Annotated in this window: 106 protein-coding genes and 2 pseudogenes (2 of these 108 running past the window's edge); 65 read left to right on the plus strand and 43 right to left on the minus strand. The window is 66.1% G+C overall.

All coding sequences use genetic code 11. From position 1 onward, the window contains the following. Together ACZ5YA_RS30235 and ligA are read left to right on the plus strand one after the other, a co-directional pair. On the plus strand, positions 1-179 hold the final stretch of the coding sequence (locus ACZ5YA_RS30235; RefSeq protein WP_464091645.1) for a cell division protein ZipA C-terminal FtsZ-binding domain-containing protein. The gene continues 904 nt to the left of window position 1, outside the view; the window shows 179 of its 1,083 coding nt (coding positions 905-1,083); its start codon lies beyond the left edge, outside the window; the stop codon is at positions 177-179. Then, complete coding sequence (gene ligA, locus ACZ5YA_RS30240) at positions 180-2,288, plus strand: NAD-dependent DNA ligase LigA (RefSeq protein ID WP_059374912.1); 2,109 nt, start codon at positions 180-182, stop codon at positions 2,286-2,288. 22 nt (positions 2,289-2,310) lie between these two features. On the opposite strand, the gene ACZ5YA_RS30245 is transcribed toward ligA, so the two are convergent. Further along, on the minus strand, positions 2,311-3,105 hold the full coding sequence (locus tag ACZ5YA_RS30245) for an IclR family transcriptional regulator domain-containing protein (protein ID WP_082400663.1): 795 nt from the start codon (positions 3,103-3,105) through the stop codon (positions 2,311-2,313). A 149-nt stretch (positions 3,106-3,254) separates the two neighbouring features. On the opposite strand from ACZ5YA_RS30245, the gene ACZ5YA_RS30250 reads away from it, so the two are divergent. From ACZ5YA_RS30250 to ACZ5YA_RS30265, 4 genes are read left to right on the plus strand one after another with little or no spacing between them, the layout of a single operon-like run. Then, complete coding sequence (locus ACZ5YA_RS30250; RefSeq protein ID WP_059374910.1) at positions 3,255-4,235, plus strand: Bug family tripartite tricarboxylate transporter substrate binding protein; 981 nt, start codon at positions 3,255-3,257, stop codon at positions 4,233-4,235. 21 nt (positions 4,236-4,256) lie between these two features. Then, a complete protein-coding gene (locus ACZ5YA_RS30255; protein ID WP_306633792.1) occupies positions 4,257-5,405 on the plus strand; it encodes a M24 family metallopeptidase in 1,149 nt (382 codons plus the stop codon). 17 nt (positions 5,406-5,422) lie between these two features. Next, positions 5,423-6,268: a TauD/TfdA dioxygenase family protein gene (locus ACZ5YA_RS30260; RefSeq protein WP_306633791.1), complete on the plus strand. Its 846-nt coding sequence runs from the start codon at positions 5,423-5,425 to the stop codon at positions 6,266-6,268. Positions 6,269-6,277: 9 nt separating this feature from the next. Beyond that, a complete protein-coding gene (locus tag ACZ5YA_RS30265) occupies positions 6,278-7,267 on the plus strand; it encodes an alpha/beta fold hydrolase (protein ID WP_464091646.1) in 990 nt (329 codons plus the stop codon). Between the two features lie 82 nt (positions 7,268-7,349). On the opposite strand, the gene ACZ5YA_RS30270 is transcribed toward ACZ5YA_RS30265, so the two are convergent. Genes ACZ5YA_RS30270 through msrB form a run of 4 tightly spaced genes read right to left on the minus strand, consistent with a single transcriptional unit; the run spans position 7,350 to position 9,446 of the window. Then, positions 7,350-8,126 (minus strand): peptidylprolyl isomerase, encoded by a 777-nt coding sequence (locus ACZ5YA_RS30270; protein WP_054450534.1) that lies wholly within the window; start codon positions 8,124-8,126, stop codon positions 7,350-7,352. Positions 8,127-8,143: 17 nt separating this feature from the next. Then, positions 8,144-8,413 (minus strand): BolA family protein, encoded by a 270-nt coding sequence (locus ACZ5YA_RS30275; RefSeq protein ID WP_082400667.1) that lies wholly within the window; start codon positions 8,411-8,413, stop codon positions 8,144-8,146. Between the two features lie 55 nt (positions 8,414-8,468). Beyond that, positions 8,469-9,047 carry a septation protein A gene (locus tag ACZ5YA_RS30280; protein ID WP_054450536.1) on the minus strand — a complete coding sequence of 193 codons (579 nt, stop codon included), beginning with the start codon at positions 9,045-9,047 and terminating at the stop codon, positions 8,469-8,471. Further along, entirely contained in the window at positions 9,048-9,446 is a 399-nt protein-coding gene (gene msrB / locus ACZ5YA_RS30285; RefSeq protein ID WP_118931865.1) for a peptide-methionine (R)-S-oxide reductase MsrB, read from the minus strand. 52 nt (positions 9,447-9,498) lie between these two features. On the opposite strand from msrB, the gene ACZ5YA_RS30290 reads away from it, so the two are divergent. The 7 genes from ACZ5YA_RS30290 to ACZ5YA_RS30320 all read left to right on the plus strand — a co-directional run bounded on the left by ACZ5YA_RS30290 (position 9,499) and on the right by ACZ5YA_RS30320 (position 16,554). After that, entirely contained in the window at positions 9,499-10,176 is a 678-nt protein-coding gene (locus ACZ5YA_RS30290; RefSeq protein ID WP_118931864.1) for an energy-coupling factor ABC transporter ATP-binding protein, read from the plus strand. Continuing rightward, complete coding sequence (locus tag ACZ5YA_RS30295; RefSeq protein ID WP_464091647.1) at positions 10,173-10,769, plus strand: energy-coupling factor transporter transmembrane component T family protein; 597 nt, start codon at positions 10,173-10,175, stop codon at positions 10,767-10,769. Before ACZ5YA_RS30290 ends, ACZ5YA_RS30295 begins: the two co-directional genes overlap by 4 nt. A gap of 39 nt (positions 10,770-10,808) precedes the next feature. After that, positions 10,809-11,366, plus strand: a complete 558-nt coding sequence (locus tag ACZ5YA_RS30300) for a biotin transporter BioY (protein ID WP_059374897.1) — start codon at positions 10,809-10,811, stop codon at positions 11,364-11,366. Between the two features lie 242 nt (positions 11,367-11,608). Beyond that, positions 11,609-12,772, plus strand: coding sequence for an ABC transporter substrate-binding protein (locus ACZ5YA_RS30305; RefSeq protein ID WP_059374895.1), 1,164 nt, complete (start codon positions 11,609-11,611; stop codon positions 12,770-12,772). 151 nt (positions 12,773-12,923) lie between these two features. Further along, the gene (locus ACZ5YA_RS30310; protein WP_059374894.1) at positions 12,924-13,961 is read left to right on the plus strand and encodes a branched-chain amino acid ABC transporter permease; all 1,038 of its coding nucleotides are present in this window, start codon (positions 12,924-12,926) and stop codon (positions 13,959-13,961) included. 5 nt (positions 13,962-13,966) lie between these two features. Then, on the plus strand, positions 13,967-15,802 hold the full coding sequence (locus ACZ5YA_RS30315; RefSeq protein WP_059374892.1) for a branched-chain amino acid ABC transporter ATP-binding protein/permease: 1,836 nt from the start codon (positions 13,967-13,969) through the stop codon (positions 15,800-15,802). Then, positions 15,802-16,554: an ABC transporter ATP-binding protein gene (locus tag ACZ5YA_RS30320; RefSeq protein WP_054450551.1), complete on the plus strand. Its 753-nt coding sequence runs from the start codon at positions 15,802-15,804 to the stop codon at positions 16,552-16,554. Before ACZ5YA_RS30315 ends, ACZ5YA_RS30320 begins: the two co-directional genes overlap by 1 nt. A 49-nt stretch (positions 16,555-16,603) precedes the next feature. On the opposite strand, the gene ACZ5YA_RS30325 is transcribed toward ACZ5YA_RS30320, so the two are convergent. The 5 genes from ACZ5YA_RS30325 to ACZ5YA_RS30345 form a co-directional block, all read right to left on the minus strand. Further along, positions 16,604-17,002, minus strand: coding sequence for an ASCH domain-containing protein (locus tag ACZ5YA_RS30325; RefSeq protein ID WP_059374890.1), 399 nt, complete (start codon positions 17,000-17,002; stop codon positions 16,604-16,606). Further along, the gene (locus ACZ5YA_RS30330) at positions 16,999-19,143 is read right to left on the minus strand and encodes a phosphocholine-specific phospholipase C (RefSeq protein WP_464091648.1); all 2,145 of its coding nucleotides are present in this window, start codon (positions 19,141-19,143) and stop codon (positions 16,999-17,001) included. The genes ACZ5YA_RS30325 and ACZ5YA_RS30330 overlap by 4 nt, the downstream gene beginning before the upstream one ends. 43 nt (positions 19,144-19,186) lie before the next feature. Then, on the minus strand, positions 19,187-19,903 hold the full coding sequence (locus ACZ5YA_RS30335; RefSeq protein WP_059374886.1) for an IclR family transcriptional regulator: 717 nt from the start codon (positions 19,901-19,903) through the stop codon (positions 19,187-19,189). Positions 19,904-19,921: 18 nt separating this feature from the next. After that, on the minus strand, positions 19,922-20,818 hold the full coding sequence (locus tag ACZ5YA_RS30340) for an NAD(P)-dependent oxidoreductase (protein ID WP_306633781.1): 897 nt from the start codon (positions 20,816-20,818) through the stop codon (positions 19,922-19,924). A 79-nt stretch (positions 20,819-20,897) separates the two neighbouring features. Continuing rightward, positions 20,898-22,352 carry an aldehyde dehydrogenase gene (locus ACZ5YA_RS30345; protein WP_059374882.1) on the minus strand — a complete coding sequence of 485 codons (1,455 nt, stop codon included), beginning with the start codon at positions 22,350-22,352 and terminating at the stop codon, positions 20,898-20,900. A 172-nt stretch (positions 22,353-22,524) separates the two neighbouring features. Between ACZ5YA_RS30345 and ACZ5YA_RS30350 the strand changes: the two genes are divergently transcribed. From ACZ5YA_RS30350 to ACZ5YA_RS30360, 3 genes and pseudogenes are all read left to right on the plus strand, one after another. After that, complete coding sequence (locus ACZ5YA_RS30350; protein WP_059374874.1) at positions 22,525-23,493, plus strand: tripartite tricarboxylate transporter substrate binding protein; 969 nt, start codon at positions 22,525-22,527, stop codon at positions 23,491-23,493. Positions 23,494-23,889: 396 nt separating this feature from the next. Beyond that, a pseudogene (locus tag ACZ5YA_RS30355) lies at positions 23,890-24,033 on the plus strand (tripartite tricarboxylate transporter substrate binding protein); the annotation flags it as partial. 186 nt (positions 24,034-24,219) lie between these two features. After that, positions 24,220-25,032, plus strand: coding sequence for an N-acyl homoserine lactonase family protein (locus tag ACZ5YA_RS30360; RefSeq protein ID WP_464092879.1), 813 nt, complete (start codon positions 24,220-24,222; stop codon positions 25,030-25,032). Between the two features lie 39 nt (positions 25,033-25,071). On the opposite strand, the gene ACZ5YA_RS30365 is transcribed toward ACZ5YA_RS30360, so the two are convergent. From ACZ5YA_RS30365 to fdxA, 12 genes are all read right to left on the minus strand, one after another. Then, on the minus strand, positions 25,072-25,917 hold the full coding sequence (locus tag ACZ5YA_RS30365; protein WP_118931856.1) for a branched-chain amino acid aminotransferase: 846 nt from the start codon (positions 25,915-25,917) through the stop codon (positions 25,072-25,074). Between the two features lie 86 nt (positions 25,918-26,003). Then, positions 26,004-27,029, minus strand: coding sequence for an ABC transporter substrate-binding protein (locus ACZ5YA_RS30370; RefSeq protein ID WP_059374835.1), 1,026 nt, complete (start codon positions 27,027-27,029; stop codon positions 26,004-26,006). 105 nt (positions 27,030-27,134) lie between these two features. Further along, a complete protein-coding gene (locus ACZ5YA_RS30375) occupies positions 27,135-28,118 on the minus strand; it encodes a branched-chain amino acid ABC transporter permease (RefSeq protein ID WP_059374833.1) in 984 nt (327 codons plus the stop codon). Next, positions 28,115-29,002 (minus strand): branched-chain amino acid ABC transporter permease, encoded by an 888-nt coding sequence (locus tag ACZ5YA_RS30380; RefSeq protein ID WP_118931855.1) that lies wholly within the window; start codon positions 29,000-29,002, stop codon positions 28,115-28,117. Before ACZ5YA_RS30380 ends, ACZ5YA_RS30375 begins: the two co-directional genes overlap by 4 nt. Before the next feature lie 146 nt (positions 29,003-29,148). Continuing rightward, positions 29,149-30,363 carry an ABC transporter substrate-binding protein gene (locus ACZ5YA_RS30385; RefSeq protein WP_059374829.1) on the minus strand — a complete coding sequence of 405 codons (1,215 nt, stop codon included), beginning with the start codon at positions 30,361-30,363 and terminating at the stop codon, positions 29,149-29,151. A gap of 62 nt (positions 30,364-30,425) precedes the next feature. Further along, on the minus strand, positions 30,426-31,136 hold the full coding sequence (locus tag ACZ5YA_RS30390; protein WP_013392192.1) for an ABC transporter ATP-binding protein: 711 nt from the start codon (positions 31,134-31,136) through the stop codon (positions 30,426-30,428). Continuing rightward, entirely contained in the window at positions 31,133-31,906 is a 774-nt protein-coding gene (locus ACZ5YA_RS30395) for an ABC transporter ATP-binding protein (RefSeq protein ID WP_059374827.1), read from the minus strand. Before ACZ5YA_RS30395 ends, ACZ5YA_RS30390 begins: the two co-directional genes overlap by 4 nt. A gap of 357 nt (positions 31,907-32,263) precedes the next feature. Beyond that, entirely contained in the window at positions 32,264-32,899 is a 636-nt protein-coding gene (gene nth / locus ACZ5YA_RS30400; protein ID WP_464091649.1) for an endonuclease III, read from the minus strand. Continuing rightward, on the minus strand, positions 32,896-33,534 hold the full coding sequence (gene rsxB / locus ACZ5YA_RS30405) for an electron transport complex subunit RsxB (protein WP_464092880.1): 639 nt from the start codon (positions 33,532-33,534) through the stop codon (positions 32,896-32,898). Before rsxB ends, nth begins: the two co-directional genes overlap by 4 nt. 180 nt (positions 33,535-33,714) lie before the next feature. Further along, positions 33,715-34,941, minus strand: coding sequence for a polyhydroxyalkanoate depolymerase (locus ACZ5YA_RS30410; RefSeq protein ID WP_059374822.1), 1,227 nt, complete (start codon positions 34,939-34,941; stop codon positions 33,715-33,717). A gap of 212 nt (positions 34,942-35,153) precedes the next feature. Further along, on the minus strand, positions 35,154-35,954 hold the full coding sequence (locus ACZ5YA_RS30415) for a ferredoxin--NADP reductase (RefSeq protein WP_054450568.1): 801 nt from the start codon (positions 35,952-35,954) through the stop codon (positions 35,154-35,156). Between the two features lie 49 nt (positions 35,955-36,003). Continuing rightward, on the minus strand, positions 36,004-36,327 hold the full coding sequence (gene fdxA / locus ACZ5YA_RS30420; protein ID WP_006389264.1) for a ferredoxin FdxA: 324 nt from the start codon (positions 36,325-36,327) through the stop codon (positions 36,004-36,006). Between the two features lie 156 nt (positions 36,328-36,483). Here fdxA and pncB point away from each other — a divergent pair, with 156 nt between their 5' ends. Then, positions 36,484-37,659 carry a nicotinate phosphoribosyltransferase gene (gene pncB, locus ACZ5YA_RS30425; protein WP_059374817.1) on the plus strand — a complete coding sequence of 392 codons (1,176 nt, stop codon included), beginning with the start codon at positions 36,484-36,486 and terminating at the stop codon, positions 37,657-37,659. A gap of 72 nt (positions 37,660-37,731) precedes the next feature. Further along, the gene (locus ACZ5YA_RS30430; protein ID WP_013392200.1) at positions 37,732-38,082 is read left to right on the plus strand and encodes a RidA family protein; all 351 of its coding nucleotides are present in this window, start codon (positions 37,732-37,734) and stop codon (positions 38,080-38,082) included. A 96-nt stretch (positions 38,083-38,178) separates the two neighbouring features. On the opposite strand, the gene ACZ5YA_RS30435 is transcribed toward ACZ5YA_RS30430, so the two are convergent. Both ACZ5YA_RS30435 and ACZ5YA_RS30440 read right to left on the minus strand, forming a co-directional pair. Then, positions 38,179-38,688, minus strand: coding sequence for an NAD(P)H-dependent oxidoreductase (locus tag ACZ5YA_RS30435; RefSeq protein WP_059374816.1), 510 nt, complete (start codon positions 38,686-38,688; stop codon positions 38,179-38,181). Beyond that, positions 38,685-39,518 carry a M90 family metallopeptidase gene (locus ACZ5YA_RS30440; protein ID WP_059374814.1) on the minus strand — a complete coding sequence of 278 codons (834 nt, stop codon included), beginning with the start codon at positions 39,516-39,518 and terminating at the stop codon, positions 38,685-38,687. Before ACZ5YA_RS30440 ends, ACZ5YA_RS30435 begins: the two co-directional genes overlap by 4 nt. 105 nt (positions 39,519-39,623) lie before the next feature. On the opposite strand from ACZ5YA_RS30440, the gene ACZ5YA_RS30445 reads away from it, so the two are divergent. Further along, entirely contained in the window at positions 39,624-41,891 is a 2,268-nt protein-coding gene (locus tag ACZ5YA_RS30445) for a RelA/SpoT family protein (RefSeq protein WP_464091650.1), read from the plus strand. A gap of 40 nt (positions 41,892-41,931) precedes the next feature. Here ACZ5YA_RS30445 and ACZ5YA_RS30450 read toward each other — a convergent pair whose 3' ends face one another. Then, the gene (locus tag ACZ5YA_RS30450) at positions 41,932-43,245 is read right to left on the minus strand and encodes an MFS transporter (protein WP_059374811.1); all 1,314 of its coding nucleotides are present in this window, start codon (positions 43,243-43,245) and stop codon (positions 41,932-41,934) included. A gap of 120 nt (positions 43,246-43,365) precedes the next feature. On the opposite strand from ACZ5YA_RS30450, the gene argE reads away from it, so the two are divergent. The 7 genes from argE (at position 43,366) to ACZ5YA_RS30485 (ending at position 51,306) form a co-directional block, all read left to right on the plus strand. Next, the gene (gene argE / locus ACZ5YA_RS30455; RefSeq protein ID WP_054450578.1) at positions 43,366-44,517 is read left to right on the plus strand and encodes an acetylornithine deacetylase; all 1,152 of its coding nucleotides are present in this window, start codon (positions 43,366-43,368) and stop codon (positions 44,515-44,517) included. A gap of 131 nt (positions 44,518-44,648) precedes the next feature. Further along, entirely contained in the window at positions 44,649-45,848 is a 1,200-nt protein-coding gene (trpB, locus tag ACZ5YA_RS30460) for a tryptophan synthase subunit beta (protein WP_054451311.1), read from the plus strand. Positions 45,849-45,858: 10 nt separating this feature from the next. Further along, entirely contained in the window at positions 45,859-46,722 is an 864-nt protein-coding gene (trpA, locus tag ACZ5YA_RS30465; RefSeq protein WP_059374808.1) for a tryptophan synthase subunit alpha, read from the plus strand. Between the two features lie 35 nt (positions 46,723-46,757). Beyond that, on the plus strand, positions 46,758-47,633 hold the full coding sequence (accD, locus tag ACZ5YA_RS30470; protein WP_054450581.1) for an acetyl-CoA carboxylase, carboxyltransferase subunit beta: 876 nt from the start codon (positions 46,758-46,760) through the stop codon (positions 47,631-47,633). Between the two features lie 233 nt (positions 47,634-47,866). Continuing rightward, entirely contained in the window at positions 47,867-48,415 is a 549-nt protein-coding gene (locus ACZ5YA_RS30475; RefSeq protein ID WP_306633752.1) for an acyloxyacyl hydrolase, read from the plus strand. Positions 48,416-48,707: 292 nt separating this feature from the next. Next, entirely contained in the window at positions 48,708-49,715 is a 1,008-nt protein-coding gene (locus ACZ5YA_RS30480) for a Bug family tripartite tricarboxylate transporter substrate binding protein (protein WP_059374804.1), read from the plus strand. 43 nt (positions 49,716-49,758) lie between these two features. Next, the gene (locus tag ACZ5YA_RS30485) at positions 49,759-51,306 is read left to right on the plus strand and encodes a UxaA family hydrolase (protein WP_059374802.1); all 1,548 of its coding nucleotides are present in this window, start codon (positions 49,759-49,761) and stop codon (positions 51,304-51,306) included. Between the two features lie 107 nt (positions 51,307-51,413). Here the strand turns inward: ACZ5YA_RS30485 and ACZ5YA_RS30490 are convergent. After that, positions 51,414-52,350: pseudogene (locus ACZ5YA_RS30490) on the minus strand (dihydrodipicolinate synthase family protein). Positions 52,351-52,525: 175 nt separating this feature from the next. On the opposite strand from ACZ5YA_RS30490, the gene ACZ5YA_RS30495 reads away from it, so the two are divergent. Beyond that, a complete protein-coding gene (locus ACZ5YA_RS30495; RefSeq protein WP_464091651.1) occupies positions 52,526-53,422 on the plus strand; it encodes a LysR family transcriptional regulator in 897 nt (298 codons plus the stop codon). Positions 53,423-53,565: 143 nt separating this feature from the next. Here the strand turns inward: ACZ5YA_RS30495 and ACZ5YA_RS30500 are convergent, their stop codons facing one another. Beyond that, positions 53,566-56,643 carry an Rne/Rng family ribonuclease gene (locus tag ACZ5YA_RS30500; protein WP_464091652.1) on the minus strand — a complete coding sequence of 1,026 codons (3,078 nt, stop codon included), beginning with the start codon at positions 56,641-56,643 and terminating at the stop codon, positions 53,566-53,568. A gap of 508 nt (positions 56,644-57,151) precedes the next feature. Between ACZ5YA_RS30500 and ACZ5YA_RS30505 the strand changes: the two genes are divergently transcribed. The 4 genes from ACZ5YA_RS30505 to msrQ all read left to right on the plus strand — a co-directional run bounded on the left by ACZ5YA_RS30505 (position 57,152) and on the right by msrQ (position 60,587). Further along, positions 57,152-58,129 carry an RluA family pseudouridine synthase gene (locus ACZ5YA_RS30505; protein ID WP_118931849.1) on the plus strand — a complete coding sequence of 326 codons (978 nt, stop codon included), beginning with the start codon at positions 57,152-57,154 and terminating at the stop codon, positions 58,127-58,129. A 2-nt stretch (positions 58,130-58,131) separates the two neighbouring features. Next, entirely contained in the window at positions 58,132-58,782 is a 651-nt protein-coding gene (locus ACZ5YA_RS30510; protein WP_464091653.1) for an HAD family hydrolase, read from the plus strand. Between the two features lie 182 nt (positions 58,783-58,964). Then, positions 58,965-59,927, plus strand: a complete 963-nt coding sequence (msrP, locus tag ACZ5YA_RS30515; protein ID WP_464092881.1) for a protein-methionine-sulfoxide reductase catalytic subunit MsrP — start codon at positions 58,965-58,967, stop codon at positions 59,925-59,927. A 9-nt stretch (positions 59,928-59,936) separates the two neighbouring features. Continuing rightward, a complete protein-coding gene (gene msrQ, locus ACZ5YA_RS30520; protein WP_118931847.1) occupies positions 59,937-60,587 on the plus strand; it encodes a protein-methionine-sulfoxide reductase heme-binding subunit MsrQ in 651 nt (216 codons plus the stop codon). A gap of 12 nt (positions 60,588-60,599) precedes the next feature. Here the strand turns inward: msrQ and ACZ5YA_RS30525 are convergent, their stop codons facing one another. The 3 genes from ACZ5YA_RS30525 to ACZ5YA_RS30535 are packed head-to-tail and all read right to left on the minus strand — an operon-like array spanning position 60,600 to position 62,698. Further along, positions 60,600-61,385 (minus strand): N-acetylmuramoyl-L-alanine amidase, encoded by a 786-nt coding sequence (locus tag ACZ5YA_RS30525; RefSeq protein WP_464091654.1) that lies wholly within the window; start codon positions 61,383-61,385, stop codon positions 60,600-60,602. A gap of 3 nt (positions 61,386-61,388) precedes the next feature. Further along, complete coding sequence (locus ACZ5YA_RS30530) at positions 61,389-62,099, minus strand: SAM-dependent methyltransferase (protein WP_059374789.1); 711 nt, start codon at positions 62,097-62,099, stop codon at positions 61,389-61,391. Next, positions 62,096-62,698, minus strand: coding sequence for a Maf-like protein (locus ACZ5YA_RS30535; protein ID WP_464091655.1), 603 nt, complete (start codon positions 62,696-62,698; stop codon positions 62,096-62,098). The genes ACZ5YA_RS30530 and ACZ5YA_RS30535 overlap by 4 nt, the downstream gene beginning before the upstream one ends. Before the next feature lie 120 nt (positions 62,699-62,818). Here ACZ5YA_RS30535 and ACZ5YA_RS30540 point away from each other — a divergent pair, with 120 nt between their 5' ends. The 19 genes from ACZ5YA_RS30540 (at position 62,819) to ACZ5YA_RS30630 (ending at position 79,738) form a co-directional block, all read left to right on the plus strand. Then, complete coding sequence (locus tag ACZ5YA_RS30540; protein WP_165867790.1) at positions 62,819-63,445, plus strand: YceD family protein; 627 nt, start codon at positions 62,819-62,821, stop codon at positions 63,443-63,445. Positions 63,446-63,497: 52 nt separating this feature from the next. Further along, on the plus strand, positions 63,498-63,680 hold the full coding sequence (gene rpmF, locus ACZ5YA_RS30545; protein ID WP_013392223.1) for a 50S ribosomal protein L32: 183 nt from the start codon (positions 63,498-63,500) through the stop codon (positions 63,678-63,680). A gap of 59 nt (positions 63,681-63,739) precedes the next feature. Beyond that, the gene (gene plsX, locus ACZ5YA_RS30550; protein ID WP_059374784.1) at positions 63,740-64,807 is read left to right on the plus strand and encodes a phosphate acyltransferase PlsX; all 1,068 of its coding nucleotides are present in this window, start codon (positions 63,740-63,742) and stop codon (positions 64,805-64,807) included. Next, positions 64,807-65,793: a beta-ketoacyl-ACP synthase III gene (locus tag ACZ5YA_RS30555; RefSeq protein WP_118931844.1), complete on the plus strand. Its 987-nt coding sequence runs from the start codon at positions 64,807-64,809 to the stop codon at positions 65,791-65,793. Before plsX ends, ACZ5YA_RS30555 begins: the two co-directional genes overlap by 1 nt. A gap of 98 nt (positions 65,794-65,891) precedes the next feature. Beyond that, the gene (gene fabD, locus ACZ5YA_RS30560; protein ID WP_054450614.1) at positions 65,892-66,827 is read left to right on the plus strand and encodes an ACP S-malonyltransferase; all 936 of its coding nucleotides are present in this window, start codon (positions 65,892-65,894) and stop codon (positions 66,825-66,827) included. Positions 66,828-66,831: 4 nt separating this feature from the next. After that, on the plus strand, positions 66,832-67,584 hold the full coding sequence (fabG, locus tag ACZ5YA_RS30565) for a 3-oxoacyl-ACP reductase FabG (protein ID WP_059374778.1): 753 nt from the start codon (positions 66,832-66,834) through the stop codon (positions 67,582-67,584). Between the two features lie 215 nt (positions 67,585-67,799). Beyond that, positions 67,800-68,039: an acyl carrier protein gene (gene acpP / locus ACZ5YA_RS30570; RefSeq protein ID WP_003813816.1), complete on the plus strand. Its 240-nt coding sequence runs from the start codon at positions 67,800-67,802 to the stop codon at positions 68,037-68,039. Positions 68,040-68,231: 192 nt separating this feature from the next. Further along, on the plus strand, positions 68,232-69,461 hold the full coding sequence (gene fabF, locus ACZ5YA_RS30575) for a beta-ketoacyl-ACP synthase II (RefSeq protein WP_059374776.1): 1,230 nt from the start codon (positions 68,232-68,234) through the stop codon (positions 69,459-69,461). Positions 69,462-69,525: 64 nt separating this feature from the next. Next, entirely contained in the window at positions 69,526-69,957 is a 432-nt protein-coding gene (locus ACZ5YA_RS30580; RefSeq protein WP_464091656.1) for a hypothetical protein, read from the plus strand. Continuing rightward, the gene (gene rpoE, locus ACZ5YA_RS30585) at positions 69,954-70,553 is read left to right on the plus strand and encodes an RNA polymerase sigma factor RpoE (RefSeq protein WP_013392230.1); all 600 of its coding nucleotides are present in this window, start codon (positions 69,954-69,956) and stop codon (positions 70,551-70,553) included. The genes ACZ5YA_RS30580 and rpoE overlap by 4 nt, the downstream gene beginning before the upstream one ends. A gap of 12 nt (positions 70,554-70,565) precedes the next feature. Then, complete coding sequence (locus ACZ5YA_RS30590) at positions 70,566-71,072, plus strand: sigma-E factor negative regulatory protein (RefSeq protein ID WP_054450617.1); 507 nt, start codon at positions 70,566-70,568, stop codon at positions 71,070-71,072. Next, the gene (locus ACZ5YA_RS30595) at positions 71,072-72,154 is read left to right on the plus strand and encodes a MucB/RseB C-terminal domain-containing protein (RefSeq protein ID WP_118931842.1); all 1,083 of its coding nucleotides are present in this window, start codon (positions 71,072-71,074) and stop codon (positions 72,152-72,154) included. Before ACZ5YA_RS30590 ends, ACZ5YA_RS30595 begins: the two co-directional genes overlap by 1 nt. A gap of 106 nt (positions 72,155-72,260) precedes the next feature. After that, complete coding sequence (locus ACZ5YA_RS30600) at positions 72,261-73,679, plus strand: DegQ family serine endoprotease (RefSeq protein WP_373429154.1); 1,419 nt, start codon at positions 72,261-72,263, stop codon at positions 73,677-73,679. A 199-nt stretch (positions 73,680-73,878) separates the two neighbouring features. Beyond that, on the plus strand, positions 73,879-75,672 hold the full coding sequence (lepA, locus tag ACZ5YA_RS30605) for a translation elongation factor 4 (protein ID WP_280015297.1): 1,794 nt from the start codon (positions 73,879-73,881) through the stop codon (positions 75,670-75,672). Positions 75,673-75,695: 23 nt separating this feature from the next. Next, entirely contained in the window at positions 75,696-76,580 is an 885-nt protein-coding gene (gene lepB, locus ACZ5YA_RS30610) for a signal peptidase I (RefSeq protein WP_464091657.1), read from the plus strand. Between the two features lie 2 nt (positions 76,581-76,582). Further along, entirely contained in the window at positions 76,583-77,344 is a 762-nt protein-coding gene (gene rnc, locus ACZ5YA_RS30615) for a ribonuclease III (RefSeq protein ID WP_042792396.1), read from the plus strand. Then, complete coding sequence (gene era, locus ACZ5YA_RS30620) at positions 77,341-78,231, plus strand: GTPase Era (protein WP_059374765.1); 891 nt, start codon at positions 77,341-77,343, stop codon at positions 78,229-78,231. The genes rnc and era overlap by 4 nt, the downstream gene beginning before the upstream one ends. Beyond that, a complete protein-coding gene (recO, locus tag ACZ5YA_RS30625; RefSeq protein ID WP_054450631.1) occupies positions 78,224-78,811 on the plus strand; it encodes a DNA repair protein RecO in 588 nt (195 codons plus the stop codon). The genes era and recO overlap by 8 nt, the downstream gene beginning before the upstream one ends. A gap of 18 nt (positions 78,812-78,829) precedes the next feature. After that, positions 78,830-79,738 (plus strand): LysR family transcriptional regulator, encoded by a 909-nt coding sequence (locus tag ACZ5YA_RS30630; protein WP_054450632.1) that lies wholly within the window; start codon positions 78,830-78,832, stop codon positions 79,736-79,738. Positions 79,739-79,762: 24 nt separating this feature from the next. Here the strand turns inward: ACZ5YA_RS30630 and ACZ5YA_RS30635 are convergent, their stop codons facing one another. From ACZ5YA_RS30635 to ACZ5YA_RS30675, 9 genes are all read right to left on the minus strand, one after another. Continuing rightward, positions 79,763-80,860 carry a pyridoxal-phosphate dependent enzyme gene (locus ACZ5YA_RS30635; RefSeq protein ID WP_464091658.1) on the minus strand — a complete coding sequence of 366 codons (1,098 nt, stop codon included), beginning with the start codon at positions 80,858-80,860 and terminating at the stop codon, positions 79,763-79,765. A 3-nt stretch (positions 80,861-80,863) separates the two neighbouring features. Next, the gene (locus ACZ5YA_RS30640) at positions 80,864-81,844 is read right to left on the minus strand and encodes a M14 family metallopeptidase (RefSeq protein WP_464091659.1); all 981 of its coding nucleotides are present in this window, start codon (positions 81,842-81,844) and stop codon (positions 80,864-80,866) included. A 31-nt stretch (positions 81,845-81,875) separates the two neighbouring features. After that, positions 81,876-82,838, minus strand: a complete 963-nt coding sequence (locus tag ACZ5YA_RS30645) for a Bug family tripartite tricarboxylate transporter substrate binding protein (protein ID WP_419342557.1) — start codon at positions 82,836-82,838, stop codon at positions 81,876-81,878. Positions 82,839-82,928: 90 nt separating this feature from the next. Next, positions 82,929-84,218 carry an NTP/NDP exchange transporter gene (locus ACZ5YA_RS30650; RefSeq protein ID WP_280015292.1) on the minus strand — a complete coding sequence of 430 codons (1,290 nt, stop codon included), beginning with the start codon at positions 84,216-84,218 and terminating at the stop codon, positions 82,929-82,931. Positions 84,219-84,222: 4 nt separating this feature from the next. Beyond that, positions 84,223-85,140, minus strand: coding sequence for an aldo/keto reductase (locus ACZ5YA_RS30655; RefSeq protein ID WP_464091660.1), 918 nt, complete (start codon positions 85,138-85,140; stop codon positions 84,223-84,225). Positions 85,141-85,308: 168 nt separating this feature from the next. Beyond that, positions 85,309-86,019 (minus strand): Bax inhibitor-1/YccA family protein, encoded by a 711-nt coding sequence (locus ACZ5YA_RS30660; protein ID WP_054450644.1) that lies wholly within the window; start codon positions 86,017-86,019, stop codon positions 85,309-85,311. A gap of 130 nt (positions 86,020-86,149) precedes the next feature. Continuing rightward, positions 86,150-86,548: a hypothetical protein gene (locus tag ACZ5YA_RS30665; protein ID WP_118931834.1), complete on the minus strand. Its 399-nt coding sequence runs from the start codon at positions 86,546-86,548 to the stop codon at positions 86,150-86,152. Positions 86,549-86,594: 46 nt separating this feature from the next. Continuing rightward, on the minus strand, positions 86,595-87,059 hold the full coding sequence (locus ACZ5YA_RS30670) for a DNA polymerase III subunit chi (protein WP_464091661.1): 465 nt from the start codon (positions 87,057-87,059) through the stop codon (positions 86,595-86,597). 22 nt (positions 87,060-87,081) lie between these two features. Further along, positions 87,082-88,590 (minus strand): leucyl aminopeptidase, encoded by a 1,509-nt coding sequence (locus ACZ5YA_RS30675; RefSeq protein ID WP_059374749.1) that lies wholly within the window; start codon positions 88,588-88,590, stop codon positions 87,082-87,084. 57 nt (positions 88,591-88,647) lie between these two features. On the opposite strand from ACZ5YA_RS30675, the gene lptF reads away from it, so the two are divergent. Further along, positions 88,648-89,751 (plus strand): LPS export ABC transporter permease LptF, encoded by a 1,104-nt coding sequence (lptF, locus tag ACZ5YA_RS30680; RefSeq protein WP_059374747.1) that lies wholly within the window; start codon positions 88,648-88,650, stop codon positions 89,749-89,751. 51 nt (positions 89,752-89,802) lie between these two features. Here lptF and ACZ5YA_RS30685 read toward each other — a convergent pair whose 3' ends face one another. Next, positions 89,803-90,723, minus strand: coding sequence for a LysR family transcriptional regulator (locus tag ACZ5YA_RS30685; protein ID WP_306633719.1), 921 nt, complete (start codon positions 90,721-90,723; stop codon positions 89,803-89,805). A gap of 224 nt (positions 90,724-90,947) precedes the next feature. Here ACZ5YA_RS30685 and ACZ5YA_RS30690 point away from each other — a divergent pair, with 224 nt between their 5' ends. From ACZ5YA_RS30690 to ACZ5YA_RS30705, 4 genes are all read left to right on the plus strand, one after another. Continuing rightward, the gene (locus ACZ5YA_RS30690) at positions 90,948-92,165 is read left to right on the plus strand and encodes an ABC transporter substrate-binding protein (protein WP_464091662.1); all 1,218 of its coding nucleotides are present in this window, start codon (positions 90,948-90,950) and stop codon (positions 92,163-92,165) included. A 93-nt stretch (positions 92,166-92,258) separates the two neighbouring features. Further along, positions 92,259-93,752, plus strand: coding sequence for a CoA-acylating methylmalonate-semialdehyde dehydrogenase (locus ACZ5YA_RS30695; protein ID WP_059374741.1), 1,494 nt, complete (start codon positions 92,259-92,261; stop codon positions 93,750-93,752). Positions 93,753-93,846: 94 nt separating this feature from the next. Beyond that, the gene (locus tag ACZ5YA_RS30700) at positions 93,847-94,791 is read left to right on the plus strand and encodes a CysB family HTH-type transcriptional regulator (RefSeq protein ID WP_054450660.1); all 945 of its coding nucleotides are present in this window, start codon (positions 93,847-93,849) and stop codon (positions 94,789-94,791) included. Between the two features lie 194 nt (positions 94,792-94,985). Then, positions 94,986-95,309: a DUF2325 domain-containing protein gene (locus tag ACZ5YA_RS30705; RefSeq protein ID WP_054451313.1), complete on the plus strand. Its 324-nt coding sequence runs from the start codon at positions 94,986-94,988 to the stop codon at positions 95,307-95,309. Between the two features lie 157 nt (positions 95,310-95,466). Here the strand turns inward: ACZ5YA_RS30705 and ACZ5YA_RS30710 are convergent, their stop codons facing one another. Then, the gene (locus ACZ5YA_RS30710; protein ID WP_059374739.1) at positions 95,467-96,126 is read right to left on the minus strand and encodes a C40 family peptidase; all 660 of its coding nucleotides are present in this window, start codon (positions 96,124-96,126) and stop codon (positions 95,467-95,469) included. Positions 96,127-96,413: 287 nt separating this feature from the next. On the opposite strand from ACZ5YA_RS30710, the gene ACZ5YA_RS30715 reads away from it, so the two are divergent. The 6 genes from ACZ5YA_RS30715 to ltaE all read left to right on the plus strand — a co-directional run bounded on the left by ACZ5YA_RS30715 (position 96,414) and on the right by ltaE (position 104,330). Continuing rightward, positions 96,414-98,303, plus strand: a complete 1,890-nt coding sequence (locus ACZ5YA_RS30715; protein WP_059374737.1) for a propionate--CoA ligase — start codon at positions 96,414-96,416, stop codon at positions 98,301-98,303. Then, on the plus strand, positions 98,300-98,707 hold the full coding sequence (locus tag ACZ5YA_RS30720; RefSeq protein ID WP_042792413.1) for a GlcG/HbpS family heme-binding protein: 408 nt from the start codon (positions 98,300-98,302) through the stop codon (positions 98,705-98,707). Before ACZ5YA_RS30715 ends, ACZ5YA_RS30720 begins: the two co-directional genes overlap by 4 nt. After that, positions 98,704-100,044 (plus strand): MFS transporter, encoded by a 1,341-nt coding sequence (locus tag ACZ5YA_RS30725; protein WP_059374734.1) that lies wholly within the window; start codon positions 98,704-98,706, stop codon positions 100,042-100,044. The genes ACZ5YA_RS30720 and ACZ5YA_RS30725 overlap by 4 nt, the downstream gene beginning before the upstream one ends. Positions 100,045-100,261: 217 nt before the next feature. Then, complete coding sequence (gene acs, locus ACZ5YA_RS30730; protein ID WP_059374732.1) at positions 100,262-102,241, plus strand: acetate--CoA ligase; 1,980 nt, start codon at positions 100,262-100,264, stop codon at positions 102,239-102,241. Positions 102,242-102,393: 152 nt separating this feature from the next. Continuing rightward, complete coding sequence (locus ACZ5YA_RS30735; protein WP_118931830.1) at positions 102,394-103,281, plus strand: DMT family transporter; 888 nt, start codon at positions 102,394-102,396, stop codon at positions 103,279-103,281. A gap of 38 nt (positions 103,282-103,319) precedes the next feature. Next, complete coding sequence (gene ltaE, locus ACZ5YA_RS30740; protein WP_251877368.1) at positions 103,320-104,330, plus strand: low-specificity L-threonine aldolase; 1,011 nt, start codon at positions 103,320-103,322, stop codon at positions 104,328-104,330. Between the two features lie 13 nt (positions 104,331-104,343). On the opposite strand, the gene aptA is transcribed toward ltaE, so the two are convergent. Together aptA and ACZ5YA_RS30750 are read right to left on the minus strand one after the other, a co-directional pair. Further along, positions 104,344-105,678 carry an omega-aminotransferase AptA gene (gene aptA, locus ACZ5YA_RS30745; RefSeq protein WP_059374726.1) on the minus strand — a complete coding sequence of 445 codons (1,335 nt, stop codon included), beginning with the start codon at positions 105,676-105,678 and terminating at the stop codon, positions 104,344-104,346. A 160-nt stretch (positions 105,679-105,838) separates the two neighbouring features. Continuing rightward, positions 105,839-106,720, minus strand: coding sequence for a GntR family transcriptional regulator (locus ACZ5YA_RS30750; protein ID WP_464091663.1), 882 nt, complete (start codon positions 106,718-106,720; stop codon positions 105,839-105,841). 157 nt (positions 106,721-106,877) lie between these two features. Between ACZ5YA_RS30750 and ACZ5YA_RS30755 the strand changes: the two genes are divergently transcribed. The 4 genes in view from ACZ5YA_RS30755 to ACZ5YA_RS30770 are tightly spaced (at most 50 nt apart) and all read left to right on the plus strand, a layout consistent with a single transcriptional unit that may run on beyond the window. Beyond that, entirely contained in the window at positions 106,878-107,984 is a 1,107-nt protein-coding gene (locus ACZ5YA_RS30755) for a C45 family autoproteolytic acyltransferase/hydolase (protein ID WP_251877364.1), read from the plus strand. Between the two features lie 50 nt (positions 107,985-108,034). Then, entirely contained in the window at positions 108,035-109,606 is a 1,572-nt protein-coding gene (locus ACZ5YA_RS30760; protein WP_464091664.1) for an ABC transporter substrate-binding protein, read from the plus strand. A gap of 6 nt (positions 109,607-109,612) precedes the next feature. Then, complete coding sequence (locus tag ACZ5YA_RS30765; protein WP_013392266.1) at positions 109,613-110,557, plus strand: ABC transporter permease; 945 nt, start codon at positions 109,613-109,615, stop codon at positions 110,555-110,557. A 7-nt stretch (positions 110,558-110,564) separates the two neighbouring features. Next, on the plus strand, positions 110,565-110,737 hold the 5' end (the start) of the coding sequence (locus ACZ5YA_RS30770) for an ABC transporter permease (protein ID WP_464091665.1). 649 nt of this gene lie beyond the right edge of the window; 173 of the gene's 822 nt are visible here — the first part of the coding sequence; its start codon is at positions 110,565-110,567; its stop codon lies off the right edge, out of view.

Raw genomic sequence — 110,737 nt, forward strand, 5'->3', positions numbered from 1 at the left:
TCGATGTGGGCCGCGATCTGGCTGCCCGTCTGCGCGCGGACCTGGTGGACGACCAGGGCAAGCCGCTGGCCGATGGTTCGGAAACGGTCATCGACGAGCGTCTCCAGGTGCTGTTCGGCCAGCTCGAACAAGCGGGCCTGCCCGCTGGCAGCGAGCGCGCCCTAAGGGTGTTTGCGTAAATGAGCGGCGCGTCTGGCGGTGAAAACGCGGCGCAGGCCGCGGCGCGCTTGCGCGCCGAAATCGAACAGCACAACGTCCGCTACTACGTCTACGACGATCCGTCGATATCGGATGCCGAGTACGACCGGCTGATGCGCGAACTGCAGGCCCTGGAGGCCGAGCATCCGGAGCTGGTGACGCCGGAGTCGCCGACGCAGCGCGTGGGTGCGGCGCCTGTTTCGGCATTTGGCAGCGTGCGTCACGTGGTGCCGATGCTGTCGCTGGGCAACGCCTTCGACGAAGAAGACGTGACGGCCTTCGACCGCCGCGTCACCGACACGCTGCGCGGCGCGGGCCTGCTGGGGCCGGCGCAGCAAGCCGATTACTTCTGCGAGCTCAAGCTGGACGGGCTGGCAATCAGCCTGCGCTACGAAGACGGCCGCCTGGTGCAGGCCGCCACCCGCGGCGACGGCCAGACGGGTGAAGACGTCACCTCCAATATCCGCACCATCAAGGCGATTCCGCTGCAGCTCAAGGGGGCGTACCCCAAGGTGCTGGAAGTCCGCGGCGAAGTCCTGATGAATCGCGCCGACTTTGAAAAGCTGAACCAGGCCCAGGCCAAGCGCGACGAGAAAGTCTTCGTCAATCCGCGCAATGCCGCCGCGGGCAGCCTGCGCCAGCTGGATCCGCGCATCACCGCCAAGCGGCCGCTGCGCTTCTTCGCCTATGGCTGGGGCGAAGTCCAGGGCCTGGCGGGTTCGCAGGGCGGCTTGTTCGCCGAAGCGTCGGCCGGCGTGGCCGAGGCCTCGCAATTGCCCGAGAAATCCCACGGCGCCATGCTGGACTGGCTGGCCTCGCTGGGCCTGCCGGTCAACGTCAAGCACAACCACCGCGCCAGCGGCGCCGAGGGCCTGATGGCTTTCTACGCCAAGGTCGGCGCGCTGCGGCCCGACTTGCCCTACGACATCGACGGCGTGGTCTACAAGGTGGATTCGCTGCCCGCGCAGAAGGTGCTGGGTTTCGTCGCGCGCGCGCCGCGCTTCGCGCTGGCGCACAAGTTCGCCGCCGAGGAAGCCACCACCACCTTGCTCGACATCGAGGTGCAGGTGGGCCGCACCGGCGCCATCACGCCGGTGGCGCGCCTGAAGCCGGTGTTCGTCGGCGGCGTGACCGTCACCAACGCCACGCTGCATAACGAAGACGAGATCCGCCGCAAGGACGTACGCATCGGCGACACGGTCATCGTGCGCCGCGCGGGCGACGTGATTCCGGAAGTACTCGGCCCGGTGCTGGAAAAGCGCCCGGACGACGCCCGCGAATTCGTCATGCCCACGGCCTGTCCGGTTTGCGGCTCCGCCATCGAACGCCTGGAAGACGAGACCATCGCGCGTTGCACCGGCGGTTTGTTCTGCGGCGCGCAGCGCAAGCAGACGCTGTGGCACGCCGCCAGCCGCAAGGCGCTGGACATCGAAGGCCTGGGCGAAAAACTGGTGGATCAGTTGGTCGACAGCGGCCGGGTCAAGACCCTGGCCGACCTGTACAGCCTGCGTCCGCTGGAATTGGTGGGCCTGGACCGCATGGGCCAGAAGTCCGCCGACAACCTGGTGGCCGCCATCGACAAGGCGCGCGCGCCCGGCTTGAACCGCCTGCTGTACGCGCTGGGCATCCGCCACGTGGGCGAGACCACGGCGCGCGACGTGGCGCGCCATTTCGGCAGCATCGACGCCATCATGGACGCCGATGAAGACGCCTTGTCCTCCGTACCCGACGTGGGCCCGGTGGTGGCGGCTTCGATCCGCCGTTTCTTCGCCGAGCAGCACAACCGCGACGTGATCGAACAACTGAAGTCGCAGGGCGTGAATCCCGTGGCCGAGGCGGCGCCGCAAGCCACGACGCTGGCCGGCAAGACCTTCGTGTTGACCGGCACGCTGCCCAATTGGACGCGCGAAGAAGCCTCGATGCGTATCCAGGCGGCGGGCGGCAAGGTCAGCGGCTCGGTGTCCAAGAAAACGGCCTATCTGGTGGCCGGCGAGGATTCCGGCAGCAAGCTCGCCAAGGCCCAGGAACTGGGCGTGGCGGTGCTGGACGAGGACGGCCTGAAGGCCTTGCTGGGCGAGCAGGGCGGCTGAGGCCGCCCGGCCAGGCACCGAATCAGATGGTGCTGCGCGGCATCATGTCGCGGATGGCGGCGGCCGCGCGCTGCAAGGCCGGCAGATGCTGTTGCTTCAATTCGTCGGGCTGGCGGGAGCCCAGCACCATGCTGACGCTCAGGCCTGCCACCGCGCGGCCTTCATGGTTGTACAGCGGCACGGCCACGCCCGCGAAACCATCCACCAATTCGCTGACCGAAATGCAGTAGCCGTCCTGGCGCACCTGCCGGATCAGCTTGCGCAGGGCGCTGCGCGACACAGTCGTGTAGGGCGTCAGGCGCTTCAGGTCCGCGCTTTCCAGATAGGCGTCGAGCGCCTCGTCATCCAGGGTCGATAGCAGCGTGCGGCCCAGGGAATGGGCGTAGGCGGGCAGGCGGCTGCCCACCGACAGGTCCAGCTTGAGGAGCTTGGGGCCTTCCTCGCGCGCCAGGAACACGACATGTTGCCGGTCCAGCACGCCCAGCGAGCAGGTTTCCCCCACGGTCTGCGCGACTTCGCGCATGGTCGCGCGGGTCAGCTTGGGCAGGCTCAGCGAAGCGAAATACGCATAGCCCAGGTCCATGACCTTGGGCGTGGGTGAGAAATTCCTGCCGTCCTGCCGCACATAGCCCAGTTTTTCCAGCGTCAGCAAAATGCGCCGCGACGCCGCGCGGGTCACGTCCAGTTGTTCCGCGGCTTCCTGCACGGTCACGCTGGCCACGCCGGTGGCGTAGATCTGCAGCAGTTGCAGGCCGTTGGCCAGGCTGTCGAGAAACTCCTCTTTCCTTTCTTTCGGTTCCGGCAATGTCGTGTCCATGTGTCGGCAGTCTTGTCTTTGGAGGCTCGATTGTAGTTTGACATCCGCGCCAATCTTCATAAAATGCCAATTAGCGAACAATTGTTCGTTAATTAGATGGGTCGGCCAGGGCACCCGCCCGGTACGTCCCGCAATAACGGAGACATGCCATGTGCAGGAGACTATTGCGCGCCTTGGGCGCATGCGCCCTGGCGGCGGGTGTGGCGGCCAGTTCCGCCGCCAGCGCGGCCGAGGCCTATCCCAGCAAACCTATCCGCTTCGTCGTACCCGCCGCGGCCGGCGGGCCCACTGAAATCGTCACCCGGCTGCTGGCCGAACGCATGACGCAGAGCATGGGCGTATCGGTCATCGTCGAGGCTAAGCCCGGGGCGGGCGGCAACATCGGGGCGGACGCCGTGGCCAAGTCGGCCCCGGACGGCTACACGATCCTGATGGGCACGATAGGCACCAACGCCATCAACCAGACCCTCTACAAGTCCATGCCGTTCCAGCCGCTGAAGGACTTCACGGCGGTAACGCAGGTCGTGTCGTATCCGCTGGTGGTGGTGGTCAACCCCAAGCTGCCGATCCACTCGGTGGCGGACCTCATCGCCTATGCCAAGGCCAATCCCGGCAAGCTCAACCGCGCCTCGGGCGGCAGCGGCACGTCCATGCACATGTCGGGCGAGCTGTTCAACGAGATGGCCGGCGTGCAGATGCAGCACATCCCTTACAAGGGCAGCCTGCCCGCGCTCACGGACGTGATCGGCGGACAGGCCGACCTGGCCTTCGACAGCCTGGTCATCGCCCAGCCCCTGATCAAGTCCGGCAAGCTGCGCGCGATCGCCGTGACCGGCCCGGAACGCTCTCCGGCCGCGCCGGATATTCCGACCGTGGCCGAAACCCTGCCGGGCTATGCCATGACGTCCTGGATCGGCGTATTCGCGCCGGCCGGCACGCCGCGTCCCATTGTCGAACGTCTGCAGCAGGAAATTGCCAAGGCGTTGGCCGATCCCCGCGTGCGCGAACAACTTGTTTCCCAGGCCGCAGATCCGGTGGCCAGCAAGCCCGACGACTTTGCCCGCTTCACAGCCGATGAAACCGAGAAATGGGCGCCGGTCGTCAAGGCCTCCGGCGCATCCGTTTCCTGAATTCCCAAGGAGGAGAGACACATGCAGTCCATCGATTTTCAGGCCCGCCGCAAACGCGTCGCCCAACACGCGCGCGAACTCGGCTTTGACGCCTACCTGGGTACCCGCCAGGGCGCGCTGCACTACCTGAGCGGCGCATTCATGCCGTGGCGCGGCGCCGTGCTGGTCACGGCGGACGGGCATTGCGAATTCATCTACTGGGCCATGGACGCCTCGCGGGTGCGGGTGGAAGGCCATGAGATGGAGATGTACGAGTTCGAGTTTTCCGATTTTCCGCAACTGATACGCCAGCGCCTGGAGCACCACGGGCTGACGCGGGGCAAGGTGGCGTTGGACCTGTCGCACCCCGGGGCGGCGCAGGTGGCGCCGGGCATGCTGACCGCGGCCGAGTACTTCGACCTCACCAGCCATCTGCCCGACATCCGTTTCGCGAACGGGGTGGACGTGATCGACGACGTCATGCTGATCAAGGACGCCGCCGAGATCGAGCGCCTGCGCCATGCGGCAGAGGTCTCGGATTATGGTTTCGAGCAGGGCATGAACGCAGTGCGGGTCGGAGCGACCGAGAACGAGATCGCCGGCGAAATCGAGCGTGCGATCCGGCAGCGGGGCAGCACCTGGTCCTGGGCCGTGACGGGCGGCACCGAAGTCGGGGCGGGCGAACGCACGGGATTCCTGCGCGGCGTCACCCAGCAGGCCACCGACCGCGCTATCCAGCCGAACGAGTTCGTGATCCTGGACCTGCACCCCTTGCTGGACCTCTACATGGCGGATACGGCTTTGCCCGTGTTCCTGGGCAAGCCCGATCCGGCCCAGAGCAAGCTGATCGATTGCTGGGAAGAGACCGTGCAGACCATGCTGGCGTCGTTGACGCCGGGCCGGCCGATAGCGGAGTGCGCCAGCCGTGGCATCGCCGTGTTCGATAAGCACGGCCTGAGCGAGTTCGGCCTGCCCCTGTTCGGCCATGGACTGGGCACCTGCGCGCGCACCCGGCCCTTCATCAACCTGCGCAGCCGCGACGTCGTGACGCCCGGCATGGTGGTGGCGCTGGGCACGCACCTGTACCGCCCGGGCGTGGGCGGCATGCGGCTGGAGTATCCGGTGCTGATCGGGGAGCACGGCGCCGAGCCGCTGGTGCGCACCGAGGCCCGCGTGCACCGTCTTCCCTGAACCTCTGCCGGAGCCTGATGATGAAAGCGATACCCCTGAGCCCGCTGATCGGCGCGGCCGTCCAAGGTGTGGATCTGGAAACCCTGGACGACGCCGCCTTCGCGGATGTGAATGCGCTGTTCCTGCGTCACCAGTTGCTGGTCTTCAAGAACCAGCGGCTGTCGCCCGAGGGCCAACTGCGCTTCAGCCGCCGCCTGGGCGAGCTGGATATCCACGTGCTGGCCCAGTACAACCATCCCGAGTATCCCGAGATATTCGTGCTGTCCAACGAGGTCAAGAACGGCGTGCCGGCGGGCATTGCCGACGGCGGTTCGTACTGGCATTCGGATTTCGCCTTCCGCGAATGTCCGGCCAAGGCCACCATCCTGAATGCGCAACAGATTCCGCCGGAAGGCGGCAACACCTTGTTCGTCAACATGTACCGGGCCTACGAGGAACTGGACGGCGCCGTGCAAAGCCAGTTGGCTGGCCTTCGGGCGGTGCACCGCTACCGGCGCAAGAACACCAGGGCCGACGAGGGCACCCAGGTGAAGATGGATGCCAGCCAACTGGCCGGCACGCCTGACGTCGAACATCCCATCGTGCGCACCCATCCCGAGACGGGCCGCAAGGCGCTGTACGTGCATCCCGGCATGACGGCCGAGGTGTCCGGCTGGGGCGAGGCGGACAGCCAGGAATTGCTGGATCGTCTGTTCGCGCATTGCACGCAGGAGCAGTACCAGTACGCGCTGCAATGGGAGCCGGGCGACGTGGTCATGTGGGACAACCGCTGCGTGATGCACAAGGCCACCACCCGCGAATTGCCAGCCAGCATGCGGCGCACGATCTATCGCACCACGGTCATGGGCGAGCGTCCGGTCTAGGGGCCGCCGATGTCCGTCCTTCAGTCCACGGATCGCGCCGCCGAGGTGACGCAGTTGCAGGCCTTGCCATTGGACGGCGGCGGGACGCTGGCGCCGGTCCGGCTGGCCTGGGCCCGCTACGGTCCGCCGCCGCACCGGGCGCGCGCCGTGGTGTTGCTGCTGCATGGCATATCCGGCAGCCACCAGGCCTTGCGGCCGGCCGAGGGGGCAGTCCATCCCGATGCGGGCTGGGCCAGTCCCTGGCTGGGGCCCGGGGCGGCGCTGGATACGCGCGATACCTGCGTGCTGGCGCCGAACGCGTTGGGTTCCTGTTTCGGCAGCAGCGCGCCGATCGGGGCCCAAGCCAGCGCATTTCCTGACGTTTCGATTGCCGATGGCGTGCGCCTGCAGGGGGAATGGCTGCGCGCGATAGGCGTCGAGCGCCTGGATGCGGTGGTGGGGTATTCCTACGGCGGCTACCAAGCCTTCCAGTGGGCCGTGGCTGCGCCGCTGCCCGTCGGGCGGGTGGTGGCGCTGGCTTCGGCGCCGCGCGGCGGCGGCACCATGGAGGACGCGCAGCGCCTGCGCCGCATCGCCGCCGCCCTCGATGCGGGCGATGCGGATGCCTGGAACGAATGGGTCGAATCGCGCTGCGCAACCTTGCGCCGCTATGGCTACGCGCTATGGCTGGCCGACGCGGGCGAACCCGACGCGGAGCAGCGTTTGCGGGCCGAGGCCCAGGCCTGGGCGGCGCGCTTTTCACCGTGGTCCATGGCGCTGCTCAGGACGTCCGCCTGCCGCTACGATGCGCGCGGCGCGCTGCTGGAAGCCGCCACGCCCGTGCGCTGGCTGCGCTGCGTATCGGACGAGCTCTTTGCGCCCGATGATCCAGGCGTGGGCGCGCGGATCGCGTATCCCGCCCATATTGTCCAGACCAGCGTGGCCGGGCGCTACGGCCATCTGTCGCCGCTCCTGGAAGGCCCTCTCTGGGACGCCCATTTGCGGCAGGCGCTGGCTTAACGGGGGAGCCAACCCGGCGCCGAAACAGCCAGGCGAAAAAAATGCCCGCTTGCGCGGGCATTTTTCATCTGTGCGGCAAGGCTTACTGGATCTTGGCCTTTTCGCGCAGTTCCTTCTGGTAGTCGGCCAGGGTTTGCTGGCGCAGCATTTCTTCCAGCTGCGGACGCACCTGGTCGAGCGGCGGGAATTCCACCGGACGGGTATCGTCGACGACGATGATGTGCCAGCCGTACTGGGTCTGCACCGGCTTGTCGACCATTTCGCCCTTCTTCAGCTGCGTCACGGCTTGCGCGAACGGCTGGACGTAGTTGGTCGGGGGAGCCCAACCCAGGTCGCCGCCCTTGTCGGCGCTGCCGGGGTCCTTGGAGTTCTTCTTGGCCAGGTCGTTGAACTTGCTCTTGTTGCTCTTGATCTGGGCCAGCAGGTCGTTCGCCGTCTTCTCGTCTTCGACGAGGATGTGGCGGACCTTGTATTCCATCTTGCCGGCCTGTTCCTTCTTGATCTTCTCGTATTCGGCCGTGACCTTGGCGTCGGACACCGGGTGCTTGGCCAGGTAGTCGGCCATCAGGGCGCGGACCAGGATGCCTTGGCGGGCCAGTTCGACTTCGGTCTGGACGTCGGCCTGCTTGGCGATGCCGCTGGATTCGGCGGCTTGCACGAAGATCTGGCGGTTGATCATTTCCTGCTTGACCTGTTCGCGCAGTTGCGGCGAATCGGTGGCGCCCTGGCTGACCAGCAGCTTGACGAATTGATCCAGGCTCTTCTGCGAGATGGCCTTGCCGTTGACGGTAGCCACGTTCTGAGCGAAAGCCGGCACGGCGATGACGCAGGCCGCAGCCAGCATGACGATGCGTTTCATGAATATCCTTTTACTTTCTATTTGGGAGCCTGGGCATCTAGCGCAAGCGCATGAATCGGATAAGGGATCAAATCTTGCAAATGATGATACACCAGCCTATGCCGCGCAACGGGCGAGAGCCCCGCGAAGCAAGGCGCTACGATGATCACGCGATAGTGGCCGGCGCCGTTTTTACTGCCTTCGTGGCCGGCATGCAAATGCGAGTCGTCCAGAATGTCGAGGCTGACGGGTTCCAGGGCGGCTAGCCGCTCCCGGATCAGGGAAATGCGGTCGGTGGTGTCTGACATGGGGAGTGAGGTTTGGTTCCGGCGCTACGCGCGCCGGCCAGGGATTCGGAGGGGATCAGGGCTGGCGGGGCGGGGTGTCGGAGGAGGGGGCCTGTTCCTCCGTCTGGATGTGCTTGCCCAGCCAGATCGACTGGCCGATCACGAAGACCACCATCAGGCCCATCAGGCCGAAGGCCTTGAAGCTGACCCATTGCGATTCGGTGAAGTGGCCGGAAAACGCCACATACAGGTTGAGCGCGCCTGCGATCAGGAAGAAGCCGGCCCAGACCAGGTTCAGCCGTTCCCAGGCGGCGTCGGGCAGCTGGATCTGCTTTTCCATCAGGCGGCGGATCAGGTTGCGGCCGAAGAGCAGGCGCGCAAAGACCAGCGCGCCGCCGAACAGCCAGTACAGCACCGTGGGCTTCCATTTGATGAAGACATCGCTGTGCAGCCAGATCGTGGCCCCGCCGAATACCAGGATGACGGTCAGGTTGATCCAGTGCATGGCCTCGGTGGCGCGGCCCGTGGCCTTCAGCCAGACGATCTGCAGCACGGCAGCCGCCATGGCGACGCCGGTGGCGATGAAAATGTCCGTGTACCGATACGCAATGAAGAAAAGGAACAGCGGAAACAGGTCGAACAGGAACTTCTTCATTCAGTCTTCTATGGGTTCAAACGTCATCGACAGGGAATTGATGCAGTAGCGCAGTCCGGTGGGCTCGGGGCCGTCGGGGAAGACGTGTCCCAGATGCGAATCGCAGACGTTGCACAGCACTTCGGTGCGGACCATGCCGTGGGTGGTGTCGCGCTCCTCGCGCACCAGTTCGGGATCCAGCGGCTGGAAGTAGCTGGGCCAGCCGCAGCCGGCGTCGAATTTGGTGTCGGAAGCGAACAGCGCCGTGCCACAGCCCACGCAACGGTAGATGCCATGAGAGAACGTATTCCAGTAACGCCCGGTGAATGCCCGTTCGGTACCCTTTTCACGGGTGACGACGTATTCTTCGGGGGAAAGCTGGGCCCGCCATTCGGCGTCGGATTTTCGTACTTTGTCCATATGAGCTCTTGGAGTCCCGATGCCCGAAATGGTTCGGGCATAATCCCGCCCCATGTTAATCGAGTTTGACCAGGCGGTTGTTTCCACGCCCCAGGCGCAAGTGCTGAATGGGGTGAGCCTGACGCTGGCCGAACGACGCATCGGCATCGTCGGCCCCAATGGCGCCGGCAAGAGCACGCTGGCGCGCCTGATCAACGGGCTGGTCCTGCCCTCTGCCGGTAATGTGCGGGTGGGCGGACTGGACACGCGGCGCGACCTGAAGGCCGTGCGCCGCCAGGTCGGCTTCGTGTTCCAGAACCCTGAAAACCAGATTGTTTTCCCCATCGTCCGCGAGGACCTGGCGTTCGGCCTGAAGCACCTGTCCCCGGACCGCCAGCAACGCGAAGCCCGCATCGATGCGCAGTTGGGCCGCCTGGGCGTCGGTCACCTGGCGGACCGGACCAGCCACACGCTGTCCGGCGGCGAACGCCAACTGGTGGCGCTGGCGGCTGTGCTGGTGATGGAGCCGGCGCTGATCGTGTTTGACGAACCCACCACCCAGCTGGACCTGCGCAATCGCAATCGCGTGCGCGATGCCATCGCGGGCTTGCCCCACGACGCCATCGTCGTCAGCCACGACCTGGAGCTGCTGGAGGATTTCGACCGGGTGGTGGTGGTGCGCGACGGCAACATCGCGGCCGACGACCAGCCGGCCGCCGCGCTGCGCTGGTACCGGGAGCACTGCGCATGATGGAGCCGCTGTATGTCGCGGGCGATACCTTTCTGCACCGCCTGCCCGCCGGGTTGAAGCTGCTGGCGCTGATGGCGGCGGGCGCGGGCCTGTTCCTGCTGCGCGACCCGCGCTGGCTGGCGCCGGCCTTCCTGGCCGCCGCCGCGCTGGTCTGGTCCACGGGCGTGGCCGCGGCTACCGTCTGGCGGCAGGTCAAGGGCTTGGCCTGGGTGCTGCTGGCCGTGGGCTTGTTCACGGCCTGGTTCCAGGGCGGCCTGGAGGCGCTGGCCGTTCTGCTGCGCGTGGGCGCGATGGTGGGGCTGGCCCTGGCTGTCACGCTGGCCACGCGCACATCCGATTTGATTGCCGTCTGCGAAAGGGCATTGATGCCGCTTGAACGCCTGAGGCTGGTCGATGCCGGCAAGGTTGCGCTGGCGTTGGCGCTGGCCCTGCGTTTCGTGCCCGAGATCTGGCGCAACTTCCAGGAAATCCGCGAAGCGCAGGCGGCCCGCGGCCTGGGCGCCAATCCGGTCGCGCTGATCGTGCCCTTGATTGTGCTGACGCTGAAAAGGGCGCAGGAAGTATCCGAAGCGATAGACGCGCGCAGCCACTGAGGCCCGCGCGCCCAGTTCCATCTCCCAAAGGGGAAAACCGTGAAATCCAGTAATACCGTGCTGATTGCGCTGTTCGCGGCGCTGATCGTCGTCCTGAGCCTGATCCCGCCGATTCCGCTGCCCGCCATACCGGTACCGGTAACGCTGCAAACCTTGGGCGCCATGCTGGCGGGCGCAATGCTCGGACCCGTCCGCGGCGCGCTGGCCTGCTTGCTTTACCTGGCGCTGGCGGCAGTCGGGCTGCCCGTGCTGCCGGGCGGCCGGGGCGGGCTGGGCGCCTTTTTCGGGCCTACTGGCGGCTTTCTCGTGGGCCTGGTGGCGGGCGCTTTCGTGACGGGCTGGCTGGCGCGCGGCCTCGCCGGCCGCGCCGCGGGCGGCTGGGCAAAGTTCGCTGGCTACGTGGCGGCATGCGTGGTGGGCGGCATCGCGGTGGTCTACGCCTGCGGCGTGCCTTGGCTGGCCGTCGTGACGAAAATGGGTTTGGCCAAGGCCGCGATGGCGGTGGCGGTGTTCCTGCCCGGCGATCTGGCCAAGGCGGTGGTGGCCGCCTGGGTGGCGTCGCGGGTGGAGCGCGTGTGGCCGATGCTGGGGCGTTGATAGGCGCGCCGCAGTCCAAGGGAATCCCCCAACTGACGGCCGCCAATCTTTTCTAGTACAAGTTCGCCATTAACGAATGCGTTTGCTGAAATGCATTTTTCGTAGCACATCAGGGAATTACCGGAGTTGCGCATCGTCATCTGATACTGTTTTAACCCTATAATATTTTTTTCTGTATAACTTTAACTAGGCTCGCCCTGCCTCGACCGAGGCGCACAAGAGCCACCACAGGAGACAAAAATATGCGCAAGCACTTCGGCTTGTCCGCGGCGGCTGCCGCCATTGCCCTGGCCCTGCCGCTACTGGCGAACGCCCAGGTCAAGGTTGGCGTGACCGTGTCCAGCACCGGCCCGGCCGCGTCGCTGGGTATCCCCGAGCGCAACACCGTGGCCCTCCTGCCCAAGGAAGTGGCTGGCCAGAAGATCGAATGGATCGTCCTGGACGACGCCACCGACACGACGCAAGCCGTCAAGAACTCGCGCAAGCTGGCCTCGGACGACAAGGTCGACGTGCTCATCGGCACCTCGGTCACGCCGGGCTCGCTCGCCATGGTCGACGTGGCCGCCGAAGCCAAAGTGCCGATGATCAGCGTGGCCGCCAGCGCCAAGATCGTCGAACCCGTGGACGACAAGCGCCGCTGGGTCTTCAAGACCCCGCAGAACGACGCCCTGATGGCCGGCGCCCTGGCTGACGCCATGGCCAAGTCCAAGGTCAAGACCCTGGGCTTCATCGGCTTTGCCGACGCCTACGGCGACGGCTGGCTGGACGTGATGCAGAAGGCCGCCAAGGCCAAGGGCATCGAGATCGTCGCCATCGAAAAATACAGCCGCACCGATACCAGCGTGACGGGCCAGGTGCTCAAGCTGGTCGGCGCCAAGCCCGACGCCATCCTGATCGCCGGCGCCGGCACCCCGTCGGCCCTGCCGCAAAAGGAACTGAAGGCCCGCAACTACGGCGGCACCATCTACCAGACCCACGGCGCCGCCAACAACGACGTGCTGCGCGTGTGCGGCAAGGACTGCGACGGCATGCTGCTGCCGGCCGGCCCGCTGCTGGTCGCGGCCCAGCTGCCGGACAGCAACCCGGTCAAGAAGTCGGCCCTGGCCTATGTGGACGCCTACGAAAAGGCCAACGGCGCCGGTTCGACCAACACGTTCGGCGGCCATATGTGGGACGCCGGCCAGCTGGTCGTGGCCGCGCTGCCCGTGGCGCTGAAGTCGGGCGCCAAGCCCGGCACGCCGGAGTTCCGCGCGGCCATGCGCGACGCGCTGGAAGGCGTGAAGGACCTGGCCGCCTCGCAAGGCGTGTTCAACATGTCGCCGACGGACCACGCCGGCTTTGACGAGCGTTCGCGCGTCATCGTCAAGGTCGAAGGCGGCAAGTGGGTCTACCAGCCCGGCCTGTAATCCTCCTGGATCGCCCGATCCAAGGGTGCGCACAGCGCGGCGGCGCCCGCCGCGCGGCACCCCTGCAATGCTTCGCACCGGCCTTTCCGGCCGGTGTGTCGTATCAGTGTCCCGGGTGCGGCCGGAACACCAGAATAAATAAGGTTGTTAGATGGATTCCTCAATTGCGCTGATCCTGCTGCAAGACGGTGTCGTCAACGGCGCCATCTATGCCCTCCTGGGCATGGCTCTGGTGCTGGTATTCGCCGTTACGCGCGTCATTTTCATTCCCCAGGGCGAGTTCGTGGCGTTCGGCGCCCTGACCCTGGCCATGCTGGTGGACGGCAAAGTGCCGGGCACCGCCTATCTCCTGCCGCTGCTGGGCGTCGTCTGCCTGGCGCTCGAGCTGCTGCGCGCGCTGCGCACCCGCAGCGCAGCCGCCTTGCCCAAGGCCATCGCCACCTGTGTGGTTCTGCCGCTGGCGCTGCTCTGGCTGACCGTGACCTACACCGCACCCGGCAATTCGCTGTGGCTGAACATGCTGCTGACGCTGCTGCTGGTGATTCCGATGGGTCCGATGGTCTACCGCATCGTTTACCAGCCGCTGGCCGAAGCCACCGTGCTGGTGCTGCTGATCGTTTCCGTGGCCGTGCACTTCGCGCTCACCGGCCTGGCGCTGGTGTTCTTCGGCGCCGAAGGCTGGCGCACCCCGGCCTTCGTCAGCGGGCAAGTCGACCTGGGCTTCATGACCTGGTCGGCGCAAAGCCTGTTCGTGGTGGCAACCTGCGCCATCCTGATCATCGGCCTGTGGCTGTTCTTCGGCAAGACGCTGTATGGCCGCGCGCTGCGCGCCACGGCCGTCAATCGCCGCGGCGCCCGCCTGGTCGGCATCAGCACCACGATGTCCGGCAGCCTGACCTTCACGCTGGCGGTCGCCATCGGCGCCATGTCCGGCATGCTGATCGCGCCCATCACCACCGTGTACTACGACACCGGCTTCCTGATCGGCCTGAAGGGCTTCGTCGGCGCCATCATCGGCGGGCTGGCCAGCTACCCCGTGGCGGCCGCGGGCTCGCTGCTGGTGGGCGTGCTGGAATCCTTCTCGTCCTTCTGGGCCAGCGCCTACAAGGAAGTGATTGTCTTCACCTTGATTATCCCGGTTCTGGTCTGGCGTTCGTTCAGCACCCATCACGTGGACGAAGAGGAATAAACGTCATGAACCGCATTTTGCTCGTCCTCTTCCTCGTCGTCCTGGCGGGCCTGCCGATGTTGTCGGTCACGCCCGAATTCTGGGTGACGCAACTCAATTACATCGGGCTGGCCAGCCTGGTGGTGCTGGGCCTGGTGCTCTTGACCGGCGTCGGCGGCCTGACCTCGTTCGGCCAGGCGGCGTTCGTGGGCCTGGGCGCCTACACCACCGCCTACCTGACCACGCAATACGATGTCTCGCCCTGGCTGGCGCTGCCGGCCGGGCTGATCCTGACGGCCGTCGTCGCCTACCTGTTGGGCGCCATCACTCTGCGCCTCTCGGGCCACTACCTGCCGCTGGGCACCATTGCCTGGGGCTTGTCGCTGTACTTCCTGTTCGGCAACATCGACTGGCTGGGCAAGCATGACGGCATCGCCGGCATCGAGCCCATCAGCATCTTCGGCATGTCCCTGGCCAGCGGCCGCCATATCTATTACCTGATCTGGGTGTTCGTGCTGCTGGCGTTGTGGGCCACCCGCAACCTGCTGAACTCGCGTCCCGGCCGCGCCATCCGCGCCCTCAAGAGCGGCGCCGGCATGGCGGAATCGATGGGCGTGAACACCGCCGCCTACAAGGTCGTGATCTTCGTCTGGGCGGCATTGCTGGCCTGCGTGTCCGGCTGGCTCTACGCGCACATGCAGCGCGCCGTCAGTCCCAGCCCCTTCGGCATCAACTACGGCATCGAGTACCTGTTCATGGCGGTGGTCGGCGGCGCCGGCTACGTCTGGGGCGCCTTGCTGGGCTCCAGCGTCATCCTGGTGCTGAAGGACCAGTTGCAGAACCTGCTGCCCAAGCTGCTGGATACCAACGCCAACTTCGAGATGATCGTCTTCGGCGTGCTGCTGATCCTGATGCTGCAATACGCTCGCAACGGCCTGTGGCCGATTCTGGCGGGCTGGTGGGACAGCATTACCGGCGCCGATAGCTCGCGCCGCAATCTGGCGCCGCCCGCGTCTGCGCCGGCCCTGCCGACGCGCGTGCGTCCGCAAGCCGGCCAGGTGGTGCTCGAAGTCGACGCCATCCGCAAGGAATTCGGCGGGCTGGTCGCCGTCAACGATATTTCCTTCAAGGTTGCGTCCGGCGAGATCATGGGCCTGATCGGCCCGAACGGCGCCGGCAAGAGCACGACCTTCAACCTGATCAGCGGCGTGCTGCCGGTGACGCGCGGCAAGGTCACGTTCATGGGCCAGCGCATCGACAGCCGTTCGGCGCGCGATATCGCCAAGCTGGGCGTGGGCCGCACCTTCCAGCACGTGCAACTGCTGCCCGGCATGACCGTGCTGGAGAACGTGGCGCTGGGCGCGCACCTGCGCTCCGACGTCGGCGTGCTGGCCGGCGCCCTGCATTCGGACCGCGCCCGCGAGGCGCAGCTGCTGCACGAAGCCGCCGAACAGATCAAGCGCGTCGGCCTGGGCGAGTACCTGTACGAGCAGGCCGGCAACCTGGCGCTGGGCCAGCAACGCATCCTGGAAATCGCGCGCGCCCTGGCCGCCGATCCGGTGCTGCTGCTGCTGGACGAACCCGCCGCCGGCTTGCGCTACAAGGAAAAGCAGGACCTGGCGCGCGTGCTGGAACAGTTGCGCGCCGAGGGCATGAGCATTCTGCTCGTCGAACACGATATGGATTTTGTGATGCGTCTGACCAACCACCTCGTGGTGATGGATTTCGGCACCAAGCTGGCGGAAGGCGTGCCGGCCGACGTGCAAAAGAACCCGGCGGTGCTGGAAGCCTACCTGGGCGGCATCGATGACGACCTGCCCGAAGCGGACCAGGCCAAGCCCGTGTCGGCAGGAGGCGTGTGATGAGCGCTCCCGTACTTGAAGTCAGCAACCTGTCGGCTCGCTACGGCAAGGTGGGCGCGCTGGTGGGCGCTTCGCTCACCGTGCCCGCCGGCAGCATCGTCACGGTGATCGGCGCCAACGGCGCCGGCAAATCCACCATGCTGAACGCCATGATGGGCTCGTTGCCGCAGACCGGCCACGCGGCCGGCACCGTGCAGTACGCCGGCACCGACGTATCGGGCTGGCAGGTCGAGCGCCGCGTCGCGGCCGGCATGTCGCTGGTGCCGGAGCGCCGCGAACTGTTCGGCACCATGTCGGTGGAAGACAACCTGCTGCTGGGCGGCTTCCGCCGCTACCGCGCCCGCGAAAGCGGCTGGCGCGACACGCTGAACGAAGTCTTCGACCTGTTCCCGCGGTTGCGCGAACGCCGCGCCCAGCAGGCCGGCACCTTGTCGGGCGGCGAACGCCAGATGCTGGCCGTCGGCCGCGCGTTGATGGCCAAGCCCAACCTGCTGATGCTCGACGAGCCCAGCCTGGGTCTGGCGCCGCGCATCGTGCGCGAGATCTTCCACATCATCGCGCGCCTGCGCGAGACCGGCGTGGCGATCCTGCTGGTGGAGCAGAACGCGCGCGCGGCGCTGCAAGTGGCCGACTACGGCTATGTGCTGGAAACCGGCGAAGTCATCCTGCACGGCCCGGCGCGCGAGCTGGCTGGCGACCCGAAGGTCATCGAAAGCTATCTGGGCCTGGGCAAGGGCGGCGAGCAAAGCTGACCGGTCCCGAGCGCATGAAGAGCCGGACGCCGCAAGGCGTCCGGCTTTTTTATCGTTCGAAGACTTCGACCACCCGGAAGCGTTCGCACGCCAGCATCATGTCCGGCGCATAGCCGCCGTTGCGGTCGAAATAAGCGATGTGCCCCTCGCGCCAGGTCTCGTACGGGCCTTCGCCTTCGGCCAGCGCGAACGCTTCGTCCACCTGGTCGAAGCGCTGGATCAGCACGCTGATGGTCTCGATGACGCAAGCCGGGCGGCCCGAGCCGTCCAGTACCACGTCGCGCCGGCCGGCCTCGGGTACGGGTTCCTGTTCATTGAAGTCGCGCAACGCGCCGCAGGTGGCGGTCTTCGTGCCGGCCAGCACCAGGGCGAGCAGCTCATCGGCCAGCTCGGGCGAGTCGCCGAACTGGAAGGTCACGGCGTCTTCATAGGGGGCGGGTGGTTTCATGCCAGGGGTGTCCATTGCAGTATCAGCTCCTGCCCCATCGCGGGGTCGGAAGTGGAGGGCGCGCCAGTTTCGATGCGGCCGGCCAGGCGGCGTGTGTAGGCCGGGTCGCCGCTGTCGCGCACGGTCAGGTCATACCAGCCGGCGCTGCGGGCCATGTCCCAGGACAGGCTGACCGTCGCGCCGGGAGCGAGCGTGGCGCCGCCTTCCTGGGGGTAGCCATAGGCGTTGGCTTCGACCCGGAACGTGCGCGCCTGCGGGGTAGGGTTGCGCAGCGTCAGTTGCAGCGATGCGCCGGGTCCCTGATAGGCGGCCGATACTTCCAGCGAGGGCAGGCCGGCGCGGCCGGTGCAATGGCGATGGAAACCGTTGGGGCCCAGTACCCACAGATCGTAGCGGCCGTCGTCAGCTGCGGTCTGCCACGCGCCCTCCAGATGCTTGCCGGCCTCCACGGTGTAGCGGCGCGGGCCGCGTTCCAGATGCAGCCGGTCGTAGACGTGCAGCACGGCGCCCGCGGCGCCGCTGTTCTCGAAGCGCAGCGTGACGCTTTCAGCGTCCGCGCGCGCGTGGACCTGCAGCGCATAGGGCAGGGCGCGCGAGGGGCGCATGCCGGCCTGCTGCCGCGCCAGTCCGGGCTGCAGTGGCGCAGGGGGCGTGACCGTGCCGGGCAGCGCCGAAGCCTGGCCGGCGCGTTCGGCGGTGGCCGGAAAGCCGCTGAGCAGGTCCGCACCGTCCGGCGCGGCGAAGTCGAAGATCGAGGTCAGGTCGCCGCAGACCGCGCGCCGCCACGGCGAGATATTGGGCTCGGCCACGCCGAAGCGCTGCTCGACGAAGCGCAGCACGGACGTGTGGTCGAACACCTGCGAATTGACCCAGCCGCCCTTGGTCCAGGGCGACAGCACATACATGGGCACGCGCGGACCCAGGCCGTAGACGCCGTGCAGATGCGCCGGCGTGTCGTCTTTCTCCGCGCCGGCGACGATCTCGTGATACTCGCCGCGCGTGTCCACGGTGGACGCCCCGGCCGGCGCGCCCGAGGCCTCGCGCGAGGGTGGTGCGGGCGGCGGCATGTGATCGAAGAAACCATCGTTTTCGTCGAACATCAGCAGCAGGACGGTCTTGCTCCAGACCTCGGGGTTGGCCGTCAACGCATCCAGCACCCGGGCCGTGTAGTCGGCGCCTTGCGCCGGGCTGGACGGGCTGGGATGCTCCGAGCCGGCCTTGGTGGCGCAGATCCACGAGACCTGCGGCAGCGTGCCGTCCAGCACGTCCTGGCGCAGCAGATCCAGGTCGCGGGTGGTCAGCGCCTTGTCCTTCAACGCGGCGGCCGATCCCGGCACGCCGTGATAGGCGTCGCGATAGGCCTTGAACCCGGCGGTGGGATTCAAGGAGTAGTTGTCCGCCATGTTCTGGTAGATGCGCCAGCTGACGCCGGCCGCCTCCAGGCGTTCGGGATAGGTCGTCCAGGTGTAGGCGTGCGCCGGATCGCCACCCTTGAGCTTGTTGTAGGTATTGCCCAGCGCCGGACCGTTGCCTTGGCCCAGGCCGTCGTTGGTGCCGGTCCAGACGAACAGCCGGTTGGTGTTGGTGCCGCCGGTGAACGAGCAGTGATAGGCGTCGCAGACCGTGAAGGCGCGCGCCATGGCGTACTGGAACGGCATGTCCTCGTCCGTGAAGTACGCCATCGAATGGTTCTTCTTGGCGGCCGGCCAGTTGCCCATGCGGCCGGCGTCCCAGGCGTCCTGGGCGTTGGACCAGGTGTGCGGCGTGCTGGCCACGCGCAGGGTCTCGAAGGCCTCGCGCGTATCCAGATGGAAGGGCAGCACCGTGCGCGGCGCGCCTTCATCGGGTTTGTCGTTGTATTGCGCCCAGACGGTGCGATGGCGCGCAGCGGGGCTGTCCGGCACGGGGATGGGGAAGCGGTCGCCAAACCCGCGCACGCCGGCCAGCGCGCCGAAGTAGTGATCGAACGCACGGTTTTCCTGCATGAAGATGACGATGTGTTCGACGTCGCGGATCGTGCCCGTGCGCCGCGCCGCGGGGATCGCGAGCGCGCGGCGGATGGAGGCGGGCAGCAGCGCCAGGGCGCTGGCCGCGCCGGCGAGTGTCGCGCTAGCGCGCAGAAAATTGCGTCTGTTGCGCATCGCTAGTCCTTTTGTCCCGGAAGGCCGGGATGCATGCAGGCGGCTATCTGCCGGTCGGCCAGCGCCCGCCCAGGGATTGCGTGGCGGATGCCGCGGCTTCTTGCGCCAATTTGGACATTTTCTTGATGGCCGCGGGTGAGAAGCGCTCCTTCGGACCGGACAGCGATATGGCTCCGCAGATGTCGCCATCGGGGCCGAACACCGGACTGGCCACGGCCGCGCAATTGGGGTCGCGTTCGCCCATGGACGTCAGCACGAGGCCGGCTTGCGCGGGCGCCTGCTGGTCGACCAGGTAGGCCGTGATCAGCCGGCCCGCCGCGCCCTTGTTCAGCGGCAGCAGGTCTCCCACGCGTATGCGGTCTAGCGTAGAGTGATGCGAATCCACCCGCAACAGGCAGACGCGGGATTGCGCATCGTGGTAGGCGTGGAACGAGGCGCTCTCGGTGCCTTTGTCCACCAGCGCTTGCAGCAGCGGCAGGATGGTCTCGGTCAGGCGGTAGGTGGCCTCATAGGCGCGGCCGAGATGATGCGCGTACGGACCCAGGGCATAGCGGCCATCGGCGCGGCGCACGACCAAGGCTGCTTTCTCAAGCGAGGCAATGAGCCGCAAGAGCGTGCTCTTGTAGAAGCCCGTGGCCCGGGAAAGGTCGGCAAGCGTGATCGGATCGGTGCGTTGCGCGATGGCCCCGACGATGGTCAGGGCGCGTTCGACGGCGGCGACGCCGTCGGTGGAATTGTCCTGAGTAGGGGTACGACTCATTGGATGGCAGGGGAGTGATTAGGAGGTGGTTCCCGACTCCGCATCGATGACCTGGCTGATGATCGGAAAATAGCGGTTGCCGTGTCCCTGGGCGAGCGCGGTGTCGAACCAATGGTCTACGTTGCGCGCGCCTAGCGCCCGTATGCCGGTTTGATCGGCCAGCGCCAGCGCATAGCGCAAATCCTTGCGGGCATAGTCCACGGGGAAGGCTTTTTCGGGAAAGTCTGCGGGCAGAATAGCCTTTAAGCCGTGGTTGCGCAACGCGAAGCTATCGGCCGATCCACGCGTGAAAGTCTCCAGCAGGACCCGTGGATCGACGCCCGAACGGCGCGCGATGGCGCGGGCTTCGGACAGGGCCACCACGGTCTCGAACAGCACCATGTTGTTCAGGATCTTCACGACCTGGCCGCTGCCGACCGGACCGCAGTGCGTGATTTCGTTGGCGAAGGTCGAGACCAGCGGCTTGACTCGGGCGAAGGCTGCGGCGTCGCCGCCGATCATGACCGAGAGCGTGCCGGCTTCCGCTGCCGCGCGCGTGCGGGCGACGGGGGCGTCAATGAAGGTCGCGCCCTTGGCCGCGAACTCCGCCGCCAGTTCGCGCGTTACATCGACCGGCGACGTGCTCAGATCGACGATGAACTGGCCCGCGCGCGCGCCGGCCAGCAGTCCGCCTGCGGCACGCGCCAACTGCGCCACGACTTCGCCGGACGGCAGCGACAGAAACACCACGTCGCAATCGTGCATGATCTGCGCGGCGCTCGCCTCGGTCACGCCATGCGAGGCCAGGCGGCGCAGGGGGGCAGGATCGTTGTCGCAGCCCAGCACCGGCAGTCCGCATTTGACGGCCAGGTTGCGGCAGATGGGTTCGCCCATGACGCCCAGGCCAATGAAGCCGGCACGTTGAAATTCAGCCATTTGGAAAGTCTCCGATAGAAGAAGCAGGGGGGGGGCCGCTGGCGCGGCCCGGTTCGATGAGGAAAAGGGGCGGCTGTGGCTACATGCCGAAGTAGATGCCCTTGGATTGCTGGTACAGCCGTAGGCCGCTCACGCCTTTTTCACGGCCGATGCCGCTTTGCTTGAAGCCGCCGAACGGGGTCGAAATCGAAAGCTGCTTGTAGGTGTTGATCCACACGCTGCCCGCCTCCAGGCGCTTGGCGATGCGCCAGGCGCGGCGGTAGTCCGCTGTCCAGATGCCGGAGGCCAGGCCGTAGGCGCTGTCGTTGGCCTGATCGACCAGGTCGTCTTCGTCCTCGAACGTCAGCGCGCATAGCACCGGCCCGAAGATCTCCTCGCGCACCACATGCGCGTCACGCGCCAATCCCGCCAGCACGGTAGGAAGATAAAACGCGCCCGTCTGCAGCCCGGCGTCGTCGGGGCGTTGTCCGCCCAGCAGCACCTGGGCGCCTGCGCGGCGGGCAGAGTCCACCATGGCCTCGATCCTGCCGCGATGGCCGAACGATGCGATCGGTCCCATCTGCGCGCCTTCCGCGTCGGGCAGGTCTACCTTGAGCGCGCTGGCGCGGGCGACCAGCTTCGCGATGAAGGACTCGGCAATGCTGCGCTGGACGTAGAGCCGCGAGCCCGCCACGCAAGACTGCCCGCTGCCTTCGAAGATGCCGCCGATGACGCCGTCTATCGCCGCGTCCTGATCCGCGTCCGCGAACACGATGTGCGGCGATTTGCCGCCGAGTTCCAACGCTACCGGCATCAGCTTCTCGGCGGCGGCATGGGCGATGGCGCGGCCGCTGGCGGTGCCGCCGGTGAACGACACCATGCGCACGCCGGGGTGTTCGACCAGGCGGCGGCCCACGGTCGAACCCAGGCCCGTCAGTACGTTGAGGATGCCCGGCGGCAGGCCGGCCTCCAGCGCGATGCGGCCCAGTTCCAGCGCCGGCGACGAGGTGACCTCGGACGGCTTGAGGATGACGGCGTTGCCGGCGGCCAGGGCAGGCGCGATCTTTTGCGCTTCCATCGTAAGCGGTGAATTCCAGGGCGTGATCGCCACCACCACGCCATACGGATCGTATTGCGTCATCGACAGATAGTTGCCGCGCGGCGGCGTGACTTCGGCTCCCAGCGTTTCGCAGACGCCCGCGTAGTAGCGGAAGGTGGCCGCGGCGCTGGCGACCTGGGCCTTGCATTCCGCCCAGACCTTGCCGTTCTCGATCATCTGCAGGCGCGCCAGCAAGGGTGCGTTGGCGTCCATGCCGTCGGCAATGCGTCGCAGGATCGCCGCGCGCTGGTGAGGCAGCATGTCGCGCCAAGCCGCGCGCCGCTGGGCTTGCCAGGCCGCATCCACAGCCTGGTCGACCTGCGCGTCGGATGCGGCGCTGATGAAGTAGTTGCGTGCGCCGGTGGCGGGGTTGATGGACTCGAAAGCATGGTCGCTTTGCGTAGCCCACTCCCCGCCGATCAGCATGGATTTCAGGGTTTCCGGGGTATCGGACATGAAGTTCTGTTCCTCTCTTGATGGCACGCCGCGAATGGGGCCGTGGCGTCGGACGAGCATTTATTCGTTGACATGCTCTGGCCGAAAAAATATAAAATAGAATAAATGTTCTGTCTAGAGGAACGATAAAAATATACCGCACGTCAATCGAAGGACAAGAGGAGACATCACAATGCAACGCAATTGGCTGCGCGCCCTGGCTTGTGCCGCGGCGCTGTTTGCGGGCACGGCACAAGCCGCGTCCTATCCGACCAAACCCGTGACCATGGTCGTGCCCTATCCGGCCGGCGGCGCCACCGATGTGGTGGCGCGCGCGGTGGCGGAAAAACTCACGCAGTCCTGGGGGCAGACCGTCATCGTCGAGAATCGCGCAGGCGCGGGCACGACGATCGGCGCCAGCGCGGTGGCGCGTGCGCAGGGCGACGGCTACACGCTGTTCATGACCACATCGGCGCACACGATCAGCGGCCATCTCTACGCCAAGCTCAACTACGACCCGGTCAAGGACTTTGCGCCGATCACGCTGGTGACCAAGGTGCCGCTGGTGCTGGTGGTCAATCCGTCCATCCCCGCCAAGAATCTGCAGGAATTTCTGGCCTATCTCAAGCGGGATGGCGCTTCGGTCAACTTCGCCTCTCCCGGCAACGGCACGGCCCAGCATCTGAGCGGCGAGCTGTTCAAGATCGCCACGCACTCCTCCATCACGCATGTGCCGTACCGCGGCGACGCGCCGGCCTTCACCGACCTGGCCGGCGGCCAGGTCCAGATGATGCTGGCCACCATCACCTCGGCCCTGCCGCTGATCGAATCCGGCAAGCTGCGCGCGCTGGCGGTGGCCAACGGCAAGCGGGTGCAGGCGCTGCGCGACGTGCCGACCTTTGCCGAGGCGGGCATGCCGGGCTTCGAGGCCGCCACCTGGTTCGGCCTGCTTGCGCCGGCATCGCTGCCCGCGCCGCAAGCGCAACGCATCTATCAGGACGTATCGAAGATCGTGGCGACACCCGAGATGCAGGCGCGCATCGAAGGCTTGGGTGGAGAAGTGGTCAACAGCACGCCGCAGGCCTTCGCGGCCTTCATGGCGCAAGAGCAGGAGAAGTGGGGCCAGGCCGTCAAGGCTTCCGGCGCCGTCGCCGCGCAATAACGGCGAAGAGGTCCGCAGCCGCGCGTCCATGTAGCGCGCGGCGCGGAATCCGACAACAACGGAGGAGACACATCATGCAAGTTTCGAAATGGCTCGCGGCAGGTTCGTTTGCTTTGCTGGCATTTGGTCCCCAATGGGCATGCGCCACCGGCTATCCCAACGCGCCGGTGACCACCGTGGTTTCGGTGCCTTTCATCCTGACGATCAATGCGGAGAATCCGCGTGTGGCCGGCGTGGTTGACGTCAAATCGCTGGTGGACCTGGCGCGCCGCAATCCCAATACCGTCAGCTACGGTTCGGCCGGCAACGGCAACCTGATGCACCTGGCAGGCAGCCCAGCTGGCGACCATGTCCGATACGCAGATGCTGCATGTCCCGTACCGGGGCGCGGCGCCGATGGAGGCGGGGTTGATGTCCAAGGAGGTGGATTTCGGCCTCGACACCTTGTCGGGCGTGCCGCTGATCAAGGCAGGCAAGCTGAAGGCGCTTGCCGTGTCCACGGCGCAGCGCTGGCATGACTTGCCGGAGGTGCCGGCAGTGGCGGAGCTGGGCTATCCGGGCTTCGACATTTCCTTCTGGGTCGGCATTTTTTTCCCCCAGCCCGCCTGGCGCTGCGCCTGGCTCACCAGGCGCACGCATTCGAGCATGGCGTCGTGGTGCGCAGCGGCAAGGGGTCCGAACTGCTGGAGGATCCGTTCGTGCAGAAAGCCTATTTGGGAGTTTGATATGGGCGATCCAAGGCGGGATGTGCTGCCGGAGTACGAGGTGTACGCCATCCGCTACGCGCGCATGCCGCGTCGGCGGCGCGACAATTTTCTGGGCGGCGACCCCCACGACGCCGACATGCCGATGGACTTCTTCGTCTGGCTGGTGCGTGGCGCCGGACGCGTCGTGCTGGTCGACACCGGATTCAATGCCGAGACGGCGCATAAGCGCCGCCGCGAGCTGATCCATTGTCCGATAGCGGCCTTGGCGCCGCTGGGCGTGCGGCCCGTGGACGTTCAGCACGTGGTCCTGACCCATCTGCATTACGACCATGCCGGCAATCTGGATCGTTTGCCGCGGGCGCGTTTCCATGTGCAGGATGGCGAAATGGACTACGCGACCGGCCGCTGCATGTGCTTCGAGCCGTTGCGGCATGCCTATGCCGTCGAGGACGTGGTCAGCCTGGTCCGGCATGTCTACGAGGACAGGGTCGTATTCCACGATGGCGATTCAGCGCTGTTGCCCGGCATCGGGCTGCTGAAGGTCGGCGGCCATACCAAGGGCTTGCAGGCCGTGCGGGTGCACACCGCGAGAGGCTGGGTGGTGCTGGCATCGGATGCCAGCCACTACTACGAGAACATGGACGCGGGCCGCCCTTTTCCCATCGTCTACAACACGGCGGAGATGTTGTCGGGATACGCCAGGCTGGTCGGGGCCGCGCAATCGGAGGAACACGTCGTTCCGGGCCATGATCCTCAGGTGCTGGAGCGCTATCCTTCCTGGCAGGGTTCGCCGCATGTGGCGGCGCTGCATCTGCCGCCACGGGCGGACTGATTCCAGCCCTGATCCCGCCCGTGGCGTGAGCCGCGGGCCTCAATGACGGCCGGTTTGCTCCGCGTAATCCATATACAGCTTGTGCGCGCGGCGGGCCATGGGGCCGTATTCGAGCTTGCGGTCTTCCACGCGGTTCACGTGCACCACCTTGCCGTAGTTGCCGGACGAGAATACTTCGTCGGCTTCCTCGATGTCGGCGCGGGTCAGGCTGCGTTCCTGCACGTCGACGCCGTCGGCCTTCAGCAGCGCCAGCACGCGGCGGCGCGTGATGCCATTCAGAAAGGTGCCGTTGTCGGCCGGCGTGGACACCACGCCGTTCTTGGCGATCCACAGGTTGCTGGTGGCGAACTCGGCGATGTTGCCCGCGCCGTCCAGCATGATGGCGTTGTCGAAACCCTTCTCGGCGGCTTCGCGGATGGCGCGCTGGCCGTTGGGGTACAGGCAGGACGCCTTGGCGTCGGTGGGCGCCATGTTGGGCCAGGAACGCGCAAAGCTGGAGAAGCAGGCGGAGAAGCCCTGGTCGCCCGGCATCGGCACCTTGAACACGTGCAGCACGAACTGGGTCTTGTCGGCGTCCGGCAGCAGGAAGCCGTCGGCGCAATAGAACATCGGTTTGATGTAGAGTTCGCTGCCCTGCGGGAACTTCGCCACCGCCTGCAGGCAGAGCTTTTGGATCTCTTCCCAGCCGATCTGGGGCTTCATCAGCATTTTTTCGGCCGAGCGCACCACGCGTTGGCAGTGCAGATCCAGGTCGGGCGTCAGGCCGCGGAATGCGCGCGCGCCGTCGAACACCATGCTGGCCATCCAGAAGGCGTGGTCGGCGGGGCCGAGCAGTTTGGGGTTTTCAGTGGTCCAGTGACCGTTGTGCCAGAACAAGGCATCCATGGTTGTCTTCCTTCACTTGAATTGGGGTGGCGCTATCGGCGCGCCGAAACGTCAGGATACATGAGGCGGCTGCCGGCTTCCCGGCATCATTCGCGCGCCAGCGCCGCTTGCACGCGGTCGGCTGCCTGGGCCGGCATCCATTGCCGCCAGACCGGGCCGTATTGCTTGAGGAAATAGCGCGCGGCGTCCTCGGGTTCTTTGCCTTCGTTTTCCAGCCAGCCCAGGGTGGCGTCGATGGCGTCGCCGGGTACCGTCAGCTTGCCCAGGAATTCGGCGATCTGCGGCGCCTGTTTCGCGAACTCGGCATTCACGCCCGTGACGACGGGGTTGGGTTTGAACTCGGTGGGCACGGGATTCGCGCACTTGGGATCGGTCATGCAGGTGTAGGCGGCCTGGTCGAACGCGGGCAGTTCCAGCTTCACCAGATCCAGCGCGCCGACCAGCGAAGTGGGCGTCCAGTAGTAGAAAACGATGTCGCGCTTGCGCTTGTAGGCGGACACGATGGCGGCTTTCTGCGCAGCGCCGGAGCCGGGCGCGAACATCGCATAGTCCTTTTCAAGCTTCAAGGCGCGCAGCAGGTTCTCGTTCAGGGTGCCGCAGGCCCATCCTGCCGGACAACCGTAGATCCGGCCGCGGCCGGGTTCCTCGGGATCGGCGAAGACGTCCTTGAAGCGTGCCAGGTCGGCTGCCGACTTCAAGCCGGGATGGCGCTCGACGGTGTAGCGGGGCACGTACCAGCCTTCGCCGGCGTCGTAGACGTGGCCCACGCCCAGCACCTTGCCGCTGGCCAGGGCCTTCTTCCATGCGCCCTCGATCTGGCCGGGCCACACTTCCGGGGTGACGTCGACGTCACCGCGTTGCAGCGCCGCCAGCATGGGCAGGGTTTCGCCGATTTCGACCGTGGTCTTGCAGCCGTAGCCGTGTTCCAGCACGTAGCGTTCGATGCCGGCCAGCACCAGGTTGGATTCCCAGTTCAGGCCGCTGAAGCGGACCGGCCGTTTGACTTCGCATACGGGCGCGGCGGCATCCGCGGCTTGCGCAGCCGGGGGAAGAAGGGCGGCGGCCAGCGCCAGGGCGCCAAGGACGGGGGCGAGCGGATGCGGTTTGCGCATGGTCAGGCACCTGTTTGGTTGGGTGCCGTTCATTGTACGGGCGGCAGCGGCCTCGCCAAATGAAACGGGGCCGCATAACGCGGCCCCGTGCTTGCGCTGCCAGGATCAGGCGCGGGCGGCGCGCCGGCGATCGATGAAGGCGCCGACCTCGCCCACGATGCCGCGGCGGAAGGCCAGCACGCAGATCACGAAGATCAGGCCGATCACGATGGTGACCGATTCGCCCAGGCGCAGGAACCAGTCCACGCCGGTCAGGTTGGCCATCATCTGGCCGAAGTCGCCCACCTTGTTTTCCATCAGCACCACGATGAAGGCGCCGAGGATGGGACCGGTCAAGGTGCCGAGTCCGCCGATCAGCGTCATCAGGATGACCAGGCCGGACATCTGCCAGGTGGCATCGGACAAGGTGGCCGACACGAAGACCAGGGTCTTGGTGGCGCCCGCCAGGCCGGCCAGCGCTGCCGACAGCACGAAGGCCAGCAGCTTGAAGCGGTCGACGTCGTAGCCCAGCGAGATGGCGCGCGGTTCGTTTTCGCGCAGCGCCTGCAGCACCTGGCCGAAGGGCGAGTTCACCGTGCGCCAGATGATGAAGTAGCCAATGATGAAGATGGCCATCACCACGTAGTACAGGTTCAGGTCCTTGGACAGGTCGATCAGCCCGAACAGGGTGCCGCGCGGCACGCTCTGCAGGCCGTCCTCGCCGCCGGTGAACTTCGCCTGGAGGAAGAAGAAGAACACCATCTGCGACAGGGCCAGGGTGATCATGGCGAAATAGATGCCGCTGCGGCGGATAGCGATGGCGCCCATCGCCAGACCCAGCAGCCCCGCCACGGCCACGCCGAACAGCAGGCCGATCTCGGTGGGGAAGCCCCACACCTTGAGCGCGTGGCCGGTGGCGTAGGCCGCGCTGCCCAGGAAGGCGGCGTGGCCGAACGACAGCAGCCCGGTGAAACCCAGCAGCAGGTTGAATGCGCAGGCGAAGAGCGCGTAGCACATGATCTTCATGGCGAAGATCGGATAGACCCCGATGAAGGGAAGAATGGCCACCACGATGGCCAGTACCGCATAGCCCAGGAATTGACGATTCATTTTTCTTTTCCGAACAGCCCGGCCGGGCGGATCAACAGAACGATGGCCATGATGATGAACACGACCGTGCTGGAGGCCTCGGGCCAGAACACCTTGGTCAGTCCTTCGATCACGCCCAGGCCCAGACCGGTCACGATGGCGCCCATGATGGACCCCATGCCACCGATCACGACCACGGCGAACACGACGATGATGAGGTTGGAGCCCATCAGCGGAGAAATCTGCAGCACGGGCGCGGCCAGCACGCCGGCAAAGCCCGCCAGCGCCACCCCGAAGCCATAGGTCAGGGTGATCATGCGCGGCACGTTCACGCCGAAGGCCTCGACCAGGCGGGGGTTTTCGGTGCCGGCGCGCAGCAGGGCGCCAAGGCGGGTGCGTTCGATGACGAACCAGGTTGCCAGACACACTGTCAGGGAGGCTGCCACGACCCAGCCGCGGTAATTCGGCAGGATCATGAAGCCCAGGTTGGTGGCGCCGCGCAGCGCGTCAGGCGTGGGGTAGGGCTGACCCGAGACGCCGTAGAAGCTGCGGAACAGGCCTTCTATCAGCAGCGTCAGGCCGAAGGTCAGCAGCAGCCCGTACAGGTGATCCAGCTTGTACAGGTGCCGCAGCAACAGCTTTTCTATGATGATGCCGAACAGCCCGACGACCAGCGGCGCCAGGATCAGCATGATCCAATAGTTCAACCCCAGGTACGACAGCCCCATCCAGGCGATGAACGCGCCCAGCATGTAGAGCGCGCCGTGCGCGAAGTTGATGACGTTCAGCAGCCCGAAGATGACGGCCAGCCCGAGCGACAGCATGGCGTAGAAGGAGCCGTTGACCAGGCCTAGCAATAGCTGGCCGAACAAGGCCTGTATGGGGATGCCGAAAATGTCAGTCATCTTATGAAAATCCTGCGCGTACGGAGGGAAGCGAGCTAATCAAAACGCGGCCCGGCCAAAACGTGGCTCGGCCAAGACGCGGCCCGGCCAAAACGCGGCCCGGCGCATAGGTTCGCCGGGTCGCGTCTGGGGGCACGTGGGCTGGATTACTTCTTGACCAGCTTGCAGGTGGACTCGGACAACTTGGTGTAGACCTCGTCGCCAGGCAGCGTCGCCACGACCTTGTAGTAGTCCCACGGGGCCTTGGATTCGGCCGGCGTCTTGACCTGCATCAGATACATGTCGTGGATCATGCGGCCGTCTTCGCGCACGTAACCGCCTTGCGCGAAGAAGTCGTTGACCTTGTTCGACTTCATCCACTTCATGACGGCGTCGCCGTCGTCCGTGCCGGTGGCCTTGATGGCGTTCAGATAGAAGGCCGTGGCCGAATAGTCGCCCGCCTGCAGCATGGAAGGCTTGCGGCCGACCTTGGCTTCGAACTTCTTGGACCAGGCGCGCGAGGCGTCGGATTGGTCCCAGTACCAGCCGTCGGTCAGGTACATGCCTTGCGTGGCTTGCAGGCCCAGCGCGTGGACGTCGTTGATGAAGACCAGCAGGCCGGCCATCTTCATGGTCTTGGTCACGCCGAATTCATTGGCGGCCTTGATCGAGTTGATGGTGTCGCCGCCCGCGTTGGCCAGGCCCAGGATCTGCGCCTTGGAGGCTTGCGCCTGCAGCAGGAAGGACGAGAAGTCCGAGGCGCCCAGCGGCGCCCGCACCTGGCCCTTGACCTCGCCGCCCGCGGCCTTGACCACGGCCATGGTGTCGCGCTCCAGCGCGTGGCCGAAGGCATAGTCGGCGGTCAGGAAGAACCAGCTCTTGCCGCCGTCTTTCACCACGGCGGAACCGGTGCCGCGCGCCAGGGCGACAGTGTCGTAGGCGTAGTGCACGGTATAGGGCGAACACTGGGCGTTGGTCAGGTCCGACGCGCCCGCGCCGATCGCCATGAAGGGCTTCTTCTTCGCGGCGGCCACGCCGGCCATGGCCAGGCTGGTCGACGAGTTGGTGCCGGCGATGATGACGTCCACCTTCTGCTCGTCGAACCATTCGCGCACGCGCGCCGAGGCAACGTCGGCCTTGTTCTGGTGGTCCGCGGAGACGACTTCGATCTTCTTGCCGTTGATCGAACCGCCGGCGTCCTCGATCGCCATGCGCACGGCTTCCAGACCGGCCTTGCCGTCGATGTCCGAATACACGCCGGACATGTCAGTGATGAAGCCGATGCGGATGACATCGTCGGAGATACCTTGCGCGTGGGCGGGTGCCCCAGCAAATCCCAGGCCCGCCATGGCCAGTGCAGCAGTGATGGTGTGCAGCTTCATGGGATGACTCCTCTCTTCCCTACGGTGTAGTGTTGCCGGAATTCCGGCGGATGACACAGGTTCTAGACGCCCAGCAGTTCGTTGAGCGTGTCCTGTTTTTCTGAAAGTTCTGCGGCTTCGAAGTGCTCGACGATCTGGCCGTGCTCCATGACGTAGAAGCGGTCGGCCAAGGGCGCTGCGAAGCGGAAGTTCTGCTCCACCATGACGATGGTGTAGCCGCGCTGCTTCAGCGCCGTGATCATGCGAGCCAGCGCCTGCACGATGACAGGGGCGAGGCCTTCGGAGATTTCGTCGAGCAGCAGCAGGTTGGCGCCGGTGCGCAGGATGCGCGCCACGGCCAGCATTTGCTGTTCGCCGCCAGACAGGCGCGTGCCGGGAGAATTCCGGCGCTCCTGCAGATTGGGGAACATGTCGTAGATTTCGGCCAGCGACATGCCGCCGCCCAGCGAACCGACGACCGGAGGCAGCAGCAGGTTTTCTTCGCAGGACAGGCTGGCGAAGATGCCGCGTTCCTCGGGGCAATAGCCCACGCCCAGATGGGCGATCTTGTAGGTGGGCAGGTCGATGGCTTCGGTGCCATGGATGCGTACCGAACCCTTGCGCGATCCCGTCAGGCCCAGGATGGCCCGCAGGGTGGTGGTGCGCCCGGCGCCGTTGCGTCCGAGCAGCGTGACCACTTCGCCTTGTCCAACGCGCATATCCACGCCGTGCAGGATATGCGATTCCCCGTACCAGGCCTGCAGGCCCGAAATTTCCAGTGCCGGGGTGCTCATGCGTGCGCTCCTTGAAGTTCGCCCTCGGTGGTGCCCATGTAAGCCTGCATCACGGCCGGATGGCGGGAGACTTCGGCGTACGATCCTTCGGCCAGCACGCTGCCGCGCGCCAGCACAGTAATGGTGTTGGCGATGGAGGACACGACATTCATGTTGTGTTCCACCATCAGGATGGTGCGTCCGGCGCTGACGCGCTTGATCAGTTGCGTGACGCGGTCCACGTCCTCGTGGCCCATGCCCTGCGTGGGCTCGTCAAGCAGCATCAGTTCGGGTTCCATCGCCAGCGTGGTGGCGATTTCAAGCGCGCGCTTGCGGCCATAGGGCAGGTTGACGGTGGTTTCGTTGGCGAAGGCGCCCAGGTCCACTTGTTCCAGCAGGTCGCGCGCCGGTTGATTCAGCACGGCGAGCTGCTTGTCGCTTTTCCAGAAATGGAACGACAGGCCGGTCCTGCGCTGTAGCCCGATGCGCACGTTCTCCAGCACGGTCAGGTGCGGGAACACCGCCGAGATCTGGAATGAACGGATCACGCCGCGGCGCGCGATCTGCGCGGGGCGCTCGCCGGTAATGTCGATACCGTTGAACTTGATGCTTCCCGACGTGGGAGAAAGAAACTTGGTAAGCAGGTTGAAGCAAGTGGTCTTGCCCGCGCCGTTCGGCCCGATCAAGGCATGAATCTCGCCCCGCTTGATACGCAAATCGACCCCATTGACCGCGACGAATCCGCGGAATTCCTTGGTGAGGCCTTTTGTCTCCAGGATCGTGTCGTCCATGTTCGCTGCACCGGCGTTGTATTTATTTCGGTCTCCACCTGCCGTCGTTGCGCCAGGTCCCCGCAGGGTCCGGAAAACTGTTCAGGAAATCGCAGTTTTCTTCTGAGTTGCCGGCGAGTATGCGCACCTATTTATCAAAATTCCATGAGGGTTTGTCATAGGTTTTGCAGTGCGGAATGGGCAATTGTCGGCAGGCTGACAATGCTTGCGCCACAAGGGAATAGAGGCTTTCCATAATGGAAACGCAATGCAGCAAATACGCGTTGATCGTCATCAACGCGTCATGGATTTATTGGCGAGGGAAAACCCGGTTTGCGGCGCGCCGAATGCCGCGCCGGCGCATAAGCTTGTGCGCGATCAGGCGGGTGTTTTCTGCTTGAATTCGCAGAGATCGGAAATGCCGCATTGAGGGCATTTGGGTTTGCGCGCCACGCAGACGTAGCGGCCCAGCAGGATCAGCCAGTGGTGAGCGTCCTGCATGTATTCGCGCGGCACGAACTTTTCGAGTTTCTGTTCGACTTCCAGCACGTTCTTGCCGGGCGCGATGCCGGTGCGGTTCGATACGCGGAAGATGTGCGTGTCCACGGCCATCGTGGGTTGTCCGAACGCCGTGTTGAGCACCACGTTGGCGGTCTTGCGCCCCACGCCGGGCAGGGCTTCGAGCGCTTCGCGCGTCTGCGGCACTTCGCCGCCGTGCTGCTCGATCAGGATCTTGCAGGTGGCGATGGTGTTCTTCGCCTTGGTGCGGTACAGGCCGATGGTCTTGATGTAATTCGCCAGACCTTCTTCGCCCAGGGCCAGCAGGGCTTGCGGCGTGCCGTAGGCGGGGAAGAACTTGCGCGTGGCGATGTTGACCGATTTGTCGGTCGCCTGCGCCGACAGCAGCACGGCGATCAGCAGCTGGAACGGCGTGTCGTATTCGAGCTCGGTGGTCGGATGCGGGTTGGCGGCCTGCAGGCGGGCGAAGATCTCTCGGCGTTTGGCGGCGTTCATGATTGCGTGGGGTTGCGGCGGGCCCGGGCGCGGGCCAGCGCGGATTCAATGGCGGAACGCTTGCGGTCCTCGTTGCGCGCCTCGTCGGCGGCGGGAGCGCTGGGCGCGGCAGCCGCTTCGGGCGCCATCAGGCGCACGTTGTCGGCGGCCAGGCGTTCGGTGCGCGCCAGATGGCTGCGGTGGCGCTGGCGGCTGATCGTGGCGTCTTGCGCGCTCCAGGCGCGGCCGGCCGGCACCATCTGGATGCAGTCGACCGGACAGGGCGCCACGCACAGGTCGCAGCCGGTGCACCAGTCGGCCAGCACGGTGTGCATGTGCTTGTTGGCGCCCACGACGGCATCCACGGGACAGGCCTGGATGCACAGCGTACAGCCGATGCAGTGCGCTTCGTCGATGCGCGCGACCAGCAGCGGGCCGGGTTCGCCGCGCGTGATGTCCAGGGGCAAGGCGGCAGTATCGAGCAGGGCCGCCAGCGCGGCGATGCCTTCATCGCCTCCGGGCGGGCAGCGGTTGATCGGAGCGGAGCCGTCCGCGATGGCGTCGGCGTAGGGCCGGCAGCCGTCGTACCCGCACTTGGTGCATTGCGTCTGGGGCAGCAAGGCATCGATGCGGTCGGCTAATGAGCGACAGGACATGAATGTGTAGAAGAAATCGTGGGACGGGGGGAGGGCGTGCAAGACAGGAACCAGGGGCTCCAAATGCGAATCGCGCGCAACCGTTCAGACAGCAGTGATATTTCTAGCCACCGCTGTTTGAAGGGTTGCGCGCGTCGGAGGTCCGGATTCTAGACCGGCTTGACTCGCGCTACACCCATCCTACGCAGATTGCCGGATGAACTCGGCAATTTTAGGACAGATCATTTCGCGCCAGCGGCGGCCCGAGAAAATGCCGTAGTGGCCGCAATTGGGCGCCGTGTAATGCGTCTTGCGCTCGGCCGGAATGTTCTTGCACAGCTTGATGGCGGCGCGAGTCTGGCCCTGGCCCGAGATGTCGTCCAGTTCGCCTTCGATGGTGAGCAGGGCGACCTTCTTGATGTCAGCCGGCCGCACCAGCTTGCCGTCCACTTCCCAGGTGCCGTTGGGCAGCTGGAATTCCTGGAACACCATGCGGATCGTGTCCAGGTAGAACTCGGCCGGCATGTCCAGCACGGCGTTGTATTCGTCGTAGAAGCGGCGGTGCGCTTCGGCGTCGCTGTCGTCGCCGCGCAGCAGGTCCAGGTAGAAGTCGTAATGCGACTTCATGTGGCGGTCGGGGTTCATTGCCATGAACCCCGCGTGCTGCAGGAAACCCGGGTAGACCTTGCGGCCAGCGCCCGGATAGCGGGGCGGCACCGGATGGATGACCTGGTTCTCGAACCAGCTGTAGGGCTTGGTCGTGGCCAGGCGGTTGACCTGCGTGGGCGACTGGCGCGGGTCGATGGGGCCGCCCATCATCACCATGCTGCGCGGCTGACAGGGATCGTTGGCGGAGGCCATCAGCGAGACGGCGGCCAGCACCGGCACCGTGGGCTGGCACACGGAAATCACGTGGACGTCCGGACCCAGGTGGCGGATGAAGTCCTGCACGTAGCGCACGTAGTCGTTCAGATGGAACGGACCGGCCGACAGCGGCACCATGCGGGCGTCGACCCAGTCGGTGACGTAGACGTCGTGGGCCGGCAGCAGGGCGCGCACGGTGTCGCGCAGCAGGGTGGCGTGGTGGCCGGACAGCGGCGCGACCAGCAGGACCTTGGGATCGTCGCGGCCCGTGTGGCGGACATCGCGCTGGAAATGCAGCAGACGGCAGAACGGCTTGTCCATGGCCACGCCTTCGATGACGCGGACGGACTTGCCGTTGATTTCGGTGGTGGGCAGGTTCCAGGCAGGCTTCTGGTATTCCTTGCCGATGCGGGTCATCAGCTCATACCCGGCTGCCATCTGGCGCGAAATCGGGGTATAGGCGAGAGGGCTGTAGGGGCTGGAAAACAGCTGGGAACCGGCGTCCGTGAATGCAGCGAACGGAGTCAGGAAGGCGCGCTGCATTTCGTGCAATTGATACAGCATTTGAGAAAAGTCCTTCTGGGTCGTGCGTGTGTCCCGATTATTGCTCCGGGCACTAACGATATTTCTAAACAGCCTGAAGAAACGCCGACAAAAAAAGCAAATCTGTTGCTAAAAAGCGACCCGACTACCCATTGGGCACCAGTTTAGGGCGCTTTTTACACCCGGAAGCCATATCAAAGGGAGGATTTATGCACTAAGTCGGACGGAGAGAACTACCAGTAGTTTTCTACCGCCAGATTGCCGGGAATGCCGCGGCGTCCAGGCTTGAAGCCGCGTTCGCCCAGCAGCTTGCGGGCGTCGGCCAGCATGTCGGGGTTGCCGCAAAGCATGATCTTGGCCTGCTCGGGATCCAGCGGCTGGCCGGCCAACTGCTCAAGGCGGCCGTCGGCGATCAGCGTGGTCAGGCGTTCCTGCGGCATGCCGGGCAGGGCTTCGCGGGTGGCGATGGGCAGGTAGACGAGTTTCTGCGGATCCGCCGCGAAAAACTCGGCCAGGGCCGGCTGGTTGCGCCAGGATTCGATTTCGGTGCGGTAGGCGAGCTCCGCGGCGGTGCGCACCCCGTGCACCAGGATGATGCGGCGGTAGGCCCGCCAAACTGCCGGGTCGCGCAGGATCGACAGATAGGCAGACAGGCCGGTGCCTGAAGCCAATAGCCAGAGATCGCCGCCGGGCGCGAAGCGCTCCAGGGTCAGAAACCCGTAGGGCGTCTTCTCCACATACAGGGAGTCGCCGGGCTGCAGCCGCGCCATGCGCGGACTGAACAGGCCTTCGGGGACCACGATGGAATAGAACTCCAGCCAGGGTTCGTGCGGCGCCGACACCATGGAATAGGCGCGCCACAACGTGGGTTCGCCTTCCGAGGCGCCGGCTTCCGGCAGACCGACCCGGGCGAACTGGCCCGGCTGGAACGTATACGCGTCGTCGCGCGTCACGCGCACGGAGAACAGCTTGTCAGGCACCCAGGTATGGACGTGGGTAACGGTCTGGCGCGTGTATTTGGAGTCGTCGGTCATCGGTACATCGCGCGAAGCCGGCCGCCAGGGTGGGGCCGGCGTTCGCGGATTATTTTTCCAGGTATTGCAGCTTGTCCTGCTTGCCGTTCCATTCGTCGGCGTCGGGCAGGGGCTTCTTGGCACGGCTGATGCTGGCGAACTCGGGCGAGAGTTCGGCATTCAGGGCGATGAAATTCAGCTGGTCCTGCGGCACGTCTTCTTCGGCGTAGATGGCATTGGCCGGGCATTCCGGGATGCAGACGGCGCAGTCGATGCATTCGTCGGGATCGATCACGAGGAAGTTCGGACCCTCACGAAAACAGTCCACCGGGCACACGTCTACGCAATCGGTGTACTTGCACTTAATACAGTTTTCGGTGACAACGTGGGTCATTCAGGAACTCCGGGAGCGGCGGCTTTTGTGTCTTGTTGGGCGGATTTTACCCAATGCCGCGCCGATGTGCCGGCAATACCCGTATTGACATAGTGGCCCTTCGCCCTGAACAGCGGGGGCTCTATGCTATGGTGTCGCGAAACGAAACGCGCCATCATGATAATCACTTCGCTGCTCGACACCGATCTGTATAAATTCAGCATGATGCAGGTGGTTCTGCATCATTTTCCCGCTGCCCAGGTCGAGTACCGTTACAAATGCCGCACGCCCGGGGTCGACCTGCGTCCCTACCTGGACGAAATCCGCGAGGAAGTGCATCAGCTATGCCAGCTGCGCTTCACCGAGGACGAACTTAAATATCTGGGCGGCTTGCGCTTTATCAAAAGCGACTTCGTCGATTTCCTCGAACTCTTCCATCTGCCGGAGCGCTGCATCCACATCGGCGTAGGGGAGGGGCCGGGCGAAATCAGCATCGAGGTCAAAGGCCCGTGGCTGCATACGATCCTGTTCGAGATCCCGGTGCTGGCCATCGTCAACGAGGTCTATTTCCGCAACACGCGCAAGAATCCCGACTGGGAAGAGGGCCGCAAGCGCCTGCATTCCAAGATGCACCTGGTGCTGGACGATCCGGCGCTGGCCGATTTCCGCGTGGCCGAATACGGCACGCGGCGCCGCTTTTCCAAGATCTGGCACGAAGAAATCGTGTCCACCATGAAGTCGCAGATGGGCGTGCATTTCGCCGGCACCAGCAATGTGCTGCTGGCCAAGCAGCACGAGGTGCTGCCCCTGGGAACCATGGGCCACGAATACCTGCAAGCCTGCCAGGCGCTGGGTCCGCGGCTGCGTGATTCGCAGGTGTACGCGCTGGAGGTGTGGGCCAAGGAATACCGTGGCGACCTGGGCATTGCGCTGTCGGACGTCTATGGCATGGATGCCTTCCTGCGCGATTTCGACATGTATTTCTGCAAGCTGTTCGACGGCGCGCGGCATGATTCCGGCGATCCCTTCGTCTGGGGCGAACGCCTGCTCGAGCACTACCGCAAGAACCGCGTGGATCCGCGCGCCAAGACGCTGGTGTTTTCGGATTCGCTGACCTTCCCGCGCGCCATCGAGCTGGCCCGCCAGTTTTCCGGCCGCTGCAAGGTGTCCTTCGGCATCGGCACCAACCTGACCAACGATCTGGGCCACGAGCCCTTGCAGATCGTCATGAAGATGGTCCGCTGCAATGGCCAGCCGGTGGCAAAGGTGTCCGACGCGCCGGAAAAGACCATGTGCGACGATCCGGCCTACCTGGCCTATCTGCGCCAGGTGTTCCAGCTGCCTCCCGCCTGACGGCGGCTCGGGGTAAATTGCGGGTTCTTCTGCATTGTTCCACCCAACCCACTCGAATCTAGGGGACTATTCATGAGCAGCATCAAGCGCTTCCACGTGGCCAAGCGCCTGTCCGACATGGCCGTGTACAACGGCGTCGCGTACCTGGCCGGCCAGGTGCCGGACGATTCCACGCTGGACATCACCGGCCAGACCGAACAGGTGCTCGCCACGATCGACCGCCTGCTGGCCGAAGCCGGCACCGACAAGACCAAGATCCTGATGGCCCAGATCTATGTGGCCAACATGAAGGAATTCGATGGCATGAACAAGGCCTGGGACGCCTGGGTCGCCGACGGCAATTCGCCTCCGCGCGCCACCGTCGAGGCCCGTTTGGCCAACCCGGATTTCAAGGTCGAAATCGTCGTGACGGCTGCCGTCTGAGATGTTTGCCGCGTTGGGCGCCCTGGGCGTCCGACGCGTGCGCGGGTGGCGGGCCATCGCGTCCGCCATCCGTCTCTTCTTCCCGCGTTGTGCCGGCTACTGCCCGAGCAACAGCGTCGCGGCCAGCAGGCCGCCCAATTCCTCGCATTTCGCAAGTTCCGCACTGGCCACGGTCTTGGGCGCCAGGATCTGCTGCGCCGTCTGCGCGCCCATATTGACGATGAGCGGCGGCGCCAGCGCGTTGAGCCGCCAGCCGGTGCAGATGCGTTCCACCTGCCGCGCCGCGCCCGAGCCGTCGCTGCCCGCGCTGATGGCGCAGGCGTAGGGCAGCCCTTGTATCCGGTCCAGCACGGCGTAGTAGTTGCGGTCGAAGAACTCCTTCATCTCGCCGCTCAGCGAGGCCAGGTTTTCGGGGGCGCAGAACAGGTAGGCCTGGCTGGCGAGCATTGCATCAGCCTGTGTATCGGCGGCCCGCCGCAGGACCACGTTCAGGTCTGCCGCCTGTTCCAGCTGCGCGGCGGCCGCGAGCGCGCCGCGCGCCGCGGCTTCGGCCATCTGCCGCGCGGCGCCGGTACGCGAATGCCACACGATCAGCAGCTGTTTCATGCGTAGCGTTCCAGGGGATCCTGCCGGTAGTAGGCCCGCAGCAGTCCATACCATTGCGGCAGTGCTTCGTGCATGGGATAGGGATCCACGAAGAAGTGTTCCGAGCTGACAGCGAAGAACTCGGCTTCGTCGGTGGCGGCATACGGGTCCATTGGCAGTTGGCCGTACCAGGCGTCGGCGGCCTCGCTTTCCGGATCCACGTCGTGCGGGATGGCGGCTTCGACCGCGTCCACGGCCGCGATGAAGCGGTCCAGGCTGTCGTCCAGGATGCGGCGCCATGCCTGGGGCTTGAGTTCGGGGTGCGCGGCCAGCGAGGGCATGCCGTCGGCATGGCCCGACCGCAGGTCCAGCTTGTGGGCGAACTCGTGGATGACCACGTTGAAGCCGCCCTCGGAGAACTGCGTGTCTTCCCAGGACAGCACCAGCGGCCCGCCTTCCCAGGCTTCGCCGGCGGCGTCCTCCAGGTATTCGTGCACCACGCCGTCATCGTCCTGGCGCGAGCGCGGGATGCGGAAGCTGGCCGGGTACACGATGATCTCGTCCCAGCCTTCGTACAGTTCGGGCGCCAGGTTGAGGATGGGCAGGCTGGCCTGGGCCGCGATGCTCAGGCGCATGAAGTCCGAGACCTCCAGTCCTTGCGCGCCATTGATGTGCTTGCTGGCCAGCAGCCAGGCCGAGCGCGCCTGCAGCTGGGCGGCTTCATCGGCGTTCAAAGCCGCCAGGAACGGGTGGGCGTCCAGCACCCGTTGCCACAGTTCCGGGGAGATGCGGGCCTGCATTTCGGCCACCGCGGAGGGGCGGGCGCCCCGGCCCTTGAGCCAGCGCAACATAAGCTTCGGTTCCTTCCATATGCCGGGGCTAGCGGCTGCTTTTGGTGTCTACAAACCCTAGTGTAGAGTGTCGGGATATCAAACTACCTCCGCCTGCCGTCCGTCATGTCCGCCCCGCCTGTTCCCGACGCGCCTACGCCTTTCGACGCTACCTGGCGCCAGGAGGTAGGCGCCGGCCTGGATGCCGACGGCATGGCGCTGATCGACCAGGCCGTGGCCTGGGCCGAACCGCGTTTCGAAGGGCAGCAGGCGCTGACCGGCGAACCCCTGGCCGGGCATGGCGCGGGCGTGGTCCGCATCCTGGCGGCTCTGCATACCGATGCCGCCACCCGCGCCGCGGCGCTGCTGGCTGCCTTGCCGACCGACCTGATGGCGCCCGCGCCGTCCCTGCGCAGCGATCCGGTCGCGGCGGCATTCGGCCCTGAAATCGCGCGGCTGGTGCAGGGCACGCGCGCGCTGCTGCGCCTGGGCGTGGTGGCGCGGCAGGCAAGCGACGCCGCCGCCGAAAGCGGCTCGCAAAAGGAGATGCAGCGCAAGATGCTGCTGGCCATGGCGGCCGACCTGCGCATCGTGCTGATGCGGCTGGCCTCGCGCCTGCGCACCTTGCGCTGGCACGCGGAAAGCAAGGCGCCGTGCTCCACCGATTTCGCCCGCGAAACCCTGGACCTGTATGCGCCGCTGGCGAACCGCCTGGGGATCTGGCAGATCAAGTGGGAAATGGAAGATCTGGCGTTCCGCTTCCTGGAGCCCGACAAGTACAAGCAGATCGCCCGCCTGCTGGAAGAGAAGCGGGTGGAGCGCGAAGCCTTCATCGCCGGCGCCATCGAGCGCCTGCAGACGGGACTGGCCAAGGCGGGCGTCGAGGCCGAGGTCAGCGGCCGGCCCAAGCACATCTACAGCATCTGGAACAAGATGCGCGTGAAGCGGCTGGATTTCTCGCAGATGTACGACCTGCGCGCGCTGCGCATCATCGTTGATGACGTGCGCGCCTGCTATACGGCGCTGGGCATGGTGCACGAAATGTGGACGCCGATCTCCGAGGAGTTCGACGACTATATTTCCCGGCCCAAACCCAACGGCTACCGCTCGCTGCACACAGTGGTGGCCGACGACGACGGCCGTCCCTTCGAAGTGCAGATCCGCACACGCGAGATGCACCAGTTCGCCGAATACGGCATGGCTGCGCATTGGCGCTACAAGGAAGCGGGCGCCAAGGGCGGCCAGGTGGCGGCCTCCAGCGAATACGACCGGCAACTGGCGTGGATGCGCCAGCTGCTGGCCTGGAACAGCGATGTCGAGGGTGGCGGCGAACCCGCCCAGCCCGCGCCCGCCAAGTCGGCATCGGGCAAGCAGCGCGGCGCGGCGACGGCGCCGGTCCATACCGATGAGCGCATCTACGTGCTGACGCCGCAGGCGCGCGTGATCGAACTGCCAGCCGGCGCCACGCCGGTGGATTTCGCCTATCACCTGCATACCGACCTGGGCCACCGCTGCCGCGGCGCCCGCGTCGACGGGCAGATGGTGCCGCTGCAGACGCATCTGTCCACCGGCCAGACCGTGGAGATCATCTCCGCCAAGTCCGGCGGGCCCTCGCGCGACTGGCTCAACCCGCAGCTCGGCTTTCTGGCCAGTCCGCGGGCCCGCGCCAAGGTGCGCATGTGGTTCAACGCGATCGAACTGCAGCAGCGCATCACCCAGGGCCAGGCCCTGGTCGAAAAGGAATTGCAGCGCCTGGGCAAGACCGCCGTCAACCTGGAGCAGTTGGCGCAGAACCTGGGGTTCGCCCGCGCCGACGACCTGTACGTGGCGGCGGCCAAGGAAGAATTCAGCCTGCGGCAGATCGATACCCTGTTCCAGCAGCCCGGACCGGCCGTCGAGCCGCAACCGGCCGCTTTGCGCCACGCCAGCGCCGGCAGCGCCGAGAAAAGCGGCAAGAGCGGCGTGCTGGTGGTGGGGGTGGGGTCGCTCCTGACGCAGCTTGCGCGCTGCTGCCGTCCGGCGCCGCCGGACCCCATCGCGGGCTTCGTCACGCGCGGACGCGGCGTGTCGATCCACCGCAGCGATTGCCACAGCTATCTGGCGCTGGCCGCCCGCGAGCCGGAGCGCGTCATCGAGGTGGCCTGGGGCGAGACCGGCGACACGTTCTACCCCGTGGACATCAGCGTGCGCGCGCACGACCGTTCCGGCCTGTTGCGGGACCTGTCCGAAGTCTTTGCGCGGCTGCGCCTGAACGTGGTGGGCGTGAACACGCAAAGCAAGCAGTCGCTGGCTCATATGGTGTTCACGGTGGAAGTGCGGGGGGGGGAATCGCTGTCCCGCGCGCTGGACGCCCTGGCCGAAGTGCCGGGCGTGTCGTCGGCGACACGCCGCTAGGCGGGAAACCCGGGCCGGGCGGCCCGGGTGGGAGCGGAACTCAGTTGTCCAGCTCTTCGTGCGCGCGGTCGCGCATGTAGAAGGCGGCGATCAGGCCCAGCGCCACGCCGAACATCACGTAGTAGGCGGGAGCCATCGGCGAGCCGGTGGTCTTGATCAGCCAGGTCACGATGAACTGTGCGAAGCCGCCGAAGATCATCACCGCCACGTTATAGGCCAGCGACAGGCCCACCGAGCGCACGCGCGCGGGGAACAGTTCCGCCATCACCGTGCTGAACACGCCGAAGAACGCCGATACGAACAGGCAGACCACGACCTGCACGGCCAGCAGGCGGCCGATGGAGGGCGCATCCGACAGCCAGTAGTACAGCGGATACAGCACGATCAGGTAGCCGATGAGCGAGCCGATCACCAGGGGGCGGCGGCCGATGCGGTCGGACCAGGCGCCCATGAAGGGCGTCAGCAGCACCATCAGTGCCGCGCCCGCCATCTGCACCAGGAAGGTCTGATTCAGCGGCAGCTTCAGGATCTGCGTGGAGTAGGTCACCAGATACGTGAAGGTGATGTAGATGGACACGGTCGCGGTCACGACCAGGCCCACGCCGATCAGCGCTTCGCGGGTATGCGTCTTCAGCATCTGGCCCAGGCTCAGGCGCTGCACGTCGCCGCGGGCGGCGGCCTGGCGCTCTTCTTCCTTGATCTGCTTGAAAGCGTCGGTTTCATCGACGTTGCGGCGGATGTAGATGGCGATGGGGACAATGACCAGGCCGAAGGCGAACGGCAGGCGCCATGCCCAGTCGGCGATCTGTTGCGGGGTGAAGAACTCGGTGATGAGCGTGCCGCAGGCCGCGCCGATCAGCAGCGCCAGCATCTGGCCGGCCATCTGCCAGGAACCATAGAAGCCACGCTTGCCGTTGGGCGCCATCTCGATCAGCAGCGCGGTCGAGGTGCCGAATTCGCCGCCGGCGGAGAAACCCTGCAGGAGGCGCGCGATCAGGATGAAGATCGGGGCCAGGATGCCGGCCGCGTGGTAGGTCGGGGCCACGGTGATCAGCGCGATCGACACGGCCATCAGCGAGGTCACCATGACCATGGCGGCCTTGCGGCCTTTCTTGTCGCCGTACAGGCCGAGGATGATGCCGCCCACGGGGCGCATGAAGAAGCCGACGCCGAAAATGGCGGTGGTCATCAGGATGGCGTTCAGCTCGCTGCCGGGAACGCTGGGATCTGTGGGGAAGAACAGCTTCGAGATGATCGGCGTCATGAACGCGAACACCAGGAAGTCATACCATTCGAGGGCATTGCCTATTACTGCCGCCACGATGTTGCGTGTGGGAACTGCTTTGTGCTGCACGGTTTCTCCTTGGGGTTTTCCTATCCGGGCGACATTCTAGGCGCTTCGCGCGCCGGACCACGCCGAGACGCGGAGGCGCGCTGGCCTTACACTCCTGTTTTTCCCCAAGAGAGTAGTGACATGAACGCGCGCACCTGGCTGGAAACGCTGGTTGGCTTTGACACCACCAGCCGCAATTCCAATCTTGCCCTGATCGAAACCGTACGGGATTGGCTCAAGGGCCAGGGCGTCGACGCATGGCTGGCGCACAATCCGGAGCGCACCAAGGCCAACCTGTTCGCGACCTTGCCCGCCCAGGACGGCGGCATGCAGGGCGGCATCGTGCTGTCCGGCCACACCGACGTGGTGCCGGTCGACGGCCAGGAATGGAGCACGGATCCGTTCAAGCTCGTTGAAAAAGACGGCCTGCTCTACGGCCGCGGCAGCTGCGACATGAAGGGTTTCATCGCCAGTTCGCTGGCGATGGTGCCGGAATTCCTGGCCATGCCGCGCAAGAAGCCGATGCACCTGGCGTTCTCGTATGACGAGGAAGTCGGCTGCGCCGGCGCGCCCTACATGCTGGCCGACCTGCACGAACGCGGCATCCGCCCCGAAGGCTGCGTGGTGGGCGAGCCCACCGGCATGCAGGTGGTGGTGGCGCACAAGGGCATCAACCTGTTCCGCTGCAAGGTGCACGGCAAGGCGGCGCACTCGTCGCTGACTCCGCGTGGCTGCAACGCCATCGAATATGCCGCCCGCCTGATCTGCCGCATCCGCGACCTGGCCGACAGCTTCAAGGCCAACGGTCCCTACGATCAGTTCTACGACGTGCCGTTCTCCACGATGACCACCAACCAGATCCGGGGCGGCATCGCGGTCAATACCATCCCCGAACTGTGCGAATTCACCTACGAATTCCGCAACCTGCCCGGCATGCAACCCGACGAGATCCAGGCAGAAGTTGAAAAATACGTGCGCGAAGAGCTCCTGCCGCGCATGAAGGCCGAGTTCGACGGCGCCAGCATCGAAATCGAAACCGGCGCCGCTGCTCCCGCCCTGGAAGCGTCCGAGGAAGCCGCCATCACCCAGCTGGTGCGCGCCCTGACCGAAGACCGCGCCACCCGCAAGGTCGCCTACGGCACCGAGGCCGGCCTGTTCCAGGGCATCGGCATCCCCACCGTGGTCTGCGGCCCCGGCCATATCGAACAGGCCCACAAGCCCAACGAGTACGTCGCGCTGGACCAGCTGGCCGCCTGCGACACCTTCCTGCGCCGCCTGGGGCAGTCGCTCTGAGCGCAGGCTGACGGTTCCCGGGGCGGCTGGGGCGGTGCCCCCGGCCGCTGCCGGCGTCAGGTAAAATGACGGGTTGCAAACCGGATTTGCGGCCGGCAGTGGCCTGCCGCGATACCCGGGGGAGATGCTTGGTGAAACCTTACGACTTTCCGGATGCCCAGGGCCATTTCGGCCCTTATGGCGGTGTTTTCGTGGCGGAAACGCTGATGCACGCGCTCGACGAGCTGCGCGCGGCCTATGACCATTACCGTGTCGACCCCGCCTTCCAGGAAGAGTTCAACTATGAACTCAAGCATTTCGTCGGCCGGCCCAGCCCGGTCTACCACGCACGCCGCTGGTCGGAAATGGTGGGCGGCGCCCAGATCTGGTTCAAGCGCGAAGACCTGAACCACACCGGCGCCCACAAGGTCAACAATTGCATCGGCCAGGCATTGCTGGCCAAGCGCATGGGCAAGCCCCGCGTCATCGCTGAAACCGGCGCCGGCCAGCACGGCGTGGCCACCGCCACGGTGGCGGCCCGCTATGGCATGGAATGCGTGGTCTACATGGGCAGCGAGGACGTCCGTCGCCAAGCGTCGAATGTCTACCGCATGAAGCTGTTGGGCGCGACGGTGGTGCCGGTCACGTCCGGTTCGCGCACCCTGAAGGACGCGTTGAACGAAGCCATGCGCGACTGGGTCACCAACATCGAGAACACTTTCTACATCATCGGCACGGTGGCGGGTCCCGACCCCTATCCCCGCATGGTGCGCGATTTCCAGACCGTCATCGGCAACGAATGCCTGACGCAGATGCCCGAAGCCACCGGCCGCCAGCCCGACTACGTCGTGGCGGCGGTGGGCGGCGGCTCCAACGCCATGGGCATCTTCCATCCCTACATCCCGTACGAAAACGTGCGCCTGATCGGCGTCGAGGCGGCGGGCGAGGGCATGGACAGCGGCCGCCACGCCGCCTCCCTGGCCGCGGGCCAGGTGGGCGTGCTGCACGGCAACCGCACCTACGTCATGCAGGACGCCGATGGCCAGGTCCAGGAAACCCATTCTGTCTCCGCCGGCCTGGACTACCCGGGCGTCGGTCCGGAACATGCCTGGCTGAAGGACTCCGGCCGCGCCGAGTACGTCGGCATCACCGACGCGGAAGCCCTCAAGGCTTTCCACGACTGCTGCCGCATCGAAGGCATCATGCCCGCGCTGGAGTCGTCGCACGCCATCGCGCAAGCCGTGAAGATGGCCGCCACGCTGCCGCGCGACGCCGTCATCCTGGTCAATTTGTCGGGCCGTGGCGACAAAGACATGCATACCGTGGCCGAACAGGCCGGCATCGAGCTCTGAGGCCCTGTCCATGACCACTCGCACCGACCGCATCGCCGCCGCTTTTGCGCGCACCGCCGAATCCGGCCGCGCCGCGGCGCTGATTCCCTATATTGCCGCGGGCGACCCTTCGCCCGCCGCGACCGTACCCCTGATGCACGCGCTGGTCGAGGCCGGCGCCGACGTCATCGAGCTGGGTGTGCCGTTCTCGGATCCCATGGCCGACGGCCCGGTGATCCAGCGTGCCGCCGACCGCGCCATCGCGCAGGGCGTGGGCCTGGCCCGCGTGCTGGAGCTGGTGGCTGAATTCCGCCAGCGCGACGCATCCACGCCGGTGGTGCTGATGGGTTATGCCAACCCCATCGAACGCATGGGCCAGGCCGATTTCGCGCGCCGCGCCGAGCAGGCGGGCGTGGACGGCGTGCTGGTGGTGGACTATCCGCCCGAAGAGGTCGTCGAGTTCGCCGCCACGCTGGGTGAGCACGGCATTGCGCCGATCTTCCTGTTGGCGCCCACGTCCACGGAAGCGCGCATCAAGGCCGTCGCCGAAGTGGCGCGGGGTTACGTGTACTACGTGTCGCTCAAGGGCGTCACGGGTTCGGGTTCGCTCAACACCGACGACGTCGCCGAGCGTCTGGCCGTGATCCGCCGCCACGTGCGCGACATTCCGGTCGGCGTGGGCTTCGGCATCCGCGACGCCGAAAGCGCCCAGCGCGTGGCGCGCGCGGCCGACGCCGTCGTGATCGGCAGCAAGCTGATTGAAACCATGGAGCAGGCGGCGGCGAATGCCCCGGCGGCCCAGAAAACAGACGCCGCAGTCACCGCCGCCAGCGGCTGGCTGCGCACCATCCGGCAAGCGCTGGATCAAGTAAAACGAGCAAGCGCGTCGGCCTGAGCGGCGGGCGTGACCTCATACGGGATGAATAATCAATGAGCTGGATCGAAAAACTCCTGCCTCCTCGCATCAATAAAACCAGCGAAAGCGGCCCCCGCCGCGTTCCCGAAGGCCTATGGGTGAAATGCCCGTCGTGCGAATCGGTGCTGTACAGCGAAGACCTGGCGGCCAATCTGCACGTCTGCCCCAAGTGCGACCACCACATGCGCATCGGGGCCCGTGCCCGCATCGATTCGCTGCTGGATGTCGAGGGCCGCGTCGAGATCGGCCAGACCACGCGTTCGGTCGATACGCTGAAGTTCAAGGACACGCGCAAGTACCCCGAGCGCCTGCAGGAAGCGGTCAAGCAAACCGGCGAAACCGACGCGCTGGTGGTCATGAGCGGTTCGATCCGCGGCGTATCCGCTACGCTGGCCTGCTTTGAATTCGAATTCATGGGCGGCTCCATGGGCTCGGTGGTGGGCGAGCGCTTCGCGCGCGGCGCCCAGGCCGCGCTGGACAACAAGACGCCCTTCATCTGCGTGGCTGCCTCGGGCGGCGCGCGCATGCAGGAAAGCCTGCTGTCGCTGATGCAGATGGCCAAGACCAACGCCATGCTGACTCGCCTGTCGGCGGCCGGCCTGCCGTTCATCAGCGTGTTGACCGACCCCACCATGGGCGGCGTGTCGGCCAGCTTCGCCTTCATGGGCGACGTGGTCATTGCCGAGCCCAAGGCGCTGATCGGCTTTGCCGGCCCGCGCGTGATCGAACAGACCGTGCGCGAAAAGCTGCCAGAAGGCTTCCAGCGCGCCGAGTTCCTGCTGCAGAAGGGCGCCATCGACATGGTCGTGGACCGCCGCCAACTGCGCGAGGAAATCGCCCGCCTGCTGGCCTTGCTGACCAATCAACCGGCGGACGTGGTTACGGCTTGAGTTTGCGCCGGCCCGTGCCCTCGGGGCGGGCCGGGCCAACTGCGCCAAGATGCCGCCGGTAGCCCAGGGCTGCCGGCGGCATTGTCATATGCGGCCCCGCGGCGGCCCATGGCGAATGATTTGCGGAACAGTGTTTTCCATCCACGATGTTGCCTACGTGCGACAAAGCGTGAGCCTTCCGCCCCGGATTTTGCTATGTTGCGTACTAGGTTTGAAATCTACGGAGTTTTTCGATGCAGTTGATCAAGAAGAAGATGCTTACCGGCCTTGTGGGGCTTGCCCTGGCTGCAACCGCGTCGCTGGCAGGCGCCCAATCGTCCGAGGGCACCCAGGGCGGTGTCAGCATGCATTACGGCATTGGCGACCACTACCAGCGCCTGACGATCAACTACGAAACGGCTTCGGTCTGGACCTACCAGTTCGGCGGCAATTGGGGCCGCCTGGACCTGACGCCCGAACTGGGCGCGTCCTACTGGAAGGCGAACGGCTCGCGCTCCCCGGGTCATGTCTGGCAGCTCAACGCCATCCCGATGTTCCGCTGGTGGACCGGCGAACGCTTCTACATTGAAGCGGGTATCGGCGCCACGCTCTTCTCCAGCACGCGTTTCGCCGACGAGAACATCAGCACCGCTTTCCAGTTTGGCGACCACATCGGCATGGGCTTTCTCGTGACGCCGAACAACCGCATCGGCCTGCGCTATTCGCATTTCTCGAACGCCAGCATCAAGCGCCCGAACCCGGGCCTGGACGTGCTGCAGCTGACCTACACCTACCAGTTCTGATTGCGCCGCGCCTGCGGCGAACGGGGCGCGGCCACAGGGCGCGCCACACAGACAGATCCACCCCTCGGGGTGGATTTTTTTTGGCGCGTCGCGCGTCGTGCTCTTCGACTGGATCTGAAACCACAAAAATATTATGTGCTGACGCTGCGTATACATACTTGTTGGTAGGGAGTGCAATGGCCAGAATGCTCTGGCACCGCACAACACACAACGAGCCGCCGCGCGGCTCCGATCCCGGCACGCATCGCTGCGGCCGGGGAGGGGCGCGACGATGGCATACGGAGACCAACGCATGAACACCCCCTGTACGCCCGCGCGTCCGCTGACGCGCATGACTGTTGCCATAGGCCTGGCCCTCGCATTTTCCTGCGGCTCGTCCGCCGTCATGGCCGAGGAGTTTCCGAATAAGCCGCTGCGCATGGTCGTGGGCTTTGCGCCGGGAGGCGGGGCGGACATCGTGGCGCGCCTGGTTGGCGCCAAGATGGCCGAAAGCCTGGGGCAGCAGGTGGTGGTCGAAAACCGGGCGGGCGCCACGGGCACTATCGCCGCCGACAACGTCGCGCGTTCGCCTGCCGACGGCTATTCGCTGTTCCTGGGTTCGCAGTCCACCATGGTGGTGGCGCCTTCGCTGTTTCCGTCGCTGCCCTTCAAGCCCGAGAAGGACTTTGCGCCGGTTTCGCAGATCGTGACCATGCCGCTGATCCTGGTGGTCAATCCGGCCCTGGTGGACGCCAAGACCGTGCAGCAACTGACCGAACAGATCCGCAAGGCCGGCGATGGCGCAATGAGCTATGCCTCGTCGGGCCAGGGCGGTCCGCAGCACATTGCCGGCGAGCTGTTTGCGCACATGGTGGGTACCAAGGTGACGCACGTGCCGTACAAGGGCGAATCGGCGGCCATGGCCGACGTGCTGGGCGGCCATGTGCCGTACATGTTCGCCAATCTGCCGGTGGCGTTGCCGCACATCAATTCGGGCAAGGTCCGGCCGTTGGCCATCACCAGCCTGAAGCGCGACCCCAAGGCGCCGCAGATCCCGACCCTGGCCGAGTCCGGCTTCAAGGACTTCGAAGTGTCGACCTGGTATGGCGTGTTTGCGCCGGCCAATACGCCCAAGCCCGTGGTGGCCAAGCTCTCCGATTCCATTCGCGCCGCCGTGCAGCAGAGCGATATGCAGGCCAAGCTCAGCGAGCAGGGTTTCACGGTGGTGGGCAGCGATTCCGACGCCTTCACGCGTTTCGTGGGTACGGAGCTGCCGCGCTGGTCGGTGCTGATCCGCGACATAGGCATCAAACCCGAATAAGCGGCCAGCCCGAGCGGGCGGCCTTTCTATACGAGATCCAGACATGATCGATTTCACTGAAAAACGCGCGGCCGGACCCGTGATCCGGCTGCATTCCGCGGACAACGTCGTGGTGGCGCGCGTGCCCATCGGCATAGGCATGGCCGTGCCCTCCGAAGGCATCGTCAGCCGCAGCCAGATCCCGGCCGGGCATAAGATCGCGGCCCGCGACCTGCGCGCCGGCGAGCCCATCCTCAAGTACAACGTCTGTATCGGCTTTGCGGCGGGCGATATTCCGGCGGGCACCTACGTCCATTCGCACAACATGGACTTCCAGGAGTTCGACCGCGACTACGCGCATGCGCGCGATTACGTGGCCACGCCGGTCCTGCCCGAGTCCGAGCAGGCGCGCTTTCTCGGCATCGTGCGCGCCAATGGACAGGTCGCCACGCGCAACTACATCGGCGTCATGGCGACGGTCAATTGTTCGGCGACGGTGGTGCACCGCATCGCCGAGGCCTTCACGCCGCAGCTGATGGCCGCCTATCCCAATGTGGACGGCGTGGTGGCGCTGAGCCATGGCATGGGCTGCGGCATGGAGATGTCCGGCGAACCCATGGACCTGTTGCGCCGGACGATGGGCGGCTACGCCTGCCACGCCAACTTTGCCGCCGTGCTGATCGTCGGGTTGGGCTGCGAGCGCAACCAGCTGGATGCCTTGCTCAAGGACCAGGGCCTGGAGGCGGGCGCGCGGCTGAAGACTTTCATCATGCAGGAGACCGGCGGCACGCGCAAAACCATCGAAGCGGGCGTCGCCGCCGTGCAGGCGCTGCTGCCCGAGGCCAATGACGTCGAGCGCGTGCCGGTGCCGGCGCGGCACCTGACGGTGGGCCTGCAATGCGGCGGCTCGGACGGCTTTTCGTCCATTACCGCCAATCCGGCATTGGGGGCGGCCATGGACATCCTGGTGCGCCACGGCGGCACCGCCATCCTGTCCGAAACGCCCGAGATCTACGGCGTGGAACACACCTTGACCTCGCGCGCCCGCAACCGCGAGGTGGGCGAAAAGCTGGTGCAGCGCATCCGCTGGTGGAAGGAAGAGTATTCGCCGGGGCGCGACGTGCAGATCAATGGCAAGGTCAGCCCAGGCAACCAGATGGGCGGATTGGCCAACATCTTCGAGAAGTCGCTGGGCTCCTCGATGAAGGGCGGCACCACGGCGTTGATGGAGGTCTACCGCTACGCGGAGCCGGTGCGCCAGCCCGGCATGGTGTTCATGGATACGCCGGGCTTCGACCCGGTGTCCGCAACCGGACAGATCGCTGGCGGGGCCAACATGATCTGTTTCACCACCGGGCGCGGCTCGATGTTCGGCGCCAAGCCCGTGCCTTCGATCAAGCTGGCGACCAACACGCCGATGTACGAAAGGCTGACGGAGGACATGGACGTCAATTGCGGCGACATCCTGGACGGCACCGCGACCCTGCAGGAAGTGGCGCAGCGCATCTTCGAGGAAATCCTGCTGGTGGCTTCCGGCACGCGCAGCAAGAGCGAACTCCTGGGACTGGGTGATCACGAGTTCGTGCCCTGGAACATCGGCGTGGTGAGCTGAGCGGCACTGCCAAAGAAAGCGCCCCGGCGCACGGCTTCAGGTTGCCGTGCGCCGGGGCTGTTCCGTCGTTCGATGCCGCAGGCGCGGGTGCGCCCGCGGGCCCGGGGCTAGTTGTCTGCCAGGGTCTGCGCGCCCGGCATGTCAAAGCCATTGTCGTCCAGCGCGGCCTGCAGGGCAGAGCGCTGCTCGGCGTTCAGTTCCACCAGGGGCGGGCGCACGGTCGCCCAGGCCGAATCGCCGGATTTCCAGGCAATCGCGGCTTTCATCGCGGGGATCATGGGGAATTTACCGAACACGTTGCGGGTCGCGTTCAGTCCGGCCTGGCGGGCGTCGGCGTCGGCTTCCTGCCAGCGCTGTTGCAGGGCGACGATGGGGCCAGGATTGACGTTGCCGGTGGCGGTGATGCAGCCCACGCCGCCGGCGCGCAGGGTTTGCAGCAGGAAGGCTTCGCTGCCCGCATAGACTTTGAAGCCGCGCGGCGCGAAGCGTTCGATCATGGCGGCCGTGTTGTTCCAGTCCCCGCCGCTGTCCTTCACGCCGGCGACCTGGCCAGGATAGCGGTCCAGCAGCCGATTGATCAGGTCCAGGCTCAGCGGCACCTGGCTCACGGGAGGGATGTGATACAGGTACATGCGCAACCGGTCATCGCCCACGCCTTCGATCAGTTCGGCGTAGTAGCGGAACAGGCCTTCGTCGCTTACGCCCTTGTAATAGAAGGGGGGGCAGGACCAGCACGCCCATGCTGCCGCTGCGCACGGCGTGGCGGGTCAGTTCGATCGCATCGGGCAGCGCGCAGGCGCCAGTGCCGGGCATCAGCGCGGACGGTTCCACGCCGGCTTCCAGCAGCGCGTCCAGCAGACTGCGCTTTTCCGACAGGGCCAGCGAGTTGGCTTCCGAGTTGGTGCCGAATATGGCCAGCCCGACGGATTGTTCGCGCAGCCAGCGGCAGTGCTTCACATAGCGGCCCAGGGCCGGGCGATAGGCTGCGTCGAACGGCGTCAGGACCGGAGAAAAAACGCCGGGAATGCTGGCTTGGGTGCTCATTGTCTCTACTCGATTTCTGATGAATGCAAAGGACGCGCCGGGCGGCGCGGCGGCAACGTCTGATTCTGGCACCGAAGCGGCCGCTGAACATCTGCTGTTTAATTGCTTCAATCCATAAAATTGTTGTGGTTTGCCCTGGCGCAAATCGTGCATGCAGAAAAAAAGGGGGGACGCTTTGGATACGCGATATGTGCAGAGCTTTGTGTCGGTGGTTGAATGCGGATCGCTGGCGGAGGCCGCGCGCCGGCTGGACCTGACCCCCGCCGCGATCGCGGCGCGGGTGCGCACCCTGGAAGAGGAGCTGGGCGCCACCCTCATCAAGCGCGTCGGCCGTAGCGTCAAGGCGACCGAGGCGGGCCTGAAGGTGCTGGAGCGGGCCCGCAGCGTATTGCGCGAAGTGCGGGACCTGCGCGCCAGCGCCAGCGACGACGCGCCGCTGGGCGAATTGCGGCTGGGCGTGTCGGTGTCGGCGCTGACGGGCATCATGCCCACCGTGCTGGCGCGCCTGTACCGGCGCCTGCCCAAACTGGCGGTGTTCGTGGAGCCGGGCACCTCCAATCACCTGTACCACCGCGTGATCAACGGCGACCTGGACGCGGCCTTCATCGTCAAACCGCAATTCAACCTGTCCAAGGGCTACGCCTGGAAATTGGTGGCGGAAGAGCCGCTGGTGGTGCTGGCGCCGCCCGATACCGTGAGCAATGACGCCCACGAACTCATGAGCACGCAGCCTTTCATACGCTATGACCGCAATGTCTGGGGCGGCCGGCTGGCGGACCAGTACCTGCGCCAGCACGGCATCGCGCCGCGCGAGCGTCTGGAGGTCGATGGCCTGATGGGCATCGCCTGCATGGTGTCGGAAGGGCTGGGCGTGTCGCTGGTGCCCGATTGGGCGCCCGATTGGGTGGACAGCCGGCGCGTCAAGCGCGTGCCGCTGCCGGGGCGCGCGCCGCTGCGCTGCATGGGGATCATCTGGGCCCGGCATATGCCGCATTCGGCGTTGGCGGAAGCATTCGTTGAAGAGGCCGGTCTGGCCTTGAACCTGCCTGCGGAGCCGATAGAGGACGAGTGAACGTCCAGGACGTGCGCGCTGCGGATCGCGTCGGGCGCCGCCGCGCTGCCAAGCCACCATGAAAAACACCCCGGACGCTGGATCGGTATCCAGCGTCCGGGGTGCGGCGTGCTGCCAGTCGCAAGCCCTTGCGGGCCTGCGGCTTAGTGGCGCGTTTCGACCTGAACCAGCGGTTCGTTGGAAACGGGCGCGACCGGCTTGCGCTCGCGGCCCAGGCGGACCGGCGTGTGTGCAGCGGCGATACGCAGCTGGGTCTGGGCGTGGCGGTCCGGATCGGTCTCCACCCACTGCAGGCCGGCGGCGTTCACCACGTCGTGCAGGGCCTGGGCCTTGGCCGACGGGGCGGCAGCCGGCAGCACGATGGGCTGGCTGGCTGCGGGCGCCGGGGCAGCCGCTTCCTGTGCCACGGGCGCGGCAGGAGCAACCGGGGCGGCCGGCGCGGCGGCGGGAGCAACCACGGGCTCGACGGCGGCGGCTTCCACCGGCGTCGTCTCGGTCGCTGCGGGGGCGGAAGCCTCGCTCGCGGCCTGCACGGACACAGGCTGGGTCACCTCGGCGGCAGCCGTCTGCACGGGCTGGGCCACGGGTTCGACGGCTTGCTCGGCTTGGACCTGCACGGGCGTTGCCGGCTGGGCTTCAACCGGAGCAGCCGCAACCGGGGCAGCCGCAACCTGGGCGGGCTCGGCCTTAGCGGCTTCGGGCTGCTGGGCTTGCACCGGAGCGGCTTGGACCTGTACGGCAGGTTCCACGGCTTGCGCAGCGGTCACGGCGGGTTGAGCGGCAGCTTCTTCCGGCTGATCGATGCTGTCGTCGTCGGCGCCATCTTCCTGCTGATCGTCGCTGCCGGCCAAACCTGCTTCTTCCTGGCTGCGGCGGCCGCGGCGGCTGCGGCGGCGGCGGCGCTTGCGCTCGGGATCGGCAGCGCCTTCGGCGCCTTCCACGGCGGGTACGCCATCGGCGGTCTGTTCGGCCACGGCTTCGGCTTCGACAGCCTCGGCGGTGACCACGGCGGCTTCAGGAGCCGGTTTGGTCTCGGGCAGGGCAGTGGCGACCGTTTGAGCCAGGGCGGCGACCATGCTTTCCTGTTCGCTCATCGGGGCGTCGGACTGGCCTTCCTCGCGGCGGTTGCGGCCACGGCCGCGGCGGCGGTTGCGGCCGGCGCCGCTGTCCTCGCCGCCGGCTTCCACGGCTTGCTCGGGACGGTTGGACGCCAGGGCCGCTTGCGTGGCCTGGGTGTCGCGTTCGCCGCGGGCGTCGTTGCGGTTATTGCGGTCGCCGCGTTCCTGGCGGTCGCCCTCGGCACGGCGGTTGCCGCGCACGTGGTGGCGGCCGCCTTCGCTGGCCTCGGCGCCTTCGCCGCGCGATTCGCCGCGGCGGTTGCGGTTGCGGTCCGAACCATGGCGTTCGCCACGGCGTTCCTGGCCGTCATGGCCGCTACGGCCCTTGCCGCGGCCGGAACTGGCGCGCTTGGCGCTGTCTTCCTGGGCGGCGGGAGCGGGCTTGGCCGCTTCGGAGCTGCCACCCAGCCAGCCGAACAGGCGCTTGAACAGGCCGCCCAGGCCGCCGGTTGCCGCCGGCGCGGGAGCCGGCGCGGGGGCGGGCGTCGAAACCGGAGCGGGCTGCGATGGCGTGATGCCCTTGACCAGCGCTTCCGGACGCGACTTGATTTCGTGTTCGCGCGGCTGCCAGGGAGCGTCCGTGGCCGGGGCTTCAACCAGTTCGAAGCTGGTCTTCAGTTCTTCCAGGCGCGGATCGTCGTGGCGCAGGCGCTCGATGTGGTGGTGCGGCGTTTCCAGATGCTTGTTGGGGATCAGCATCAGGTTGACCTTGAGGCGGGCTTCCATCTTGGTGATGTCGGCGCGCTTTTCGTTCAGCAGATAGGTCGCAACGTCGACCGGCACTTGAGCGTGCACGGCGGCGGTGTTTTCCTTCATGGCTTCTTCCTGCAGCAGGCGCAGCACGTGCAGGGCGCTGGACTCGGCGTCGCGGATCACGCCGGTGCCGTTGCAGCGCGGGCAGGTGATGTGCGAGCCTTCGTTCAGGGCGGGGCGCAGGCGCTGGCGCGACAGTTCCATCAGGCCGAAGCGCGAAATCTTGCCCATCTGGACGCGGGCGCGGTCGAAGTGGAGGGCGTCACGCAGGCGCTGTTCGACGGCGCGCTGGTTCTTGCTGTCCTCCATGTCGATGAAGTCGATGACGATCAGGCCGCCCAGGTCGCGCAGGCGCAACTGGCGGGCCACTTCGTCGGCGGCTTCCGAGTTGGTGCGCAGCGCGGTTTCCTCGATATCGGCGCCGCGCGTGGAGCGGGCCGAGTTGACGTCCACGGAAACCAGGGCTTCGGTGTGGTCGATGACGATGGCGCCGCCCGAGGGCAGCGTGACCGTGCGCGAGTAGGCCGTCTCGATCTGGTGTTCGATCTGGAAGCGGGAGAAGAGCGGGATATCGTCGCGGTAGCGTTTGACGCGCTGGACGTTGTCCGGCATCACCACGCTCATGAAGGCCGTGGCCTGGTCGGCGATCTCGTCGGTATCGATGAGGATCTCGCCGATTTCCGGGGAGAAGTAGTCGCGGATGGCCCGGATGACCAGGCTGGATTCCAGGTAGATCAGGATCGGCGCGGAGTTGTCGCGCGCGGCGCCGTCAATCGCGGTCCAGAGCTGCAACAGGTAGGACAGGTCCCACTGGAGCTCTTCGACGTTGCGGCCGATGCCGGCGGTGCGGGCGATGATGCTCATGCCCTGGGGCAGATCGAGCTGCTCCATCGTGTCGCGCAGTTCCTGGCGGTCCTCGCCCTCGACGCGGCGCGAAACGCCACCGCCACGGGGGTTGTTGGGCATCAGGACCAGGTAGCGGCCGGCCAGCGAGATGAACGTGGTCAGGGCGGCGCCCTTGTTGCCGCGCTCTTCCTTTTCAACCTGGACGATCAGTTCCTGGCCTTCGCGCAGGGCGTCCTGGATGCGGGCGCTGCGGACGTCCACGCCTTCCTTGAAGTAGCTGCGGGCCACTTCCTTGAAAGGCAGGAAACCGTGACGGTCTTCACCGTAGTTGACGAAGCAGGCTTCGAGGCCGGGTTCGATCCGGGTGATGACACCTTTGTAGATATTGCCTTTGCGTTGTTCGCGGCCGGCAGTCTCGATGTCGAGGTCGATGAGTTTTTGCCCATCGACGATAGCGACGCGTAATTCTTCCTGATGCGTCGCATTGAACAGCATGCGCTTCATGAGAGGGGTTCTCCGTTGTCATGACGCGCCGATATCGGCGCGTGACCTCGGGTCACTCGGGCTGCGGGCTGAAGCGGGCAAGAGTTGCGGACCGTACCTGGGCGGCGCCCAGGCGTATCCGCCGCGGGTCAGGCGGGCACGTCGAGCCGTGGGGCTCGGGGTTCTGTCAGCAGGAGGGTCAGCTTCACTGAATGTGGTTTGACGGAAAAGTGCTGTGAACGGCAGTTGCGGTCGGATTGGTTGCCCACGCGCAGCTGGTGCTTTAAATATGCGACGATTCTTGCGGTGCTTCAGAGCCGCTTGCGGCATGCAACGGACCTGCTGGGACAGCGGGCAAAATGAATGCCACACCACTATCCGGCAGGGCGCGGTTGCGCCGGCGACCAAATGACCCCGGGGGTTGAATGAGCAGGCAGTACAATGGCGGCCCGCGCGCTCGACGGAGTTGCGTAACGTTGCATCTCTACGTCAGGCGGCTAGTTCAGCCCCTTTAGGCTGTCCCGATTATATGTCGCTTTTCGCAATGCGCAAAGAAACTTCCCCCTCGCTTTCCCTCTCTAAAGCTCCCCCTGCCGTCCGGCTGGTGGAAGTCGACGCCGAGCATGCCGGCCAGCGTCTGGACAACTATCTTGCGCGCTTGTGCAAGGGCGTCCCCAAAACCCATATCTACAAAGCCATACGCGGCGGCGAAGTGCGGGTAAACAAGGGACGCACTTCGGCCGACTACCGCGTCGCCGAGGGGGACGTGGTCCGCGTTCCGCCCCTGCGTTTGCCGGATCCGGGCAAGCCCCGTCCAGTGCCTGGCGCAGAATTCCCCGTGGTGTTCGAGGACGAGGCGCTGCTGGTGGTGGACAAGCCCGCCGGGGTGGCGGTCCACGGCGGCAGCGGCGTGTCCTTCGGCGTGATCGAACAGCTGCGGGCGGCCCGGCCCGGCGCCAAGTTCCTGGAGCTGGTCCATCGTCTGGACCGGGAGACCTCGGGTCTCTTGATGGTGGCCAAGAAGCGCAGCGCCCTGCTGGCCTTGCACGCCATGCTGCGAGAAGGAAAAGGGGACAAACACTACCTGGCGCTGGTCGAGGGCGATTGGGTCAATGACCGGCAGCACATCAAGCTGGGCCTGTCCAAGTGGACCACCCAGTCCGGCGAACGCCGGGTCAAGGTCGACCCGGACGGCCAGTCGGCGCACACCATCGTCACGCTCAAGCAGCGGTTTGGTGGCTATAGTCTGGTCGACGCCGAATTGCGCACCGGCCGCACCCATCAGATCCGGGTGCACCTGGCCGCCAGCGGCTTCCCCATCGTGGGCGACGACAAGTACGGCCACGACGAAGTGCGGGCGCAGTTCGCGCGCATGGGCTTCGGCAGGATGTTTCTGCACGCCCACCAATTGACGCTGGCCCACCCGGTGACGGGCGAGCCCCTGACGCTTACGGCCGAGCTGCCTCCAGCTTGCCGGAAAATACTGAAACAACTGGAGTCGGTCTGATTATGTCGTATTCGCTGGTCGTTTTTGACTGGGATGGCACCCTGATGGATTCCACGCACAGCATCGTGGCCGCCATCCAGGGCGCCTGCCGCGACCTGGAGCTGACGGTGCCTTCGGCATCCGACGCCAGTTGGGTGATAGGCCTGTCCCTGGAAAGCGCCCTGCGCCGCGCGGTGCCGGAACTGACCCAGGCGATGCTGCCGCGCTTCCTGGAGCGCTACCGCACGCACTATCTGCTGCGCGATCCGGAATTGCGCCTGTTCGAAGGCGTGCAGGAACTGCTGACTGAACTGGCAGGGCAGAACGTGCGCCTGGCGGTGGCTACCGGCAAGAGCCGGGTGGGCCTGACGCGCGCGCTGGCCGCGACCGGCCTGGGGCCGTTGTTCGATGCCACTCGCACCGCCGACGAAACCTTCAGCAAGCCGCATCCCGCGATGCTGCACGAACTGATGCAGGAGCTGGACGTGGAGCCGGACCGGGTGGTGATGGTGGGCGACACCTCGCACGACCTGCAGATGGCGATCAATGCCGGCGTACACGGTTTGGGCGTGACCTATGGCGCTCATACCCTGAAGGAACTTGAGGGTTGTTCGCCGCAGGCGGTGCTCGAGAGCGTGCCCAAGGTACGCGAATGGCTGCTGCCGCGCGTCTAGCGGCCTGGCGCCCGGGATTCTCCGGGCGCACACCGTCCGGGCGCGGAACGCCGGCCGTCCGTGCGGGTCTATAGAAAATACCCGCAAGCGCCGGCTGCTGCGGAATATCATGGGGCGGCGCGGCGTCCATGGCTTGCGCAGGGCGCGTCCATGATCCTGCGGGCGCCACACCGGAGACCATGATGTTGATACGCAATCCCGACGATATTCTTCCGTCAGAGATCACCTCCGAGGCCGTCTGGCGTTCGCGCCGCGAATTGATGCTGCGCGCCGGGACGGTCGCGGCCGCAGCGAGCCTGCCGGGGTGGGGCATGCGCAGCGCGCACGCCCAGGAGGCCGGCGCCCTGCCGGGCAAGCTCAATGCAGGCTTGAGCGTCATGGATAAGCAGACGACGCTGGCCGACGTAACGTCCTACAACAACTACTACGAGTTCGGCGTGGATAAGGGCGATCCGGCCGCCAATGCCGGCAAGTTGCAGACACGCCCCTGGAGCGTGAGCGTCGAGGGCGAAGTCGGCAAGCCGCGCACCTTTTCCATCGAAGAACTGCTCAAGCTGGCGCCGATGGAAGAGCGCGTCTATCGGCTGCGCTGCGTCGAGGGCTGGTCCATGGTGATTCCGTGGGTGGGCTATTCGCTGTCGGCGCTGCTCAAGCAGGTCGAGCCCACGGGCAACGCCAAGTACGTCGAATTCGTGACTGCGGTGCAGCGCGAGAACATGCCAGGCGTGCGCGCCGCGATCCTGGAATGGCCTTATGTGGAAGGCCTGCGCATCGACGAGGCCATGAATCCCCTGGCCATGCTGGTGTTCGGCGTCTACGGAAAAGTGCTACCGAACCAGAATGGCGCGCCGCTCAGGTTGGCGGTGCCCTGGAAGTACGGTTTCAAGTCGGCCAAGTCCCTGGTCAAGATCCGCCTGGTTGAAAAGCCGCCCGTGTCGTCCTGGATCAAGGCCGCGCCGCAGGAGTATGGCTTTTACGCCAACGTGAATCCCGACGTGCCACATCCGCGCTGGAGCCAGGCCACGGAGCGCCGCATCGGCGAGGACGGGCTGTTCTCGCCCAAGCGCAAGACCTTGATGTTCAACGGTTATGCCGAGCAGGTGGCGTCGCTCTACCAGGGGATGGACCTGAAGGCGAACTACTGAGGCGATTCCATGCCTGACGGCACTCCGCAGGCGGCTCCGGCCGCGCCGCCGCGCAAAACCCCGCTTTCCGCCAAGACCGTGGGGCGCTTCAAACCGTTCCTGTTCCTGCTGGGGCTGGCGCCGTTCGTGCGCTGGATCTGGCTGGGCGCGAACAACGGGCTGACGGCGAACCCGGTCGAGTTCCTGACCCGTTCATCGGGCACCTGGACCCTGGTCTGCCTGCTCGTGACCCTGGCTATCACGCCGCTGCGCCGGCTGACCGGCCAACCTGCCTTGGTGCGTCTGCGGCGCATGTGCGGGCTGTTCGCGTTCTTCTATGGCTCCATGCATTTCATGGCCTGGGTCTGGTGGGACCGCGGCTTCGATCCGGCCGGCATGCTGCGCGATATTGGCGAACGCCCCTTCATCATGGCGGGATTCGCGGCGTTCGTGCTGATGGCCGCTCTGGCGGCCACCTCCACGCAGTGGGCCATGCGCAAGCTGGGCAAGCGCTGGCAAAGCCTGCATCGCGCCATCTATGCCATCGGCCTGCTGGCGGTGCTGCATTACTGGTGGCACAAGGCGGGCAAGAACGACCTGGCGCAGCCCGCGCTGTACGCCGCGGTGCTGGCCTTGCTGCTGGGCTGGCGGCTGGTCGCCTGGCTGCGCGGCAGGCGATAGCGCCGCGCGTTCCTACAGCATCGCCAGCATGATGGCGGCGGTCTCCGCGTCCGGCTGGCCGTCGTACAGCGCCGGCCGGTAGTGCATCTGGAAGGCCGCCAGCGCGCCGATCGTGGCCGGGTTCAGCGTGCCGTCCTGTGGACATGCATAGCCTAGCCGCGCCAACTGTTTCTGGAACCATGCCACGTCCGGGAGGCCCTGGGCCTGCAGGCGCGCGAGGTGCTGGGCGGCCCCGGTTTCGTCGTACCAGCGCCCGATTCCCGCCTCGGCCAGCATTTTCCACGGGAATAGAGGTCCGGGATCCACCTTGCGCTGAGGCGCGATATCGCTATGGCCTACGATGTTTTCGGGTGTGATGCCGTGGCGCTGCGCAATATCACGTAGCAATATGGTCAATGCGCGCAATTGGCGGTCGTTATAGGGATGCCAGACGGGCTTGCCGTCAGGGCCCTCCGTCCAGCCCGGGTTGACGATTTCTATGCCGATGGACGTGCTGTTCATGGCGATGTTGCCATACCAGGAACTGGCGCCGGCATGCCAGGCGGCGCGGTTCTCGTCGACCAGCCGGTAGACGCGGCCCGAGTCGTACACCAGGTAATGAGAGCTGACCTTGCCCTTGGAGAGCAATTCCATCGAACGGGCGTCATCGACGCTGGTGTAGTGCAGCACGATGCTGCGCACCCGGCTGGCCTGGCCGACCGCGGTGATCGAGGTGTCCAGGTCCAGGCCGGCGGGGCCGCGCGCGGCGCATCCTGCCAGAACGGCCGCGGCAAGCGGCGCAAGCAATAGGCGGCGCATGGGTCAGCGCGCCAGGAAGAGAAACAGTGTCGGCAGCTTGTCGAGCTGGGGCGCCGGCTGCTTCTTCCAGTCCGCCACGCTGCGGGTGACGATCCATTCGTCGGCAGTCGTGACCGAGCGCGCCACGCACAGCTTGGTGTCGCCTTTCAGGCTTGCCAGCAGCGTGGCGTACATGGCGGCATTGCGATAGGGGGTCTCGATCAGCAGCTGGGTCTGGTTGTGCTTGGCCGAGTGCTGCTCCCAGGCGCGCAGTTGCTTGGCGCGTTCCGCCGGGTCCACCGGCGCGTAGCCGTGGAAGGCGAAGCGCTGGCCGTCCAGTCCGCTGGCCATCAGCCCCAGCAGGATGGAGGAGGGGCCGACCCAGGGCTTCACCGTGATGCCCAGGCGGTGGGCGGCGTCCGCGACCTTGGCGCCTGGATCCGCGACCGCGGGGCAGCCGGCCTCCGAGACCAGGCCGATTTCGGCGCCCTTGAGCGCCGGCTCAAGCCAAGCCTTGATCTGGGCGGCGTCGACCTTGTCGTTCAGGGTGTGGATGGTGATTTCCTGCAGCGGCCGGGTGGTGCCGATCAGCTTGAGGAAGGCGCGGGCGGTCTTGGCGTTTTCGGCGATGTAGGTGTCCAGCCGGCCTGCCAGGGTACGGACCTCGGCGGGGAGCCAGCGCTCGGGCGGGGCGTCGCCCAGGCCGACCGGGATCAGGTGCAGCGCGCCGCTCATGCGGGTGCTCCGAGGGTGTCCAGCGGATCCAGGCCGAACTGCGCCAGCATGCCGGTCAGCGCGATCAACGGCAGGCCGATGATGGCGGTGGGATCGTCGCTCTGGATGCTTTCCATCAGGGCGATGCCCAGGCTTTCCGCCTTGGCGCTGCCTGCGGTATCGTAGGGTTCTTCGGCGCGCAGATAGGCCTCGATCGCGCGGTCCGACAATGCCCGGAAACGGCAGCGCGTGACGATGTCGGCTTTTTCCACCCGCTGGCCGTCGGTGACCGCCAAGGCGCTGTGGAATTCCACGATTTGACCCGACAGGGCCCGCAATTGCGCCAAGGCGCGCGGGAAATCCCCCGGCTTGCCGATGGGCTGTCCGTCCACGGTGGCCACCTGGTCCGAGCCGATCACGATGCTGCCGGGGTGATTGGCCGCGACCGCCATGGCTTTGGCGACGGACAGGCGCAACGCCAGGGCTTCAGGCGTTTCGCCGGAGTGTGGCGTTTCGTCTACATCGGGGGAAATCGCCGTGAAAGGCAGGCGCAGGCGGGACAGCAGTTCTTTGCGGTAACGCGAGCTGGACGCGAGGATCAGGCTGGGCTTGGAAGGCATGCGATATTTGACGTTAAAGCGTAAGTCACAGTATTATCTAACGTTTTGCGGGATTTTTGCATGAATGGGCGCGCGAGCAAGCCGATGGCGAAGCTTAGCGACCTCGGCAAAATCATGGGTATGAGTAGTCCCCATGAGCAGCCCCGCGAATGCAAAGGACTGAACATCAAGCGCATCGATGCATACGCATTTGCCCAGATGGGCAAGGAAGCGCAAGGAACCATACCTCTTGTGCGGCTTACGCGCGTGGTTGACGGGCTGCCCGAACAACCGCAGGGCGATGCCGGACTCGTGACGTGGTCCGTGCGCGGCGAAATGGGTAGGACTGGTCTTCTGATGGGCCGGCCGCTCCTGCATATTCACGTGCAGGCGAATCCGGTGCTGGTGTGCCAACGGTGCAATGAGCCGTTCGTGTATCCGATCGACAGCGAAGTCCTTTTGCAGCTGGTCAAGTCCGAAGCCGATCTCGACGACGATGCTTCCTACGGGGATCCATCCGGCGAGGACGACGAGGACGAAGAAGGAAATGGTTTTGTGTCCAACCTGCCTGAAAAGGTGGTGGGTTCGCATCATTTTGATCTGCTGGCCCAGATCGAAGATGAGCTCATTCTGAGCGTTCCGTATGTGCCCAAGCATGATGTATGCCCGGGCGCGCTGGCCAAGGTCAGCGAAGCTTCTCCCGAGGAGCCCGCTGTCAAGCGTCCGTCGCCGTTTGCGGTGCTGGAACAACTGAAGCACAAAGATTGAGATCAACATCGGGCCGCATCGCGTACAATGCGCCCCGTTTCTAGGAGTCATCATGGCCGTTCAACAAAACAAGAAGTCCCCGTCCAAGCGCGGTATGCACCGCTCGCACGATTTTCTGGTGAACCCGCCGACCGCGATCGAACCCAACACGGGCGAAGCGCATCTGCGTCACCACATCAGCCCCAACGGCTTCTACCGCGGCCGCAAGGTCCTGAAGACCAAGGCCGACGAATAAGGCCCCCGGGCCGAACTCGTACTCGGACCATTTCGGCTGAGCGCTGATACCTGGCACCCGTGATACGCATCGCCATAGACTGTATGGGCGGAGACTTCGGTCTGCCCGTCACGATTCCGGCTGCGATCGAGTTCGCCCGGCAATTTCCGGATACCCGGCTATTGCTGGTCGGGCTTCCCGACGCTATTGAAGCGGCGCTCTCCGAGCACCGCGGCGTGGCGCGTGATCGCATTGAGATCGTGGCGGCTTCCGAAGTCGTCACCATGGACGACCCGGTCGAGGTCGCCCTGCGCCGCAAAAAAGACTCCTCCATGCGCCTGGCTGCCCAGTCCGTCAAGGACGGGCGCGCCGACGCCTGCGTTTCCGCGGGCAATACCGGCGCGTGGATGGCCATTTCACGCTATGTGCTCAAGACGCTGGACGGCATAGACCGCCCCGCGATCGCCACGTCCATTCCGAACCAGACGGGCCGCGCCACCACGGTGCTGGACCTGGGCGCGAATGTGGACTGCACGGCCGAGCACCTGCTCCAGTTCGCCATCATGGGCGCCGCGCTGTCGCAGGCGGTGGACCATCGCGAGCGCCCCTCGGTGGGCCTGCTCAACATCGGCGAAGAAGTCATCAAGGGCAACGAAGTCGTCAAGGAAGCCGCCGAGCTTCTGCGCAACAGCCCGCTCAACTTCTACGGCAACGTGGAAGGCAATGACATATTCAAAGGCACGGTCGACGTCGTCGTCTGCGACGGTTTCGTCGGCAACGTCGTGCTCAAGTCCGTCGAAGGGCTGGCGAAGATGTTGTCCAGCGTCATTCGCGAAGAGTTCAAACGCAATCTGATCACGCTGCTGGCTGGCGCGGTGGCCAAGCCGGTGCTCAACCGCCTGCGCACCCGCGTCGACAACCGGCGCTATAACGGCGCCGCGCTGCTGGGCCTGCGCGGCGTGGTCATCAAGAGCCATGGTTCCGCGGACGTCTACGCCTATGGATTTGCGTTGCAGCGCGCCCGCGAAGCCGTAGTGAGTAAACTGCTGGAGCGCACCGCCGAGACGGTCGCTCAGATTACCAAGCGCGTTCAATCTGGCGAAGGCCCCTCGGTGTCGTCGCCCAACGTGGCTGGGGACACCGCTTGATGGATACCGCAATGAAATATTCCGTGATCGCGGGCACCGGCAGCTTCCTGCCGGAACGCGTGGTTTCGAATGACGAACTGGCGGCGGAGCTGGCGACGCGCGACATCGCCACCTCCGACGAATGGATCGTCGAACGCACCGGCATCCGCCAGCGCCATCTGGCTGAGCGCGGCGTGACCACCAGCATGCTGGCGACCGAGGCCTCGCGCCGCGCGCTGGCTGACGCCGGCGTGGACGCTTCCGAGGTCGACCTGATCGTCCTGGCCACCTCGACGCCCGACTTCGTGTTCCCGAGCACCGCCTGCATCGTGCAGTCCAATATCGGCGCCAAGGGGTCGGCGGCATTCGACGTGCAGGCCGTGTGCAGCGGTTTCGTCTACGCGATGACCACCGCCGACAGCTTCATCCGGGCCGGCCGCGCGCGTTGCGCGCTGGTCATCGGCGCTGAAGTCTTCTCGCGCATCCTGGACTGGAACGACCGCTCCACCTGCGTGCTGTTCGGCGACGGCGCTGGCGCCGTGGTGCTCAAGGCTTCCGACAAGCCCGGCATCCTGGCCGCGCAACTGCACGCCGACGGCAGCCAGGCCAAGATCCTGAACGCCGCGGGCAACGTTGCCTACGGCGACGTGACCGGCGATCCGTTCCTGCGCATGGACGGGCAGGCCGTATTCAAGCAGGCCGTCACCGTGCTGGACCGTTCCGCGCGCGACACCTGCGCCGAGGCGGGCATCGAGATCGCCGACGTCGATTGGCTGATCCCGCACCAGGCCAACGTGCGCATCCTGAATTTCCTGGCGCGCAAGCTTGCCGTGCCGGTCGAGAAGGTCGTCGTCACCGTCGACAGCCACGCCAACACGTCCGCCGCCAGCGTGCCGCTGGCCCTGGACGCCGCGCGCCGCGACGGCCGCGTCAAGCCGGGCCAGTTGATCCTGATGCAAGGCGTGGGCGGCGGATTCACCTGGGGCTCGGTACTGGCCCGCATGTAAGGGCGCGCTCCGGCGCGGCGTGGCGCTTGGCGCCGCGGCCGCCGGAACGATGTGCCTGGCATTCCACACAGACACTGAATCAATCCAAACGGTCAAACATGAAAATCGCTTTTGTCTTCCCTGGCCAAGGTTCCCAAGCTGTCGGCATGCTGGACGCCTGGTCCGGCGTCGCGGCCGTCACGGACACCGTGGCGCGCGCTTCGCAGGCGCTGGGCCAGGACCTGGGCGCGCTGATCGCGCAAGGCCCCGCGGAACAGCTCAACCTGACCACCAATACCCAGCCCGCCATGCTGACCGCCGGCGCCGCGTTCTACGCAGCCTGGTGTGCCGCCGGCGGCCGCAAGCCCGACGTCGTGGCCGGCCACAGCCTGGGCGAGTACGCCGCGCTGACGGCTGCGGGCTCGCTCGCACTTGAAGATGCCGTGCGCCTGGTGCGCGTGCGCGCCGATGCCATGCAGGCCGCCGTGCCGGTAGGCACCGGCGCCATGGCCGCCATCCTGGGCCTGGACGACGACGCCGTGCGCGCCGCCTGCGAAGCTGCCGCCCAGGGCGAGGTTGTCGAAGCCGTGAACTTCAACGCGCCCGCGCAAGTCGTGATCGCGGGCCATAAGGCCGCCGTCGAGCGCGCATGCGAACTGGCCAAGGCTGCAGGCGCCAAGCGCGCGCTGCTGCTGCCGGTGTCCGCGCCGTTCCACTCCAGTCTGCTCAAGCCCGCCGCCGACGTGCTGGCCGGCGCGCTGGCCGGCGTGACGGTGTCCGCGCCGCAGGTGCAAGTGATCAACAACGTCGACGTGGCTTCGCCTGTCGAACCTGATGCAATCCGGGATGCGCTGGTGCGTCAGGCGTGGCATCCTGTGCGCTGGGTGGAAACCCTGCGCGCGATGAAGGCGCAAGGCGTCACGCACGTCATCGAATGCGGTCCCGGCAAGGTGCTGGCCGGCCTGACCAAGCGCATCGACCCCGAACTCACGGGCATGGCCATTACCGATCCTGCTTCGCTTGAAGCGGCGTTGGCCGCCGTCAACGGAAATTAAGAACATGGACAACACCTCGATCGAACTGCAGGGCAAGATCGCGCTGGTGACCGGCGCCACGCGCGGCATCGGCCGCGCCATCGCCCAGGAACTGGCCGCGCGCGGCGCGACCGTCGTCGGCACCGCCACGTCCGAGTCGGGCGCTGCCGCCATCACCGAAGCGCTGGCGCCCCTGGGCGGCCGCGGCGTGGTGCTGGACGTGACCGACGCAGCTGCCTGCGATGCGCTGATCGACGCGCTGGGCAAGGAGGGCGGCGGTCCCCACATCCTCGTCAATAACGCCGGCATCACCCGTGATACGCTGGCAATGCGCATGAAGGATGAGGACTGGTCGGCCGTCATCGACACCAACCTGGCTTCGGTTTTCCGTCTGTCGCGCGCCGTGCTGCGCAGCATGATGAAGGCGCGCTGGGGACGCATCATCAACGTTACGTCCGTGGTCGGTTCCAGCGGCAACCCGGGCCAAGCCAACTACGCGGCGGCCAAGGCCGGCGTGGCAGGCATGTCGCGCGCCCTGGCGCGTGAACTGGGCAGCCGCAATATCACCGTGAACTGCGTCGCGCCTGGTTTCATCGATACCGACATGACGCGCGCGCTGGGCGAAAATCAAACTGCCGCCTTGCTGCAGCAGATTCCGCTGGGCCGCCTGGGTTCGCCCGCCGACATCGCCCACGCCGTGGCGTTTTTGTCCGGGCCGCAGGCGGGTTACATTACCGGCACCACCCTGCACGTCAACGGCGGGATGTACATGCAATAAGTCACGAATCGCGCGTAGGCGGCCAGTTCCGCCAAGCCGTCGCCGGATACAAACGGCGAGGCAACGCGAGGTTCAACCGGAAACGCCGCACACCGGTTTCCTGCGCCACTCCCGGCGACAGATCAAGTGCGCGGTGTTATTTTTGTCACGGCCAGGCGTCGCAAAACTCCGCGCTTGGCTATAATTCGCGGGATTTTTCCCAATTGGAGATCTGCATGGAAAGCATCGAACAGCGCGTCAAGAAGATCGTCGCTGAACAACTTGGCGTCAACGAAGCCGAGATCAAGAACGAATCCTCCTTCCTTGACGACCTCGGTGCCGATTCGCTCGACATGGTCGAACTGGTCATGGCGCTCGAAGACGAATTCGAGACCGAGATCCCCGACGAAGAGGCCGAAAAGATCACGACCGTGCAACAAGCGATTGACTACATCAATTCGCACGGCAAGCAGTAAGCTGGGCTTTTACCCTTCTGGTTGCCTTGCGGCGTCCGTCGCAGCCAACCGGGAAATCGGGGCGGTTTCAGGAATTTGCCGTGCGGTCCGCATGCGGGAAGGGCGTTGTAATGCCCGACCCGCTTTCGCGTGGGCCGCACGTGCAGCGCATCCCGAAAACCGCCTTTCTTTTGTCTGTTTGAGGAGTCATCCGTGAAGCGACGTGTCGTCATCACTGGCCTGGGTATCGTTTCTCCCGTCGGGAACGACTTGACCACCGCTTGGGACAATATCGTCAACGGACGTTCTGGCATCAGCCGTATCACCCGTTTCGATCCCTCGGCCATCACCACGCATATTGCCGGCGAAGTCAAAGACTTCGACATCAGCACCTATATCTCGGCCAAGGAAGCCCGTCAGATGGATACCTTCATCCATTACGGCCTGGCTGCCGGGATGCAGGCATGGCGCGACTGCGGTCTGGAAGTCACCGAAGCCAACGCGGAACGCATCGGCGTGATCGTGGGCTCGGGCATCGGCGGCCTGCCGCGCATCGAGGAAACGCAGGTTGAATATCTGGCCAAGGGACCGCGCCGCATTTCGCCGTTCTTCGTGCCGGGTTCGCTGATCAACCTGATCTCCGGCCACTTGTCCATCACGTATGGCATGAAGGGGCCGAGCTACGCGGTGGTGTCGGCTTGCACCACTGGCCTGCATTGCATCGGCGATGCAGCGCGCCTGATCGAGTACGGCGATGCCGACGTCATGGTGGCCGGCGGCGCCGAGTCGACCGTGTCGCCGCTGGGCATTGGCGGTTTCGCCGCCATGCGCGCCTTGTCGACCCGCAATGACGATCCTGAAACGGCATCGCGTCCCTGGGACCGCGACCGCGACGGCTTCGTGTTGGGCGAGGGTGCAGGCGTACTGGTGCTGGAAGAATACGAACACGCCAAGAAGCGCGGCGCGCGCATCTACGGCGAGCTGGCAGGCTATGGCATGAGTTCGGACGCTCACCACATCACGGCTCCCGACAAGGACGGCCCGCGCCGCGGCGTTCTGAACGCGCTGCGCAACGGCGGTCTGAATGCCGAAGACGTGCAGTACGTCAACGCCCACGGCACTTCGACGCCCCTGGGCGACAAGAACGAGACCGACGCGCTGAAACTGGCTTTCGGCGACCACGCCAAGAAGCTGGTGGTCAATTCGACCAAGTCCATGACCGGGCACTTGCTCGGCGCGGCCGGCGGCATCGAGGCGGTGTTCACGACCCTGGCGGTCTACAACCAGATCTCGCCGCCCACGATCAACATCTTCAATCAAGATCCCGAGTGCGATCTGGATTATTGCGCCAACGAGGCGCGGCAGATGAAGATCGATGTCGGCCTGTCCAACTCGTTCGGCTTCGGCGGCACCAACGGCTCGATGGCCGTTCGCCGGGTCTGATTTGGAAGAGGCGCTCGGGGAACGCTGGGCGTTTCGCGTGCCTGTCAGGCGGCCAGGAAGCGCCATGGCGCTTTTGGGCCTGGCGCTGGCCGCGGCCGGCGCCTGCGTGCTGATGGCGGCGTTCTGGCACGGTATGGCATGGGCAGCGGGCGCGGCAATCGCGCTCCTGCTTGTGCTGGCCAGGCTGTTACACTCGGCACGGAGCAGCCTGTCCCCCGTATCCGCATTGCGTGCGGCAGCCGGGGCAGGGAGCTGGCAGGTACGTCTGCCGCAAGGCTGGCAGGACGCAAGGCTGTTGCAAGAACAGCGCGGTCCCCGCTGGCTGACGCTCACTTTGCAGCCCTTGTCCACCGGGAGTACGGCCTTTACCAACAGCACAATCACCCTCACCGTCTGGCAACGGACGTTGCGCCCCGAGTCCTGGCGGCGCCTGTGCCTGCTGGCCGGCGCGGCGCGGCCCGCCCGTCCGGCGCCCAGTCTGCGGGAGGCGTCATGAGCGAGCGCGAAGTCGACGCCGAGCTTGTCGCGCGCGTCCAGCGGGGCGACAAGAAGGCTTTCGACCTGCTGGTGCTCAAGTACCAGCGCAAGATTCTCCGTCTGCTGGCCCGCATGATCCGCGACCCCTCGGAAATCGAGGACGTGGCCCAGGAGGCTTTCATCAAGGCCTACCGCGCCTTGCCCCAGTTCCGCGGGGAAAGCGCCTTTTACACCTGGCTGTACCGGATCGCCATCAATACGGCGCGCAATTGGCTGGCCTCGCAGGGCCGGCGTCCCAGCGCGCCCAATGCGATAGAAACGGAAGACGGTGAAACTTTTAACGAAACCGACAACCTAACCGATATAAGCACGCCGGAGTCCATGGTCGCCAGCCGCGAAATCGCCGAGACGGTGAACGCCGCGATTGAGGAATTGCCTGAAGAGTTGCGTACCGCAATTGTCCTGCGTGAAATCGAAGGTATGAGTTACGAAGACATCGCCCAGAGCATGGATTGCCCGATCGGTACGGTGCGTTCCCGCATTTTTCGTGCGCGCGAAGCCATCGCCGTCAAGTTGCGTCCATTGCTAGGCACCGATGCCGAGCGTCGCTGGTAAGGAGTGGCAGTCATGCAAACAGCAGCCAAATCCGTTGTGATCGCCGAGTCCTCCTGGGAGGAGTCGGTTTCCGCCTGGATGGACGGAGAGGAATCCGACGACATCTTTCCCGGCTTGTTGTCCCGCGAGGGGCGCGAGACCTGGGACACCTATCATCTGATCGGTGATTCCCTGCGCAACGCCGATCTGGCGCTGACCCCCAGCGCGGCCTTCCAGGCCCGCCTGGCACGGGCGCTGGACGCGGAATTGCCCATTGTTGCGGCGCCTCGGCGCCGCTCGCCATTGCGAGTCGGCTTGTCCGGCCTGGCAGTGGCCGCCGCCGTGGCGACCGTCGCCTGGGTGGCGCAGCCTTACCTGACCGGCGAACCGGCGACCGAAGTCCGCGTACTGGCCGATGCCAGCTCGCCGGCCGCGGCCGCCGACGATTCGGGCTTGCGCGACTACCTGGAAGCGCATCGCCAGATGGCCGGCCCGAGCGCTGTGCGCCAGGTGTCGTTCGACACCGGGGTGGGGCGCTGATGGCGTTGGTGCTTCCATCGCGCTGGCCGGTGCTGGGCCGGGCCGCCACGCTGCAGGCCCACCGCGCCGGCTGGTTTGCCGCAACGCTCTTGACCGCTTTCCTGGCTGCGCACGAACCCGCGCGCGCAGCCGATGCCGCGCCTGCTGCCACCGATGACGTGGTTCAGCTGCTGACGCGCATCCAACAAGCCGCCCGCAAGCAGGACTACGCGGGCGTCTTCATGTACCAGCAGGGTGAAACGATCCAGTCCTCGCGCCTGGTGCACGTGGTAGACGGCACCGGCGAACGCGAACGCCTGGAAATCCTCGACGGCCAACCCCGCGAGTACCTGCGCCACAACGAAGACGTGCAGTGTCTCCTCCCCGAGCGCAAGACCGTGCTGCTGGAGCGCCGCCGCGGCGACCGCTTCCCCGGCCTGCTGCTGGGCGAGGCGGCCAACCTGTCCGAACACTACAAGATCCATGCTGAATCCGCCCTGCACCGCGTGGCCGGGCGCGAGTGCCGCCTGATCACGATCGAACCGCTGGACAAGCTGCGTTACGGCTACCGGCTGTGCGCGGACGTCGAAACCAATCTGCTGCTCAAGGCCCAGACGCTGAATGCCGCCCGCGGCGTGGTCGAGCAGGTGTCGTTCACCTCGCTGCGGCTGGGTTCGGAAGTCGACCCCCAGTTGCTGACCTCGCGCTGGAGCACGCGCGACTGGAAGGTGCTGGAACCCTCCATGAAGCCGGTGGATCTGGCCGCCCAAGGCTGGCGCATCCCGGCGCCCAAGGGGTTCAAGGCCGTCATGCAGGTGGCCCGTTCGATGGGGAAGGGCATCACGGTCAACCAGATGGTATTGTCCGATGGACTGGCGGCCATTTCCGTGTTCATCGAGCCCTACGACAGCCAGCGCGGTCACCGTCCTCCCCATGGCGCCGCGCAGCGCGGGGCGATCACGGTCTACGGCACGCGCATCGCTGATTTCTGGCTGACCGCCGTGGGCGAAGTGCCCCTCGCGACGTTGGAACAGCTGGCGCAAGCCACTGAATATGTGCCCGCCGCGCCTGCGGCGGCAGCGCCCGGGGCCGATTCCAAGTGATCGGCCGGGTGTGGCAAGCAGCAATTTCGGAGTAACACTTATGAAAGCAATGACAGTGTCGAGTGCTTTTTTGCGGCGCTTTCTGGTGGCGGCCGCGGCCAGCGTCATGATGGCCGGCGCCTACGCGCCTGCCGCCATCGCCCAGGCGCCGACGGTGGCGCTGCCTGATTTCACGAGCATTGTCGAAAAGGCCGACCCTGCGGTCGTCAACATCCGCACGACGGCCACGGTGCCGGTGCGCGGCATGGGTCCCGGCGGCGGCAACGATCCCTATGAACTGTTCCGTTGGTTCTTCGGCCCCGAATTCCAACCGCCCGGCGGCGGCCAGCCGGGCCCGTCGCAACGCCAGCGCCCGCAGCCTTCGCAGCCCGAAGAGCGCACCGTGCCGCGCGGCGTGGGCTCCGGCTTCTTCATTTCCGATGACGGCTACATCCTGACCAATAACCACGTGGTGGTGGACGCGACGGACATTTACGTCACGCTGACCGACGGCCGCGAGTTCAAGGCCAAGGTCATCGGCACGGACGAGCGCACCGACGTGGCGCTGATCAAGATCGAAGCCAAGGACATGACCCCCCTGGTCATCGGCGATCCCAAGCAGCTGAAGAAGGGACAGTGGGTGCTGGCCATCGGTTCGCCGTTCGGTCTGGATTCCACCGTGACCTCCGGCATCGTCAGCGCCATCGGCCGCGATACCGGCGAATACCTGCCGTTCATCCAGACCGACGTTGCGGTCAACCCGGGCAACTCGGGCGGTCCGCTGATCAACCTGCAGGGCGAGGTGGTGGGCATCAATTCCCAGATCATTTCGCGCAGCGGCGGCTTCATGGGCATTTCGCTGGCCATTCCCATCGATGAAGCCATGCGCGTGGTGGACCAGCTGCGCGCCACCGGCAAGGTCACGCGCGGCCGCGTCGGCGTGCAGATCGGCGAAGTCGGCAAGGATGTGGCCGAAGCCATCGGCCTGCCCAAGGCCGAGGGTGCTCTGGTCAGCAGCGTGGAAGCCGACGGCCCCGCCGAGCAGGCAGGCGTGCAACCGGGCGACGTGATCCTCAAGTTCAACGGCGAACCCATCAAGCGCTGGTCCGACCTGCCCCGCATCGTGGGCGAAACCAAGCCGGGCACGCGCGCCGACATGGAAGTGTGGCGCAAGGGCAAGAACCTGACGCTGTCGGTCAAGGTGGGCGAGATCCCGACCGAGAAGGCCGCGGGCGCCAGCAAGAAGGGCGCGCCGCCGGTGCCGGAAGTCACCAATGCGCTGGGCTTGGGCGTGGTCGACGTGCCGGCCGACGTGCAGAAGAAGCTGCGCATCAAGGGCGGCGTCCAGGTCAAGGTGGCCGAAGGCGCCGCGGCCAAGGCCGGCCTGCAGGAAGGCGACATCGTGTTGGCCCTGAACGACACCGACGTCACCGGCGCCAAGCAGTTCGGCGAGCTCGTGGCCAAGCTGGACAAGGGCCGCGCGGCGGGGCTGCTGGTGCGCCGCGGCGACCAGACGCAGTGGGTGGCGGTGCCGGCATCGAAGTAATGCCGGGCCCGTCCTCCGAGTCCGCAGAAAAAAGGCGCAAGACCGGCTAAAATGCCTGGTTGCCGCAAGAGGGGGCGCATGGCGCCCCCTTGTTTTGCCCGGGCCAGGCCCGTTGGCACCCTCCTCGTCAGCCGTGCGTATTCCGGCGGCGGTGTCTTCCGGCCCAGTGCCGAGTGTTCCGTCCCTTATAACTTCAAGCATGCAGCATATTCGCAACTTCTCCATCATTGCCCACATCGATCACGGCAAATCGACCCTGGCCGATCGCCTGATCCAGCGCTGCGGCGGATTGGCGGATCGCGAGATGTCGGCGCAGGTCCTCGATTCCATGGAAATCGAGCGCGAGCGCGGCATCACCATCAAGGCCCAGACCGCGGCCCTGCACTACAAGGCGCAGGACGGCAAGGTCTACAACCTGAACCTGATCGACACCCCGGGACACGTGGACTTCTCGTATGAAGTCAGCCGTTCCCTGTCGGCCTGCGAAGGCGCGCTGCTGGTGGTGGACGCCTCGCAGGGCGTGGAAGCGCAGACCGTGGCCAACTGCTACACCGCCATCGAGCTGGGCGTGGAAGTCCTGCCCGTGCTGAACAAGATGGACCTGCCGCAGGCCGATCCCGACGGCGCCCGCCAGGAAGTCGAGGACGTAATCGGCATCGACGCCTCGCAGGCGGTGCTGGCCAGCGCCAAGACCGGCATGGGCATCGACGAGATCCTGGAAATGGTCGTGGCCCGCGTGCCGCCGCCCAAGGGCGATCCCGACGCGCCGCTGCAGGCCCTCATCATCGATTCGTGGTTCGACAACTACGTGGGCGTGGTGATGCTGGTGCGCATCATCAACGGCGTGCTCAAGCCCAAGGACAAGATCCTGCTGATGGCGTCCGGCGCCACCCACCTGTGCGAGCAGACCGGCGTGTTCACGCCGAAGTCGCAGCAGCGTCCGCATCTGTCGGCGGGCGAAGTGGGCTTCATCATCGCCGGCATCAAGCAGCTGGAAGACGCCAAGGTGGGCGATACCGTCACCCTGGCCAACAAGCCCGCGGCCGCGCCGCTGCCCGGCTTCAAGGAAGTGAAGCCGCAGGTGTTCGCGGGCCTGTACCCCGTGGAAAGCTCCGAATACGACCAGCTGCGCGATTCGCTTGAAAAGCTCAAGCTGAACGACGCCGCGCTGATGTTCGAGCCGGAAGTATCGCAGGCGCTGGGCTTCGGCTTCCGTTGCGGCTTCCTGGGTCTTTTGCACATGGAAATCGTGCAGGAGCGCCTGGAGCGCGAATTCGACATGGACATCATCACCACCGCGCCGTCGGTGGTGTACGAGGTCGAACAGCGCGACGGTTCCGTGATCACCGTGGAAAGCCCGTCGCGCATGCCGGAGATCGGCAAGATCGCCGACATCCGCGAACCCATCGTGAAGGTCACGCTGTTCATGCCGCAGGACTACGTCGGTCCTGTCATGACGCTGTGCAATAACAAGCGTGGCGTGCAGGTCAACATGAGCTATCACGGCCGCCAGGTGCATCTGGTGTACGAGATCCCGCTGGCCGAGATCGTGCTGGACTTCTTCGACAAGCTGAAGTCGGTCTCGCGCGGCTACGCCTCGATGGACTACGAGTTCCTGGAGTACCGCTCGGCCGACGTGGTGCGCGTGGACCTGCTGATCAACAACGACCGCGTCGATGCGTTGGCCGTGATCGTCCACCGCAGCAACGCGCGCCACCGCGCCCGCGACGTGGTCACGCGCATGCGCGGCCTGATTCCGCGCCAGATGTTCGATGTGGTCATCCAGGCCGCCATCGGCGCCGAAATCATCGCGCGCGAAAACGTCAAGGCGCTGCGCAAGAACGTGCTGGCCAAGTGCTACGGCGGCGACATCTCGCGCAAGAAGAAGCTGCTGGAAAAGCAGAAGGCCGGCAAGAAGCGCATGAAGCAGGTGGGTAGCGTGGAAATTCCGCAGGAGGCGTTCCTGGCCATCCTGCAAGTGGAAGACAAATAGAACCCAAAGAAGGCGGTTAGCTGATGAGTTGGAACTTTGCCCTGATTCTTTTTATTTTGCTGGTGTTGACCGGCTTTATCTGGGTGCTTGATCTGGCAGTGCTGCGCAAGGGCCGTGAACGCCGGGCCCAGGCGGCAATGGCGCAATACGATGCGGCCCTGGTCGGCGACGCCCAGGAAGCCGAGCGCCTGCGCCGCGAAGCCGGCGACGCTGCGCGCCGCATGCCGTGGTGGATCGAATACGCCGTCAGCTTCTTCCCCGTCATTCTGTTCGTGTTCATGCTGCGCTCGTTCGTGGTCGAGCCGTTCCGCATTCCGTCGGGCTCCATGCTGCCGACCCTGCAATCGGGCGACCTGATCCTGGTGAACAAGTTCAGCTATGGCCTGCGCCTGCCGGTCATCGACAAGAAGGTCATCGAAGTGGGCAAGCCCCAGCGCGGCGACGTGTTCGTGTTCCGCTACCCGGTGGATCCGGACGTCGATTACATCAAGCGCGTGGTCGGCCTGCCGGGCGACGAGGTTGCCTACCTGGACAAAAAGCTCTACATCAACGGCGAATTGGTGCCGCATGTGCGCGACGGTGACTATTTCGAGCCAGATCGTGTCTCGTATATCGCGCAATATAAAGAGAAATTGGGCGAAATTGAGCACCAGATCCTGCTGGATGAGGCCACGCCGCAGGAATATAGGCCGATGCCGCCATTTCCCTTCCGCGAGAACTGCCAATACAGCCGAAATGGGGTACGCTGCAAAGTACCCGAGGGGCAGTTTTTCGCCATGGGCGATAATCGGGATAACAGCGCTGACAGCCGATACTGGGGCTTCGTACCGGAAGCCAATATCGTCGGACGCGCGTTCTTCATCTGGATGAATTTCAGCGATCTCAGCCGCATCGGCCGGTTCAACTGATTATGTCGCTAGCCACGCTAGAAAACCGCCTGGACCACCACTTCAGTGATCCGGCATTGCTCGAACAGGCGCTGACGCATCGCAGCCACGGCGCGCGCCACAACGAGCGCCTGGAATTCCTCGGGGATTCCGTGCTGAACTTCGTCGTTGCAGCGATGCTGTTCGAGCGTTATTCCAAGATCGACGAAGGCGACTTGTCGCGCCTGCGGGCCAATCTGGTCAAGCAGGCCTCGCTGGCGGATATCGCCCAGCGGCTGGAACTGTCGCAGTATCTGCGCCTGGGCGAGGGCGAATTGAAGAGCGGCGGTTTCCGCCGTCCTTCGATCCTGGCCGACACGGTCGAGGCCCTGTTCGGCGCCGTGTTCCTGGATGCAGGCTTCGACGCCGCCCGCCGCGTGATCGTGCGCCAGTACCAGCCGGTGCTGGCCTCGGTCGATCCCAAGACCCTGGGCAAGGACGCCAAGACCTTGCTGCAGGAATTCCTGCAGGGCCGCAAGCTGGCGCTGCCGGTGTACACGGTGGTCGCCACGCATGGCGCGGCCCATAGCCAGCAGTTCGAAGTCGAGTGCGCCATTCCGGCGCTCGAGATCAAGGTGATGGCGCCTGGCGCCAGCCGCCGCGCCGCCGAGCAATCGGCGGCCAAGCTGGCGCTGGAGGCCGCGTTGGCCGTCAGCCCGGCGACCAAGGCTGCCCGCAAGTCGGGCAAGGCGCGCAAAACCGCGCAATTGTCGCTGCCGGTGGCAGTGGCTCAAGAGACTAAATGAGCGATACCCCTTTTCGTACCGGCTTCGTCGCCATCGTGGGCCGCCCCAACGTGGGCAAGTCCACCCTGACGAACGCCCTGATCGGTTCCAAGATTTCCATCGTGTCGCGCAAGGCGCAGACTACGCGCCACCGCATCCACGGCGTGTTGACGCGCGAGCACGAGCAGTTCGTATTCGTCGATACCCCCGGTTTCCAGACGCGGCATGGCGGCGCCATGAACCGCATGATGAACCGCGTGGTCACGCAGGCCCTGGCCGACGTGGACGTGGTGGTGCACGTGGTGGAAGCCGGCAAATGGTCCGAGGGCGACGCCAAGCTGCTGCCGCTCTTGCCCGCGCCGGAGCGCACCATCCTGGTCGTCTCCAAGATCGACGCACTGAAGAACCGCGACGACCTGTTCGCCTTCGTCTCCAAGATCATGGCGCTGCATCCGTTCGGCGCCGTGGTGCCCGTCAGCGCCACCAAGAACCAGCAGTTGGACCAGCTGCTGGAGGAAATCGCGTCGCGCCTGCCGGAAGGCGAGCCGATGTTCGAGGAAGACACGCTGACCGACCGTCCCATGCGCTTCATCGCTGCCGAATTGGTGCGCGAGAAGATCTTTCGCCTGGTCGGCGACGAACTGCCCTACGGCTGTACCGTCGTCATCGAGCAATGGGAAGAGACCAGCAAGGGTGCCAGCATCAATGCCTGCGTGGTGGTCGAGCGCGACAGCCACAAGCCCATCCTGTTGGGCGCGGGCGGCATGCACATGAAGCGCATCGCCACGGAGGCGCGGCAGGACATCGCCAAGCTGCTGGACAAGCCGGTGCACCTGGAGGTCTACATCAAGGTGCGCAAGGGCTGGTCCGACCGCGAGGGTGCGCTGCGCGATCTGGGCTATGAGTAGACGGGCGCCCCGCGTCCAGGATCGCCCCGGATATATGTTGCACGCCACAGCGTGGCGTGAGACATCCCTCATCGTTCAGACTTTCTCCCGCGATCACGGCTGTGTGGCCATGGTCGCCAAGGGCGCCAAGCGCCCGTATTCCGTCCTGCGTCCCGTGCTGTCCGCGTTCCAGCCGCTGCTGCTGTCGTGGACCGGCAATGGCGAGGTCAAGACGCTGACGCGCGCCGAGATCGCGGGCATCCGCCCGCTGACCGGCACCGCGCTGATGTCGGCCTGGTACATGAACGAGCTGCTGCTGCGGCTGCTGCCGCGCGAAGACGCCCACCCGCTGCTGTTCGACGCTTACGACTTCGCCTTGCAGCAACTGTCCGGCGGCACCCGCGCTGCGGGCGCGCTGCGCCGCTTCGAATGGACGCTGCTGCGCGAGACCGGCTATGGCGTGGACGAGGATCCCCCCGATTTCGACGATCCGGCGATCGAGCCGGCCCTGCGCCGCGACCTGCGCGAACGGCTGGCCGAAATCCTGGCGGGCCGACCCTTGTCGACCCGGCGCGTGTTGCTGGACCTGCAACGCATCTGAGCGCAGCGCGATCCGGCCATGACCTTCACGCTCAAGCAGGTCGAGACCTTCCGCACCGTCTACGAAACGGAAAGCGTCACCGCCGCCGCCAGGCGGCTGGACGTGTCGCCCGCCACCGTCAGCGCGACCTTGGCGGCACTGGAAGCCAGCATCGAGCTGCGCCTGTTTGAGCGCGTGCGCCAGCGCATGCAGCGCACGCCCGAGGCGACGCTGTTGTATGAAGAAATCCGCCGCCTGAATGTCGGGCTGGAAAGCCTGGGCCGCAAGATCCGCGCCATCCGCGGCGCCGCGCAGCCGCGGCTGCGCATCGGCTGCATCCATGCCTATAGCGGCGCCATCATCAGCGACACCATCGCGCGCTTTCGGGAACGCTATCCCGATACCGGCCTGTATCTGCAGATCCGGGATTCCAATACCTTGCGCGACATGGTGGTGTCGGGCGAACTGGACCTGGCGGCGGTGGCCGACGAATCCGAGCTGGAAGGCTTGCGCGGCCATCGGCTGGCCAGCCTGCGCGCCGTGGCGGTCTTTCCCAAGGGGCATCCGCTGGCGCGGCTGGAACAAGTGGATTTTTCGCACCTGGCCGACGCCGACGTGATCGCGCTGAACGCCGAGGACGGCTCGCGCAAGCGCCTGGACGCGCTGTTGGCGCAGGCGGGGCAAAGCCTGAAGGTGGCCATCGAGACGCCATATTCAAGCACGGTGTGCCAACTGGCGCTGGCGGGACACGGCGTGGGTATCGCCAACCCTGCGACGGCGGTCGGCATGGCGGCGGCGGGTTTGTGCTACCGCCCGCTGGCCGCGCCGGTGCATTTCGAATGCCACATGATCCTGCACGGCAGCCGCCCCTTGTCCGAGGCGGGCAAGTTCTGGGCGACCTGCCTGCGCGGCGCGCTGGCGCCGCTGGTGGAGAGCTTCGGCGTCTAGCGCGCCGAAGCCGTTCCCGGGACGCTAGCCGCGGCGGCCGTCCGAGGTCACGATCAATACCACGGACGACTCCGCGTCCAGCAGGCCCGAGCGCCGCAGCCGAGACACGGCAGCCAGCGCCGCGGCCGACGACAGTTCGCTCGCCAGGCCCATGCGTTCCAGCCGCTGCTGCGCTTGCGCGGCAGCGGCGTCCGAGATCTCCACCGGCGTGCCGCCCGAGCGCGTCAAGGCTTCCAGCGACTGCAGCGTGCTGGTGCTGCCTGCGATCGAATACTGGTCCGTCACGCCGTCCCATTGCTTGCGCGCGTCGCCCGTTGCGCGGGCGCGCGACAGGCGGGCGTACGGCTCCACCGCGTGCAGGCGCGGCAGACGCGCAATGCGGCCGGTTTGCAGCAGATGCTGCCAGCCCAGGAAGATGCCCCACAGCAGATCGCCGCGCGCGGTGGGCACCACGATGTCGCCGGGGACGCCGCAGCTTTCCAGGATTTCCAGCGCGATGGGCTTGTAGCCTTCCACGCCGTAAGGGTGGGTGCCGACAGGCGGATTCAGATAGTTGGTGCCGGCGAAGGCGCCGCGGTTGCGGCACAGGTCCTCGACATGGGGCCAGCGGCTCAGGCTGTCCTCGAAGGCGGTGAGCCGGGCGCCGAAGCGCTGCATGGCCTCGCGCTGCAAGGGCGGGCAGTTGCTGGTGATGGCGATGTCGGCCTCCAGCCGCGCGGCGGCGCAATAGGCGGCCAGCGAGACGCCGGCATTGCCGCTGGAGGCGGCCGCCACGCGGGTGGCGCCGGCCAGGCGCGCGCGCGACACCAGTTGGGCCGCCATGCGGTCCTTGTGGCTGCCGGTGGGGTTGGCGCTTTCGCATTTCAGCCAGAGCTGGCCCACGCCTTCGGTCTGCGCCAGCGCGGGCACGGCGAGACAGGGGGTGGCGCCTTCGCCCAGCGTGACGGCGTTCAGCACCGGCAGGGGCATGGCGCCTTCGGCCGAGGATTCGTACAGGCATTCCAGGCTGGCGGGGTGGCCGGCTTCCAGGCAGCTGGGGCAGCCTTCTGGGTAATCGGCTGGCGGCCACAGGCTGGCGCAACGGATGCAGCGCAGGCCGGACAAGCTAGGGTTCATCTGCATGTGTCAGTACTTCGAGGCTAGGGAATCGAGGGGAAGGGCGGGCGCGACCTGGATCAGGCAATCGCCGTCGTCGCTGCGGGCGATGGAGCGCAGGCAGACGACGGTGCCGGCTTGCAGGCTGGTCAGGGCGCGCGGCGCGGTATCGGGTCGGGCGGGTTCCATCAGTTGGCCGACGCGCTGGCGCGCATTGATCTGTTGTCCCAGTTCGACCGCCGGCACGAACACGCCGGCCTCGCTGGCGCGCACGGTGGCGGCGGGGACGTCCAGGTCGTAGAGGCGGACTTCGGGGCGGCGCGCGGGCGGCCGGTCGGGCAAAAGGCCGAGTTCGCCCAGGCAGCCCAGCAGGCCGTCGCGGCAGCGGTCGACCAGCGCCTGGCTGGTTTCGCGGCCCCCGCCGATCTCGGCGCTCAGGCGCAGCACCCCGTGGCGGCTGGCGGCGGCCGGCATGGAGCCGGACTCCGTGCCGCGGAAGTACATGCAATCGGGCAGCCCGAAGGCGCGCGCCAGGGCGGGCAGGCGTTCGTCGTAGGCATCATTGCCGTAGCGCGTGATGACCGACGAGGGCAGGTAGCGCAGCGACGCGCCGCCGCTGTGCACGTCCACCAGCGCCTGTATGCGCGGCAACAGCCGGGCTTCCAGCGCGGCGGCCACGCTCTCCGTGTAGCCGCGCGCGGGGGCTCCCAAAAAAGCGCGGTTGAGGTTGCCGCCGTCGGACGGCGACAGGCGGGTGCCTGCCAGCGAGGCCTCGGCGTTGGCCGCGGGCAGCAGGTAGACCGTGCCGCGCCGCAGGATGCCGGGCAGCAGGCGCCACAGTTCCAGGATGGCGGCCTGGCCTTCCCATTCGTCGCCATGCACGCCCGCCATCAAGGCGACGGCGGGGCCAGGCCCCGCCTCGATCCGCAGCATCGGTATGGTGACGCACCGGTAGGCCGACGCGTTGGTCGCCGCGGCGCAGGAGAAGTCCTCGCGGCTTACCGTGGCCATGCGGCGGCTCCTGCGCGTGTGGGGATCCGGTTCAATCCAGCGTGGTGCCGGCGGCCTTGATGATGCCTTCCCATTTGGGCAGCTCCTTGCGTATCTGGTTCTGTACGTCTTGCGGCGTGCCGCCCAGCGGTTCCTGGGAGCGGCTGCGCAGTTCCTTGCTGACGTTGTCCGAGCGCAGCGCCGCGTTCATCGCCGCGTTCAGCCGCGCGATGACCTCGGGCGGGGTGCCTGCGGGCGCGACCAGCGCGCTCCAGGCTGATTGTTCGTAGTCGGGATAGCCTTGCTCCGCCACCGTCGGCACGTCCGGATTGGAGGCGGCGCGGGTCTTGGTGGTGACCGCCAGCGCGCGCAGGCGGCCGTCCTTCAGGTTGCCGATGAGCGGCGGCAGGTTCTCCATCATGGAATCGACATGGCCGCCCAGCAGGTCGGACAACTGTGCAGCCGTGGCCTTGTACGGGATCTGGCGCACGGCGGCGCCGGTCTGGGCGATGAAGAGCTTGACCCCGACTTCGCTGGTGGTGCCCGGGTCGGCCGAGGTCATCGTCAGACGCTCCGGCTGGGCGCGGCTGGCTTCGATGAACCCCTTCAAGTCGCGATAGGGCGAGGACGCGTTCACCACGATGACGTTGGGCGTTTCGGCCACCAGCCCGATGGCGGCGATGTCGCGGTCCAGGTCGTAGAGTTGCTGCTTGAACAGGAACCGGTGCAGCACCAGCGTGCCGACGTGGGCATAGCCGATGGTGTAGCCGTCGGCCGCCGCGCGCGCCACAGCCTGGGTGCCGATGCGGCCGCCCGCGCCGACGCGGTTTTCCACGACCACGGGCTGGCCCAGCTGGCGGCTCATTTCCTGGCCCACCAGTCGTGCGGTGATGTCGGCGTTGCCGCCCGCTGCGGCCGGCACGATCAGGGTGATGGCGCGTTCCGGATAGGCGGCCAGCGCGACGGGCGCGGCCAGGCTGAGCAACAGGGAGGCAAGACAGGCGGTGCGTTTCATGACGTTTCCCCAGGCATTGAGAGCTGCGCCATTGTGCGGTCGCGGCCCGGGGAATACGTTTGTTTCAATGAGATGGATGTTCAAAAAAATCTAAGACTTGTCCGCAATGCGCCGGTCTGCGGTCCGTCCCAGCCCATGGCCTACCGCCGCGGCCGCCAGCGCGCACAGGGCGCCCAGCACGGCGATCAGGGCCGCGCCATAGCCCAGCATGTCCACGCCCGCCTTGACCCAGCCGCTGGCCGCGTCGCCCGCCCGGTAGACCACGGTATCGATGACGTTCTTGGTCTTGTACTTGTCTTCCGGCGAAACCGCCGTGAACAGCATTTCCCGCCCCGGCCGGATCAGCGCGTACTCGCCGACCCGGCGCACGATCATGGCCGCGGCCAGCACGCCGAAGACGGGAAAGGCCGCCAGCGCCAGGAAAGCGGCCGTCATCGTCAGCGGCACGGCGGTCAGCAGGAAGCGCAGCCCCAGGCGGGTGGCCACGCGTCCGGTGATGAAGAGCTGCGACAGTAGCGACAGCGCCTGCACCGAGAAGTCCAGCGCGCTGAAGACCCGGATGCGTTGCGCCGTGTCGGTGAAGGCATCCGCCACCAGCCGCGCCTGCTCCATGTAGAGAAAGGTGTTGAGCGTGGCCAGCAGGATCACCAGCAGCGAAATTCCCAGCAGAAAGGGAGACTGGAAAATGCGCGAGAGGCCCGCCAGGATCGAACCCTCCAGCGGCCTGCGCATGTCGTCCGCGGCAGCATCCTCGCGGTGGGCCGCACGCCAGCGCAGCAGCCAGCGCTTGAGGGGCAGGGTGGCGGTCAACAGCAGCGCCGACAGCAGCAACAGGCCGGCGGGACCGAGCACGCCAGCCAGCAGGCCGCCCAAAAGCGGGCCGGCCAGCCCGCCGGCGCTGGCGCCTGCGGCGATCAGCGCGAACAGGCGCTTGGCGGAATCCATACGGAACACGTCGGCCATCAGGCTCCAGGCGATGGAGACGACGAACAGGTTGAAGACCGACAGCCACACATAGAAGCTGCGCGCCGCCCAGACGCTGCCGGGCCGCAGATGGAGCAGGGCGGCGAAACCGGCCATGCTGAGGGCGAAGGCGGCATAGACCCAGGTCACCAGCATGGCGCGAGGCACGCGCGCCGACAGCCAGCCGAACAGCGGCACCACGGCCAGCATGGCGACGAAGGTCGCGGTGAAGAGCCATTGCAACTGGTCGACGCCCGCCTGGATGCCCATGGTCTCGCGTATCGGCCGCAGCATGAAATAGCCGCAGAACAGGAAGAAGAAAAACGCGAAGCCGCAGGCTGCCGGCGCCAGTTCCTCCTGGAGTATGCCCAGCGCCTGCGCGGCGCGGGCTTGCAGGCTGCCGGGGGCCGACGCCATGGCGTCAGGCCAGCAGGGCAGCGATGCGTTCCCGCATGGCGGCGTCCGGCAGCGGCCCGAAGCCGGCCTGCGCGTTGTCCGCCATGTTGGCCGGCTTGGAGGTGGCCGGAATGACGGCGGTGACCGCGGGATGGCCGATGATGAATTTCAGGAAGATCTGCGCCCAGGACCCGCAATCGAGCTCGGCGGCCAGCGGCGGCAGCGCCATGCCCTTGACCCGGCGGAACAGCGCGCCGTCCTGGAACGGGCGGTTGATCAGCACTGCGACACCGTGGGCCTGGCAGGCGGGCAACAGGCGTTTTTCGGCGCCGCGGTCGACCACGGACAGGTTGACCTGCAGGAAATCGGGCTTTTCCCGTTCCACCAGTTCGGTCAGCTCGTCGTGGGCGTGGTCGGTGTAGTGCGTGATGCCCAGGTAGCGGATCACGCGTTGCTGTTTCAGTTCGCGCAGCAGCGCCAGTTGGTTGGCGGTGTCGATCAGGTTGTGCACCTGGACCAGGTCGAGCTTGTCGCTGCCCAGCGCCTGTTGCGATTGGCGCACCTGGCGCATGGCCGATTCGTGGCCCTGCGTGCCGATCTTGGTCGCCAGGAAGGTCTTGCTCCGCAAGCCGCCGTCGCGCGCCAGCAGCGCGCCGGTGACCGCTTCCGCCTGCCCGTAGCTGGGAGCCGTGTCGATCAGCTTGCCGCCCTTTTGCAGCAGCGTGTCCAGCACCTGCGCCAGCGGCGCCATGGCGGCCTTGTCCGCGGGGGACACGTTGAAGGTGTCGGCGGTACCCAAGCCGATGACAGGCAGCGCCTCGCCAGAGGCGGGTATGTTCCGCCTGTGCATGGGCGTCACCACGCTGAGGGCGCGAGCCGGCAAGGCGGAACCGGTCAGGGCGGCGGCGGCAGCGGTCTGGAGGAAGCGGCGGCGGTCGGGCATGGCGTGGCTCCAGCGGGAGGGGGCGGGCGCGGCAAAGAAAAAGGGCCTGCACGTGAATGTAGGCCCAAGATAAAGAAAAAGAGCCTACACGTGAATGTAGGCCCAAGATAAAGAAAAAGAGCCTACACGTGAATGTAGGCTCTTTGTGCCGCTTTGGCAGCGTTTCGATTACTCGCGGTTGCCGCCGAAGATGCCCAGCAGCATCAGCAGGTTCGAGAAGACGTTGTAGACGTCCAGGTAGATGGCCAGCGTGGCGGACACGTAGTTGGTTTCGCCGCCGTTGACCACGCGCTGCAGGTCGACCAGCATGAAGGCCGAGAAGATGACGATGGCCAGGACCGAGATGGTCAGCATCAGCGCCGGCAGCTGCAGGAAGATGTTGGCCAGGGCCGCCACCAGGATCACGACCGCGCCGATGAACAGGAATTTCTGCAATCCCGACAGGTCGCGCTTGATGGTGGTGGCCAGCGTGGCCATCGTGCCGAACACGATCGCGGTGCCGCCGAAGGCCGTCATGACCAGCTGCGAGCCGTTGCTCATGCCCATGACGAAGCCCAGCAGGCGCGACAGCATCACGCCCATGAAGAACGTGAAGGCCAGCAGCAGGACCACGCCCAGCGAGCTGTTCTTGTTCTTTTCGATCGCGAACATCAGGCCGAAGGCGCCCACCAGGAACACGATGGCGGACAGGCCGGGGCTTGCGCCCATGATGCGGTTGATGCCGGTGTACATGCCCACGGCCGCGCCCAGCACGGTCGGGATCAGCGAGAGCGCCAGAAGCCAATAGGTGTTGCGCAGCACCTGGTTGCGCGCGACCTCGCCCGGCGCGCCGGCCACGGCGCCGGAACGGTTAAAAGGGGACGGACGATATTCGTTCATTGAGAACTCCTGTGTGCGGCAGAGTAATGGTTGCCTAGAAGGCTTAGATGGGAAGGATACCTTACAGTTCCCTGAAGAATCCAGTTCTGCCTAGGATTAGACCAGAGGCGGGAAATAGGTTCCAGACGGGTCAACCCGGCCTGACGTCCTGCAGCACCCGGGCGACGATGCGCGGCAATTCCGCGTCCATGCGGGCCTGGATCTGTTCGATGGCTTCGGCCAGGGCCTCGCGCATCAGCTGTTCGACCTCGGCCTGCAGGCGGGCGCTCAGAACCGTGGCGTCCGGCGCGGCATAGGGCGTAGCAGGGACGGCGGCTGCCGGTGGAATGATATCAGGGGACGCATGGTCGCCGTCCGCCACTTCCGTCAGGAGCGGAAAGGCGTCGTCGTCATGATCCTGCGCGCCATCGTCGGCCAGTTCGGTCAGCACGGGCATGTCCGCGTCGTCCGGGGAAGCCGGCGGGTAGAGCGCGGGCTCGGCCCGCTGGGTCAGGGTAGGGATGCCGGGGTCGGCGTGGCGAGAGGGCATGATGGCTCCCGGATGATCGAGGTGGCGCGCCGCAAGCCCGGCGCGTTCAGCCGTCCGGCTGCTGGCGGCTGAGGTCGTGGCTTTGCGGCGTGTGGCCCGCGGCCAGGTAGGTTCGCCAACGCTGGCGGGCGGCCTGCTTGTCCTCGGGGTCATCCGAGACGATTTCAAGCAGGCGCTCGAAGGCTTCGAAACCCGGAGGGCAGTCGAGGTCCAGGTTCAGCAGCCAGGACGGCTGGGGCTGTCCGCCCTGGCTCGCCGCGGCGGCCGCCTGTTGCGGATCGCCGGCGGTGAGAATCACCGGGGTCTCGCCCGCCAGCGGATCGTTGGCCAGCACGTGCGGCACGAAAGACGTGTCGTCGAAGGCCCAGAGCATGCGGTCGAACGCGGCCAGGCGGGAGCCATCCCTACAGTACACCACCAGCCGCTGCCCTGCCAGGTAGCGCTTGCGCACCACCTGGCAGGCGGTGCGCAAGCGGTCGGGCGCGCCGAAGGCGAAGTCGATGCGCGTCATGCCGGGTTCCGTTGCTGCCGTTTCAAGCCTGGTCCAGCAGGTACTGCATCAGGAGCGGCACGGGGCGGCCAGTGGCGCCCTTGTCCTTGCCGCCGCGCCAGGCGGTGCCGGCGATGTCCAGGTGGGCCCAGCGGTACGAGGTGGCAAAGCGCGACAGGAAGCAGGCCGCCGTGACCGCGCCCGCCGGAGGACCGCCGATGTTGGCGAGATCGGCGAAGTTGGACTTGAGCTGTTCCTGGTAGGCGTCGTCCATCGGCATGCGCCATGCGGTGTCCAGCGACTGGCGGCCGGCCGCGGCCAGCGCGTCGGCCAGGGCGTCGTCCTTGGAGAACAGGCCGCTGTTGACGTTGCCCAGGGCCACCACGCAAGCGCCGGTCAGGGTGGCGATGTCGATGACGGCGGACGGCTTGAAGCGTTCGGCGTAGGTCAGCGCGTCGCACAGCACCAGCCGGCCTTCGGCGTCGGTGTTCAGGATTTCGATGGTCAGGCCGGCCATGCTGGTGACCACGTCGCCCGGCTTGTTGGCCTTGCCGCTGGGCAGGTTTTCGCAAGCGGGGATCAGGCCCACCACGTCCAGCGGCAGCTCCAGTTCGGCCAGGGCGCGGAACGAGCCCAGCACGCTGGCGGCGCCGCACATGTCGTACTTCATTTCGTCCATGGTGGCGGCGGGCTTGAGCGAGATGCCGCCGGCATCGAAGGTGATGCCCTTGCCGACCAGCACAATGGGGCCTTGCGCGCCCTTGGCGGTCTTTTTGGCGGTCTTGCTGCCGGCATGGCGCAGGACGATGAAGCGCAGCGCTTCCTCGGAACCGCGCGCGACCGACAGGAACGAGCCCATGCCCAGCGCTTCGACCTGCTTGCGGTCCAGCACTTCCACCTTCAGCGACTTGAACTCGCGGGCCAGGCGCTTGGCCGTTTCGCCCAGGTAGGTCGGCGTGCAGATATTGCCGGGCAGGTTGCCCAGCGTGCGGGTCAGGTCCATGCCGTTGGCGATGGCGCCGCCTTCGCGCAGGCCCTTCTGGGCCTGGGCCGCGTCGGCGCGCTCGACCACCTGGACGATCTTCTTGAGCTTGGGACGGGCGTCGCGGTCGGGTTTGCCGAAGCTGGCGTCGTAGTGATAGGTGGCGTTGCCGGCTGCGATCGCGGCGCTGCGCGCGCGCGCGATGACGGCCACGTCCGCGATCGGGTTGGCGACCAGCGTGGACACGCCTTCGGCCAACTGGGCCGATACGCAGGCCGCGGCGAAGGCCTGCTCGGCCGAAGCGTGGGCGCGGGCCGAATATTCTTCCTGCTTGCCCAGGCCGACCAGCACCACGCGCTGCGCGGACACGCCGGGCAGGTTGCGCAGGGTCAGCGTGGAGCCGGCGCGGCCGCGGAACTCGGCCTTGACCACCGAACGCACGGCGCCGTTGGAAGCGCGGTCGATGAGATCGGCGGCGGGGCTCAACACGCCTTCCGCATAGACCCCGACGGCCAGGGCGGCGGTCTTGACTTGGTGCAGGGAAGCAGTGGTCTGTGTGCTAAATTCCATGAGGGTTTCCCGTGTACGTCTGTGTAGAATGCGGTCGATTATCCCGCATATTCTCCCATGTCTCTATTCAAACGCTCTGTCGTCAGCGAGATCACCAGTCACGCTGGCGTTGTCTTTTCCACGTTGCTCATCGTATGGCTCAGCGTGCTGCTCGTGCGCCTGCTCGGCGAAGCCGCGGGCGGCAACATCGGGGCGGACGTCGTGGTGGTGCTGGCCGCGCTGTCGACCATCACCGCATTGCCGACCATTCTCGCGGTCTCCGTCTTCATCGCGGTCCTCACCACCGTCACCCGCAATTACCGCGAATCCGAAATGGTGGTGTGGTTCGCCAGCGGCCTGTCGCTGGCCGATTGGTTCCGGCCGGTGCTGCGCGTCGCCATCCCGGTGGCGCTGGCGGTGGCGGGGCTGACGCTGGTGGCGGCGCCCTGGGCGTACCGCCAGATCGGCGAATACCATGAACGCTTCGAGCAGCGGTCCGACCTGTCCAAGGTCACGGCCGGCCAGTTCGCGGAATCGTCCGGCGGCAACCGTGTGTTCTTCGCCGAGGATCCCCTGGAACCCAGCGACGAACTGGGCAACGTGTTCGCGCGCGAAAATGGCCCCGAATGGCTCAGCGTGCTGACCGCCAGCAAGGCCCACAGCGAAACTTTGCCCAATGGCGACCGCTTCCTGGTGCTGGGCGAAGGCCATCGCTATGACCTGAAGCCGGGCACGCCCGAGATCCGGCTGGTGCACTTCGACAAGTACGGCCTGCGCCTGGAAAGCAAGTCGGGCGGAGATCCCGTGGCCGAAGCGCGCGCCAACGCGGAACGTTCCGCCAAGGCGCGCACCACCTCGCAACTGATCGCGGACAACACCAACAGCAGCTGGTCGCAAGTGATGTGGCGGGTCTCGTTGCCGCTGGCCGCGCTGAACCTTGCGCTGCTGGCGATTCCGCTGGGCGCCGTCAATCCGCGGCTGGGGCGTTCGGGCGACCTGCTCATCGCCGGCCTGGTGGGCCTGCTCTACATGAACCTGATGAACCTGTCGCGCGCCTGGATCTCCAACGGCAAGCTGAGCTTCGGCGTGGGCGTGTGGGCGATCCATGCCTTGGTGGCGATGCTGACCTTCTTCCTGCTGATGCGGCGCTTGCGCGTGAAGGCGCCCAAGAACAGCGCCTGACGCCGGCACATCCAACGCCTTGCGGCCCGCCCAGCGCGGGCCGCGGTTTTTTCAGGGCAGGTACTTCATCGTGCCGCCCTTGCCGGCCAGCAGGTCGGCGTTCCTTAGCACCGACTTGCGGATGAATTCCCACAGGGCCGTCACGCGCTTGAGCTTGCGCAGGTCTTCATGGCAATACATCCAGAACGAGCGCGTGATCTCGACCTCGTCCGCCAGCACCGGCGTGAGCCGCGGGTCCTGCGCGGCGATGAAGCAGGGCAGGATCGCCAGCGACTGGCCCTGCAGCGCGGCGTGGTACTGCGCCACCACGCTGGTGCTGCGCAACACCACCTTGCTGGCGGGCAGCAGGTCTTCCAGATAGCGCAGCCGCTCGCTGAACAGCAGTTCGTCGACGTAGCCGATGAAGGTGTGGTCGGCCAGGTCCGCGCGCTCGCGGATCGGCGGGTGGCTGGCCAGATAGCCGGGCGTGCCGTACAGGCGCAGCGTGTAGTCGCACAGCTTGCTGCACACATAGGGGCCGCGCTGGGGGCGCTCGATGGTGATGGCCAGGTCGGCTTCGCGCTTGGACAGGCTGACAAAGCGCGGCACCGGCAGGATGTCCAGCGTGATGTGCGGATAGCGCCGCTGGAAGTCCGCCGCCAGCGGCGTCAGCACATAGCTGCCGAAGCCCTCGGTGGCGCCGATGCGCAAATGCCCCGACAGCGCCTGGCCGATGCCCGACAGGTTTTCGCGGGCGGAGTGCACCGTGCTCTCCATCTGTTCGGCATGCACGAACAGGCGCTGGCCGTCTTCGGTCAGCACGAAGCCCGCGCTGCGCGACTTCTCGAACAGCAGGGTGTCCAGCTCCGCTTCCAGCGCGCGGATGCGCCGCGACACCGTCGTGTGCTCGACGCCAAGCTTGCGCGCCGCGGCGCTCACCCGCTGGGTGCGGGCCACTTCCAGGAAATATCTCAGGCTGTCCCAATCAAGCACTTTCCGGCTCTCCAGGCCCGGCTGCGCGCTGCGCCGCCGGTCAAATTTGCTTGTGCATGAATGCACAAGGAATGTGCATTTCTAGTGTTGCTTGTTGATTTTCACACATCTACACTGGGTCGGCGGGCTTGGGGCCTGTAGCCAGGCTCTCCGGGGTCTGAACCCCCCGGGACCGCAGGCCGCGAAGACGGCGCCATAACGCATAAAACTCAGGAGACAAATCCATGAAATTGCACGCACGCGGGCTGGCCGTAGGCTTGTGTCTGGGCGCCGCATTGGTCGGCCAGGCGCAGGCGGCGGATAAGCCGCCAGTGAAGATCGGCATTCTGACGGACATGTCTGGCACCTACGCCGGCATGGGTGGGCCTGGTTCGGTGGCGGCGGCGCAGTTGGCCATCGACGACTGCCTGGCCGCGGAATGCAAGGGCATGAAGATCGAGCTGGTGTCCGCGGACAACCAGAACAAGGCCGACGTGGGCGCGGCCAAGGCGCGCGAATGGTTCGACCGCGACGGCGTCACCGCCATCGCCGACCTGACCAATTCCGCGGTGGCGCTGGCGGTGCATGGCATCGCGCGCGAAAAGAACAAAGTGGTGATGTTCTCCGGTCCCGCCACCACGGCGCTGACCAACAAGGAATGCTCGCCGGTGGGCTTTCACTGGATGTTCGACACCTACTCGCAGTCCGCGGGCGGCGCCAAGGCCACGGTGAAGGCGGGCGGCAAGTCCTGGTACTTCATCACCGTGGACTACGCCTTCGGCCACTCGCTGGAAGCCGACACGGCCAAGGCCGTGCAGGCGCTGGGCGGCACTGTGGCCGGCAGCGTGCGCCATCCCCTGAACGCCCCGGACTTCGCGTCCTACCTGCTGCAGGCGCAGGCCTCCAAGGCCCAGGTCGTGGCCCTGGCCAATGGCGGCCAGGACACCGTCAACGCGGTCAAGCAGGCGCGCGAATTCGGCATCGTGGCCGGCGGCCAGCGCCTGGTGTCGCTGCTGATTTTCCTGTCGGACCTGCGCGCGCTGGGCCTGGAAAGCGCCCAGGGCCTGTCCTACGTGGACGGCTTCTACTGGGATTACGACGATGCCACGCGCCAGTGGTCCGCGCGCTTCGAGAAGGCCTTCCGCGGCCTCAAGCCGACCATGACGCAGGCGGGCGTGTACTCCAGCGTGCGGCATTACCTGCGCTCGGTGGCCGCTTCCGGCAGCACCGACGGCAAGGTGGTGGCCGACAAGATGCGCGCCCTGCCCATCGAGGATCCGATCATGCGCAACGCTTCCATCCGTCCCGATGGCCGTGTGATCCACGACATGTACCTGTATGAAGTGAAGAAGCCGTCCGAGTCCAAGGGTGGTTGGGACTATTCCAAGCTGGTGGCCACCATTCCGGCCGCCGAAGCCTTCCAGCCGCTGGCGGATTCGAGCTGCCCGCTGGTCAAGAAGTAAACCCGGGGCGCCGGCAGGCCCTTGCCGCCGGCGCCTCACCATCCATGTATGCGGATTCCATCCGCATCGACCATGCAGTGTGAGGAGCATCAAATGAGTGAAGTCCCCCGCGTTCCGCTATTGATCGGCGGCAAGCTCGTGCAGTCCAAAACCACCGAATGGCGGGACGTGATCAATCCCGCTACCCAGGAGGTCGTCGCCAAGGTGCCCTTCGCCACGCGCGAAGAGCTGGACCTGGCCGTCTCCAACGCCAAGGAGGCTTTCAAGACCTGGCGCAACAGCGGGCAGGGCGCTCGCATGCGCGTCATGCTGAAGTTCCAGGAACTGCTGCGCGCCAACTCCGGCAAGCTGGCCGAAATGATCACCCGCGAGCACGGCAAGACCCTGCCGGACGCCGAGGGCGAAGTCGGCCGCGGCCTGGAAGTGGTGGAGCACGCCTGCTCCATCGCCAACCTGCAACTGGGCGAATACGCCGAGAATGCCGCTTCCGGCATCGACGTCTACACGCTGATCCAGCCGCTGGGCGTGTGCGCGGGCATCACCGCGTTCAACTTCCCGGTCATGCTGCCTTGCTTCATGTTCCCGATCGCCGTGGCCTGCGGCAACACCTTCGTCCTCAAGCCTTCCGAGCAGGATCCGACGTCCTCGCTGTTCCTGGCGCAGCTGGCGCTGGAAGCCGGCCTGCCGCCGGGCGTGCTGAACGTGGTGCACGGCGGCCCGGAAACCGCCAACGGCCTGTGCGAACACCCCGACATCAAGGCGGTCTCGTTCATCGGCTCGACCCGCGTCGGCACCGAGATCTACAACCGCGCCTCCGCCGCCGGCAAGCGCTGCCAGTCCATGATGGGCGCCAAGAACCACTGCGTGATCCTGCCGGACGCCGATCCCGAGGTCGCGCTGAACCAGCTGGTGGGCGCTGCCTTCGGCGCTGCCGGCCAGCGCTGCATGGCCTCGTCCGTGGCCGTGCTGGTGGGTGAAGCCCGCAACTGGCTGCCTGACTTCGTCGAACGCTCGAAGAAGCTCAAGGTCAATTCCGGCATGGATCGCGAGGCCGATCTCGGTCCCCTGGTTTCGCCCAACGCCAAGAAGCGCGTCGAAAGCCTGATCCAGAAGGGTGTGGACGAAGGCGCCAAGCTGCTGCTGGACGGCCGCAGCCTGAAGGTCGCCGGTTTCGAGCAGGGCAACTTCGTGGGCCCGACGATTTTCGACGGCGTCACCGAAAACATGACCATCTACACCGAGGAAATCTTCGGGCCGGTCCTGTGCGTGGTGGGCGTTGAAACGCTGGAGGACGCGGTCGCGTTCATCAACCGCAATCCCAACGGCAACGGTGTGGCGCTGTTCACCCAGGATGGCGGCGCGGCGCGCTACTTCCAGAACAACATCGACGTCGGCCAGGTCGGCATCAATGTGCCGATCCCGGTGCCGGTGGCCTGGTTCAGCTTCACCGGTTCGCGCGGTTCCAAGCTGGGCGACCTGGGCCCCAACGGCAAGCAGGCCGTGCAGTTCTGGACGCAGACCAAGACCGTCACCGCGCGCTGGTCGGCCCATGCCAAGAGCGTGAACACCACGATCTCGATGCGCTGAACTGGGGACGCCTTGCATGTAAGCTTATATAAATAAGTTATATAACGAGGCGCCCTTATTACTTATAATTGGCCCGTCTAACAGGGGCCAATTCATGAACCTGCAGCAATTTCGTTTTGTCCGCGAAACCATCCGGCGCGACTTCAATCTGACCGAAGCCGCCCGGATGCTCTACACCTCGCAGCCCGGCGTTTCCAAGGCGATCATCGAGTTCGAGGACGAACTGGGCATCAAGATCTTCGAACGGCACGGCAAGCGCATCAAGGGGCTGACCAAGCCCGGCCTGGCGGTGTCGCAGGTCATCGACCGCATCATGCGCGAAGTGGACAACCTGAAGAAGGTCAGCGACGAGTTCGCGCGCCGCGACGAGGGCGGCCTGGTCATCGCTTGCACCCACACCCAGGCGCGCTATCTGCTGCCCCGCGTGATTCCCGCATTCCGCAAGCAATTCCCCAAGGTGCACCTGTCGCTGGCCGAAGGCAGCCCCGCGCAACTGGCCGAGATGGTCCTGCACGAACAGGCCGACCTGGCACTGGCGACGGAATCACTGGCCTTGACGCCGGGCCTCGCGACCTTGCCGGTCTATGCCTGGGAACACACCGTGGTGGTGCGCCCGGATCATCCCCTGGCCGAACTGACCTCCAGCGCCGCCAAGCGCCTGTCGCTGGCGCAACTGGCCGAATATCCCATCGTGACCTATGACCGCGCCTTCACCGGCCGCAGCACCATCGATGAGATCTTCGCCAACCAGGGCATCCATCCCGATATCGTGCTGGAAGCCATCGATGCCGACGTCATCAAGACCTATGTCGACGTGGGCCTGGGCATCGGCATCATTGCTGGCGTGGCCTACGATCCGCGCCGCGACAGCAATCTGGTGGGCCTGCCGGTGGGCCATCTGTTCGGCACGCATACGACCCGCGTGGGCGTGAAGGCAGGGGTGTTTCTGCGCGACTACGTCTACACCTTCCTGGAGATGCTGGCGCCTTCGCTGACCCGCGCGGTGGTGACGGAAGCGGTGCAGGGGACGCCCAAGTAGCAGGCCGTTTCCTCGGGGATTGGAGGCGCGACGCCGTTGGGTGGCGCGCCTTTTTCTTGCCGCGACACGGTCCGCCCTATCCCCTTCCATATGCTCATAAAAATAATTAAATAAGAACGGATCTCATTTGAGTTGACTAAAAAATAGGAATCATTATCATTACATCCAGTCTCAACGACCCAGTGAGGTTCATCATGACGGCAGGATTAAGTGCAGTGGTAGTGGGCGCCGACCGCCTCGGCAACATTCCGGATCTGCTCAAAGGGCACAACATTTCGATCACGCACCATATCAGCGGGCGTGATCCCTCGCATCAAAAGAAGACGTTGCAATTGCCCTCGGGCACCCAGCTGGTCATCCTGCTGACCGACTTCCTGGGCCATAACGTCATGAAAACCTTCCGCAACGCCGCGCAACGTGGCGGTATCCGGGTCGTCGCTTGTCGGCGTTCGGTGTGCAGCATGCAGCAGGCCCTGCAGCAATGCGGCCTGTGCCAGCGGGCAGGCTCGGTGCATTGAAAACACGGTCTGCCGCCGCCTAACAAAAACTGGGGAGGCCGGAACGGCCTGCGGCCCAAAACGCCGCGAAGAGATGTAAAAAAACGCCGCCGGACTGGAAAGTCCGGCGGCGTTTTGCTTGTGGCGGGGAGAGCCTGGCGGCTATCCTGGGAGCGTATCAGTTGGAGGCGCGGGCGGAAGCCATCAGGCTGTTGTCCAGGCGGCGCGCGCCGTTGTAGCGCTTGGACCAGTAGGCCATGGTCATGTTTTCCACGCGGACCACGCCGCCGGCGCTGGGCGAGTGCACGAAGCGGTCGTCGCCCAGGTAGATACCCACGTGCGAGTAGCGGCGGCCCAGCGTATTGAAGAACACCAGGTCGCCGGCCTTCAGTTCGTTCTTGGCGATCGAGACGCCTTGCTGCGCCATTTCAGCGGCGTTGCGGGGCAGCTTCAGGCCCAGCGAGCGTTCGGCGGTGTACGTGACCAAGCCGCTGCAGTCGAATCCGGTGTCGGGGGAGTTGCCGCCGAAGCGGTAGCGGATGCCAAGATGGTTCAGGGCTTCGCTGACCAGGGCGTTGTCGCTATTGACGCCCGAGTGGGTCTTCTGGCGTTCGCGCTTGAATTTCTGGCTTACCAGTACGCCGATGGGATCATCGGAGGTGGCGACCCATTCCGTCTCGTAGGGGTCAATCTCGGACGTATGGGCGGTTGACTTTTGATTTGTAGCGGCACAACCTGCCAGACCCACCACGCATGCAACCAACGCCAGCAAGCGCAGACCGCGAGTTGCTTGGCCGGAGGAAGGATTCAGTCTCGCGTGGTTGGAGTGTCGATGCATGCGCCTGGGGGTGATTTGCAGATAACGGCAAAAAACACGGAATTCGCCGTGAATGTGGCCGAGATGTCAGCAAAATCAACATTGTTCTACAACTTCGCGGGGATTCTACCAAACTTTTAAGACCAGTTCGTTACGAAACCGGCGTTAATGTCCATGCAGCGTGGACATTTGGTAGAACATTTTGACTTGCGGCAAGCCTCGTGCAAGGTTTGCCTACCAGAATGGCCGAAGGATCAGAGAAGAAATCAATCAGCCTTAAGGCCTAAGAAAGATAACAGGAGACATAAATGCAAAAAACCCGGGATTTCCATTACCGCTCGATACACGACCGCGACGCTTTCTGGCGGGAAGAGGCCGGCCGCATTCACTGGGAGACGCCTTTCGAGTCCGTGCTGGACTTCTCCCGGCCGCCGTTCGCCAAGTGGTTCACGGGCGGGCGCACCAATCTCTGCTACAACGCCGTCGACCGCTGGCTGCCGACCCAGGCCGACGCGCCGGCCCTGATCTGGGTGTCCACCGAGGTCGACCGGGAGCGTGTCTACACGCGCCAGGAAATGTACGAAGAGGTCAACGCCGCCGCGGCCATGCTCAAGGAGCTGGGGGTGGGGCGCGGCGACCGGGTGCTGCTGTACATGCCCATGGTGCCGGAAGCCGTGTTCACCATGCTGGCGTGCGCGCGGATCGGCGCGGTGCACTCGGTGGTGTTTGGCGGCTTCGCCTCGGTCAACCTGGCCCAGCGCATCGACGACGCGGCGCCCAAGGTGGTGGTCTGCACCGACGGCGGTTCGCGCGGCGGCAAGGTCGTGCCCTACAAGCCCCTGCTGGACCGCGCACTGGCGCTGGCCAAGACGCCGCCGGCCTCGGTGGTGGTGTTCGATCGCGGCCTGGCGCCGTTCGAACCCGTCGCAGGACGCGACCTGGATTACGCGACCCTGCGCCAGCGGCATCTGGGCGCGCGGGTGCCTGTGGAATGGCTGGAGTCCTCGGAGCCCAGCTACATCCTCTATACCTCCGGCACCACCGGCAAGCCCAAGGGCGTGCAGCGCGATACCGGCGGCTACGCCGTGGCGCTGGCCTCGTCCATGGAATACCTGTTCGACGGCCGCGCTGGCGATACCTTCTTCTGCACCAGCGACATCGGCTGGGTGGTCGGCCACTCCTACATCATCTACGGCCCCCTGATCGGCGGGCAGGCGACGGTGCTGTATGAAGGCACGCCGGTGCGTCCGGACGGCGCCATCCTGTGGAAGCTGGTGGAGCAGTTCGGCGTGAACACCCTGTTCTCGGCGCCGACGGCGGTGCGCGTGCTCAAGCGCCAGGATCCGGAGCTGCTCAAGCGCCACGACCTGTCCTCGTTGCGCGCGGTCTACCTGGCGGGCGAACCGCTGGACGAGCCGACCGCGCAATGGATTTCAGGGGGCCTGGGCAAGCCCATCATCGACAATTACTGGCAGACGGAATCGGGTTGGCCGATCCTGTCGGCCCAGCCTGGCGTGGAAAAAGTCCCGACGCGCTTCGGCAGCCCGTCGTTCCCGGTGTACGGTTTTGACGCGCGCATCGTCAGCGAGTCCACCGGCGAGGACCTGGGCCCCGACCAGAAAGGCGTGGTGGCCATCGTGCCGCCGCTGCCGCCGGGCGCCATGTCCACCATCTGGGGCGACGACGAGCGTTTCGTGCAGACCTACTTCACGTCCATTCCCGGCCGCCAGGTGTATTCGACCTTCGATTGGGGGCTGGTGGACGCCGACGGCTACTGGTTCATCCTGGGCCGCACGGACGATGTGATCAACGTGGCGGGCCACCGGCTGGGTACGCGCGAGATCGAGGAATCCGTCAACAGCCACAACGCGATTGCCGAGTGCGCGGTGGTGGGCGTGGCGGACTCGCTCAAGGGCCAGGTCGCGATGGCGTTCGCCGTGCTCAAGAATCCCGCCGGGGCCGAGACTGAAGAAGGGGCAAAGCGCCTGGAAGGCGATATCATGCGGCTGGTGGAAGAGCAGCTGGGAGCGGTGGCGAGGCCCGCCAGGATCCGGTTCGTGGGCGCATTGCCCAAGACCCGTTCCGGCAAGGTCCTGCGCCGCGCGATCGTCGCGGTATGCGAAGGACGCGATCCCGGCGATCTGACCACCATAGAAGATCCCACCGCCCTGGAACAAATAAAGGAGTCGCTGCAATGAATACCAAGCCCGTGCTGAGCGCCGAAGACGTCAAGAAGATTTTGGCTGCGGCCGAAGCACACGCCCTGCAGAACAAGTGGGCCGTTACGATCTCCGTGGTCGATGATGGCGGCCATCTGCTGGGCATGCTGCGCCTGGACGGCGCGGCTCCGATTTCGGCGCACATCGCGCCGGCCAAGGCCAAGACCGCGGCGCTCGGCCGCCGCGAATCGCGCGTCTACGAGGAAATGATCAACAACGGCCGCTACTCGTTCCTGTCGGCCCCCTTGATCGACGGCCTGCTGGAAGGCGGCGTGCCGGTCGTGGCCGATGGCCACGTGGTCGGCGCGGTCGGCGTGTCGGGCGTGAAGTCGAGCGAAGACGTGCTGATCGCTCAAGCTGGCATCGCCGCCCTGGGCCTATGAGCCACGGCGAGCCGTCGGATGCGCCGGCCGGCGCGTCCGCGCAGAACGCCGGGCCAGGGGGCGACGGCCCCCTGAATCCCGGTGTGGCCAAACGCGAGGTCTGGGCCTGGGCCATGTACGACTTCGCCAATTCCGGCTACACCACCGTGATCCTCACGGCGGTGTTCAGCACTTATTTCGTCGGTGTGGTCGGCGGGCGCGCCCCGTGGGCCACGCTGGCCTGGACCGCGGCGCTGTCGCTGTCCTACCTGCTCATCATGCTGACCATGCCCACGCTGGGCGCCCGCGCCGATGCGCGCGCCAGCAAGCGTCGCTTGCTCTTTACGAGCACGGTGGGCTGCGTGGCCGCCACGCTGGTGCTGACGCAGGCTGGGCCTGGGGACGTCTGGCTGGCGCTGGCCGCCATCGTCGTTTCCAACTACTGCTATTGCGTCGGCGAGTCCGTGGTCGCGGCCTTCCTGCCGGAACTCGCGCGGCCCTCCGCGCTGGGGCGGGTTTCGGGCTGGGGCTGGAGCTTCGGCTATTGCGGCGGCATGCTCACGCTGGGCCTGTCGCTGGTGGTCGTGACGCTGGCCGAGGGGCGCGGTGAAACCGCCGAGCATTTCGTGCCGTGGGTGATCGTGGTCACCTGCGCGGTGTTCGCGCTGGCGGCGCTGCCATCCTTCTTCCTGCTGCGTGAACGCGCGAAACCGCAGGCCGGCAAGCAGGAAGCGCTGCACATGCTCAAGCGCCTGGCCTATGCCTGGCGCGAAACCGGCCAGCACTTTCCGGAGTTCCGCCGCCTGCTCATGTGCATCGCCTGCTACCAGGCGGGGATTTCGGTGGTAATCACGCTGGCGGCGGTCTATGCCTCGGAGGTCATGGGCTTTACCACGCCGCAGATCATGCTGCTGGTGTTCACCGTGAACATCGGCGCGGCGGCCGGCGCGTTTTCGTTCGGCTACGTGCAGGACCGCATTGGCCACAAGCCGGCGCTGGCCCTGACGCTGTGCGGCTGGATCCTGATGGTGCTGGTGGCCTACGCCGCCGTGACCGCGCCCGTGTTCTGGGTCGCCGCCACCTTGGCCGGGTTGTGCATGGGCACCACGCAGAGCGCCGGCCGCGCCATGACCGGCGCCTTGGCTCCCGCCGGCCGGCTGGCCGAGTTCTATTCGCTGTGGACCTTCGCGGTGCAGTTGGCCGCGGTGATCGGTCCGCTGACCTACGGCCTGGTGACCTGGGCCACGCACGGCAACCACCGGCTGGCGATCCTGGTCACCGGCCTGTTCTTCGTGGGCGGCCTCATCCTTTTGTCGCGCGTGGACGTGAAGCGCGGGCTGGAACGGCGCGCCGCCTGAGGCGTGCGGGTCGCGCAGGCTGCTATCCTTATGGACTGTCCGGTGCCGCCGCGTCGAGAGCGCGGCGGCACGCCTTGATTACCCCGCGCCGGCCTTGCGTCGCGGGCTCCGGCCCGCATTTTGCGTAAGGTGCCCGTAAGAGCGTGGCGATACGGTTGCGGTTGGGTAATGAACAAGCGGCACAAACAAACAGAATTACCGATTGGAGACAAAGATCATGTCGAACGCTATTGAGTCCGTACTGGTGGAAACCCGGGTGTTCCCGCCGCCCGAGCGCGCTGCGGAAGGCGCCGCGATTCCCAGCATGGAGGCCTACAACGCGCTGTGCGCGCAGGTCGAGAACGATTTCGACGGATTCTGGGCCGGGCAGGCGCGCGACAACCTGCAATGGACCAAGCCGTTCACGCAGGTCCTGGACGAATCGGACGCGCCGTTCTACCGCTGGTTCGGCGATGGCGAACTGAACGTGTCGGCCAACTGTCTGGACGTGCACCTGACCAACGGCAACGCCGACAAGACCGCCATCATCTTTGAAAGCGACGACGGCAAGGTCAACAAGGTCAGCTACCGCGAATTGCTGGCGCGCGTCTGCCGCTTCGCCAATGGCATGAAGGCGCTGGGCTACAAGAAGGGCGACCGCGCCATCATCTACATGCCCATGTCGATCGAAGCCGTGGTGGCCATGCAGGCCTGCGCGCGCCTGGGCGTGACGCACTCGGTGGTGTTCGGCGGCTTCTCGGCCAAGAGCCTGCAGGAGCGCATCATGGACGTGGGCGCGTCGCTGGTCATCACCGCCGACGAGCAGGTGCGCGGCGGCAAGACCATACCGCTCAAGCCCGCGGTCGAGGAAGCCTTCACCATGGGCGGCTGCGAGGCCGTGACCAAGGTCATCGTGTACCGCCGCACCGGCGGCAAGGTGCAATGGAACGAAGGCCGCGACCTCTGGATGCATGACGTCGAGGCCGGCCAGCCCGACACCTGCGAGCCCGTGCCGGTCAACGCCGAGCATCCGCTCTTCATCCTCTATACCTCCGGCTCCACCGGCAAGCCCAAGGGCGTGCAGCATTCCTCGGCAGGCTATCTGCTGTGGGCGCTCTTGACCGTGAAGTGGACCTTCGACGCCCGCAAGGACGACGTGTACTGGTGCACGGCCGACGTGGGTTGGGTTACCGGCCACACCTACATCACTTACGGCCCGCTGGCGGCGGGCCTGACGCAGGTGGTGTTCGAAGGCGTGCCGACCTATCCCAACGCCGGCCGCTTCTGGGACATGATCGCGCGCCACAAGGTCACCACGTTCTACACCGCGCCCACCGCGATCCGCTCGCTGATCAAGGCCGCCGAGGCCGCGCCCGAAGCGCATCCGCAGAACTACGACCTGGACAGCCTGCGCATCATCGGCACGGTGGGCGAACCCATCAATCCCGAAGCCTGGATGTGGTATCACAAGAACATCGGCCGCGAGCGCTGCCCCATCGTGGACACCTGGTGGCAGACCGAGACCGGCGGCCACATGATCACGCCGCTGCCGGGCGCCACGCCGACCAAGCCGGGTTCCTGCACCTTGCCGCTGCCGGGCATCGCCGCGGCCATCGTCGACGAGACGGGTGGCGATGTGGAGCAAGGCAATGGCGGCTTCCTGGTCATCAAGCGTCCGTGGCCGGCCATGATCCGCAACATCTGGGGCGACCCGGAACGTTTCAAGAAGAGCTACTTCCCCTCGGAACTGCGCGGCTACTACCTGGCAGGCGACGGCGCGCAGCGCGATGCGGACGGCTATTTCTGGATCATGGGCCGCATCGACGACGTGCTGAACGTCTCCGGCCACCGCCTGGGCACGATGGAAGTCGAATCCGCGCTGGTGGCGCACGAGCTGGTGGCGGAAGCCGCCGTGGTGGGCCGCCCGGACGACACGACGGGCGAAGCCGTGGTGGCCTTCGTGGTGCTCAAGCGTTCGCGTCCGGAAGGCGACGAGGCGCAAGCCATCGCCAAGGTGCTGCGCGACTGGGTGGCCAAGGAGATCGGCCCCATCGCCAAGCCCAAGGACATCCGCTTCGGCGACAACCTGCCCAAGACGCGCTCGGGCAAGATCATGCGCCGCCTGTTGCGCGTGGTCGCCAAGGGCGAGGAAATCACGCAGGACGTTTCCACGCTGGAGAACCCGGCCATCCTGGACCAGTTGGCCAAGTCCCTGTGATCGTTCCCGTCCACTTGATGGACGGGAACGGCCCGCCTGCGGCCGCCGGAGGCGGCAAGGCAGGCGCATAATGTCATACGCCCGTATCGGAACCGCCGGTACGGGCGTATTTGCTTTTTCGCGTCCAGAATTTCCCCTACGGAGCCGTGCCAGTGAGCCGCAGCAGTTTCGATCGTGCAGGGCTAGCCCTGATGTTCAGCACCATCCTGGTCTGGGCGGGCAGCTGGATCGCGATGAAACTGATCGTTCCCTACATCGGCCCCTTCGACTTCGTGGCGCTGCGCTACGTCTCGGGCGGCCTGGTGCTGTTCGCGCTGGTCATCGCGCTGCGGCGGCCGCTGGCGATGCCGCCCTGGAAGCTGACCTTGTTGATCGGCCTGACGCAGACGGCCGGATTCCAGGGCTTTGTGCAGACCGCGCTGGTGTCGGGCGGAGTGGGCAAGGTCTCGCTCATGGCGTACACGATGCCGTTCTGGGTGATCCTGTTCGCATGGTGGCTGCTGGGCGACCGCCCCACCGCGCGCCATGGACTGGGTATCGGGCTGGCCGCCATTGGCCTGGTGTGCTTCGTCGAACCCTGGAACGGCCTGGGCGATATCCGTCCCGTGCTGCTGGGGTTGGGCAGCGGCCTGTGCTGGGGCGTGGGTACCGTGCTGTCCAAGCGCATGTTCGAACGCCATGCGCCCGATGTGATGACTTTCACGGCCTGGCAGATGCTGCTGGGCGGCCTGGTCATGACGCCGGTCGCTTTTCTTGTGCCGCAGATGCCCGCCCAGTGGGGCTGGCAGCTATGGGCCGGCATGACCTACATCGTGCTGATCGCGACGGCCGCGGGCTGGCTGCTTTGGCTGCTGGTGGTGCGCCTGGTGCCAGCGTCTATCGCGGGCCTGTCCAGCCTGGGCGTGCCGGTCGTGGCGATGCTGTTCGCCTGGGCGCTGCTGTCCGAGCAGCCTACCGCGGCCGAGCTGGGCGGCATGGTGCTGATCCTGGCCGGCATCTGGGTCGTGAGCCGCGCGGCGCCGGCGGCGCGCGCCGAATAAACGCTTTCTGAATTCCTTTTCCTATCCTGGGACATTCCATGATCGATCTGCGTAGCGACACCGTCACCCGGCCATCCGCAGCCATGCTGCAGGCCATGGTATCCGCGCCCCTGGGCGATGACGTGATGGGCGATGACCCGACCGTGATCCGCCTGCAGGAGGCGGTTGCCGAGCGCACGGGCAAGGCGGCCGGCCTGTTCTTCCCGTCAGGCACGCAAAGCAACCTGGGGGCGCTGATGGCCCATTGCGAGCGGGGCGACGAGTACCTGGTGGGCCAGCTCGCGCACACCTACAAGTATGAAGGGGGCGGGGCGGCCGTGCTGGGCAGCATCCAGCCGCAGCCCATAGAACATGCGGCCGATGGCACCTTGCCGCTGGACAAGTTGGCCGCGGCGCTCAAGCCCGAGGGCGATGCGCATTTCGCCCGTACCCGGCTGCTGGCGCTGGAGAACACTTTCCACGGAAAGCTGATTCCGGCCAGCTACGTGCAGGCCGCGACGGCCTGGGCGCGCCAGCATGGCCTGGCGACGCATCTGGACGGCGCCCGCGTGTTCAATGCGGCGGTCGCCAGCGGCAAGCCGGTGGCGGACCTGTGCGCGCCCTTCGATACGGTGTCCATCTGTTTTTCCAAGGGCCTGGGCGCGCCCGTGGGGTCGGTGCTGGTAGGCAGCGTCGAACTCATCGCCCGCGCCCGCCGCTGGCGCAAGATGCTGGGCGGCGGTTTGCGCCAGGCTGGCGTGCTGGCCGCGGCTTGCCTGTATGCGCTGGAGCACAACGTGGAACGCCTGGCGCAAGACCACGAGAACGCCCGACTGCTGGCGGAGGGGCTGCGCGCCATTCCGGGCGTAAAGGTATTGAGCCAGGACACCAACATGGTGTTCGCGGAATTCGAGCCCGCGCGCTGCGAGGAACTCACCGCCAAGCTGGCTGCCGACGGCATTCAGATGCGGGCCGTGTATGGCGGCCCGACCCGCCTGGTCACGCACCTGGACGTGTCCGCCGCGGACGTGCGGCAGGTGGTCCAGGCGGTGGCCCGGCACCTGGCATAAGCAGGGCGGGCGCTCAGGCGTCCGCGCGCAGCACGTCCGACAAGACCGAGAACAATTCGTCGATCTGCGCGCGCTCGATGATGAGCGGGGGCGACAGCAGCATGGTGTCGCCCGCCGAACGGATCAGGCAGCCGCGTTCCAGGCAGGCCTGGTGCACGGCGTACGCCCGCTGGCCGGGCTTGCCTTCCAGCGGTTCGAGTTCGATGGCGGCCAGGAGGCCGATGTTGCGGATGTCCACCACGTGCGGCAGTCCCTTCAGGCTGTGCGCCGCGTCTTCCCAATAGCGCCAGAGTTCGCGGCTGCGCTGGAACAGGCCTTCGCGGCGACAGATGTCCAGGGTCGCCAGGCCGGCGGCGCAGGCCACCGGATGGCCGGAATAGGTGTAGCCGTGCGACAGCTCGATGGCGCTGTCCGGTCCCTGCATGAAGGCATCGTAGACATGCTGCTGCACCAGCGTGGCGCCCATGGGGATGGCGCCGTTGGTCAGCCCCTTGGCGCTGGTGATGATGTCCGGCGTGACGCCGAAGTGCGATGAGGCGAACGCGCCGTCGATGCGGCCGAAGGCGCAGATCACTTCGTCGAAGATCAACAGAATGCCGTGCGCATCGCAGATCTGCCGCAGTTTCTGCAGATAGCCCTTGGGCGGCACCAGCACCCCGGTCGAACCCGCCACGGGTTCCACGATGACGGCCGCGATGGTGGAGGCGTCGTGCAGCGCGACGATGCGCTCCAGCGTATCGGCCAGGTGGGCGCCCCAGTCAGGCTGGCCGCGCGTATAGGCCATCTGGCTGCGGTCATAGGTGTGCGGCAGATGGTCCACGTAGGGCAGCAGATTGCCGAACGGCTTGCGGTGGCCGGCGATGCCCGACACCGACAGGCCGCCGAACCCCACCCCGTGGTACGAGCGTTCGCGTCCGATCAGGCGCACCCGCTGGCCCTGTCCGCGCGCGCGGTGATAGCCCAGCGCGATCTTCAGCGCGGTATCCACCGCTTCGGATCCGGAATTCGAGAAGAACACATTGGAGAACCCGGCGGGCGCTTCCTGGCGCAAGGACTCGGCCAGCTCGAAGGCCAGTGGGTGGCTCATCTGGAACGACGGCGCGTAATCCAGTTCATGGGCGGTGCGGGCGATGGCCTCGACGATTTCCGGGCGGCGGTGTCCGGCGTTCACGCACCACAGGCCCGCAATGCCGTCCAGCACGCGGCGTCCGTCCGGCCGGATGTAGTGCATGCCCTCGGCGGCGCTGAACAGCACGGGCGCGCGCTTGTAGCGGCGGTTCGCGGTGAAGGGCATCCAATAGGCTTCGGCGTTGATGGCGGGGGTGGGATTAGGCGCTGACGATGACATGGGGCTTCCGGCATGTGGAGATTCGGGGTTTCTATTTTGTATTAATCAATTGATAAATACAATACAAGAAGACCCGAAGGCAATCCACAGCGCGAGCGTCACGCGTGCCGGAGACCCGCTACGGCGGGCTGGCGGACGAATGAAGATGGAGATGGGGCGGTTAAGACACTTGCAGCGAGGTCTTCAAGTGGCGCCGCATGAGCTGCGAAGCCCATTCCTGGTCGCCGGCCTCGAGCGCGTCGATGATCTGCAGGTGTTCGCTGCTGGAGTTGATGAAGCGCGCGTCGCGGTAGAACGCGGCGTGCTCTTCCAGCCGGCGCAACTGGTTCTGCTGCTGCACCGCCTGCAGGATGTAGCGGTTGCCCGAGAAGCGGGCCAGCATCTCGTGGAACGAGGCGTTGAGATTGAAGAACTCGGTGGCCGAGATGTCGGCGTCGCTGCGCGCCGCCAGCGCTTCATGCGCGGCGCGCATGCGCGCCAGCGCTTCCCGGTCCAGGCGGAAGGTGGGCTCCAGCAGGCCGGCGCATTCGACGGTCATGCGGAAACGGTAGCTCTCGTTGAGCGCGTCGCGGTTTTCCAGCGACGGCGCGAACTGCCAGCCATGGCCCTTGCGCTTTTCGATCAGGCCGTCCGCGGAAAGCTGCAGCAGGGTCTTGGCCAGCACGCTGCGCGGCGCCGGATAGCGCTGCTGCAGGTCGCGCTCGGTAAAGGTTTCCGGCAGCTCGCGCGAGGCGCGGTCATCGATCAGGCGCCGGTACAGCTCGTCCTGGGTGGGGCCTGCGCCCTCGATGGCGGGAGGCGCGGCCGCCGCGTGCGCCGCCACCGTGTAGCCGCTATTGGGGCGGTGCGTGATGAGGCCCTGCGCGGCCAGCAGCTTGAGCGCGCCGCGCACGGGCGTGCGCGAGACCTCGTAGCTCGCCGCCAGCGTTTCCTCCGAGAGGTGGTCGCCGGGCGCATGGCGCCGGGCCACGATGTCTTCCGCGATATGGCGCGCCAGGTCGACTTGCAGCGGAGTGGGGCGGGCGGGAGCGGCGTTGGACATGGGGGATGGGCGCGAAGGGCGGCAGAGTCGGAATGGTACCGGAGAGCTACGCGCGCGGCGTTCGCGGTGATGGCTCCGGGGAAACCCTTGTATTGAACTTTTTCGTATATTAGTACAAAATTTGCCCGTCTTGAACCTTGCTCCGGAGCCTTGAGCCGTGACTTTGCCCACTCCCTTCCCCCTGGTCGATGTACAGGGCAGCCCATACGAGCGGGGCCGCCAGCATGGCGCCGCCGTCCCCGAGCGCGTGGCGCGCAGCGTGGCCCTCTACCGCGGGCAGCTGGAGCGGCGCGGCGTCGCGGCGGACCGCTTGAAGGAACTGGCCGCCGCCATGGTGCCGGTGGTGGGCGACTATGACGCGGCCTACCTGGAAGAGCTGCGCGGCATCGCCGACGGATCGGGCCAGGCGCTGGAGGACGTGGTGGTCATCAACTGCCGCACCGAAATGATGTTCGGCCATGCCGAGCTGGGCCGCGCCCGCAAGGAGCTGGACGATGGCTGCACCGGCCTGGTCGTGCTGCCCGAGGCCGCCGCCGGCGGCAAGCTCATGCATGCCCATAACTGGGACTGGCGCGAGGAATGCGTGGACACCGGCATCGTGCTGCGCATGCGCCGCGAAGACGGTCCCGACCTGCTGGTGTTCACCGAGGCGGGCAGCCTGGCGCGCCACGGCTTCAACAGCGCGGGCGTTTCCCTGTCCGGCAACTTCCTGTCCTGCGAGCACGACTATCAGCGCCCGGCCGAGGTGCCGCTGGTGCTGGTGCGGCGCAAGATGCTGGAAGCCTCCAATATCTGCAACGCCATGAAGGTGCTGTGGGCCTCGCGGCGCTTCTGCTCCAACAACCTGATGCTGGCGCAGGCGCAGGGCGAGGCGGTCGATCTGGAATGCTCGCCCGACGAAATCTTCTGGATCACGCCCGAAGACGGCCTGCTGGTGCACGCCAACCACTGGATCAGCCCGCCCGCGCGCGCCAAGCTGTTCGACAAAGGCCTGGCTGCCAATCCGGATTCGATCTACCGCCAGCGCCGCGTGCAGGACATGCTGGCGCGCGCCGCCGGCGGCATCGACTGGGACACGGTCAAGCGCATCCTGGCCGACGACTTCGCCGCGCCCGACGGCGTGCTGCGTTCGCCCAAGCCGGCCAGCTTCGACAGCATCTCGGCCACGGTGGCCACCACCTTGATGGAGCCGGCCAGCGGCGTGATGTGGATCGCGCGCAAGCCCTACGAAGGACGCAATTTCGCGGAGTACCGGCTCTTCTGAGCCGGCCCCCAGACCCATATGCGGCGAGCGCCGCGCCTGGAGTGATCCCTATGAATTCGCATGCTACGCGCGCCAAGAACGCGTTGCTGTTATCCGCCGCGCTGGCCGCCGCCGCGGCCGGCCTGCCCGCCGCCGTGCGGGCGCAGGCCGCCGCGCCCGAAATCCGCTACGCCGAAGGTTCGGGCACGCCGACCACGCTGCCCGGCGGGCGCTCCCGCAACACTTCCACCGACAACGTGCTGGCGCACGTGGTGGAGTCCCTGGTGGCGCTGCGCGCCGACATGAGCGTGGCCCCCATGCTGGCCGACAGCTGGACGCTGTCCGACGACAAGCGCGCCTATACCTTCAAGCTGCGCCAGGGCGTCACTTTCCATGACGGCACGCCCATGACCTCGGCCGACGTCAAATGGACCTACGACTACCTCAACGGCGCCCAGTCCGAGTATTCCTGCAAGAACCTCTATGACGGCAGCAAGGGCGCCAAGGTCGTGGCGGTGGAGACGCCCGATCCCGCTACCGTGGTGTTCAGGCTGGAGCAGCCCTACGCGCTGTTCCTGGACCAGATGGCCAGCGTGCAGTGCCCGATGCCGGTGCTGAGCGCCAAGAGCGTCGACGCCGAGGGCAAGTGGGCCAAGCCCATCGGCACCGGGCCCTACGTGTTGGCGGAATGGAAGAAGGAACAATACCTGCTGCTGACGCCGTACGCCGGCTACAAGCCGCGCGAGGAAGCGCCCAGCGGCATGGCCGGCAAGAAAACGGCACAGGCCAACGTGCGCTTTGTGGTGATTCCGGATGCGGCCGCGCAGAAGGCGGCGCTCATGGCGGGCCAGGTCGACGCCTACAACGCGGACGAGGACAATCTGCCGGCCAAGGACCCGCGCTGGAACATCGTCACCGAGCAGGGTCTGGACACGGTCAACCTGTTGATGCAGACGCGCGCGCCGCTGCTGTCGGACGTGAACATGCGCCGCGCCATCGCGCTGGCGCTGGATTTTCCCGGCATTGCCAAGGCTTTGAACAACGGCCACGCGGCCTATAACCCGTCCCTGGTGCCCGCGGCCAGCGTTTATTACTCCGAAACCGACCGCGCCGGCTACGAAAAGAACCTGAAGGAGGTCAAGCGCCTGCTGGACGCCGCCGGCTATCGCGGCGAACCCCTGAAGCTGCAGGCCAACAAGCGCTATCCCTATCTGTACCGCGTCGCGGTGGTGACGCAGCAGCTGTTGGGCAAGGCCGGCATCAAGGCCGAGCTGGACATGCTGGAATGGGGCACCCAGGTGACCAACTTCCGCGAAGGCAAGTTCGAGCTGATGGCATTCGCCTATTCGGCGCGCACCGAGCCCGCGCTGATGTTCCGCGACGTGATCGGCGACAAGTCCAAGACGCCCATGGCCCAGTGGGAAAGTCCGGAGGCCGCGGCCATCCTGGAAGGCATAGAAGCCGAGTCCGATCCCGCCGTGCGCAAGCAGGCCTTCGATAAGCTGCATGCGCTGATGCTGCGCGACGCGCCGCTGCTGATGTACTACAACAAGCCCGGCTATGTGGTCGTCTCCAGCAAGCTGGAGGGCTTTACCGGCTGGCCGCTGCGCAAGCCGCGTTTCTTCAACGTGACCAAGAACTGAGGCGCCGTGCTGGGCTATCTACTCAAGCGCATCGCGGCGTCGGTGCCCACCGTGATCGTCGTCACGGTGCTCGTGTTCGCGCTGATACGCGCGATCCCCGGGGATCCGGCCTCGCTGATGCTGGGCGATATCGACAACCCGGCGCTGCTGGCCGAAATGCGCCACGCGCTGGGGCTGGACCGTCCCGTTGGCGAGCAGTTCCTGATCTGGGTGGGCAACGCGCTGCAGGGCGACCTGGGCATGTCCATCGCGCGGCGCGAACCCGTGATGCATCTGGTGCTGACGCATTTCGCGGTGACGGCCCAGGTGGTGCTGACCGCCACGCTGCTGGCCTGCCTGGTGGCGGTGCCCGCCGGCATGGTGGCCGCGTGGCGCCAGAACCGCCGCGCCGACACGGCCATCGTGTCGACCTCGATCCTGTTCGTGTCCATGCCCAGCTTCTGGGTCGGCATCCTGCTGATCTGGCTGTTCGGGGTGAAGCTGAACTGGCTGCCGGTGTACGGCTTCGAATCCATCGCCCAGGGCGGATTGGGCGCGGCGCGCTACCTGGTGCTGCCGGTCTGCGCCATCGTGCTGACGGAAATCGCCGCCATCACGCGCATGATGCGCGCCAGCACCATCGAGACGTTGCGGCTGGAATACGTGGCGCATGCGCGCGCCAAGGGCCTGCCGGAAAAGCGCGTCATGCTGCGCCATGTGCTGCCCAACTCGTTCGGCCCCACCTTGACGGTGATCGGCCTGATGTTGGGCCATCTGTTGTCGGGCGCGGCGGTGATCGAGACCGTGTTCACGCTGCCGGGCATCGGCCGGCTGCTGGTGGAAAGCATCTATGCGCGGGACTACCCCGTGGTGCAGGGCTGCCTGCTGTTCATCGCGCTTTTGTACGTGGCGGTCAACCTGGTGGTGGATCTGCTGTATCCGCTGTTCGACCCGCGCGTGAAGCTTCAATAGGATCATCATGGGCTTTAAACATACCAATGCCGTCCTGGGCGGCGCGCTGGTCGGGGACGTCGTGCTGCTGGCCCTGGTCGGGCTGGTGTACACGCCGCACGATCCGCTGGAAGGCGATCTGCTGGCGCGCTTTGCGCCGCCGTCGGCGGAGTACTGGCTGGGCACCGACGAGTTCGGCCG

This window comes from Achromobacter sp. JCM 18799 (genome assembly GCF_055395645.1).

Bases quoted from the DNA above. Each gene is read 5' to 3' on its own strand.
- ACZ5YA_RS30700 (WP_054450660.1), top strand. From the start codon at position 93,847: ATGAACCTGCAGCAATTTCGTTTTGTCCGCGAAACCATCCGGCGCGAC.
- ACZ5YA_RS30310 (WP_059374894.1), top strand. From the start codon at position 12,924: ATGGATTCCTCAATTGCGCTGATCCTGCTGCAAGACGGTGTCGTCAAC.
- ACZ5YA_RS30590 (WP_054450617.1), top strand. From the start codon at position 70,566: ATGCAAACAGCAGCCAAATCCGTTGTGATCGCCGAGTCCTCCTGGGAG.
- accD (WP_054450581.1), top strand. From the start codon at position 46,758: ATGAGCTGGATCGAAAAACTCCTGCCTCCTCGCATCAATAAAACCAGC.
- ACZ5YA_RS30660 (WP_054450644.1), bottom strand. From the start codon at position 86,019: ATGAACGAATATCGTCCGTCCCCTTTTAACCGTTCCGGCGCCGTGGCC.
- ACZ5YA_RS30580 (WP_464091656.1), top strand. From the start codon at position 69,526: ATGGCGCTTTTGGGCCTGGCGCTGGCCGCGGCCGGCGCCTGCGTGCTG.
- ACZ5YA_RS30380 (WP_118931855.1), bottom strand. From the start codon at position 29,002: ATGACTGACATTTTCGGCATCCCCATACAGGCCTTGTTCGGCCAGCTA.
- ACZ5YA_RS30505 (WP_118931849.1), top strand. From the start codon at position 57,152: ATGTCGCTTTTCGCAATGCGCAAAGAAACTTCCCCCTCGCTTTCCCTC.
- msrQ (WP_118931847.1), top strand. From the start codon at position 59,937: ATGCCTGACGGCACTCCGCAGGCGGCTCCGGCCGCGCCGCCGCGCAAA.
- acs (WP_059374732.1), top strand. From the start codon at position 100,262: ATGTCGAACGCTATTGAGTCCGTACTGGTGGAAACCCGGGTGTTCCCG.
- ACZ5YA_RS30275 (WP_082400667.1), bottom strand. From the start codon at position 8,413: ATGTCAGACACCACCGACCGCATTTCCCTGATCCGGGAGCGGCTAGCC.
- ACZ5YA_RS30705 (WP_054451313.1), top strand. From the start codon at position 94,986: ATGACGGCAGGATTAAGTGCAGTGGTAGTGGGCGCCGACCGCCTCGGC.
- ACZ5YA_RS30325 (WP_059374890.1), bottom strand. From the start codon at position 17,002: ATGAAACCACCCGCCCCCTATGAAGACGCCGTGACCTTCCAGTTCGGC.
- ACZ5YA_RS30360 (WP_464092879.1), top strand. From the start codon at position 24,220: ATGGGCGATCCAAGGCGGGATGTGCTGCCGGAGTACGAGGTGTACGCC.
- acpP (WP_003813816.1), top strand. From the start codon at position 67,800: ATGGAAAGCATCGAACAGCGCGTCAAGAAGATCGTCGCTGAACAACTT.
- ACZ5YA_RS30320 (WP_054450551.1), top strand. From the start codon at position 15,802: ATGAGCGCTCCCGTACTTGAAGTCAGCAACCTGTCGGCTCGCTACGGC.
- ACZ5YA_RS30665 (WP_118931834.1), bottom strand. From the start codon at position 86,548: ATGCCCTCTCGCCACGCCGACCCCGGCATCCCTACCCTGACCCAGCGG.
- ACZ5YA_RS30510 (WP_464091653.1), top strand. From the start codon at position 58,132: ATGTCGTATTCGCTGGTCGTTTTTGACTGGGATGGCACCCTGATGGAT.
- ACZ5YA_RS30315 (WP_059374892.1), top strand. From the start codon at position 13,967: ATGAACCGCATTTTGCTCGTCCTCTTCCTCGTCGTCCTGGCGGGCCTG.
- ACZ5YA_RS30720 (WP_042792413.1), top strand. From the start codon at position 98,300: ATGAATACCAAGCCCGTGCTGAGCGCCGAAGACGTCAAGAAGATTTTG.
- msrB (WP_118931865.1), bottom strand. From the start codon at position 9,446: ATGGACAAAGTACGAAAATCCGACGCCGAATGGCGGGCCCAGCTTTCC.
- ACZ5YA_RS30280 (WP_054450536.1), bottom strand. From the start codon at position 9,047: ATGAAGAAGTTCCTGTTCGACCTGTTTCCGCTGTTCCTTTTCTTCATT.
- ltaE (WP_251877368.1), top strand. From the start codon at position 103,320: ATGATCGATCTGCGTAGCGACACCGTCACCCGGCCATCCGCAGCCATG.
- ACZ5YA_RS30650 (WP_280015292.1), bottom strand. From the start codon at position 84,218: ATGGCGTCGGCCCCCGGCAGCCTGCAAGCCCGCGCCGCGCAGGCGCTG.
- ACZ5YA_RS30260 (WP_306633791.1), top strand. From the start codon at position 5,423: ATGATGAAAGCGATACCCCTGAGCCCGCTGATCGGCGCGGCCGTCCAA.
- era (WP_059374765.1), top strand. From the start codon at position 77,341: ATGAGCGATACCCCTTTTCGTACCGGCTTCGTCGCCATCGTGGGCCGC.
- ligA (WP_059374912.1), top strand. From the start codon at position 180: ATGAGCGGCGCGTCTGGCGGTGAAAACGCGGCGCAGGCCGCGGCGCGC.
- fabG (WP_059374778.1), top strand. From the start codon at position 66,832: ATGGACAACACCTCGATCGAACTGCAGGGCAAGATCGCGCTGGTGACC.
- ACZ5YA_RS30290 (WP_118931864.1), top strand. From the start codon at position 9,499: ATGTTAATCGAGTTTGACCAGGCGGTTGTTTCCACGCCCCAGGCGCAA.
- ACZ5YA_RS30675 (WP_059374749.1), bottom strand. From the start codon at position 88,590: ATGGAATTTAGCACACAGACCACTGCTTCCCTGCACCAAGTCAAGACC.
- ACZ5YA_RS30440 (WP_059374814.1), bottom strand. From the start codon at position 39,518: ATGTTGCGCTGGCTCAAGGGCCGGGGCGCCCGCCCCTCCGCGGTGGCC.
- ACZ5YA_RS30655 (WP_464091660.1), bottom strand. From the start codon at position 85,140: ATGCCCGACCGCCGCCGCTTCCTCCAGACCGCTGCCGCCGCCGCCCTG.
- lptF (WP_059374747.1), top strand. From the start codon at position 88,648: ATGTCTCTATTCAAACGCTCTGTCGTCAGCGAGATCACCAGTCACGCT.
- fdxA (WP_006389264.1), bottom strand. From the start codon at position 36,327: ATGACCCACGTTGTCACCGAAAACTGTATTAAGTGCAAGTACACCGAT.
- ACZ5YA_RS30725 (WP_059374734.1), top strand. From the start codon at position 98,704: ATGAGCCACGGCGAGCCGTCGGATGCGCCGGCCGGCGCGTCCGCGCAG.
- ACZ5YA_RS30690 (WP_464091662.1), top strand. From the start codon at position 90,948: ATGAAATTGCACGCACGCGGGCTGGCCGTAGGCTTGTGTCTGGGCGCC.
- ACZ5YA_RS30245 (WP_082400663.1), bottom strand. From the start codon at position 3,105: ATGGACACGACATTGCCGGAACCGAAAGAAAGGAAAGAGGAGTTTCTC.
- ACZ5YA_RS30375 (WP_059374833.1), bottom strand. From the start codon at position 28,118: ATGAATCGTCAATTCCTGGGCTATGCGGTACTGGCCATCGTGGTGGCC.
- lepA (WP_280015297.1), top strand. From the start codon at position 73,879: ATGCAGCATATTCGCAACTTCTCCATCATTGCCCACATCGATCACGGC.
- ACZ5YA_RS30340 (WP_306633781.1), bottom strand. From the start codon at position 20,818: ATGGCTGAATTTCAACGTGCCGGCTTCATTGGCCTGGGCGTCATGGGC.
- ACZ5YA_RS30370 (WP_059374835.1), bottom strand. From the start codon at position 27,029: ATGCGCAAACCGCATCCGCTCGCCCCCGTCCTTGGCGCCCTGGCGCTG.
- ACZ5YA_RS30335 (WP_059374886.1), bottom strand. From the start codon at position 19,903: ATGAGTCGTACCCCTACTCAGGACAATTCCACCGACGGCGTCGCCGCC.
- ACZ5YA_RS30525 (WP_464091654.1), bottom strand. From the start codon at position 61,385: ATGCGCCGCCTATTGCTTGCGCCGCTTGCCGCGGCCGTTCTGGCAGGA.
- ACZ5YA_RS30435 (WP_059374816.1), bottom strand. From the start codon at position 38,688: ATGAAACAGCTGCTGATCGTGTGGCATTCGCGTACCGGCGCCGCGCGG.
- ACZ5YA_RS30500 (WP_464091652.1), bottom strand. From the start codon at position 56,643: ATGAAGCGCATGCTGTTCAATGCGACGCATCAGGAAGAATTACGCGTC.
- ACZ5YA_RS30345 (WP_059374882.1), bottom strand. From the start codon at position 22,352: ATGTCCGATACCCCGGAAACCCTGAAATCCATGCTGATCGGCGGGGAG.
- ACZ5YA_RS30600 (WP_373429154.1), top strand. From the start codon at position 72,261: ATGATGGCCGGCGCCTACGCGCCTGCCGCCATCGCCCAGGCGCCGACG.
- trpA (WP_059374808.1), top strand. From the start codon at position 45,859: ATGACCACTCGCACCGACCGCATCGCCGCCGCTTTTGCGCGCACCGCC.
- ACZ5YA_RS30475 (WP_306633752.1), top strand. From the start codon at position 47,867: ATGCAGTTGATCAAGAAGAAGATGCTTACCGGCCTTGTGGGGCTTGCC.
- rnc (WP_042792396.1), top strand. From the start codon at position 76,583: ATGTCGCTAGCCACGCTAGAAAACCGCCTGGACCACCACTTCAGTGAT.
- ACZ5YA_RS30330 (WP_464091648.1), bottom strand. From the start codon at position 19,143: ATGCGCAACAGACGCAATTTTCTGCGCGCTAGCGCGACACTCGCCGGC.
- ACZ5YA_RS30480 (WP_059374804.1), top strand. From the start codon at position 48,708: ATGAACACCCCCTGTACGCCCGCGCGTCCGCTGACGCGCATGACTGTT.
- ACZ5YA_RS30270 (WP_054450534.1), bottom strand. From the start codon at position 8,126: ATGAAACGCATCGTCATGCTGGCTGCGGCCTGCGTCATCGCCGTGCCG.
- ACZ5YA_RS30395 (WP_059374827.1), bottom strand. From the start codon at position 31,906: ATGGACGACACGATCCTGGAGACAAAAGGCCTCACCAAGGAATTCCGC.
- ACZ5YA_RS30760 (WP_464091664.1), top strand. From the start codon at position 108,035: ATGAATTCGCATGCTACGCGCGCCAAGAACGCGTTGCTGTTATCCGCC.
- rpmF (WP_013392223.1), top strand. From the start codon at position 63,498: ATGGCCGTTCAACAAAACAAGAAGTCCCCGTCCAAGCGCGGTATGCAC.
- ACZ5YA_RS30415 (WP_054450568.1), bottom strand. From the start codon at position 35,954: ATGACCGACGACTCCAAATACACGCGCCAGACCGTTACCCACGTCCAT.
- ACZ5YA_RS30595 (WP_118931842.1), top strand. From the start codon at position 71,072: ATGGCGTTGGTGCTTCCATCGCGCTGGCCGGTGCTGGGCCGGGCCGCC.
- ACZ5YA_RS30695 (WP_059374741.1), top strand. From the start codon at position 92,259: ATGAGTGAAGTCCCCCGCGTTCCGCTATTGATCGGCGGCAAGCTCGTG.
- ACZ5YA_RS30485 (WP_059374802.1), top strand. From the start codon at position 49,759: ATGATCGATTTCACTGAAAAACGCGCGGCCGGACCCGTGATCCGGCTG.
- ACZ5YA_RS30410 (WP_059374822.1), bottom strand. From the start codon at position 34,941: ATGCTGTATCAATTGCACGAAATGCAGCGCGCCTTCCTGACTCCGTTC.
- ACZ5YA_RS30255 (WP_306633792.1), top strand. From the start codon at position 4,257: ATGCAGTCCATCGATTTTCAGGCCCGCCGCAAACGCGTCGCCCAACAC.
- ACZ5YA_RS30530 (WP_059374789.1), bottom strand. From the start codon at position 62,099: ATGAGCGGCGCGCTGCACCTGATCCCGGTCGGCCTGGGCGACGCCCCG.
- ACZ5YA_RS30365 (WP_118931856.1), bottom strand. From the start codon at position 25,917: ATGGATGCCTTGTTCTGGCACAACGGTCACTGGACCACTGAAAACCCC.
- ACZ5YA_RS30645 (WP_419342557.1), bottom strand. From the start codon at position 82,838: ATGAAACGCACCGCCTGTCTTGCCTCCCTGTTGCTCAGCCTGGCCGCG.
- ACZ5YA_RS30390 (WP_013392192.1), bottom strand. From the start codon at position 31,136: ATGAGCACCCCGGCACTGGAAATTTCGGGCCTGCAGGCCTGGTACGGG.
- recO (WP_054450631.1), top strand. From the start codon at position 78,224: ATGAGTAGACGGGCGCCCCGCGTCCAGGATCGCCCCGGATATATGTTG.
- ACZ5YA_RS30640 (WP_464091659.1), bottom strand. From the start codon at position 81,844: ATGGCCACGGTAAGCCGCGAGGACTTCTCCTGCGCCGCGGCGACCAAC.
- ACZ5YA_RS30750 (WP_464091663.1), bottom strand. From the start codon at position 106,720: ATGTCCAACGCCGCTCCCGCCCGCCCCACTCCGCTGCAAGTCGACCTG.
- ACZ5YA_RS30715 (WP_059374737.1), top strand. From the start codon at position 96,414: ATGCAAAAAACCCGGGATTTCCATTACCGCTCGATACACGACCGCGAC.
- ACZ5YA_RS30350 (WP_059374874.1), top strand. From the start codon at position 22,525: ATGCAACGCAATTGGCTGCGCGCCCTGGCTTGTGCCGCGGCGCTGTTT.
- ACZ5YA_RS30535 (WP_464091655.1), bottom strand. From the start codon at position 62,698: ATGCCTTCCAAGCCCAGCCTGATCCTCGCGTCCAGCTCGCGTTACCGC.
- ACZ5YA_RS30430 (WP_013392200.1), top strand. From the start codon at position 37,732: ATGAGCAGCATCAAGCGCTTCCACGTGGCCAAGCGCCTGTCCGACATG.
- ACZ5YA_RS30540 (WP_165867790.1), top strand. From the start codon at position 62,819: ATGAGTAGTCCCCATGAGCAGCCCCGCGAATGCAAAGGACTGAACATC.
- ACZ5YA_RS30635 (WP_464091658.1), bottom strand. From the start codon at position 80,860: ATGCAGATGAACCCTAGCTTGTCCGGCCTGCGCTGCATCCGTTGCGCC.
- ACZ5YA_RS30385 (WP_059374829.1), bottom strand. From the start codon at position 30,363: ATGAAGCTGCACACCATCACTGCTGCACTGGCCATGGCGGGCCTGGGA.
- ACZ5YA_RS30295 (WP_464091647.1), top strand. From the start codon at position 10,173: ATGATGGAGCCGCTGTATGTCGCGGGCGATACCTTTCTGCACCGCCTG.
- ACZ5YA_RS30555 (WP_118931844.1), top strand. From the start codon at position 64,807: ATGGATACCGCAATGAAATATTCCGTGATCGCGGGCACCGGCAGCTTC.
- fabD (WP_054450614.1), top strand. From the start codon at position 65,892: ATGAAAATCGCTTTTGTCTTCCCTGGCCAAGGTTCCCAAGCTGTCGGC.
- aptA (WP_059374726.1), bottom strand. From the start codon at position 105,678: ATGTCATCGTCAGCGCCTAATCCCACCCCCGCCATCAACGCCGAAGCC.
- ACZ5YA_RS30670 (WP_464091661.1), bottom strand. From the start codon at position 87,059: ATGACGCGCATCGACTTCGCCTTCGGCGCGCCCGACCGCTTGCGCACC.
- ACZ5YA_RS30250 (WP_059374910.1), top strand. From the start codon at position 3,255: ATGTGCAGGAGACTATTGCGCGCCTTGGGCGCATGCGCCCTGGCGGCG.
- msrP (WP_464092881.1), top strand. From the start codon at position 58,965: ATGTTGATACGCAATCCCGACGATATTCTTCCGTCAGAGATCACCTCC.
- lepB (WP_464091657.1), top strand. From the start codon at position 75,696: ATGAGTTGGAACTTTGCCCTGATTCTTTTTATTTTGCTGGTGTTGACC.
- ACZ5YA_RS30305 (WP_059374895.1), top strand. From the start codon at position 11,609: ATGCGCAAGCACTTCGGCTTGTCCGCGGCGGCTGCCGCCATTGCCCTG.
- ACZ5YA_RS30445 (WP_464091650.1), top strand. From the start codon at position 39,624: ATGTCCGCCCCGCCTGTTCCCGACGCGCCTACGCCTTTCGACGCTACC.
- ACZ5YA_RS30630 (WP_054450632.1), top strand. From the start codon at position 78,830: ATGACCTTCACGCTCAAGCAGGTCGAGACCTTCCGCACCGTCTACGAA.
- rsxB (WP_464092880.1), bottom strand. From the start codon at position 33,534: ATGTCCTGTCGCTCATTAGCCGACCGCATCGATGCCTTGCTGCCCCAG.
- ACZ5YA_RS30710 (WP_059374739.1), bottom strand. From the start codon at position 96,126: ATGCATCGACACTCCAACCACGCGAGACTGAATCCTTCCTCCGGCCAA.
- rpoE (WP_013392230.1), top strand. From the start codon at position 69,954: ATGAGCGAGCGCGAAGTCGACGCCGAGCTTGTCGCGCGCGTCCAGCGG.
- argE (WP_054450578.1), top strand. From the start codon at position 43,366: ATGAACGCGCGCACCTGGCTGGAAACGCTGGTTGGCTTTGACACCACC.
- pncB (WP_059374817.1), top strand. From the start codon at position 36,484: ATGATAATCACTTCGCTGCTCGACACCGATCTGTATAAATTCAGCATG.
- nth (WP_464091649.1), bottom strand. From the start codon at position 32,899: ATGAACGCCGCCAAACGCCGAGAGATCTTCGCCCGCCTGCAGGCCGCC.
- ACZ5YA_RS30265 (WP_464091646.1), top strand. From the start codon at position 6,278: ATGTCCGTCCTTCAGTCCACGGATCGCGCCGCCGAGGTGACGCAGTTG.